At 75.0% G+C, this 115343-nt stretch carries 106 protein-coding genes and 1 riboswitch (2 of these 107 only partly in view); of the genes, 62 read left to right on the top strand and 44 right to left on the bottom strand.

Annotation, left to right across the window (positions count from 1 at the left end; all coding sequences use genetic code 11):
* Together QSK03_RS03285 and QSK03_RS03280 are read left to right on the top strand one after the other, a co-directional pair.
* Window positions 1–387, top strand: the 3' portion of a protein-coding gene (locus tag QSK03_RS03285) for a GNAT family N-acetyltransferase (RefSeq protein ID WP_285648518.1). 120 nt of this gene lie to the left of the window's left edge; 387 of the gene's 507 nt are visible here — the last part of the coding sequence; its start codon lies beyond the left edge, outside the window; its stop codon occupies window positions 385–387.
* Between the two features lie 24 nt (window positions 388–411).
* Window positions 412–1401, top strand: coding sequence for an endonuclease/exonuclease/phosphatase family protein (locus tag QSK03_RS03280; protein ID WP_285648517.1), 990 nt, complete (start codon window positions 412–414; stop codon window positions 1399–1401).
* On the opposite strand, the gene QSK03_RS03275 is transcribed toward QSK03_RS03280, so the two are convergent.
* Together QSK03_RS03275 and QSK03_RS03270 are read right to left on the bottom strand one after the other, a co-directional pair.
* Complete coding sequence (locus QSK03_RS03275) at window positions 1385–2500, bottom strand: DNA glycosylase AlkZ-like family protein (protein ID WP_285648516.1); 1116 nt, start codon at window positions 2498–2500, stop codon at window positions 1385–1387. The two genes, QSK03_RS03280 and QSK03_RS03275, sit on opposite strands and share 17 nt — an antisense overlap.
* A complete protein-coding gene (locus QSK03_RS03270) occupies window positions 2497–2763 on the bottom strand; it encodes an acylphosphatase (protein ID WP_285648515.1) in 267 nt (88 codons plus the stop codon). Before QSK03_RS03270 ends, QSK03_RS03275 begins: the two co-directional genes overlap by 4 nt.
* Window positions 2764–2801: 38 nt before the next feature.
* Here QSK03_RS03270 and QSK03_RS03265 point away from each other — a divergent pair, with 38 nt between their 5' ends.
* On the top strand, window positions 2802–3422 hold the full coding sequence (locus QSK03_RS03265; protein WP_285648514.1) for an alpha-ketoglutarate-dependent dioxygenase AlkB: 621 nt from the start codon (window positions 2802–2804) through the stop codon (window positions 3420–3422).
* 4 nt (window positions 3423–3426) lie between these two features.
* Here QSK03_RS03265 and QSK03_RS03260 read toward each other — a convergent pair whose 3' ends face one another.
* Window positions 3427–3897, bottom strand: a complete 471-nt coding sequence (locus QSK03_RS03260) for a nuclear transport factor 2 family protein (protein WP_285648513.1) — start codon at window positions 3895–3897, stop codon at window positions 3427–3429.
* Between the two features lie 338 nt (window positions 3898–4235).
* Here QSK03_RS03260 and QSK03_RS03255 point away from each other — a divergent pair, with 338 nt between their 5' ends.
* From QSK03_RS03255 to QSK03_RS03215, 9 genes are all read left to right on the top strand, one after another.
* Window positions 4236–4856, top strand: coding sequence for a crossover junction endodeoxyribonuclease RuvC (locus tag QSK03_RS03255; RefSeq protein WP_285648596.1), 621 nt, complete (start codon window positions 4236–4238; stop codon window positions 4854–4856).
* Between the two features lie 115 nt (window positions 4857–4971).
* Window positions 4972–5931: an alpha/beta fold hydrolase gene (locus QSK03_RS03250; protein WP_285648512.1), complete on the top strand. Its 960-nt coding sequence runs from the start codon at window positions 4972–4974 to the stop codon at window positions 5929–5931.
* Window positions 5932–5977: 46 nt separating this feature from the next.
* Window positions 5978–6586 (top strand): Holliday junction branch migration protein RuvA, encoded by a 609-nt coding sequence (ruvA, locus tag QSK03_RS03245; protein ID WP_285648511.1) that lies wholly within the window; start codon window positions 5978–5980, stop codon window positions 6584–6586.
* Between the two features lie 20 nt (window positions 6587–6606).
* Window positions 6607–7665, top strand: coding sequence for a Holliday junction branch migration DNA helicase RuvB (ruvB, locus tag QSK03_RS03240; RefSeq protein WP_285648595.1), 1059 nt, complete (start codon window positions 6607–6609; stop codon window positions 7663–7665).
* Between the two features lie 69 nt (window positions 7666–7734).
* The gene (gene yajC, locus QSK03_RS03235) at window positions 7735–8181 is read left to right on the top strand and encodes a preprotein translocase subunit YajC (protein ID WP_285648510.1); all 447 of its coding nucleotides are present in this window, start codon (window positions 7735–7737) and stop codon (window positions 8179–8181) included.
* A gap of 101 nt (window positions 8182–8282) precedes the next feature.
* Entirely contained in the window at window positions 8283–10145 is a 1863-nt protein-coding gene (secD, locus tag QSK03_RS03230; RefSeq protein WP_285648509.1) for a protein translocase subunit SecD, read from the top strand.
* 215 nt (window positions 10146–10360) lie between these two features.
* Window positions 10361–11557 (top strand): protein translocase subunit SecF, encoded by a 1197-nt coding sequence (secF, locus tag QSK03_RS03225; protein WP_285648594.1) that lies wholly within the window; start codon window positions 10361–10363, stop codon window positions 11555–11557.
* On the top strand, window positions 11554–12099 hold the full coding sequence (locus tag QSK03_RS03220; RefSeq protein WP_285648508.1) for an adenine phosphoribosyltransferase: 546 nt from the start codon (window positions 11554–11556) through the stop codon (window positions 12097–12099). Before secF ends, QSK03_RS03220 begins: the two co-directional genes overlap by 4 nt.
* Before the next feature lie 426 nt (window positions 12100–12525).
* Window positions 12526–14880: a RelA/SpoT family protein gene (locus tag QSK03_RS03215; RefSeq protein WP_285648593.1), complete on the top strand. Its 2355-nt coding sequence runs from the start codon at window positions 12526–12528 to the stop codon at window positions 14878–14880.
* Here the strand turns inward: QSK03_RS03215 and QSK03_RS03210 are convergent.
* The 4 genes from QSK03_RS03210 to QSK03_RS03195 all read right to left on the bottom strand — a co-directional run bounded on the left by QSK03_RS03210 (window position 14877) and on the right by QSK03_RS03195 (window position 18405).
* Window positions 14877–15653 (bottom strand): ABC transporter ATP-binding protein, encoded by a 777-nt coding sequence (locus QSK03_RS03210; protein ID WP_285648507.1) that lies wholly within the window; start codon window positions 15651–15653, stop codon window positions 14877–14879. The two genes, QSK03_RS03215 and QSK03_RS03210, sit on opposite strands and share 4 nt — an antisense overlap.
* 10 nt (window positions 15654–15663) lie before the next feature.
* Entirely contained in the window at window positions 15664–16515 is an 852-nt protein-coding gene (locus tag QSK03_RS03205) for a DUF4097 family beta strand repeat-containing protein (RefSeq protein WP_285648506.1), read from the bottom strand.
* A 66-nt stretch (window positions 16516–16581) separates the two neighbouring features.
* A complete protein-coding gene (locus tag QSK03_RS03200; protein WP_285648505.1) occupies window positions 16582–17082 on the bottom strand; it encodes a hypothetical protein in 501 nt (166 codons plus the stop codon).
* A gap of 39 nt (window positions 17083–17121) precedes the next feature.
* A complete protein-coding gene (locus QSK03_RS03195) occupies window positions 17122–18405 on the bottom strand; it encodes an AI-2E family transporter (RefSeq protein ID WP_285648504.1) in 1284 nt (427 codons plus the stop codon).
* An 87-nt stretch (window positions 18406–18492) separates the two neighbouring features.
* Here QSK03_RS03195 and pyk point away from each other — a divergent pair, with 87 nt between their 5' ends.
* Both pyk and QSK03_RS03185 read left to right on the top strand, forming a co-directional pair.
* Window positions 18493–19911, top strand: a complete 1419-nt coding sequence (pyk, locus tag QSK03_RS03190; protein ID WP_285648503.1) for a pyruvate kinase — start codon at window positions 18493–18495, stop codon at window positions 19909–19911.
* Between the two features lie 11 nt (window positions 19912–19922).
* A complete protein-coding gene (locus QSK03_RS03185) occupies window positions 19923–21098 on the top strand; it encodes a MalY/PatB family protein (RefSeq protein ID WP_285648502.1) in 1176 nt (391 codons plus the stop codon).
* Window positions 21099–21131: 33 nt separating this feature from the next.
* Here QSK03_RS03185 and QSK03_RS03180 read toward each other — a convergent pair whose 3' ends face one another.
* Complete coding sequence (locus tag QSK03_RS03180; protein WP_285648501.1) at window positions 21132–24086, bottom strand: FAD-binding and (Fe-S)-binding domain-containing protein; 2955 nt, start codon at window positions 24084–24086, stop codon at window positions 21132–21134.
* 110 nt (window positions 24087–24196) lie between these two features.
* On the opposite strand from QSK03_RS03180, the gene QSK03_RS03175 reads away from it, so the two are divergent.
* Genes QSK03_RS03175 through QSK03_RS03165 form a run of 3 tightly spaced genes read left to right on the top strand, consistent with a single transcriptional unit; the run spans window position 24197 to window position 25754 of the window.
* Window positions 24197–24619, top strand: a complete 423-nt coding sequence (locus tag QSK03_RS03175) for a CoA-binding protein (RefSeq protein ID WP_285648500.1) — start codon at window positions 24197–24199, stop codon at window positions 24617–24619.
* The gene (locus QSK03_RS03170) at window positions 24616–25134 is read left to right on the top strand and encodes an STM3941 family protein (RefSeq protein ID WP_285648499.1); all 519 of its coding nucleotides are present in this window, start codon (window positions 24616–24618) and stop codon (window positions 25132–25134) included. The genes QSK03_RS03175 and QSK03_RS03170 overlap by 4 nt, the downstream gene beginning before the upstream one ends.
* Window positions 25131–25754 carry a protein-L-isoaspartate(D-aspartate) O-methyltransferase gene (locus QSK03_RS03165; RefSeq protein WP_285648498.1) on the top strand — a complete coding sequence of 208 codons (624 nt, stop codon included), beginning with the start codon at window positions 25131–25133 and terminating at the stop codon, window positions 25752–25754. Before QSK03_RS03170 ends, QSK03_RS03165 begins: the two co-directional genes overlap by 4 nt.
* Before the next feature lie 45 nt (window positions 25755–25799).
* Here QSK03_RS03165 and treZ read toward each other — a convergent pair whose 3' ends face one another.
* Entirely contained in the window at window positions 25800–27521 is a 1722-nt protein-coding gene (gene treZ, locus QSK03_RS03160) for a malto-oligosyltrehalose trehalohydrolase (protein ID WP_285648497.1), read from the bottom strand.
* 87 nt (window positions 27522–27608) lie between these two features.
* On the opposite strand from treZ, the gene QSK03_RS03155 reads away from it, so the two are divergent.
* The gene (locus QSK03_RS03155) at window positions 27609–32723 is read left to right on the top strand and encodes a SpoIIE family protein phosphatase (RefSeq protein WP_285648496.1); all 5115 of its coding nucleotides are present in this window, start codon (window positions 27609–27611) and stop codon (window positions 32721–32723) included.
* Here QSK03_RS03155 and QSK03_RS03150 read toward each other — a convergent pair.
* Window positions 32720–33370: a response regulator transcription factor gene (locus QSK03_RS03150; RefSeq protein WP_285648495.1), complete on the bottom strand. Its 651-nt coding sequence runs from the start codon at window positions 33368–33370 to the stop codon at window positions 32720–32722. The genes QSK03_RS03155 and QSK03_RS03150 overlap by 4 nt on opposite strands.
* Window positions 33367–35508 carry a sensor histidine kinase gene (locus QSK03_RS03145; protein ID WP_285648494.1) on the bottom strand — a complete coding sequence of 714 codons (2142 nt, stop codon included), beginning with the start codon at window positions 35506–35508 and terminating at the stop codon, window positions 33367–33369. The genes QSK03_RS03150 and QSK03_RS03145 overlap by 4 nt, the downstream gene beginning before the upstream one ends.
* A 155-nt stretch (window positions 35509–35663) precedes the next feature.
* Between QSK03_RS03145 and QSK03_RS03140 the strand changes: the two genes are divergently transcribed.
* The 6 genes from QSK03_RS03140 to QSK03_RS03115 all read left to right on the top strand — a co-directional run bounded on the left by QSK03_RS03140 (window position 35664) and on the right by QSK03_RS03115 (window position 40082).
* Window positions 35664–36404 (top strand): hypothetical protein, encoded by a 741-nt coding sequence (locus QSK03_RS03140; RefSeq protein ID WP_285648493.1) that lies wholly within the window; start codon window positions 35664–35666, stop codon window positions 36402–36404.
* A 137-nt stretch (window positions 36405–36541) separates the two neighbouring features.
* Window positions 36542–37537, top strand: a complete 996-nt coding sequence (locus QSK03_RS03135; RefSeq protein WP_285648492.1) for an aldo/keto reductase — start codon at window positions 36542–36544, stop codon at window positions 37535–37537.
* Window positions 37538–37642: 105 nt separating this feature from the next.
* A complete protein-coding gene (locus QSK03_RS03130) occupies window positions 37643–38440 on the top strand; it encodes an alpha/beta fold hydrolase (RefSeq protein ID WP_285648491.1) in 798 nt (265 codons plus the stop codon).
* A 143-nt stretch (window positions 38441–38583) separates the two neighbouring features.
* Complete coding sequence (locus tag QSK03_RS03125; RefSeq protein ID WP_285648490.1) at window positions 38584–38763, top strand: hypothetical protein; 180 nt, start codon at window positions 38584–38586, stop codon at window positions 38761–38763.
* A gap of 13 nt (window positions 38764–38776) precedes the next feature.
* A complete protein-coding gene (locus QSK03_RS03120; RefSeq protein WP_285648489.1) occupies window positions 38777–39649 on the top strand; it encodes a ferric reductase-like transmembrane domain-containing protein in 873 nt (290 codons plus the stop codon).
* 43 nt (window positions 39650–39692) lie between these two features.
* Window positions 39693–40082, top strand: a complete 390-nt coding sequence (locus QSK03_RS03115; protein WP_285648488.1) for a VOC family protein — start codon at window positions 39693–39695, stop codon at window positions 40080–40082.
* On the opposite strand, the gene nhaA is transcribed toward QSK03_RS03115, so the two are convergent.
* Genes nhaA through glgX form a run of 3 tightly spaced genes read right to left on the bottom strand, consistent with a single transcriptional unit; the run spans window position 40066 to window position 46554 of the window.
* Window positions 40066–41931 carry a Na+/H+ antiporter NhaA gene (nhaA, locus tag QSK03_RS03110; protein ID WP_285648487.1) on the bottom strand — a complete coding sequence of 622 codons (1866 nt, stop codon included), beginning with the start codon at window positions 41929–41931 and terminating at the stop codon, window positions 40066–40068. The two genes, QSK03_RS03115 and nhaA, sit on opposite strands and share 17 nt — an antisense overlap.
* A 19-nt stretch (window positions 41932–41950) precedes the next feature.
* Entirely contained in the window at window positions 41951–44335 is a 2385-nt protein-coding gene (gene treY / locus QSK03_RS03105) for a malto-oligosyltrehalose synthase (protein WP_285648486.1), read from the bottom strand.
* Window positions 44332–46554, bottom strand: a complete 2223-nt coding sequence (gene glgX, locus QSK03_RS03100) for a glycogen debranching protein GlgX (RefSeq protein WP_285648485.1) — start codon at window positions 46552–46554, stop codon at window positions 44332–44334. The genes treY and glgX overlap by 4 nt, the downstream gene beginning before the upstream one ends.
* A 95-nt stretch (window positions 46555–46649) precedes the next feature.
* Between glgX and QSK03_RS03095 the strand changes: the two genes are divergently transcribed.
* The 6 genes from QSK03_RS03095 to QSK03_RS03070 all read left to right on the top strand — a co-directional run bounded on the left by QSK03_RS03095 (window position 46650) and on the right by QSK03_RS03070 (window position 52233).
* Window positions 46650–47078, top strand: a complete 429-nt coding sequence (locus tag QSK03_RS03095) for an HIT family protein (RefSeq protein ID WP_285648484.1) — start codon at window positions 46650–46652, stop codon at window positions 47076–47078.
* Entirely contained in the window at window positions 47075–47701 is a 627-nt protein-coding gene (locus QSK03_RS03090) for a histidine phosphatase family protein (protein ID WP_285648483.1), read from the top strand. Before QSK03_RS03095 ends, QSK03_RS03090 begins: the two co-directional genes overlap by 4 nt.
* Complete coding sequence (locus QSK03_RS03085) at window positions 47701–48369, top strand: TMEM175 family protein (protein WP_285648482.1); 669 nt, start codon at window positions 47701–47703, stop codon at window positions 48367–48369. The genes QSK03_RS03090 and QSK03_RS03085 overlap by 1 nt, the downstream gene beginning before the upstream one ends.
* Before the next feature lie 40 nt (window positions 48370–48409).
* The gene (locus tag QSK03_RS03080) at window positions 48410–50107 is read left to right on the top strand and encodes an MFS transporter (RefSeq protein WP_285648481.1); all 1698 of its coding nucleotides are present in this window, start codon (window positions 48410–48412) and stop codon (window positions 50105–50107) included.
* Between the two features lie 93 nt (window positions 50108–50200).
* The gene (locus QSK03_RS03075; protein WP_285648480.1) at window positions 50201–51754 is read left to right on the top strand and encodes an amidase; all 1554 of its coding nucleotides are present in this window, start codon (window positions 50201–50203) and stop codon (window positions 51752–51754) included.
* 95 nt (window positions 51755–51849) lie between these two features.
* Window positions 51850–52233 (top strand): nuclear transport factor 2 family protein, encoded by a 384-nt coding sequence (locus QSK03_RS03070; protein ID WP_285648479.1) that lies wholly within the window; start codon window positions 51850–51852, stop codon window positions 52231–52233.
* A 1-nt stretch (window position 52234) separates the two neighbouring features.
* Here the strand turns inward: QSK03_RS03070 and QSK03_RS03065 are convergent, their stop codons facing one another.
* A complete protein-coding gene (locus QSK03_RS03065) occupies window positions 52235–52462 on the bottom strand; it encodes a DUF2630 family protein (protein ID WP_285648478.1) in 228 nt (75 codons plus the stop codon).
* A gap of 10 nt (window positions 52463–52472) precedes the next feature.
* On the bottom strand, window positions 52473–54623 hold the full coding sequence (locus tag QSK03_RS03060; protein ID WP_285648477.1) for a bifunctional lysylphosphatidylglycerol flippase/synthetase MprF: 2151 nt from the start codon (window positions 54621–54623) through the stop codon (window positions 52473–52475).
* Window positions 54624–54784: 161 nt separating this feature from the next.
* On the opposite strand from QSK03_RS03060, the gene QSK03_RS03055 reads away from it, so the two are divergent.
* The 6 genes from QSK03_RS03055 (at window position 54785) to QSK03_RS03030 (ending at window position 60543) form a co-directional block, all read left to right on the top strand.
* Window positions 54785–55690: a cation diffusion facilitator family transporter gene (locus QSK03_RS03055; protein WP_285648476.1), complete on the top strand. Its 906-nt coding sequence runs from the start codon at window positions 54785–54787 to the stop codon at window positions 55688–55690.
* On the top strand, window positions 55687–56292 hold the full coding sequence (locus tag QSK03_RS03050) for a hypothetical protein (protein WP_285648475.1): 606 nt from the start codon (window positions 55687–55689) through the stop codon (window positions 56290–56292). Before QSK03_RS03055 ends, QSK03_RS03050 begins: the two co-directional genes overlap by 4 nt.
* A 93-nt stretch (window positions 56293–56385) precedes the next feature.
* Complete coding sequence (locus QSK03_RS03045; RefSeq protein WP_285648474.1) at window positions 56386–57195, top strand: helix-turn-helix transcriptional regulator; 810 nt, start codon at window positions 56386–56388, stop codon at window positions 57193–57195.
* Window positions 57196–57292: 97 nt separating this feature from the next.
* Window positions 57293–57598, top strand: a complete 306-nt coding sequence (locus tag QSK03_RS03040) for a hypothetical protein (protein ID WP_285648473.1) — start codon at window positions 57293–57295, stop codon at window positions 57596–57598.
* A gap of 146 nt (window positions 57599–57744) precedes the next feature.
* Window positions 57745–57849: riboswitch (guanidine-I (ykkC/yxkD leader) on the top strand.
* Window positions 57850–57901: 52 nt separating this feature from the next.
* A complete protein-coding gene (locus QSK03_RS03035; RefSeq protein WP_285648472.1) occupies window positions 57902–59062 on the top strand; it encodes an agmatinase family protein in 1161 nt (386 codons plus the stop codon).
* Window positions 59059–60543: a sodium:solute symporter family transporter gene (locus QSK03_RS03030; protein ID WP_285648471.1), complete on the top strand. Its 1485-nt coding sequence runs from the start codon at window positions 59059–59061 to the stop codon at window positions 60541–60543. Before QSK03_RS03035 ends, QSK03_RS03030 begins: the two co-directional genes overlap by 4 nt.
* Before the next feature lie 45 nt (window positions 60544–60588).
* Here the strand turns inward: QSK03_RS03030 and QSK03_RS03025 are convergent, their stop codons facing one another.
* Both QSK03_RS03025 and QSK03_RS03020 read right to left on the bottom strand, forming a co-directional pair.
* Window positions 60589–62178, bottom strand: a complete 1590-nt coding sequence (locus QSK03_RS03025; protein WP_285648470.1) for a Na+/H+ antiporter — start codon at window positions 62176–62178, stop codon at window positions 60589–60591.
* Entirely contained in the window at window positions 62175–62810 is a 636-nt protein-coding gene (locus QSK03_RS03020; protein ID WP_285648469.1) for a class I SAM-dependent methyltransferase, read from the bottom strand. Before QSK03_RS03020 ends, QSK03_RS03025 begins: the two co-directional genes overlap by 4 nt.
* 82 nt (window positions 62811–62892) lie before the next feature.
* Here QSK03_RS03020 and QSK03_RS03015 point away from each other — a divergent pair, with 82 nt between their 5' ends.
* Window positions 62893–63843, top strand: a complete 951-nt coding sequence (locus tag QSK03_RS03015) for a cation diffusion facilitator family transporter (RefSeq protein ID WP_285648468.1) — start codon at window positions 62893–62895, stop codon at window positions 63841–63843.
* Window positions 63844–63845: 2 nt separating this feature from the next.
* Here the strand turns inward: QSK03_RS03015 and QSK03_RS03010 are convergent, their stop codons facing one another.
* Window positions 63846–64808, bottom strand: a complete 963-nt coding sequence (locus tag QSK03_RS03010) for a GlxA family transcriptional regulator (protein ID WP_285648467.1) — start codon at window positions 64806–64808, stop codon at window positions 63846–63848.
* A 110-nt stretch (window positions 64809–64918) separates the two neighbouring features.
* Between QSK03_RS03010 and QSK03_RS03005 the strand changes: the two genes are divergently transcribed.
* The 7 genes from QSK03_RS03005 to QSK03_RS02975 all read left to right on the top strand — a co-directional run bounded on the left by QSK03_RS03005 (window position 64919) and on the right by QSK03_RS02975 (window position 70625).
* Window positions 64919–65500 carry a hypothetical protein gene (locus tag QSK03_RS03005; protein WP_285648466.1) on the top strand — a complete coding sequence of 194 codons (582 nt, stop codon included), beginning with the start codon at window positions 64919–64921 and terminating at the stop codon, window positions 65498–65500.
* Between the two features lie 85 nt (window positions 65501–65585).
* Window positions 65586–65888: an urease subunit gamma gene (locus QSK03_RS03000; protein WP_285648592.1), complete on the top strand. Its 303-nt coding sequence runs from the start codon at window positions 65586–65588 to the stop codon at window positions 65886–65888.
* 32 nt (window positions 65889–65920) lie between these two features.
* Window positions 65921–67969 carry an urease subunit alpha gene (locus QSK03_RS02995; protein WP_285648465.1) on the top strand — a complete coding sequence of 683 codons (2049 nt, stop codon included), beginning with the start codon at window positions 65921–65923 and terminating at the stop codon, window positions 67967–67969.
* Between the two features lie 26 nt (window positions 67970–67995).
* A complete protein-coding gene (locus QSK03_RS02990; RefSeq protein WP_502872115.1) occupies window positions 67996–68481 on the top strand; it encodes a methylated-DNA--[protein]-cysteine S-methyltransferase in 486 nt (161 codons plus the stop codon).
* Window positions 68478–69218: an urease accessory protein UreF gene (locus tag QSK03_RS02985; RefSeq protein ID WP_285648463.1), complete on the top strand. Its 741-nt coding sequence runs from the start codon at window positions 68478–68480 to the stop codon at window positions 69216–69218. Before QSK03_RS02990 ends, QSK03_RS02985 begins: the two co-directional genes overlap by 4 nt.
* A gap of 1 nt (window position 69219) precedes the next feature.
* A complete protein-coding gene (gene ureG / locus QSK03_RS02980) occupies window positions 69220–69882 on the top strand; it encodes an urease accessory protein UreG (protein ID WP_502872121.1) in 663 nt (220 codons plus the stop codon).
* Window positions 69879–70625, top strand: coding sequence for an urease accessory protein UreD (locus QSK03_RS02975; RefSeq protein ID WP_285648461.1), 747 nt, complete (start codon window positions 69879–69881; stop codon window positions 70623–70625). Before ureG ends, QSK03_RS02975 begins: the two co-directional genes overlap by 4 nt.
* Here QSK03_RS02975 and QSK03_RS02970 read toward each other — a convergent pair.
* Together QSK03_RS02970 and QSK03_RS02965 are read right to left on the bottom strand one after the other, a co-directional pair.
* Window positions 70586–72316, bottom strand: a complete 1731-nt coding sequence (locus tag QSK03_RS02970) for a hypothetical protein (protein WP_285648460.1) — start codon at window positions 72314–72316, stop codon at window positions 70586–70588. The genes QSK03_RS02975 and QSK03_RS02970 overlap by 40 nt on opposite strands.
* A 131-nt stretch (window positions 72317–72447) precedes the next feature.
* Window positions 72448–72780 (bottom strand): hypothetical protein, encoded by a 333-nt coding sequence (locus QSK03_RS02965; protein ID WP_285648459.1) that lies wholly within the window; start codon window positions 72778–72780, stop codon window positions 72448–72450.
* A gap of 20 nt (window positions 72781–72800) precedes the next feature.
* Between QSK03_RS02965 and QSK03_RS02960 the strand changes: the two genes are divergently transcribed.
* Entirely contained in the window at window positions 72801–73622 is an 822-nt protein-coding gene (locus tag QSK03_RS02960; RefSeq protein ID WP_285648458.1) for a (2Fe-2S)-binding protein, read from the top strand.
* Here QSK03_RS02960 and QSK03_RS02955 read toward each other — a convergent pair.
* The gene (locus QSK03_RS02955) at window positions 73619–74353 is read right to left on the bottom strand and encodes a M50 family metallopeptidase (protein ID WP_285648457.1); all 735 of its coding nucleotides are present in this window, start codon (window positions 74351–74353) and stop codon (window positions 73619–73621) included. The two genes, QSK03_RS02960 and QSK03_RS02955, sit on opposite strands and share 4 nt — an antisense overlap.
* A gap of 150 nt (window positions 74354–74503) precedes the next feature.
* On the opposite strand from QSK03_RS02955, the gene QSK03_RS02950 reads away from it, so the two are divergent.
* Window positions 74504–75982 (top strand): MFS transporter, encoded by a 1479-nt coding sequence (locus QSK03_RS02950; protein WP_502872120.1) that lies wholly within the window; start codon window positions 74504–74506, stop codon window positions 75980–75982.
* Here QSK03_RS02950 and QSK03_RS02945 read toward each other — a convergent pair.
* Genes QSK03_RS02945 through QSK03_RS02935 form a run of 3 tightly spaced genes read right to left on the bottom strand, consistent with a single transcriptional unit; the run spans window position 75979 to window position 79779 of the window.
* The gene (locus QSK03_RS02945) at window positions 75979–76989 is read right to left on the bottom strand and encodes an aminotransferase class V-fold PLP-dependent enzyme (protein ID WP_285648455.1); all 1011 of its coding nucleotides are present in this window, start codon (window positions 76987–76989) and stop codon (window positions 75979–75981) included. The genes QSK03_RS02950 and QSK03_RS02945 overlap by 4 nt on opposite strands.
* 10 nt (window positions 76990–76999) lie before the next feature.
* Complete coding sequence (locus QSK03_RS02940; protein WP_285648454.1) at window positions 77000–77458, bottom strand: DUF4396 domain-containing protein; 459 nt, start codon at window positions 77456–77458, stop codon at window positions 77000–77002.
* Window positions 77455–79779 (bottom strand): heavy metal translocating P-type ATPase, encoded by a 2325-nt coding sequence (locus tag QSK03_RS02935; RefSeq protein WP_285648453.1) that lies wholly within the window; start codon window positions 79777–79779, stop codon window positions 77455–77457. Before QSK03_RS02935 ends, QSK03_RS02940 begins: the two co-directional genes overlap by 4 nt.
* 662 nt (window positions 79780–80441) lie before the next feature.
* Here QSK03_RS02935 and QSK03_RS02930 point away from each other — a divergent pair.
* Both QSK03_RS02930 and QSK03_RS02925 read left to right on the top strand, forming a co-directional pair.
* A complete protein-coding gene (locus QSK03_RS02930) occupies window positions 80442–81755 on the top strand; it encodes a serine hydrolase (RefSeq protein WP_285648452.1) in 1314 nt (437 codons plus the stop codon).
* Between the two features lie 30 nt (window positions 81756–81785).
* A complete protein-coding gene (locus QSK03_RS02925) occupies window positions 81786–82094 on the top strand; it encodes a metal-sensitive transcriptional regulator (protein WP_285648451.1) in 309 nt (102 codons plus the stop codon).
* 4 nt (window positions 82095–82098) lie between these two features.
* Here the strand turns inward: QSK03_RS02925 and QSK03_RS02920 are convergent, their stop codons facing one another.
* From QSK03_RS02920 to QSK03_RS02910, 3 genes are all read right to left on the bottom strand, one after another.
* Window positions 82099–82488, bottom strand: a complete 390-nt coding sequence (locus QSK03_RS02920; protein ID WP_285648450.1) for a hypothetical protein — start codon at window positions 82486–82488, stop codon at window positions 82099–82101.
* A gap of 124 nt (window positions 82489–82612) precedes the next feature.
* Window positions 82613–83797, bottom strand: a complete 1185-nt coding sequence (locus QSK03_RS02915) for an acetyl-CoA hydrolase/transferase C-terminal domain-containing protein (protein WP_285648449.1) — start codon at window positions 83795–83797, stop codon at window positions 82613–82615.
* 13 nt (window positions 83798–83810) lie between these two features.
* Complete coding sequence (locus QSK03_RS02910; protein ID WP_285648448.1) at window positions 83811–84968, bottom strand: acyl-CoA dehydrogenase family protein; 1158 nt, start codon at window positions 84966–84968, stop codon at window positions 83811–83813.
* 71 nt (window positions 84969–85039) lie between these two features.
* Between QSK03_RS02910 and QSK03_RS02905 the strand changes: the two genes are divergently transcribed.
* The gene (locus QSK03_RS02905) at window positions 85040–85618 is read left to right on the top strand and encodes a carboxymuconolactone decarboxylase family protein (RefSeq protein ID WP_285648447.1); all 579 of its coding nucleotides are present in this window, start codon (window positions 85040–85042) and stop codon (window positions 85616–85618) included.
* Here QSK03_RS02905 and sigJ read toward each other — a convergent pair.
* On the bottom strand, window positions 85599–86474 hold the full coding sequence (gene sigJ, locus QSK03_RS02900; RefSeq protein ID WP_285648446.1) for an RNA polymerase sigma factor SigJ: 876 nt from the start codon (window positions 86472–86474) through the stop codon (window positions 85599–85601). The two genes, QSK03_RS02905 and sigJ, sit on opposite strands and share 20 nt — an antisense overlap.
* 22 nt (window positions 86475–86496) lie before the next feature.
* Window positions 86497–87963: a peptide MFS transporter gene (locus tag QSK03_RS02895; RefSeq protein WP_285648445.1), complete on the bottom strand. Its 1467-nt coding sequence runs from the start codon at window positions 87961–87963 to the stop codon at window positions 86497–86499.
* Window positions 87964–88128: 165 nt separating this feature from the next.
* Between QSK03_RS02895 and QSK03_RS02890 the strand changes: the two genes are divergently transcribed.
* The 3 genes from QSK03_RS02890 (at window position 88129) to QSK03_RS02880 (ending at window position 91565) form a co-directional block, all read left to right on the top strand.
* Window positions 88129–89847 (top strand): L-lactate permease, encoded by a 1719-nt coding sequence (locus QSK03_RS02890; RefSeq protein WP_285648444.1) that lies wholly within the window; start codon window positions 88129–88131, stop codon window positions 89845–89847.
* 117 nt (window positions 89848–89964) lie between these two features.
* Window positions 89965–90528, top strand: coding sequence for a hypothetical protein (locus QSK03_RS02885; protein WP_285648443.1), 564 nt, complete (start codon window positions 89965–89967; stop codon window positions 90526–90528).
* Window positions 90525–91565: a protein kinase domain-containing protein gene (locus QSK03_RS02880; protein WP_285648442.1), complete on the top strand. Its 1041-nt coding sequence runs from the start codon at window positions 90525–90527 to the stop codon at window positions 91563–91565. The genes QSK03_RS02885 and QSK03_RS02880 overlap by 4 nt, the downstream gene beginning before the upstream one ends.
* Before the next feature lie 78 nt (window positions 91566–91643).
* On the opposite strand, the gene QSK03_RS02875 is transcribed toward QSK03_RS02880, so the two are convergent.
* Window positions 91644–92450, bottom strand: a complete 807-nt coding sequence (locus tag QSK03_RS02875) for a hypothetical protein (RefSeq protein ID WP_285648441.1) — start codon at window positions 92448–92450, stop codon at window positions 91644–91646.
* Window positions 92451–92482: 32 nt separating this feature from the next.
* Window positions 92483–92950, bottom strand: a complete 468-nt coding sequence (locus tag QSK03_RS02870) for a MarR family transcriptional regulator (protein WP_285648440.1) — start codon at window positions 92948–92950, stop codon at window positions 92483–92485.
* Between the two features lie 66 nt (window positions 92951–93016).
* Here QSK03_RS02870 and QSK03_RS02865 point away from each other — a divergent pair, with 66 nt between their 5' ends.
* The 3 genes from QSK03_RS02865 (at window position 93017) to QSK03_RS02855 (ending at window position 96564) form a co-directional block, all read left to right on the top strand.
* Complete coding sequence (locus tag QSK03_RS02865; RefSeq protein WP_285648439.1) at window positions 93017–93796, top strand: TspO-related membrane protein; 780 nt, start codon at window positions 93017–93019, stop codon at window positions 93794–93796.
* Between the two features lie 333 nt (window positions 93797–94129).
* On the top strand, window positions 94130–95239 hold the full coding sequence (locus QSK03_RS02860) for an alpha/beta hydrolase (RefSeq protein WP_285648438.1): 1110 nt from the start codon (window positions 94130–94132) through the stop codon (window positions 95237–95239).
* 32 nt (window positions 95240–95271) lie between these two features.
* Window positions 95272–96564, top strand: coding sequence for an Nramp family divalent metal transporter (locus QSK03_RS02855; RefSeq protein ID WP_285648437.1), 1293 nt, complete (start codon window positions 95272–95274; stop codon window positions 96562–96564).
* A 55-nt stretch (window positions 96565–96619) separates the two neighbouring features.
* Here QSK03_RS02855 and QSK03_RS02850 read toward each other — a convergent pair whose 3' ends face one another.
* On the bottom strand, window positions 96620–97543 hold the full coding sequence (locus tag QSK03_RS02850) for an NADP-dependent oxidoreductase (RefSeq protein ID WP_285648436.1): 924 nt from the start codon (window positions 97541–97543) through the stop codon (window positions 96620–96622).
* A gap of 50 nt (window positions 97544–97593) precedes the next feature.
* Between QSK03_RS02850 and QSK03_RS02845 the strand changes: the two genes are divergently transcribed.
* Window positions 97594–98085 (top strand): methylated-DNA--[protein]-cysteine S-methyltransferase, encoded by a 492-nt coding sequence (locus tag QSK03_RS02845; RefSeq protein WP_285648435.1) that lies wholly within the window; start codon window positions 97594–97596, stop codon window positions 98083–98085.
* Between the two features lie 412 nt (window positions 98086–98497).
* Here the strand turns inward: QSK03_RS02845 and QSK03_RS02840 are convergent, their stop codons facing one another.
* The 3 genes from QSK03_RS02840 to QSK03_RS02830 are packed head-to-tail and all read right to left on the bottom strand — an operon-like array spanning window position 98498 to window position 101133.
* Complete coding sequence (locus tag QSK03_RS02840) at window positions 98498–99301, bottom strand: SDR family NAD(P)-dependent oxidoreductase (RefSeq protein ID WP_285648434.1); 804 nt, start codon at window positions 99299–99301, stop codon at window positions 98498–98500.
* A 3-nt stretch (window positions 99302–99304) separates the two neighbouring features.
* On the bottom strand, window positions 99305–100156 hold the full coding sequence (locus QSK03_RS02835) for a 3-hydroxyacyl-CoA dehydrogenase family protein (protein ID WP_285648433.1): 852 nt from the start codon (window positions 100154–100156) through the stop codon (window positions 99305–99307).
* A gap of 53 nt (window positions 100157–100209) precedes the next feature.
* The gene (locus QSK03_RS02830) at window positions 100210–101133 is read right to left on the bottom strand and encodes a LysR family transcriptional regulator (RefSeq protein ID WP_285648432.1); all 924 of its coding nucleotides are present in this window, start codon (window positions 101131–101133) and stop codon (window positions 100210–100212) included.
* Window positions 101134–101244: 111 nt separating this feature from the next.
* Here QSK03_RS02830 and QSK03_RS02825 point away from each other — a divergent pair, with 111 nt between their 5' ends.
* Window positions 101245–102453 carry an MFS transporter gene (locus QSK03_RS02825; protein WP_285648431.1) on the top strand — a complete coding sequence of 403 codons (1209 nt, stop codon included), beginning with the start codon at window positions 101245–101247 and terminating at the stop codon, window positions 102451–102453.
* 52 nt (window positions 102454–102505) lie between these two features.
* Here QSK03_RS02825 and QSK03_RS02820 read toward each other — a convergent pair whose 3' ends face one another.
* Complete coding sequence (locus QSK03_RS02820; RefSeq protein ID WP_285648430.1) at window positions 102506–103423, bottom strand: AEC family transporter; 918 nt, start codon at window positions 103421–103423, stop codon at window positions 102506–102508.
* Window positions 103424–103473: 50 nt separating this feature from the next.
* Here QSK03_RS02820 and QSK03_RS02815 point away from each other — a divergent pair, with 50 nt between their 5' ends.
* Window positions 103474–104235, top strand: a complete 762-nt coding sequence (locus QSK03_RS02815; protein ID WP_285648429.1) for an SDR family NAD(P)-dependent oxidoreductase — start codon at window positions 103474–103476, stop codon at window positions 104233–104235.
* 1 nt (window position 104236) lies between these two features.
* Here the strand turns inward: QSK03_RS02815 and QSK03_RS02810 are convergent, their stop codons facing one another.
* Window positions 104237–105022, bottom strand: coding sequence for a helical backbone metal receptor (locus QSK03_RS02810; RefSeq protein WP_285648428.1), 786 nt, complete (start codon window positions 105020–105022; stop codon window positions 104237–104239).
* Between the two features lie 74 nt (window positions 105023–105096).
* Here QSK03_RS02810 and QSK03_RS02805 point away from each other — a divergent pair, with 74 nt between their 5' ends.
* Window positions 105097–106455 carry a wax ester/triacylglycerol synthase family O-acyltransferase gene (locus tag QSK03_RS02805; protein ID WP_285648427.1) on the top strand — a complete coding sequence of 453 codons (1359 nt, stop codon included), beginning with the start codon at window positions 105097–105099 and terminating at the stop codon, window positions 106453–106455.
* Between the two features lie 39 nt (window positions 106456–106494).
* Here the strand turns inward: QSK03_RS02805 and icmF are convergent, their stop codons facing one another.
* Window positions 106495–109731: a fused isobutyryl-CoA mutase/GTPase IcmF gene (icmF, locus tag QSK03_RS02800; protein WP_285648426.1), complete on the bottom strand. Its 3237-nt coding sequence runs from the start codon at window positions 109729–109731 to the stop codon at window positions 106495–106497.
* 225 nt (window positions 109732–109956) lie between these two features.
* Between icmF and QSK03_RS02795 the strand changes: the two genes are divergently transcribed.
* A complete protein-coding gene (locus QSK03_RS02795) occupies window positions 109957–110940 on the top strand; it encodes a proprotein convertase P-domain-containing protein (protein ID WP_285648425.1) in 984 nt (327 codons plus the stop codon).
* 331 nt (window positions 110941–111271) lie between these two features.
* On the top strand, window positions 111272–111427 hold the full coding sequence (locus tag QSK03_RS02790) for a hypothetical protein (protein ID WP_274199477.1): 156 nt from the start codon (window positions 111272–111274) through the stop codon (window positions 111425–111427).
* Between the two features lie 120 nt (window positions 111428–111547).
* On the opposite strand, the gene QSK03_RS02785 is transcribed toward QSK03_RS02790, so the two are convergent.
* The 3 genes from QSK03_RS02785 to QSK03_RS02775 are packed head-to-tail and all read right to left on the bottom strand — an operon-like array spanning window position 111548 to window position 113506.
* Window positions 111548–112093, bottom strand: a complete 546-nt coding sequence (locus QSK03_RS02785; protein WP_285648424.1) for a nitronate monooxygenase — start codon at window positions 112091–112093, stop codon at window positions 111548–111550.
* 43 nt (window positions 112094–112136) lie between these two features.
* A complete protein-coding gene (locus QSK03_RS02780; RefSeq protein WP_285648423.1) occupies window positions 112137–112640 on the bottom strand; it encodes a 2'-5' RNA ligase family protein in 504 nt (167 codons plus the stop codon).
* Window positions 112637–113506 carry a pseudouridine synthase gene (locus tag QSK03_RS02775; protein ID WP_502872119.1) on the bottom strand — a complete coding sequence of 290 codons (870 nt, stop codon included), beginning with the start codon at window positions 113504–113506 and terminating at the stop codon, window positions 112637–112639. Before QSK03_RS02775 ends, QSK03_RS02780 begins: the two co-directional genes overlap by 4 nt.
* 182 nt (window positions 113507–113688) lie before the next feature.
* Between QSK03_RS02775 and QSK03_RS02770 the strand changes: the two genes are divergently transcribed.
* Window positions 113689–114723 (top strand): methyltransferase, encoded by a 1035-nt coding sequence (locus QSK03_RS02770; RefSeq protein ID WP_285648421.1) that lies wholly within the window; start codon window positions 113689–113691, stop codon window positions 114721–114723.
* On the opposite strand, the gene QSK03_RS02765 is transcribed toward QSK03_RS02770, so the two are convergent.
* Both QSK03_RS02765 and QSK03_RS02760 read right to left on the bottom strand, forming a co-directional pair.
* Entirely contained in the window at window positions 114720–114872 is a 153-nt protein-coding gene (locus QSK03_RS02765; protein ID WP_285648420.1) for a hypothetical protein, read from the bottom strand. The genes QSK03_RS02770 and QSK03_RS02765 overlap by 4 nt on opposite strands.
* Before the next feature lie 45 nt (window positions 114873–114917).
* On the bottom strand, window positions 114918–115343 hold the 3' portion of the coding sequence (locus QSK03_RS02760) for a DUF5995 family protein (RefSeq protein WP_285648419.1). 138 nt of this gene lie beyond the right edge of the window; only the last 426 of its 564 coding nucleotides appear in the window; the start codon falls outside the window, past its right edge; the stop codon is at window positions 114918–114920.

Below are 115343 nucleotides of genomic sequence, written 5' to 3'. Positions count from 1 at the left end.
CCGCTGCGCGAGACCGTCGCCGCGCTGGCGGCGGACCTGGGCCGCGACGAGGTCCGCGGCTTCGGCGCGTGGGCGGGGCGGCGTCTCGTGGGGTCGGTGCGCCTGCGGGACGACGGGGTCGGCGGCGGCATCGGCAGCGGTTCCGGGTGTGCGGAGCTCGCCCGCTTCTCGGTCGCGCCCGACGCGCAGGGCCACGGCATCGGCCGGGCGCTGCTCGAGCGCGCGCACGGCGAGCTGGCCCCCGGCGACGTGACCTGGCTCGTCACCGGCGCCCGCAGCGAGGAGAACCTGCGGCTCTACCGGCGCGCGGGCTACGAGGAGACCGGGCGGCGGGTCGACAGCGCGGGCGTCGAGCTGCTGCGGATGGAGCGGTCGGCGCCGCGGTGAGGGTGCGGTGAGGGTGCGGTGAGGGTGCGCTCGCGCGTCGTCGGGGTCCTGCTCGGGCTCGCCGCGGCCGTCGTCGCCCTCTGGATCCCGTTCTGGTGGTGGGCGCCCGCCGGGTCCCCGACGGCGTTCGCGCTGCTGCCGCTGACGCCGGCGGTGGCCGTCGTGGCCGCGGTCGTGGCCGTGCTGGCCCTGGTGCTGCGGCGCTGGGGCGCCGGCGTGGTCGCCGTGGTGGCCGCGCTCGCGCTCGCCGCGGTGGTCGTGCCCCGCGCCGTGCCCTACGGCGATCCGATGATCCGGCCCGGACCGACCAGCGCCGCGGAGGTCGTGGCGACCGTGAACCTGCAGTTCGGCCGGGCCGACCCGGCCGCCGTCGTGGCGATGGTGCGCGAGCGGCGGGTCGGGGTCCTGGGCCTGCAGGAGGTGACGCCGGCGGCGGAGCGGCGCCTCGACGAGGCCGGGCTCGGCGCCGAGCTGCCGTTCCGGGCGTCGATGGCGCGCGACGGCGCGGGCGGCACGACGCTGGTCGCGCGCCACCCGCTGGCGCCGTCGGGCCTCTCGCTGCGGCCCGGTGTGTTCTCGCAGGTGGCGGCCCGCGTGCTGACCCCGGCCGCGCCCGTCGACGTGGTCGTCGCGCACCCGGCGGCACCGGTCTTCCGCGACGACCCCGAGGGCTGGGCCCGCGAGATCACCGACCTGCCGGGCCCGTCCGGGCTCGACGGGCCGCCGCGGCTGATCGTCGGGGACCTCAACGCGACCCTCGACCACCGGCCGTTGCGGGAGCTCCTGGCCGGTCACTGGACGGACTCCGCGCGGGAGCTCGGCGACGCGCTGCGCGGGACGTGGCCCACCGACCGGGCCGTCCCGCCGTTCGCGGCGATCGACCACGTGCTCGTGTCCGGCCCGGTGACGCCGGTGGACCTCGCGACGTCGCACGTCCCCGCGACCGACCACGCGGCGCTCGTGGTGACGGTGCTCGTGTCGCGCTCGGATCGGGGCGTCACCCCGGGGGCGTGAGGGGGCGGGCGAGGACCCGCTCCCACGCGGCGCGCTCCTCCGCGAGCCCGGTGACCGGGCCGTCGAAGGGTGCGACGGCGCCGTCGTCGAGGCTCCACGTGCCGACCACGCGGCCGTCGTCAACGACCACGGGCGCGATCCAGCCGGCGGCACGGCTGACGTCCCTGCGGTGCTCCGGGGGCACGAGGTCGGGGTCGGCGGTGCCGGTGCCGAGCACGTAGGGGTCGAACGGGCCGAGCAAGCGGGGGCCGACGGGCTCGGCGTGGGCGAGGTCCGCGAGGTCGTCGAGGTCCGCGGTGTTCGCGTGGCGGGCCTCGCCGTCGACGTCGACCTCGGTGAGCGTCCCGTCGGCGACCAGGCCCGCGAACCAGCTCCGCAGCCGCGCCTTCTTCGTGGCCCCGCGCAGCAGCCAGGCGTCGAAGGCGTCCGGGGTCGCCGGACCGTGGGCGGCGAGGAAGGCCGGGACGATCGTGCGGGCGGCCTCGTCGGGGTCGGGGAGGCCGGGCCAGCCGGGGATCGCGCGGGCCGGGCTCGTGAACGTCACCCGCTGTCCGGCGGGCGGGCCGTGGCAGAGCAGCCCCTGCCACGCGAGGGGCTTGAGCACCGTGCCCCACCCCGAGCCGAGCGCCGCGGTGAGGTCGGTGTGCCCGCTGTGGGCGATGAGGGCCGCGGTGAGCTCCTCGCGGGTGAGCACGGCGTCGGCGAGCACCTCCGCGACGGCCGACTCGAGCGCGCTGACCTGCGCCGCGGTGGCGAACTCGCGCTGCCACGAGCCATTGTCCCAGGAGCGGGCACTCGCCAGGAGCGCGAGCAGCGCGGGCGCCTGGTCGGCGGCGAGCAGGTGCAGCGTGCCGCGGGCCGCCCACGTGCGCAGCAGCGTCCCGGCGGTCAGCGCGGCGTCGACGGTGCCGTCGTCCGCGGTGCCCGCGCCCGTGCGGACGGCCACCGCCTGCGCCGCGGCCGAGGGCACCTGCGCCTGGACCCCGACCAGCCGGCGGGCGATGCCGACGGGACCGTCCCCGTCGCGGCGGACCAGGAACTGGCGGTGCAGGCGGAAGCGGCGGACCTGTGCCGGGGCGATCTCCGGCGTGGCCGTCACGAGGTCTCGAAGGTGCGCAGGCCCTGCGGCTCGGCGTCGGTCACCTCGACGTCGGTGACCCGGGCGTGCGAGGACCCCTCCCGCGCCCAGGCGATCATCTTCTCGACGGCGTCGTCCTCGCCCTCGACGACCATCTCGACGGTGCCGTCGTCGCGGTTGCGCGCCCAGCCGGCGACGCCGAGGTCGCCGGCGGCGTCCTGGGCGCTCGCGCGGTAGAAGACGCCCTGGACGCGCCCGTGGACGACGATGTGCTTGCTCTGCACCTCTCGCACTCCGTTCGAACGTGTGTTCTACTCGTGGGGTGACCGCCGCGTGGACGCCCTCCCTGTTCGGGGGCGGCGAGGACGCGGGGAGCCCGGCGGTCGACCCGGGGGTCGTCCCGCGGCGCATCGTGCTCGACGATCGGTCGTGGGTCGACCTGGCCCCGGCCTGGATCACCGGCGCGGACGCGTGGTTCGACGCGATCGTGGCCGAGGCGCCGTGGGACCAGCGGCGCCGCCGGATGTACGACCAGGACGTCATGGAGCCGCGGCTGACGTGCGGGTGGCGCATCGACGAGGCCCCGGACCCGATGCCGGCCGTCGCGGACGTGCTCACCCGGCGCTACGGCGTGCGGTTCGACCGCGTGGGGTGCAACTACTACCGCGACGGCGCCGACTCCGTGGCCTGGCACGGCGACCGCGTGCGGTTCACCCACGAGGCGCCGATCGTCGCGATCGTGTCCCTGGGCGCGCCGCGGCGGTTCGGGCTGCGGCCGCTGGCGGGCGGGACCTCGACGCGGCTGACCGTCGCGGGCGGCGATCTCCTCGTCATGGGCGGGCGCTGCCAGCACGACTGGCAGCACACGGTGCCGAAGTGGCCCGGCGCCGGCCCGCGGGTCAGCGTCACGTTCCGGCACGACGACCCGGGGCCGCGGCCCTGATCTCCTAGATCGGGATCTCGCTCGTGTCCCCGTCCTCGCGAGGGCCGTGGAGGCGGCGGTCCTCCTCGGCGATCCGCAGGTCGTTGATGCTCGCCTCTCGCCGGCGCATGAGGCCGTTGTCGGCGAACTCCCAGTTCTCGTTGCCGTAGCTGCGCCACCACTGCCCGGCGGCGTCGCGGCACTCGTACTGGAAGCGCACGGCGATGCGGTGGCCGGCGTAGGTCCACAGCGACTTGCGGAGCACGTAGTCCCGCTCGCGCTCCCACTTGCGGGTCAGGAAGTCGACGACCTCCGCGCGCCCCGTGACCCACTCGCTGCGGTTCCGCCAGACCGTGTCCAGCGTGTAGGCCAGCGCGACCTTCTCCGGGTCGCGGGTGTTCCACGCGTTCTCGGCGGCGAGCACCTTCGCGCGCGCCGACTCCTCGTCGAACGGCGGGAACGGCGGACGGGGCTCCTCGGTCCGGCTCGTGGTCACGGGCTCGCTCCTCCTCGCGCGGGTCGCCTCCGGGTGGCCGGCGGGTCACCGGGTGTCGGCGGGCTCTCCATCTCGATCTCCCGAGAGTGTCACGAGTGTCGTCGCGTGACCGGTGGCGTGGCGACCGGCACGTTCCGCAGGTCCGGCGTCCTGTCGATCATGCGATAGGTGCGGCTCGCGGGGGCGTCGGCGCTGCCCGGGGAGATCAGGGGCGCGTGGTCCACCGCCGAGGTGCGAGGCGGGTGCACGAGGTGCTCGTGATCACCGGCAGCGCGGGACACGCCGCGCCAGGGGAGGAGGGCGGGCCGCCGACCCCGCGCCGCGTAGCGTCGCCGTCCATGCGGGTGCTGGGCGTCGACCCCGGGCTGACGCGCTGCGGCCTCGGCCTGGTCGAGGGCGGCGGCGGCCGGGCCGTGCGTGCCGTGGCGGTGGACGTGGTCCGCACCCCGCCCGACGCCGAGGTCGCCGAGCGCCTCGGCGCCGTGGCCGACGTCGTCGAGGCGTGGATCGCCGAGCACCGGCCGGACGTGGTGGCCGTCGAGCGCGTGTTCGCCCAGCACAACGTGCGCACGGTGATGGGCACCGCCCAGGTGGGCGGGGTGGTCGCGCTCGTCGCCGGGCGGGCCGGGCTGCCAGTCGCGTTCCACACGCCGAGCGAGGTCAAGGCCGCGGTCACCGGGTCGGGCCGGGCGGGCAAGGAGCAGGTGACGGCCATGGTCACCCGCGTGCTCGCGCTCGACACCGCCCCGCGCCCCGCCGACGCCGCCGACGCCCTCGCGCTCGCCGTCTGCCACTGCTGGCGCGCCCCGATGATCGCGCGCATGGCCGAGGCGGAGGCCCGCGCCGCCGAGGTCGCCAAGCGCCACCGCGCCCGCCTCGCCGCCGCGCGGAAGGCGAGTCGATCAGGTCCGCAGAGCACGCCCGGCGCGCCGACCCGGGCCGGCAAGGCCGCGCGCTGACCGGGGTGGGCGTGTTCGAGCGATGCGGCGTTCCTGGCGTCCCACGCCAGGATCGCCACATCCTCGCCGCGCGACACGCCGGGCCCCACGCCCGCCACGACGCCGAGCGACGACCGTGATCCCCGCACCGGAGTTCGTCGTCTCGGGCGACGGGACGCGGATCGCCGTCGAGGCGGTCGGGGCGGGGCCGCCTCTGGTGATCACGACCGGGGCGCTCCAGGGACGGGCCGGCGTGCGGCTGCTCGCGCAGGCGCTGGCCGACCGGTTCACGGTGCACGTCTGGGACCGCCGCGGTCGGGGCGACAGCGGCGGCGTGCCGGACCCCGCGCTCGACCCGCTCGGGCCGGACGGCGAGACGCTCGTGGCCGCCGAGGTCGCCGATCTCGCCGCCGTCGTCGAGCACGCCGGCGCAGGGCACGCCGGCGGAGAGCACGCCGGCGGAGGGCACGCCGGCGGAGGGCACGCCGGGGGAGGGCACGCCGGGAGTGGGCACGCCGGGGGAGGGCACGCCGCGCCCGCCCACTACGCGCACTCGGCCGGTGCCGTCCTCGCGCTCGAGGCGGTGATGCGCGGCGTGCCGGCGGGCCGGGTCGTCGCCCACGAGGCGCCGTGGCGGGTCGGCGGCGCGGACGCCGACGGGCGCCGCGATCTCGCCGTCGCCACCATGACCGCGCTGCGCGAGGGTCGCGACGACGACGCCGCGGCGGCGTTCCTCGGCGGGTTCCCGGCGGCCGCGCCGGCGCCGGTCGAGCGGCTGCGCACCACGCCGTTCTGGGCCGGCACGGTCGCGCTGGCCCCGTCGCTGCCGCACGACGTCGCCCTCGTGACGCGCGACGTGCTGCCGGCGGCGCGTCTCGCCGGCCTCTCCGTCCCCCTGCTGGCCCTCGACGGCGCGGCGAGCCCCGCATGGGTGCGCGACGCCATCGCCGCGCTCGCCGCGGCGGTCCCGGGCGCGGAGCACCGCACGATGCCGGGCCAGGAGCACTTCGTCGTCCCGGCGGTCCTCGCGCCGGTGGTGGCGGAGTACCTGGAGGGCGGCGCGGCGGTCCGCGGGAGCGTCGGGGGCGGCCGGTAACCTTCGAACGCGTGTTCGCCAGCCGCGACGTCGGGAGGGTCCAGCGGTGATCTCGTCGGTCCGCGGGGAGGTGCTCTCGGTCGGGCTCGACCACGCCGTGGTCGAGGTCGGCGGCGTGGGGCTGGCCGTGCAGGCCACGCCGGCCACGCTCGCCCGCCTGCGGCGCGGGCAGGCCGCCCGGCTCGACACCGCACTGGTGGTGCGGGAGGACTCGCTGACGCTCTTCGGCTTCGCCGACAGCGCCGAGCGCGAGATGTTCCTGCTGCTGCAGACCGTGTCCGGGGTGGGGCCGCGCGTCGCGCTGGCCACGCTCGCCGTCCTCGACCCGGCCGCGCTGAGCCACGCCCTCGCCGACGGCAACCTCACGACGCTGATGAGCGTGCCGGGCATCGGGCGCAAGGGCGCCGAGCGCCTCGTCGTCGAGCTCCGGGACAAGGTGGCCCCGCCGAGCGCGGCGGACGCGCAGGACGGCGAGGTGGCCGCGAGTCCGGTCGCCACCGGCAGCCTGCGCGACCAGGTGGTCGAGGCGCTCGTCGGGCTCGGGTTCGCGGCGAAGCCCGCCGAGAAGGCGGTCGACGAGGTGCTGGGCAACGGCGGACCGTCCGACTCCTCGGCCGTCCTGCGCGCGGCGCTCTCCCGCCTGGGCCCGCGATGAACGAGCCGCCCGCGGACGAGATGGAGGAGTCGCTCGAGCGAGCGCTCGCGAGCACGGCCGCCGACGGCGAGTCCGACCTCGAGAACCGCCTGCGGCCCGCGCGGCTGAGCGAGTTCATCGGCCAGCCCCGGGTCCGCGAGCAGCTCGACCTCGTGCTGCAGGGCGCCATGCGCCGCGGCCGCCCGCCGGACCACGTGCTGCTCTCCGGCCCGCCCGGTCTCGGCAAGACCAGCCTGGCGATGATCATCGGTCACGAGCTCGGCGCCGCCGTCCGCATCACCAGCGGGCCGGCCCTGGAGCGGGCGGGCGACCTCGCGGCGATGCTGTCGAACCTCGTCGAGGGCGACGTGCTGTTCATCGACGAGATCCACCGCATGGCCCGGCCCGCGGAGGAGATGCTCTACCTCGCGATGGAGGACTTCCGGGTCGACGTCGTGGTCGGCAAGGGCCCGGGCGCGACGTCGATCCCGCTGGACGTCGCGCCGTTCACGCTCGTCGGGGCCACGACGCGGGCCGGCTCGCTCACCGGCCCGTTGCGCGACCGCTTCGGGTTCACGGGGCACATGGAGTTCTACGAGCCCTCGGACCTCGAGCTGGTGCTGCGCCGCAGCGCGCAGATCCTCGAGGTCGACCTGCGCCCCGACGGCGGCACCGAGATCGCCGGGCGCTCCCGGGGCACGCCGCGCATCGCCAACCGGCTGCTGCGCCGCGTCCGCGACTACGCGGAGGTCCGCGCCGACGGCGCCGTGACGCGCGAGGTCGCCCGTGCCGCCCTGGCCGTCTACGACGTCGACGAGCTCGGGCTGGACCGCCTCGACCGGGCCGTGCTCGGCGCGCTCGTCCGGAGCTTCGGCGGCGGGCCGGTCGGGGTGTCGACGCTGGCCGTGGCGGTGGGGGAGGAGCCCGGCACGGTCGAGGAGGTCTGCGAGCCCTACCTCGTGCGGGCCGGGATGCTGGCCCGTACGCCACGCGGACGAGTCGCGACGGCTGCCGCGTGGCGCCATCTGGGCCAGGAGGCGCCTCCTACGGCGTTCGACGCGCCGGACGACGAGCGGGGCCAGGGCACGCTGTTCGGGTGAGCTGGCAGACTCGGAATCGGACACACGCCGGGCGCACCGCCGCCGCGCCCGCCCGCTGATCGGAGAACGATGGACCTGATCTTCCCCCTGCTCATCCTGTTCATGATCGGTCTGGTGTTCATGTCCAGCCGGCAGCGCAAGAAGCAGGAGAACAAGCAGAAGGACCTGCAGAACAGCATCAAGGTCGGCGACGTGGTCGTCATGACCTCGGGCATCAGCGGCACGGTGGTCGACGTCGACGACGAGCGCACCATCGACCTCGAGATCGCCCCGGACGTCGTCACCACCTGGCTGCGCGCCGCGGTCCGCGAGACCCTCGTCGGCGACGCGGCCGCCGAGCACACCGACGACGACACCGACCACGAGGCGCTGCCGGAGTCGTCGGTGCCGACCGAGTCCACCCCGGTCGTGGACGCGGCTACGAACGGCTCGCCGGCGAAGTCGGACATCGCGGCGGACAAGAAGGACGCCGCATCCGACGCGAGCGACAACGTCTCGTCGCCGCGCAGCTCCTGACGCCGTAGGAGGCGGGGCGGCGCCGGGAGCGTCGGGCCCGGCGCCTACCCTCGCGTCGAGCCCCCCGGCTCACCGACCCGATCTTCCTGGAGCAACGCAGCGTGGCCCCTCCGACCGTCCGATTCCGGCCCGGGCGTTACCTCGCCGCCTTCGTGGTGGTCGTCGCCGCGCTCTACGGACTGGTGTTCTTCACCGGGGACGGGTCCCCGACGCCGAAGCTCGGCATCGACCTCCAGGGCGGCACGCGGGTGACGCTGACGGCGCGCACCGAGACGGGGGCGCCGCCGACCAACGACCAGCTCAACCTGGCGCGTCAGATCATCGACCAGCGCGTCAACGGGCTCGGCGTCAGCGGCGCCGAGGTGGTGCAGGACGGCAACAACCTCGTCATCACCGTCCCCGGCCAGGAGGGCGACCAGGCGCGCTCGCTCGGCCAGACCGCGCGGCTGTACTTCCGGCCGGTGCTCGGCGGCCCGATCCCGGCCAACCAGCAGCCGGGTCAGCCGGGTCAGCCCGGCCAACAGGGACAGCCGGGTGACCAGGGCGCGGCCGGTCAGGCGCCGGGGCAGCCGGGACAGCAGGGCGGCGCGAGCGGTGCCGGCACGCCGGGGCAGACGCCGGGCGGTCAGAGCGCCCCGATCGGCCCGCCCGCCGATGCGGACCGGCCCGCCCAGCCCCCCGTGCCCACGCCGCCGCCGGGCGGCGGGGCCGACGCCGGCGGCGGCACCTCGCAGGACCCGCGTCTCGCCCAGGCGATCGCCGAGGCCAAGTCCACGCGCCAGAGCGAGGACCCCGCGGTGCAGGAGCAGGCGGCGCTGGCGCTGAACTGCGCGGTGGAGGACCCGCTGCGGGGCTACGACGACCCGGCCAAGCCGCTCGTCTCGTGCAACCGCGAGGGCACCGAGAAGTACCTGCTCGGCCCGGCGATCCTCTCGGGCACCGACGTCGCGAGCGCGACGCCCAACCCGAACCCCCAGGGCGTCGGCTGGATCATCAACCTCGCCTTCAAGGGCGGCCAGCCGGCGACGACGTGGGCCGACTACACCAGCGCGAACGTCAACAACTCGAACGCCGTCGTGCTCGACTCGCAGGTGGTCTCGGCGCTGCGGATCGTCCAGCCGCTGCTCGACGGCAACGCGCAGATCTCGGGCAACTTCAACCAGGGGTCGGCCACCGACTTCGCGAACGTCCTGCGCTACGGGTCGCTGCCGCTGTCGTTCGACACCTCCGAGGCGCAGACGGTGTCCGCGACGCTCGGCTACGCGTCCCTGCAGGCAGGCCTCATCGCGGGGCTGGTCGGGCTCGCGCTGGTGTTCATCTACTCGCTCTTCTACTACCGGGCGCTCGGCGTGCTGACGATCCTGTCGCTGATCCTGTCCGGCGCGGTGGTCTACGCGGTCCTCGTGCTGCTCGGGCGCACGATCGGCTTCACCCTCGACCTCGCGGGTGTCGCCGGCTTCATCGTGGCGATCGGCATCACCGCCGACTCGTTCGTGATCTTCTTCGAACGGATCAAGGACGAGGTCCGCGAGGGACGAAGTTTCCGCTCGGCGGTACCCCGCGGGTGGATACGGGCGAGGCGCACGATCCTCTCCGGCGACGCGGTGAGCTTCCTCGCCGCCGTGGTGCTCTACGTGCTCGCCGTCGGCCAGGTCAAGGGCTTCGCCTTCACCCTGGGCATGTCCACCGTCCTCGACCTCGTCGTGGTGTTCCTCGTGACGCACCCCCTGCTGGCCCTGGCGTCGAACTCGCGCCTGTTCTCCAGCCCCGCCTGGTCCGGTCTGGGCGAGGTGGTCCGCCACGTCCCCGGGCCGAAGAAGGGGTCGACGACGCCCCGGCCCGGGGCCCGCCGTGCCGGGGGGCGCCCCGGGACCGGGACCGGGACCGGCCCCGGGAACGGCTCTGCCGACGGCTCCCCGTCCGACCGCACGCGCAGCCGCGCGGGCCGGGGAGGTGCGCGATGACCCGCCCCACCGGACGCCGCCGCGCCGGGAGCCGGACCGAGGACACCGCCGTCGGCCCCCCGGTCGACGACGAGCGCCTCGACGCGCCCGCCGACGACCTCGAGGACGGCGCGGACCCCGAGGACCCCGAGCTCGACGAGGCCCTCGCCGACGCCGACGCCGAGGCTGACGAGCAGTCGACCCGGGACCGCCCGCGCCGGCGCAGCCGCCTCGACATGCTCTACCGCGGCAACGGCGGGCTCGACATCGTCGGGCGCTCGAAGACCTGGTACGCGATCTTCGGCGCGGCGCTCGTCGTCTGCATCCTGTCGATGGTCATCCGGGGCTTCAACTTCGGCATCGACTTCGAGGGCGGCACGAGCGTCCAGATGCCGGCCGTCGGCGCCACCGGCCCGATCACGAGCCAGCAGGTCGAGGGGACCTACGCCCAGGCGCTCGGCTTCCCGGCGACCTCGGTGCAGTCCGCGGGCCAGGGCGCCACCGCGACGATCATCATCCGGTCCGAGCGGCTCGACATCGGCCAGGTCGTCGCGCTGCGCCAGGCGCTGTTCACCCAGTTCCAGCCGCTCGGGACGTCCGGCGCGCCGGACCAGAACGCGATCTCCGACAGCGCCGTCAGCGCGAGCTGGGGCGGGGAGATCACCCGCCAGGCGCTCATCGCGCTCGCGGTGTTCCTGGTGCTGGTGACGGTGTACCTGTCGTTCTACTTCGAGCGGCGGATGGCGCTGGCCGCCCTGGTGGCGCTCGCCAACGACATCATCATCACGGCCGGCGTCTACTCGCTGGTGGGCTTCGAGGTCTCGCCGGCGACGGTGATCGGCCTGCTGACCATCCTCGGGTTCTCCCTCTACGACACGGTCGTCGTGTTCGACAAGGTGCGGGAGAACACCCGGGGCCTGCTCGGGCTCACGCGCCGCACGTACGCCGAGGCGGCCAACCTCGCGGTCAACCAGACGCTGATGCGGTCGCTGAACACCTCGCTGATCGCCGCGCTGCCGCTGATCGGGCTGTTCGTCGTCGGCGTCGTGCTGCTCGGGGTCGGCGTGCTCGGCGACCTCGCGCTCGTCCAGCTCGTGGGCACGATCATCGGCGCCGCGTCGTCGATCCTGCTGGCCACGCCGATCGTCTCCGACCTCGCGATGCGCGACAAGAAGTGGGCGGCGCAGGCGCAGAAGGTCGCGAACCGCCGGGCCAAGGTCGCGCGCCGCGCGGCCGGCGGTGACGGCGCCGACGCGGGGGAGCCGCGGCCCGACCGCTCCGGTCCCGCCACCGACGTGCTGGACACCCGCGAGGTCGCCGCCGCCGGCGCCGGGCGCGCCGCCGCCGGGTCGGGCGCCCGCTCGACCGGGCCGCGACCCGGTGCCCGCCCGGCGGGCAAGGCCGCGCGCCCCTCGGGCAAGCGCCGCAAGTGAGCGCGTCGACCACCGACCCGGCCGCGGACCTCGACCGGGTCGCGGGCCTGCTGCGCGACGTCCCCGACTTCCCGACGCCGGGCATCCTGTTCTGGGACCTCAGCGCCCTGCTCGCCGACGGCGCCGGGCTGGCCGCGACGACGCGGCTGCTCGCGGGGGGCGCCGAGCACGGTGCGGACGTCGTCGTCGGTATCGAGGCCCGCGGGTTCCTGCTCGGCGCCGCCGTGGCCCAGTCGCTCGGGGTCGGCGTCGTCGCCGTGCGCAAGCAGGGCAAGCTGCCCGTCGTCGCCGCGTCGCAGTCCTACGACCTCGAGTACGGCTCGGCGACCCTCGAGCTCCCCGCCGACGTGCTGCGGCCGGGGGCGCGGGCGCTGCTGGTCGACGACGTGCTCGCCACCGGGGGCACCGCGGCCGCCGCGTGCGCGCTGGTCGAGGGCGCGGGAGCGCGGGTGGCGGGCGTGTCCGTCGTGCTGGAGCTGCCGGCCCTGCGCGGCCGCGACCGGCTCGCGGGCCGCCCGGTGCACGCCCTGCTCGCGAAGTGACCCCGCCGCTGACCGCCCGCTGATCGCGACCGGGCGGGTCGCCCGGTCGCGCCGCTCGTCCGCTCCCCGCGCCGGGGGCCACGGCCGCCGGACCGCCCGTCGCGCCGACCGGACCGCCCCCGTCCGGGGTCGACGGCGTCACCCACGCGTACCGATCGCGGGCGACCGATCGCCCTTTCCGTACCCGACCGTCCGGACACGCCGTGCACGCGGGGATACGCTGGATGGATTCCGGACGCAGGGCGGGCGCGGGTCCGCCGTTCGTCCGGGAGGGAAGGACGACGCGTGAGCCAGGACGTCGACGCCGCGGGCACCCCCCGCGCCAGCGGTCCGGGCCCCGAGGCGGCCGCGGACGACGGCACGCCGACCCGGCACGCGCCCGATCCGAGCCCGAACGGGAACGGCCACGACGCCGGCGACGACGCGGTGCTCGACGCCGCCGGGCTCTCGCCGGCGCCGCCGGTCAACACCACGCGCCCCCCGTCGGCGACGCGCCGCGTCCGCGCGCGGATCGCCCGGCGCATCACCGCCCAGCGCTCCGGCGGCGTGAAGCCGGTGCTCGAGCCGCTGGCCGCGGTGCACCGCGAGCTGCACCCGTCGGCGGACATGGGCACGCTGCAGCGCGCCTACGACACGGCCGAGCGGTTCCACGACGGCCAGATGCGCAAGAGCGGCGACCCGTACATCACGCACCCGCTGGCCGTCGCGACGATCCTCGGCGAGCTCGGCATGGACACCACGACGCTCGTGGCGGCGCTGCTGCACGACACCGTCGAGGACACCGCGTACTCGCTGGACAAGCTCTCGGCCGACTTCGGCGCCGAGGTCGCCCACCTCGTCGACGGCGTCACCAAGCTCGACAAGGTCCAGCTGGGCGCGGCGGCCGAGGCCGAGACGATCCGCAAGATGGTCGTGGCGATGGCGCGCGACCCCCGGGTGCTCGTCATCAAGCTGGCCGACCGGCTGCACAACATGCGCACGATGCGCTTCCTCAAGCCGGAGAAGCAGGCGAAGAAGGCCCGCGAGACGCTCGAGGTGCTCGCTCCGCTGGCGCACCGGCTCGGGATGTCGACGGTCAAGTGGGAGCTCGAGGACCTCGCGTTCGCGATCCTGCACCCCAAGCGCTACGACGAGATCGTCCGTCTGGTCGCCGACCGCGCGCCGAGCCGCGACACCTACCTGCGCAAGGTGATCGACGAGGTCTCCGGCCAGCTCACCGAGGCGCGGGTCAAGGCCGAGGTGCTCGGCCGCCCGAAGCACTACTACTCGATCTACCAGAAGATGATCGTGAAGGGTAAGGACTTCGACGACATCCACGACCTGGTGGGCGTGCGCGTGCTGGTCGAGGACGTGCGCGACTGCTACGCCGCCATGGGCATGGTCCACGCGCTGTGGCAGCCGATGCCGGGGCGGTTCAAGGACTACATCGCCCAGCCCCGCTTCGGGGTGTACCAGTCGCTGCACACCACCGTGATCGGGCCGGACGGGCAGCCGCTCGAGGTGCAGATCCGCACCCACGAGATGCACCGCACCGCCGAGTACGGCATCGCCGCGCACTGGCGGTACAAGGAGTACAAAGGCGGCCCGAAGCACACCTCGAGCTCCGCGGCCGCCGGCGACGGCACCCTCGAGCTGGACGAGATGGCGTGGATGCGCCAGCTGCTCGACTGGCAGCGCGAGGCCGCGGACCCGGGCGAGTTCCTCGAGTCGCTGCGCTACGACCTCGCCACCCGCGAGATCTTCGTCTTCACGCCCAAGGGCGACGTCATCACGCTGCCCAGCGGGTCGACGCCGGTCGACTTCGCCTACGCGGTGCACACCGAGGTCGGCAACAAGTGCATCGGCAGCCGCGTCAACGGCCGGCTGGTCGCCCTCGAGCGCGCGCTCGAGAACGGCGAGGTCGTCGAGATCTTCACCTCGAAGGCCGAGGGCGCCGGCCCGTCGCGCGACTGGCTCTCGTTCGTCGCGTCCCCGCGGGCCAAGCAGAAGATCAAGCAGTGGTTTGCCAAGGAGCGCCGCGAGGAGGCGATCGAGGGCGGCAAGGAGGCCATCACCCGCGAGGCGCGCCGCACCGGCCTGCCGCTGCAGCGCCTCGTCTCGGCCGACTCGATGGCCGCCCTGGCCCACGAGCTGCGCTACGCCGACGTCTCGGCGCTCTACGCCGCGGTCGGCGAGCACCACGTCTCGGCCCGCCACGTCGTGCAGCGGCTCGTCGCGCTGCTCGGCGGCGTCGAGCAGACCGAGGAGGACCTCGCCGACCGCGCGACGCCCTCCACGGTCCAGCGCCGCCGCGGCACCGGCGACGTCGGCGTCGTCATCGACGACATGGAGGACAGCGGGGACTCCTCCGACTCCTCCGACGTCTGGATCAAGCTGGCGCGCTGCTGCACGCCGGTGCCCGGCGACGGGATCCTCGGCTTCGTCACGCGCGGCGGCGGCGTCAGCGTCCACCGCACCGACTGCACCAACGCCGACGAGCTGCGCAGCGAGCCCGAGCGGCTGGTCAACGTCCACTGGGCATCGTCGTCGAGCGCGCTGTTCCTCGTGGCGATCCAGGCCGAGGCCCTCGACCGGCACCGCCTGCTCTCCGACATCACCAAGGTGCTCGCCGACGAGAAGGTCAACATCCTGTCGGCGTCGGTCACCACCTCGCGCGACCGCGTGGCGGTGAGCCGCTTCTCCTTCGAGATGGGCGATCCGAAGCATCTGGGTCACGTCCTCAAGGCGGTGCGGAACGTCGAGGGCGTCTACGACGTGTACCGGGTGACCTCGGCGGGTTAGGAGCGGGACCGGGCGTAGAGACGCCGGGCGGGGAGCCATCCGCCGAGACCGATCGCGACGCACCAGGCGAGGGCGAGCGCGAGGGTCGACCCGGCGACGGGGGTGCCGTCGACGACCGACAGCCAGGCCAGGGCGACGCCGACCACGGCCAGCACCCCGAGCGCCGCGAGGAACCCGGGAGCCCGCCCTCGGGCCGGTAGCCGAGCAGCAGCGCGACGCCGAGCACGACGACCTGGGCGAGCACCGTCTGGACGACCGCCCCGGCCACGTGCCCGGTGAGCACGGAGCCGCGGGCGATCGACATGGTGGGGGTCGCCGAGCAGCGTCATGGCGAGGTCGAGCCGCCGGCGCATGCCGCCGGAGTAGGTCGCGGCCGGGCGGTCCGCGGCCGCGGCGAGGTCGAACCGCTCGATCAGCTCGGCGGTGCGCCGGCGGCCCTCGCGGCGCCCCAGATGGCGCAGGTCGGCCATGAGCCGGAGGTTCTCGGTGCCGGTGAGCAGGCCGTCGACCGCCGAGAACTGGCCGGTGACGCCGATCGCGGCGCGGACGCCCTGCGGGTCGGCGGCGAGGTCGTGGCCGGCGACGCGGACGTCGCCGGCGGTGGGGCTGACGAGGGTCGAGAGGATGCGTACGACGGTGGTCTTGCCGGCGCCGTTCGGTCCGAGCAGGGCGTGGATCGAGCCCTCCTCGACACGCAGGTCGATGCCGTCGAGCACGGTGTGGTCGCCGTAGGCGTGGCGCAGCCCCTGGGCGAGGATCGCGGGTCCGGGCACGGGAGTCTCCTCAGGACGTGGTGATCGATCGGCGGACGACGACGTCGCCGTCCTGCGAGCGGGCGGTGACGGTGACGCTCTCGGCGAAGCCCTCGGGGCCCGGCCGGGGCTCGAGCGCGTTGCGCACGCGTCCCCGGGTGTCGACGTCGAGCCACACGGCGCTCGCCGGGTCGACGCCCACCTCGAGGCGGCCGTGGGTGCTGGTGAGCGTGACCTCGCCGCGCACGACCCGGCCGAGACGGATGCGGCCGTAGGCGCTCCGCGCGACGACGTCGGCGGTGGCGGTCTCGAGCTCGAGGTCGTTGTGCACGCCGGTGAGACGGGCGGTGCCGCCGACCTCCTCGACGCGGACCGTGCCGTGCTTGGTGCGCAGGTCGGCGTCGCCGGTGATCCGTCCGAGCCGCACCTCGCCGTGGTCGGCGACCACGGTCGCGTCGCCGTCGACCGTGCCGGTGACGCGCACCGCGCCGTAGTTCGTGGTGAGGTCGACGGGGCCGGCGTCCTCGAGGCGGACGTCGCCGTAGCCGGTCTCCACCCGGCAGCCGGCGACGCGGCCCTCCACCTGCACGCCCCCGTAGCCCGAGCGTGCGGTGAGGGACGAACCGGTGGGCAGGGCGATCTCGACCTCGAGGGATCGCCCGGGGGTGGGGACGAGCAGGGTGCGCAGGCCGAGCCTGCGGCCCTGGACGCGGAGCTCGTCGCCGACGAGCTCGACGCGCACCGCCTCCGCCTCGGCGCGGTCCCCGGTCGAGGAGTGGACCTCGACGGTGGTGTCGGTGCGGTCGGTCGCCACGACGCGCAGCTCGCCGATCGGCAGGTCGACGCTGGCGGTGAGGGGTCCGGGGGTGTCGAACGTGGGCACGGGTCATCGCCTCCTCGGGATCGCTCGATCCCGTGAGTCCGGTGGTGCGGGTGGGTGGGGTGGGTGCTAGCCGAACCAGCCGCCGCGGGCGGAGCGGGCCGGCGCGGCGTCGGTGCGGGGCTCGAGCGCCGCGGCCGCGGCGCGGGTGAGCCAGGTGTTGACCGAGAGCCCCTCGCGCGCGGCGGCGGACTCGATGCGCGCCTTGAGGCTCTCGGGCGGGCGGAAGTTGACGCGCGCCGCCGGCCCGGTGTCCGGCACCGGGTTCTCGGCGGCCGCCGGCGGGGCCGAGACCGCGGCGGTGGCCGGCTCGGCGGGCGCGACCGGGCCGACCCCGTCGATGACGAAGTCGGGGTCCCGGCCGCGCAGGCGCAGGTGGACCGACCCGGGCGCGAGGTCGAGGGTGATCTCCTCGGCCGCCGCGGCCAGGGCCTCCAGCAGCACGAGCCGCACCGCCGCGTCGAGCGGCGACACGAGACGCTCGGCGGCCTCCCGGACCTCCGGGCCCGCCGCCTCGGCCGCGGCGGCGAACTCCTCGTGGAGCCGGTCGACGTACTCGCTCAGCTGCATGGCGCCACTGTGGCACCGTCTGGCGCCATGATGGTGTGCCTAGTCGTCCGCCATGCGCCGGTGGGACAGGGAGTCGACCGCGCGGGCGACGAAGCTCCGCGGCGGCTGGTCGACGTCGTGCCAGTCGGGGCGCGCCGAGCGGGGATCGAGCGCGTCGACGGTGTCCGGATCGAGGCCGGGGCCGTCGGAGGGCCGGGTGAGCGATCGCACGCCGGAGTCGATCACGGTGACGAGCGGGACCGCGAGCAGGGCCCCGGCGATGCCGGCGAGCACGAGTCCGCACGCGATGGGCAGCACCACGGCGAGCGGGTGGAGCTTGATCGACCGCCCGAGCAGCAGGGGCTGGAGGATGTAGCCCTCGAGGTTCTGCACCAGCACGAGCAGCAGGACGACGAGCAGCGCGTCGGTGATCCCGCCGCTGACCAGGGCGACCAGCACGGCCACGACGCCGGACACCACGGCCCCGAGGGTCGGGACGAAGGCGCCGAAGAAGATCAGGGCGGCGAGCGGCACCGGCAGGGGGATGCCGATCAGCCACAGGCCCACGCCCGCGGTGATGGCGTCGGCGGCGGCGACGAGGATCGTCGCGCGGGTGTAGCCGACGAGCGAGGCGAACGCCCGGCGCCCGGCGATGTCCGCGCGGTCGCGGGCCTGGCGGGGGAAGGCCTTCAGCACGAACCGCCACACCGTGCCTCCGTCGTAGACGAAGAAGATCAGCGTGAACAGCGCGAGCAGCAGCTCGGTGAGCACCTCGCCGAGGGTGCTCACCACCCCGACCGCGCTCTGGGCCAGCGACGCCTGGCTCGCCTGCAGGGCGGCGAGGACCTGGTTGCCGAGCGCGGTGAACTGCTCGTTGTTCAGGCCGAGCGGTCCGGTCCGCAGCCAGTCCTGGATGCCGACGACGCTCGCGACGAGCTGGGAGGAGAGCTCCGGCAGCCCGGAGACGAACGCCAGTCCGACGCCGTAGAACACGCCCCCGACCACGGCCACCCCGCCGACGATGACGATCGCCGTCGCCACGGCGTGGGGGAGCCAACGGACACGAGAGAGGGCGTGCGCCGACGGGGCGAGCAGCGACGCGGCGATCAGCGCGAGCACGACCGGCACGACGACGGCCCCGATCAGGCCCAGCACGTAGATGATCACGGCCAGTGCGATGGCGACGAGCAGGAGGCGCCACGCGAGGGAGGTGGCGATCTCCAGGCCGTGCGGGATCTCCCAGCGCTTCCGGCGACCGGGGAGCAGGACGCCGCCCGCGCCCTCCGCACCGTCCCCGCTCCGCGGCCCGTCGGCGGGCTCGTCGGGGACGGCGGACGGTGTCATCCCCGCACCGTAGTCCCGTGCGCCGGACGGGGGGCGGACGAGCGGGGACGGCTGCTGGATCGGTGCAGAGGCGTCTAGCATGGGGCCGTGAGCCGACGAGCCAAGATCGTGTGCACGCTGGGGCCTGCGACGTCTTCACCCGAGGCCATCCGTGACCTCGTCCGCGCCGGCATGGACGTCGCCCGGCTCAACTTCAGCCACGGCACCCACGCCGACCACGAACAGACCTACCTGCGGGTGCGCGAGGCGGCCGACGCCGAGGGCCGGGCGGTGGGCATCCTCGCCGACCTCCAGGGCCCGAAGATCCGTCTCGGGACGTTCGCCGACGGTCCGCAGATGTGGACGGCGGGCGAGACCGTGCGCATCACCACCGAGGACGTCGTGGGCACCCACGACCGCGTCTCCACCACGTACTCGGGCCTCGCCGACGACTGCCGGCCCGGCGAGTCGCTGCTGGTGGACGACGGCAACGTCGCCCTCGAGGTCACCGCCGTCGAGGGCCGCGACGTCGTCGCCCGCGTGATTGAGGGCGGTCGGGTGTCCGACCACAAGGGCATCTCGCTGCCCAACACCGCCGTCTCGGTGCCCGCGATGAGCGACAAGGACGAGGCCGACCTGCGCTTCGCGCTCGGCCTGCGCGTCGACATGATCGCGCTGTCGTTCGTGCGGTCGCCCGCCGACGCCGAGCTCGTCGGAAAGATCATGGACGAGTACGGCGCGCGCCTGCCGGTGATCGCGAAGCTCGAGAAGCCCGAGGCCGTCGACGCGCTCGAGGCGATCGTGCTCGCCTTCGACGCGATCATGGTCGCGCGCGGCGACCTGGGCGTGGAGCTGGCACTGGAGGACGTGCCGCTGGTGCAGAAGCGCGCGGTGCAGATCGCGCGCGAGAACGCCAAGCCGGTGGTCGTCGCCACGCAGATGCTCGAGTCGATGATCCACAGTTTCCGGCCGACCCGCGCCGAGGCCTCCGACGTCGCCAACGCCGTGCTCGACGGCGCCGACGCGGTGATGCTCTCCGGCGAGACCAGCGTCGGCGACTACCCGATCGAGACGGTGCAGACGATGGCGCGCATCGTCGCCGCCGTGGAGGTCGGGCCGGCGTCGGTGCCGCCGATCCAGCACGTGCCCCGCACCCAGCGCGGCGTCGTCACCACCGCCGCGCGTGACATCGGCGAGCGACTCAACGCCCGCGCGCTCGTCGCGTTCACCCGCACCGGCGACACCGTGCGGCGCCTGGCCCGCCTGCACACCCGGCTGCCGGTGCTCGCGTTCACCCCGGTGCCCGAGGTGCGCAGCCAGCTCGCGCTGAGCTGGGGCGTGGAGACCTTCCTCGTGCCCTGGGCCGACACCACCGACGCGATGATCCGCCAGGTGGACGCGTCGCTGCTCGAGATCGGCCGGTTCGGCGCCGGCGAGCTCGTCGTGATCGTCTCCGGGTCGCCGCCCGGCACCGTGGGCAAGACCAACCTGCTGCGCGTGCACAAGATCGGCGAGGACGCCCGATAGTTTCGCCGCCGATGACGACGACGGGACACCGCTTCGACGCCCTGACCGCCGAGTACATGCGGGCCGCCGGGAGCTGGAAGTGGTCGACGCCCGGGGAGTCCCACGGGCGGGGGCTGATCGGCGCGTTCGTCGCCGAGATGGACTACCCGGTGGCCGACGCCGTGGCCGGGGCGGTGCGGCGCTCGGCCGACGCGTCGCTGTTCGGCTACCTGCCCGACGCGTGGGTCGGCGACATGGCCGCGGCCTGCTCGTCGTTCTGGGGCGACCGGTTCTCCTGGGCGCCCGACCCGGCGTGGGTGCGGCCGGTGCCCGACGTGCTCACCGCGTTCACGGCGACGGTCCGGCACTTCACGCGCCCCGGCAGCCCGATCGTGCTGCCGACCCCGGCGTACATGCCGTTCCTGACCGTGCCGGCCATGGTCGACCGCGAGCTCGTGACGGTCCCGATGGCCCGCGACGGCGACCGCTTCGTCCTCGACCTCGAGGGCATCGACCGCGCCTTCGCGGCGGGTGCGGGGCTGCTCGTGCTGACCAACCCGCACAACCCCACCGGGCGGGTGCTCGACGACGCCGAGCTGGCGGCGGTCACCGAGGTCGTCGAGCGGCACGGGGTGCGGGTGTTCGCCGACGAGATCCACGCGCCGCTGACGTTCGACGGGCACCGGCACCGCCCGTACGCGGCGTCCTCGGAGGCGGCGGCCGCGCACACGGTGACCGCGACCTCGGCGTCCAAGGCCTGGAACACCCCGGGGCTGAAGTGCGGGCAGGTGGTGCTGTCGAACGCCGCCGACGCCGAGCACTGGACCGCGACCGGCTACCTCGCCGAGCACGGGACCGCCACGCCCGGGGTGCTCGCGACCACGGCGGCCTACCGGGACTCGCGCGACTGGCTCGACGAGGTGCTGGCCTACCTCGACGGCAACCGGGCGCTGCTGGCCGGCGCCGACCTGCCCGGCCTGCGCGTCACCGTGCCCGAGGGCACCTACCTCGCCTGGCTCGACGGCCGCGGGCTGGACCTCGACGAGCCGCCGTCGGCGTTCCTGGCGCGCGAGGCCGGCGTCGTCCTCACCGACGGCGCCGCGTGCGGCGACGCCGGCCGCGGCGGCATGCGCCTCAACCTCGCCATGTCCCGCCCTGTCCTCGCCGAGGCCCTCGACCGCCTCCGCACCGCCCTCTTCGATACGTGAGCAGTTGGCGCCCCCGGGAGGGGCGCCAACTGCTCACATGGGCCAGGGGAGGGGCTCGTCGGGGAGGCCGGAGGCGAGCAGGGAGGCGAGGTGGTCGCCGCGGCGCTCGCTGAGCTGGTCGATCTGGGTGCGGCAGGAGAAGCCGTCGGCGATCACCGCGGTGTCGGGGGACGCCGACCGCACGCGGGGCAGCAGCACGTGCTCGGCGCACGCGACCGAGACCTCGTAGTGCCCCTGCTCGAAGCCGAAGTTGCCCGCCAGCCCGCAGCACCCGGAGTCGAGCACCTCGACCTCGGCGCCCGCCCGCCGCAGCACCGCGGTCTCGGCGCCGTAGCCGCCGGTCGCGTGCTGGTGGCAGTGCTGCTGGACGATCACGTCGCGGCCGTGCAGACCCGGCGGCGCCCAGTCCGGCGCGCGTTCGGCGAGCAACCGTCCGAGCGTCGTCGTCGCCGCGGCGATGGCGTCGGCCCGCGGCCCGGGCAGCAGGTTCACCGCGTCGTCGGTGAGCACCGCGGTGCAGCTGGGCTCGAGCCCGACGATCGGCATGCCGGCGCGGACCGCCGGGGCGAGCGCGTCGAGCGTGCGCCCGAGCACCCGGGCGGCGACGTCGAGCTGGCCGGTCGTGACCCACGTCAGCCCGCAGCACAGCTCCCGCTCGGGCAGCCGCACGCGGAAGCCCGCCGCCTCGAGGACGCGCACCGCGTCGGCCCCCGCGCGGGGGTGGAGGAACTCGGTGAACGTGTCCGGCCACAGCAGCACCTCGCCGCGCGTCCCCGCGCCACGGGGGCCGCGGGCGCGGTACCAGTGCGAGAACCGCGGCGTGGCGAACGCCGGGATGCCGCGTCGCTCGTCGATGCCGCCGAGGCGCTTGAGCAGGGGCGCCGCCCGCGACGACGTCACCCGGTTCACCAGCCGCGCGAGCGGTGAAGCGACCCGGGCGAGCGCGGGCAGCCAGCCCATCGACAGGTGCGAGCGCGGGCGCGTCCACGGCCGCCCGGCGTGGTGGTGGTGCAGGAACTCGGCCTTGTAGGTCGCCATGTCGACGTTGACCGGGCAGTCGGACAGGCAGCCCTTGCACGCCAGGCAGAGATCCAGGGCGTCGCGGACCTCGGTCGAGCGCCAGCCGTCGCGGATCGGCGAGTCGGCGTGGCCGCGCAGCATCTCCCAGAGCAGGCGCGAGCGGCCCCGCGTCGAGTGGTGCTCCTCGCCGGTGGCCCGGTACGACGGGCACATGACGTCGCCGTCGGAGCGCCGGCACCGCCCGACACCGATGCAGCGCTCGACGGCGCGGGTGAAGCGGCCGTCGTCGGACGGATAGGAGAACGCCGAGGCCGGGTCGTCCGGGGCGTAGTCGGCGCCGACGTGCAGGTGCTCGTCGAGGCGGTACGGGTGCACGACCTTGCCGGGGTTCATCCGGTTCCGCGGGTCGAACAGGGCCTTCACCGACTCGAACGCGCGCACCAGCTCCGGGCCGTACATCTGCTCCAGCAGCTCGCCGCGCGACTGGCCGTCGCCGTGCTCGCCGGAGAGCGATCCGCCGTACTTCACGCACAGGTCCGCGGAGCGCTCCATGAAGGTGCGGTAGGCGGCGATGCCCGGAGTGGAGCCGAGGTCGAACGGGATGCGGGTGTGGATGCAGCCGTGCCCGAAGTGGCCGTAGATCGCGGTGCCCTCGGTGAACCCGTACTCGTCGAGCAGCGCGACCCACTCGGCCAGGTAGTCGGCGAGCCGGTCGGTGGGCAGCGCCGCGTCCTCCCAGCCCTCGTAGTTGTCGCGGCCGGTGAGCGGGTCACGCGCCGAGACCGGCAGCGCGGACTCCCGGATGGCGAAGAGCTCGGCCTGCTGGGCGGGGTCGGTGACGGTGAGGATCGACGGCCCGTGCGCCCGCAGCGCGTCGGTCAGGGCCTGCGTGCGCTCGGTGACCCGCGCGGGCTCCTCGTCGCGGATCTGCACCATCAGCCAGCTGTGGCCCGCGGGCATCGCCGCCATCGCGTCCTGGTGGAAGCCGCGGGCGCGCTCGAACTCGACGATGACGCGGTCGATGCACTCCAGGAAGTGCGGCGCGTGCGGCAGGATCGCCGGGACGCACCAGGCGGCCGCGACCACGTCGTCGAACCCGAGCACGACGAGCGCGGTGTGCCGGGCCTCGGTGACGAGGTCCAGCTCGGCGTGCAGCACCGTGACCAGCGTCGACTCGGTGCCGACCAGCGCCTTGGCGACGTCGAAGCCGTGGCCGTCGGCGTCCGGGCCGGGCAGCAGGTCGTCGAGGTTGTAGCCCGACACGCGTCGCGGGATGTCGGGGAAGCGGTCGGCGACCAGGGCGGCGTTGTCCTGCGCGATCGCCCGCAGGCCGCGGTAGATCTCGGCGCGCCGCCCGCCCGCGGCCTGGATCGCGTCGTACTCGGCGGCCGTCGTCGGGCCCACCCACATCCGCAGCCCGTCGTGGGTGAGGATCTCCAGGCGGCGGACGTTGTCGGCGACCTTGCCGAACACCTGCGCGGTCGACCCGCACGAGTTGTTGCCGATCATGCCACCGAGGGTGCAGCTGACGTGCGTCGCGGGCTTCGGTCCGTAGATCAGCCGGCCGGGCAGCGCCGCGTTGAGGTCGTCGAGCTTGATCCCGGGCTCGACGACGCAGGTGCGCTCCTGCTCGTCGACCGACACGAGGCGCGTGCAGTACTTCGACCAGTCGATCACCACCGCGGCGTTGCAGCACTGCCCGGCGAGGCTCGTGCCGCCGCCGCGGGACAGGACAGGGACGTCGTGCTCGCGGCAGACGGCCAGGGCCTCGACGCCGGCGTCGATCGAGCGGGGGACGACGACACCGATCGGGACCTGGCGGTAGTTCGAGGCGTCGACGGCGTACGTCGCGCGGGAGCCGGCGTCGAACCGGACCTCGCCGTCCACCCGGTCGGCCAACGCCCGCTCCAGGGCCTCCTCCGGGGCCGGCGCGCGGGTGCGGGGCGAGGGGAGGTCGACCGTGGCCACCGGACGACTCTGGGCGCCCCCGCGGGGTCGTGCAAGTTCTCGCCGATGTCAGCACTTTCCTGCGTCACGGGGTCGGGAACCGCTCACGTCAGGTGCGGGAGGATGGGGGAGTGACGGGGACCGACGACGCCGCGGTCGGCGCGCTGCTGGCGACGGTCAAGCGCGTCGCGGTGCTGGGGGTCTCCGACCGGTTCAACCGGCCCAGCTTCCGGCTCGCGGCCTACCTGCTCGACCGGACCGCGTGGACGGTCGACCTCGTCAACCCGCACGTCGTCGAGACGCTCGGGCGGCTGTGCGCGCCGACGCTCGCCGACGTCCCGCCGCCCGACCTCGTCGTGGTCTGCCGGGCGCCGGACGCGTGGGACGCGGTGGTCGCCGAGGTCGCCGGCGTCGGGGGCGGGGCCGTCTGGCTGCCGACGGGGGTGGCCGACGGGAACGTGACGGCCCGGACGATCGCCCGCGCGCACCGGGCGGGTATCGAGGCCGTCGCCGACCGGGATCTGCGGGCCGAGCACCGGAGGTGGTGTGCGTGAGCGCGGTCGTCCGCGAGCCGGGCCGGGTGGTGGTCCAGGCCCCGCGCGCCGTGCCGGTGATGACCCTGGTGACGGGCGTGATCGTCCTGGCCGCCGGGCTGTGGCTGCTGGCCACCGGCGCGAGCGGCGGCGTCGTCGTCATGGGGATCGTGCTGGCGTTCTTCGGCGCGGTGAGCGCGGGCACCGGGGCCCGGCGCCTGCTGCGGGGCAAGCCCCTGCTGGTGGTGACCGCCGAGGGCGTCGACGACGGCGGGTCGGTTGTCGCCGCCGGGTTCCTGCCCTGGTCGGAGGTCGGGTCGGTGGACGTGCTGCCGGCGCGGGGCGGGGCGATGCTCGTGATCGGCGTCCGCGACCCGGAGGCCGTCCTCGCCCGCACCACGCCCGCGCGCGCGAAGGTCGGCCGCGCGCAGGCCGGGCGGCTCGGCAGCCCCGTGGTCCTGCCGCCGACGGTCCTGCCGGTGCCGGCGCAGGAGCTCGCCGACGACCTCGAGCGTCTGCGGCCGGACGCCGTGTGACACCGACCGTGGGCCACGAGCGGCGCCGGGCCGCGATGATCGGCGAGCTGCGGCGGCGCGGCATCGACGACGAGCGGGTCCTCGCGGTGATGGCCGAGGTGCCGCGCCACCGGTTCGTCCCCGCGCACCGGGCCCGCGACGCCTACGGGGCGGGCCCGCTCCCGATCTCGTGCGGGCAGACGATCTCCGCGCCGGCGATGGTCGCCGCGATGGCGGCGGCGCTGGGGCTCACCGGCACCGAGCGCGTGCTCGAGGTCGGCGCGGGAAGCGGGTACGCCGCGGCGGTGCTGTCCCGGCTCGCCCGCGAGGTGGTGACGATCGAGTACCACCCGTCGCTCGCCGCCGGGGCGCGCGACGCCCTCGCCGCGGTGGGCTGCGCGAACGTCGAGGTCCGCCACGGCGACGGCCGCGAGGGCGCCCCCGACCGCGCACCCTTCGACGCCGTCTCCGTGGCCGCGATGGCCGAGGGCGAGGTGCCCGCCGCGCTGCTCGAGCAGCTGACCGACGACGGCGTCCTCGTGTGCCCGGTCGGTCACGGGCGCCGCGGCGACCTCGTCCGGGTGCGCCGCGACGGGCACGCCGAGCACCTCATGCCGGTGTCGTTCGTCCCTTTGCTCTGATCCCCGTACGTGAGCGAACTTGGGGGCTATCGGCCCAAAGTTCGCTCACATACGGACGAGGGCGAACGACTCCGCCGGGAGGGCGAGGCCGGAGGGGCCGGGGTCGGCGCCGGCGGGGGCGTAGAGCACCTCCGACGCCGTCACCGGCAGCGTCGCCGGCGCCCCGCCCAGGTTCACCGCCAGCCGCAGCGTGCCGCGGTGCACGACGAGGGTGCGGGCGTCGGTGTCGTGGTCGACCCGCACCGGGTCGAGGTGCGGGTCGGTCAGCTCGGGGTGGGCGCGGCGCAGGGCGATCAGCTGCCGGTACACGCCGAGCATCCAGGCGTGCGGCTCGCGGGAGGGCTCGGTCCAGTCCAGCCGCGAGGCCTCGAAGGTCGCCGGCGCCGTCGGGTCGGGCACGTCGGCGGCGCCCCAGCCGTGCTCGGCGAACTCCTTCGTGCGCCCCTCCCGCACCGCGGCCTGCAGTCCCGGATCGGAGAAGCCGACGAAGAACGCCCACGGCGTGCGGGCGCCCCACTCCTCGCCCATGAACACCATCGGCGTGTACGGCGAGCAGAACACCAGCGCCGCCCCGCACGCGAGCAGGCCCGGCGAGACCGTCGCGGACAGGCGGTCGCCCGCCGCGCGGTTGCCGACCTGGTCGTGGTCCTGGAGGTAGGCGAGGAACCGGTGCCCCGGGGTGCGCAGCAGGTCCACCGGCCGGCCGTGGGTCCGGCCCCGGAACGTCGACCAGGTGCCCGCGTGGTGGAAGGGGTCGTGGAGGACCTCGGCCAGCGCGCCCAGCGAGCCGAAGTCCACGTAGTAGCCCTGCGTCTCCCCGGTCAGCGTGGAGTGCAGGGCGTGGTGGATGTCGTCGCACCACTGCGCGTCGAGCCCGTAGCCGCCGGCCTCGCGCGAGGTGATCAGCCGTGGGTCGTTGAGGTCGGACTCGGCGATGAGCGTCAGCGGTCGGCGCAGGTGCGCGGACAATGACGCGACGTGGTCGGCCATCTCCTCGAGGACGTGGGTCGCCCGGGCGTCGCGCAGGGCGTGCACGGCGTCGAGGCGTAGGGCGTCGACGCCGTAGTCGCGCAGCCACATCGTGACGTTGTCCAGGATGTAGGCCCGCACGGTGTCCGAGCCGGGCCCGTCGAGGTTCAGCGACGGCCCCCAGACGTTCTCGCCGAGGAAGTAGGGCCCGAACCGGTCGAGGTAGGCGCCCGACGGGCCGAGGTGGTTGTAGACGACGTCGAGCACGACGCCGAGACCCCGGGCGTGGCAGCCGTCCACGAACCGGCGGAACGCCGCGGGGCCGCCGTAGTTCTCGGTCACCGCGTACCAGAGGACACCGTCGTAGCCCCAGCCTCGCGTCCCGTCGAACGCGTTGACCGGCAGGACCTCGACGAAGTCGACGCCGAGCTCGACGAGGTGGTCGAGCCGCTCCTCGGCGTCGGCGAACGTGCCGCCCGGGGTGAACGTGCCGACGTGCATCTCGTAGATCACCGAGCCCGGCAGGGACCTCCCGGTCCACGCGGCGTCGGCGGGGGACGGCTCGACGTCGACGAGACGCGACGCGGTGTGCACCCCGTGGGGCTGCCAGCGCGAGCGGGGGTCGGGCAGCGGGTCGCCGCCGTCCAGGGAGAACGCGTAGTCGGTGCCCGGGCCGGCGTCCGGGACCGTCACCCGCCACCAGCCGTCCGTCCCGCCCGCCATCTCCTCGGTCCGGTCGTCCAGGACCAGGCCGACCGACGTGCTGTCGGGGGCCCACACCGCGAACTCGTGCGTCACGGGTCCGATCGTTCCCGCCGGGCCGCCTGGGCATGCGCGCCGCCCGCCCGCGATGATGAGCCCGACACGTCGTACAGGGAGCGGCCTATGGGGACGGGACGCCCGCCCGACGCCCTGTTCGCGGGCGGCGGGCGCGTCGGCGCGGACATGGCGGCGGTCGACTGGGCCGCGACCCCGCTCGGCGAGCCCGAGCAGTGGCCCACGCCCCTGCGCACGGTCGTGCGGATGCTGCTGACCTCGCGGTTCTCCATGTGGATGGCCTGGGGTCCCGAGCTCACCGTCTTCTACAACGACGCCTACTGGCGCGACACGCTGCAGTCGAAGCACCCCTGGGCGCTGGGCCGCCCGGCGCACGAGGTGTGGAGCGAGGTCTGGGACGCGGCCGGGCCGCGGATCGCCTCGGTGCTCGACACCGGCACCGCGACCTGGGACGAGGACCTCCTGCTGTTCCTCGAGCGCAGCGGCTACCCGGAGGAGACGTACCACACGTTCTCCTACAGCCCGCTCGCCGACGTCGACGGCACCGTGCGCGGCATGCTCTGCGTGGTCACGGAGAACACCGACCGCGTCATCGGCGACCGGCGGATGGCCACCCTGCGGGACCTCGCGACGGCGACCGGCAGCGCCCGCTCGCAGTCCGACGTGCTCGCCGCGGTGGAGCACACGCTCGCCGACAACCCCCGCGACGTCCCGTTCGGGCTGGTCTACCTGGTCGACGAGGCCGGGGGGCCGGCCCGCCTCGCCGCGAGTGCCGGCGCCGTGCCCGGCAGCCCCGTCGCGCCCGAAGTGATCGAGCCCCACGCCGGTCCGTGGCCGCTCACCGGCCTCGTGGCCGGCACACCGACGATCGTGGGTGACCTGCAGGCGCGCTGCGGCGGGGAGGTGCCCCGCGGGGCCTGGGACCGGTCGCCCACCGAGGCGGTGCTCGTGCCGCTGTCGGCGATCCCGGGGGCGGGCGGGGCGGGCGGCGGGGCGGGCGGCGGGGACCACGGCCACGACGTCGCCGGCGCCCTCGTCGTCGGCGTCAACCCGCACCGGCGCCACGACGAGCGCACCGACAGCTTCCTGACGCTCCTCGGCGGCCAGATCACGGCGGGCCTGACGAACGCCGCGGGCTACGAGGCCGAGAGCCGCCGGGCGGAGGGCCTCGCGGAGCTCGACCGCGCGAAGACCGACTTCTTCTCCAACGTCAGCCACGAGTTCCGGACACCGCTCACCCTGATGATGGGCCCGGTCGAGGAGCTGCTGAGCGACGCCGACGTCGAGCCGGAACGCTGGCGCGCCGAGCTCGAGGTGGTCCACCGCAACGGCCGGCGCCTCGGCCGGCTCGTCACCAGCCTGCTCGACTTCTCCCGGCTCGAGGCGGGCCGCCGCGAGTCGCACCGGGTCCCGGTCGACCTCGGGCAGGCCACCGGCGAGCTGGCGGCGCTCTTCGAGTCCGCGATGGCGCGCGCCGGGCTGGACTACACCGTGGACACCCCGCTGCTGGGCCGCCCGGTGATGCTCGACCGTGACGCCTGGGAGAAGGTCGTCCTCAACCTGCTGTCGAACGCGCTGAAGTTCACGACGGCGGGCTGGGTCTCGGTGCGGGTGGAGGCCGGGCAGGACGCGGCGGGGGAGCCCGCGCCGGTGCTGCGGGTCGCCGACACCGGCGTCGGGGTGCCCGCCGACCAGGTGCCGCGCCTGTTCGAGCGCTTCCACCGGGTGCCGAGCACGGGGGCGCGCTCCGGCGAAGGGAGCGGCATCGGGCTGGCCCTCGTGCGCGAGCTCGTGGCCCTGCACGCGGGGGAGGTCGACGCGCAGAGCGCGCCCGGCGTCGGGACGACGATGACCGTGACCCTGCCCTTCGCGACGGCCGCGGAGGTTACGGCCCGGACCGACGGCGGGGGCGACGAGCCGCCCGGCGGCGCGTCGGCGGACGCCGAGTCCTTCGTGTCCGAGGCGCTGGGCTGGATGCCGGGTGACGCCCAGCCGGTCGTCGCGCAACCCGAGCAGGGCAACCAGCCAGACGAGACCGACGAGACCGAGCAGGCCGCGCCCGCCGCGGTCCGTGGCCGCGTGCTGGTGGCCGACGACAACGCCGACATGCGGTCCTACCTGCACCGCCTGCTCGTGCCGCGCCACGACGTGCGCCTGGTGGTCGACGGCGACGAGGCGCTGGACTCGGCGCTCGCCGACCCGCCCGACCTCGTCGTCTCCGACGTCATGATGCCGGGTCGCGACGGGCTCGCCCTGCTCGCCGCCCTGCGCGCCGACGAGCGCACCGCCCGGGTCCCGGTGCTGCTGCTCTCGGCGCGGGCGGGGGAGGACGCCGCGGTCGAGGGGCTCGCCGCCCAGGCCGACGACTACCTGGTCAAGCCGTTCGCGGCCCCCGAGCTGCTGGCCCGCGTCGATACCCACCTGCAGCTCGGCCGCGCCCGCCGGCGCGCGGAGGCCCGCTTCACCGCGATGGCCGACCTGGCGCCGGCGATGATCTGGGCGGCCGGTCCGGACGGGCGGCGGACCTTCCACAACGCGGGGTGGCGACGCTTCACCGGCCGCAGTGACGAGGCGGAGCGCGGTGACGGCTGGCGGGTCTCGCTGCACCCCGACGACCGTGACCACCACCGCGAGGTCACCGCGGCGGCGATGGCCGGGGGCCGCGGCTGGGAGGTCGAGTACCGGCTGCGGCGGGCCGACGGCGAGTACCACCGTGTGGTGGAGCAGGCCGTCCCCCTGATCGGCGGGCCCGGCGAGTTCGGCACGACCGGCTGGGTGGGCACCGGGATCGACGTCAACGCCCGTGCCCTCGACGCGGAACGCCAGCGGCTGCTCGCCCGGATCGGCGCGGAGCTCGACGGCGCGCCGGAGGTCGCCGCACGTCTCGGGCGTCTCGCCGCGCTGCTCGTCGAGGTCCGCGTCGCCGCGCGGGTCGTGGCCCGTCCCGTCGACGAGGAGGGCCGTCCGGGCGAGGGGCAGGTGGCGGACCGGACGGCGGGCGGTGCCGTCGTCCCCGTGCCCGCCGACAGCGTCGGCGCCCCCGAGCAGGAGGCGCTGCACCGGCGCCGCGCGGTGACCACGGGCGGCGTGCTCGCGCTGCCGCTGACGGTCCGCAACCGGCCCGTGGCCGTGCTCTCGCTCGAGCGGGGACCCGAGGGTCCGGGCTGGACCTCGGAGGACCGCGAGCTCGTCGCCGACATCGCGGCCCGCGCCGCCCTGGCGCTGGACAACGCCCTGCTGCTCGCCGAGGAGCGGGCGGTCGCCGAGCGGCTCTCGCTGCTGCAGCGGGCCACCGGCGAGCTCTCGGCGGCGGCGACCCCGAGCGAGGTGGCCGAGGTGACGGTCGAGCACCTCGGGGCGCTCCTCGGTGCCACCGCCCACGTCGCGGTGTTCGAGTACGACCGGAGGGCGGGCACGCTCACCCCGCTCGCGGCGCGCAACGTGGACCCCCCGGTGGTCGGCGAGCGGGAGCCGCTGACGATGGTCGGGACGGCGGTCCGCACCGGGGCGCCGCTCTGGCTGGTCGGCGGCGCCGGCGGGCCGGACGCCGGGACGCCGGAGCTGCAGGCGCTGATGCGCGAGCTCGGGGTGCTCGGGTCGATGGCGCTGCCGCTGGTGGCCGCGGGGACGACGGTGGGGGCGGTCGGGGTCGGGCTCACCGACCGCGGGCGCGTCTCGCGCACCGAGCGGATCACGCTGGAGGCCCTTGCCGAGCCGTGCGCGATCGCGCTCGACCGGGCGCGCCTCTTCCGCGGCGAGCACCAGATCGCCGACACCCTCCAGCGCAGCCTGCTGCCCCAGGCCCTGCCCTCGCTCGACCGACTCGCGCTCGCCGTGCGCTACCTGCCCGGCGCGGTCGGCACGCAGGCGGGCGGCGACTGGTACGACGTCGTCGAGCTCGACGAGCACCGTGTGGCCGTCGCCGTCGGGGACGTCGTCGGGCAGGGCACGGCCGCGGCGGCGGTCATGGGACAGCTCCGCACCGCGTTGTCGGGCTACCTGCTCGCCGGTCACGGCCCCGCGGAGGCCCTCGGCCTGCTCGACCGCCTGACCTCGCGGGTCCCGGGCTCGCGCGCCTCGACGGCGCTGTGCCTGACCCTCGACACGCACACCGGCGAGCTGCGCTGGGCCCGGGCGGGTCACCTGCCGGCGCTGCTCGTCGAGGCCGACGGCGGCCCGGTGCGCTACCTCGACGACCCCGACGGTCACGGGCCGCTGCTCGGCCTGCCGCCCGGGCACCGCGACCACGTCGAGGCCGTCACGACGCTCGGCGCGGGCGCGGTGCTGCTGCTCTACACCGACGGCCTGGTCGAGCGTCGGGGCGAGTCGCTCGACGAGGGGTACGCGCGCCTCGCCGAATCCGCCGCGCGGCACCGGGCGGATGCTCCCGAGCCCCTGGCCGGAGCGCTGCTGCGCGAGCTCCACACCCGCGACGACGACGTCGCCCTCGTCGTCGCCCGGCTCTCCCCGCCGCCGCTGGAGCTGGACCTGCCTGCACGGCCCGACTCGCTCGCCCTGCTGCGCCGGCGCGTCTCCCGGTGGGCGCGCGCCGCCGGCCTGCCGGAGATCGCCTACGAGGACCTGCAGCTCGCGCTCGGCGAGGCCGCCACCAACGCCGTCGAGCACGCCTACCGCGACACCGACGGGGCCGGCGAGGTCGAGGTGCGCGTCACCCGCGCGGCCGACGGGGCCGCCGAGGCGGTCGTGCGCGACCGCGGCACCTGGCGCCCCGTGCCGAGCGACCCGGGCTACCGCGGACGCGGCCTGACGATCGTCCGCAACCTCACCCGCGACGCGAGCGTGACACCCCGCCCCGAGGGCGGCACCGAGGTGCGGTTCCGCGTGGTGCCGGCCGAGGACGCGGAGCCCGCGACGGAGGGACCGGCCCCGGCGCCGGAGGCGGCCGCCCCGGGGACGCCGATGAGCGTGACCGTCGCCGACGACGGCGACCGGTGCCGGCTCGTGCTGCACGGGGACCTCGACCTCGCGGCGGTCGCCGCGCACCGGGACGAGGTGCTCGGCCCGCTCGGCGCCGCGGCGCGGCTCGAGATCGACCTGCGCGGCGTCGGCTACCTGGCGAGCGCCGGGGTCGGCCTGGTCCTGGAGGCGCTCCAGGCGGTGCGGGGCAGGGGCGGCTCCGCCGACGTGCGCACCACGCCCGGCAGCGCGCCGGCCCGGGTCCTCGAGCTCGCGCTGCCGACCGGCGGGCGGCTGATCCCCTAGTCGTGCCGGCCCATCCCGGCCTCGCGGGCGCGCACGATCGCCTCGGCGCGGTCGGCGACGTGGAGCTTGGTGAAGATCGCCGACACGACGTTGCGGACGGTCTTCGGTGACAGGAAGAGCGCGGCGGCGATCTGCGGGTTGGCCCGGCCCGCGGCGATGAGGTCGAGCACCTCGCGCTCGCGGGATGTCAGCTCGGGGAAGACGTCGACCCCTCCGCGGCGCGGGGCGAGGAACTCGGTGACCCGCCGGGCCAGCGCGGGCCCGAAGATCGCGTCGCCCTCGGCCACCGCGGTCACGGCGCGGACGATCTCGTCCTTCGTGGCGCCCTTGAGCAGGTAGCCACGGGCGCCGGCGCGCAGGGCGGCGAAGACGGTCTCGTCCTCCTCGCTCATGGTCAGCACGACCACGCCGATCCCGGGGTCCGCGTCGACGACGCGCCGGGTCGCGGCGATCCCGTCGAGCACCGGCATCCGCACGTCCATGACGACGACGTCGGGCCGCAGGGAGCCCACGGTCTCCACCGCCGCGGCGCCGTCGGTGGCCGTGCCGACCACCTCGAGTCCGTCGACCGTCGCCAGCAGCCCGGCCAGCCCGTCGAGGTAGACCGGGTGGTCGTCGGCCAGCACGACCCTGATCGGGGTGGTCACGGGCGCTCCAGGGGGAGGTCGGCGGTGACGACGGTGCCGCCGGCGGGCGGGCACGCGACGGCGGTGCGCCCGCCCAGCTCGGCGGCGCGCTCGCGCAGCGACAGGGTGCCCACCCCGGCGACGACGTCGGCGGGGATCCCGCGCCCGTCGTCGGTCACGGTGACGACGAGGCGGGCCGGGTCGCGCCCGAGGGTGACCGACGCCCGGGTCGCCCCGGCGTGGCGGACGACGTTGGTCACGGCCTCGGAGGCGATCCGGAACGCGGCGACCTCGACGGCCGCGGGCAGCTCGCCGGGCTCGCCGTCGACGGTGATCTCCAGCCCGTCGCCGGACAGGCGTCGGGCCTGGGCCCGCAGCGCGCCGGCGAGGCCGAGCTCGTCGAGGGCGGGCGGGCGCAGGTCGTGCACGAGGCGGCGCACGTCGGCGAGCAGCGTGGTCACGTCGGTGACCGCCTGCGCGAGTGCGGCGTCGGCCTTCTCCGGGTCGCGGGCGGCGAGCCCGCGGGCGGTCTCGATCCGCAGCGTCACCGCGCCGAGGCCGGGTCCGAGGCTGTCGTGCAGGTCGCGGCGCAGGCGTCGCCGCTCCTCCTCCCGGGCGGTGACGAGGTCGGCGCGGGCCTGCTGCAGCGACCCCGAGAGCGCGCCGGCGCGGGCGGCCCCGGCCGCCTGCCGCAGGAGGTCGCCGAGCAGCCGCTGCTCGGACTCGGAGAGCCGGCGCCCCTCGGCCACGGCGACCCGCCCGATCGTCTCGTCGCGGTAGCGGATCGGGAGGTCGACGGTGGGCCGGTCGGTGTGCCCGTGCTCGACGACCGCCCGCGCCCCGTCGGCACGGTCGATCTCGACGCGGACGTAGGGCAGACGGAACGCCTCGGCCACCGAGCGCGCCAGCGCGGCGAGCTGGTCGCCCGGCGCCGCCGCGCTCTCCAGGGCGTCGGCGAGCGTCGCGACCGCGGCGTACGGGTCGTCGCGGGACCCGCGGGTCAGACGGCGCGCCGCGCGCCAGAGCCGCCCGCGCAGCGGGGTGTAGAGCACGGCGACGACGGCCACGGCCACGAGCGCCGAGTCGCGCCCGCCGAACGCGGCGCCGGCGACGAGCAGCACGAGGCCGTCGACGAGGAGCACGAGCAGGCCGAGCGCGACGGCGACGATCGTGGTCGGCAGCAGCCGGTCGACGTCCCAGAGGCGCTCGCGGACGACGGCGACCACGATCGCGGCGCACGTCACCGCGATCGCGACGAGCAGCGCCACCGACGGCCACGGCTCGGGGAACAGGAGCGCGAACCCGATGACCAGGACGTCGACGAGGCCCGCCCAGACCAGCCACCGCAGCTGCAACCGGGCCCGGCCGCTCGCCCGGCGGTAGCGCACGGCGACCACCACGAACGGCACCACCATGCCGAGGGGGAGCAGGGCGAACGCGAGGTCCAGCACCGCCGGCCAGATCGGCAGCGGGATCGAGTGGGGGTCGAGGTCCAGAGCCGCGACCCGCGGGGTGAACGGCATCCCGCTGCGCGCCTCGACCGCCGCCGAGGGCACGACGAGCAGGGTCACCGGCAGCAGCGCCGTGCCGGCGAGGCTCGCCAGCGCGACCGGGCGCCCGAGGCGGCCCCGGGGCAGGTGGCCGTCGGGGAAGAGCATCAGCACCAGGGGCAGCGCGAGCAGGAGGAACGCCCCGTACCGCGCGCTGACCGCGTAGGCGAGCGAGGTGCCGGGCGCGCCCGGAGTGACGTACAGGCCCTCGACGATCCACTGCGCCGCCAGCCCCGAGACCAGCCAGCCCAGGCCCGCCACGGTGAGGACGACGCCGACGCAACGCCCGCGCCGGTCCGCCCCGCGCAGCACCAGCAGGCCCGCGGCGAGCAGGACGGGGCCGGCGAGGACCTCGACGATCCCGCCGCCCTCGTCCGGGCCGACGACCACGTCGCGGTGGCGCACCGCCAGCGCGACGACCGCCGCCGCCACGGCCAGCCCGAGGAGCGCGATCAGGACGAGGACGGCGTCGCGGCGCCGGCCGGGGGAGTGGCGCGTGCCGGGCGTCCGCGCGTCGGGCGTGGGGGCGTCGGGGGTGGGGGTGTCGGGCACGGGGTTCTCGGTCGGGGACGCGGCGGGTCGCGCGCTGTCCTCCGCCGTGGGTCGCACACGGTGATCGTCCCAGGTCGGGGCCCGTGGTGTCCCGCCTCCGCGGTCCCGTGCTGGTCCCGTCCCGTGTCCCGGATCCCCGGGACATCGCCGGGACGCGGAACGGGGCGCGCGGCCCTGCCGGCCCGGGACGGCGGCGCCGCAGAGTCCTCGCCATGACGCCGACCGACCACCCCGCACGCCACCACGGCACGCGCCGCCCGATCGGCACCCGCCCCATCGACCGCTTCACCCGGGAGCCCGCCATGACGACCGTCCGCACCACCCCCGCCCGCGTCCGCACCGAAGCCGCTCCTCCCACCACCCCGGTGCCCGCCGCGGCGCCGGTGTCGCCGGGCACCGGCCGACTCCGTCTCCTGGGTGCCGGCCTGGCCGCCGGCGCCGCGGTCTACGGGATCACCTTCATGCTCTTCGGCACCGCGGAGAGCGGGACCGGCGCCTTCCTCATCGACGCCACCGGCATCGCGTTCCAGCTCGGGGTGTTCTGCCTGCTTGCCGCGATGTGGCGCACGGACGCCGCCGGCACCACCCGCCTCGCCCGCGCCATGATCGTCGTGGAGTCGGTGGTCCTGGGGATCGCGACGGTCCAGTCGGTCACCACCTTGCCGGCGCTGGGCGGCGAGTGGAGCACCGTCGCCACGGTGCTCGACCCCTTCTGGCCGCTGTCGATGCTCGGCATGGCGGTCCTCGGCATCAAGGTGGCCGTCGCCGGCCGCTGGCGGGGCGCGCTGCGGGCGTGGCCCGTGGTCGCCGAGACCTGGGTGCTCGTCGCGGTGCCGTCCATGATGATCTTCGGTCAGGCCGTGGGCTCGGTCGTCGCCGGAGTGCACTTCCTCGTCGGCTACACCGTCCTCGGCCTCCTGCTGGCCGTGCGTCCGGACCTCACGCGCCGCTGACGCCGCCGATCCGGGCGGAGGGTCCCCTCGAGCGAGGGGGCCCTCCGCTCACGTCACGTTCCGGCTCGTGTCGACGCGGGCACTCGACGGACATGGAGTGCCGCACACTCGGACGGTCGGGCCTGAAGGTCTCGACGATGACGATGGGCACGATGACCTTCGGCGGCAAGGGCGGGTTCGCCTCCCTCGGCGACACCGACGTCGAGGGTGCCACCCGCCAGATCGACCTCTGCGTCGACCACGGCGTGAACCTCGTCGACACCGCGGACATGTACTCCGCCGGGGCGTCGGAGGAGATCGTCGGCCAGGCGACGAAGAACCACCGCGACGACCTGCTGCTCGCCACCAAGTGCCGCTTCCCGATGAGCGACGACCCCAACGACGCCGGCGCCTCGCGCCAGCACATCGTGCGCAGCGTCGAGGGCAGCCTGCGCCGGCTGGACGCCCAGCACATCGACCTCTACCAGCTCCACGGGTGGGACGGCGTCACGCCGCTCGAGGAGACGCTCGAGGCCCTGGACACCCTCGTGAGCAAGGGCAAGATCCGCTACATCGGCTGCTCGAACTACTCGGCCTGGCACATCATGAAGGCGCTCGGGGTCGCCGAGCGCGAGTCCTACCAGCCCTTCGTCTCCCAGCAGATCCACTACACGCTGCAGGCGCGCGAGGCGGAGAACGAGCTGGTGCCGGTCTCGATCGACCAGGGCCTCGGCATCCTCGTCTGGAGCCCGATCGCGGGCGGCCTGCTCTCGGGCAAGTTCCGGCGCGGCCAGGACGACCCGGAGACCTCGCGCCACCTCGGTGAGTGGTCCGAGCCGCCGGTGCACGACCGGGAGCGTCTCTACGACATCATCGAGGTCGCCGCGGAGATCGGCGACGCCCACGGCGTCTCGGTCGCGCAGGTCGCGAACGCGTGGCTGCTGCGCAAGCCGGGGGTCACCTCGCTGGTGATCGGCGCCCGGACCGAGGAGCAGCTGACCGACAACCTCGCCGCGGCCGAGCTCGCGCTCACCGACGACGAGGTCCGCCGCCTCGACGAGGTCAGCGCGACGCCGCTGCTCTACCCGTACTGGCACCAGCAGAACACGATCACCGACCGGCTCTCACCGGCCGACGCCACGCTGCTGGCCTGAGCGTCCGGGGTGGTGCTCCCGGTCGACCCGGGAGCACCGACCCTGGTCCCTCCGCGGCCCGGGGCCGCACACTGCGGCGCACCAGTCACCACCCGGGGGGTCCTCATGTCCGCGCCACCGCCGCACCACGTCACGTCACCCGACGGCACGCCCATCGCGCTCGAGCAGGTCACCGAGGGGCCGCGCCCGATGGTCACCGTGCCGGGCGGCACGAACGGGCGCCGGATCTGGGCCGAGGCCGCCGCCGCACTGGACGGCCGGTACGCCGTGTGGCTCGCCGACCGGCGCGGCAAGGGCGACTCCGGGGACACGGCGCCGTACTCCTTCGAACGGGAGTACGAGGACCTCCACGCCCTCGCCCGGTGGTTCGACGGCGAGGCCGTGTTCGCCGCGCACTCGTCCGGCGCGCTGTGCCTCCTCGGTGCGGCCACGCTCGACCTCCCGGCGGCGTCGCTCGTCGTCTACGAGCCGCCGTGGCCGCTGCCGGGGCGCCCGGACGACACCCCGATCCTCGACGCGATGGACGCCCGGCTGGCCGCCGGCGACGCCGAGGGCGCCGTCGAGATCGGGCTGACGCAGCTGGTGGGGATGCCGGCCGAGGCCGTGGCGGGCATGAAGCGGGCGCCGTCCTGGGCCGAGCGACTGGTCAACGTCCGGGCGTGGCCACGCGAAGGGCGCGAGCTGCTGCGCCTGCCGCTCGGGACGGACGGGCTGCGCGACGTGCGCCTGCGCACCCTCATGCTGCTCGGCGAGCAGAGCCCCGGACACCTGCGGGCCTCGACCGGGGCGGTCGCTGCGACCCTGCCCGACGCCGAGGTCGTTGAGCTGCCCGGCCAGGGCCACGCCGCGCTCCAGACCGCGCCGGCGATGGTCGGCGAGGTGCTCGCCCGCCACCTCCCGTGAGGGTTACTGGCTGGTATCCCTCGCCTGGCGAGGGATACCAGCCAGTAACCGCTCGAGGCGGCCGGGGCGGCGTGTCACGTCGACCCCTGACCCGGGTCACACTCCGCGATCGTCCATCCTGGAGCGGACGGAGGGAGACGCCGGTGCCCAGCCGCCGCAGCGCGAAGGCCGCCCAGCACGAGCAGAACAAGCGCACGATCGTCGAGCTGACCGCGTGGATCACCGTCGGCGCCGCGGTGCTGGTGGTGGCGCTGCACGCGGGGATCTCCGAGACGTCGACCGCCGCCGACGTCCCGCGGGTCACCACGGCCGAGTACCGCTGAGCGCCGGCCGTCGATGATCGAGCTCTGGAACGTCTCGCGGGCGCTCGGCCTCGTCGCCCTCCTGCTCATGGGCGTCGTCCTCGCCCTCGGCGCGCTGCACAACACCTCGCTGAGCCGCCTCGCCGGGCAGGCCCTGCCGCGCTTCGTGCTCGTGGCCCTGCACCGGAACCTCTCGCTGATCACCGTGGTGTTCGTCGTGCTGCACGTCGTCACCGTGCTGATCTCGCCCTACCTGCCGCTGCGGTGGTTCGACGTCCTCGTACCCGGCACCGCCCTCTACAACCCGGTGCCCGCCGCGCTCGGCGCCGTCGCGCTCGACCTGCTGCTCGCGGTGGTGATCTCCTCGAGCCTCCGGCGCTACCTGACCAAGCGCGCGTGGCTGGTCGTGCACTGGACGTCGTACGTGTGCTTCCCGGTGGCGATCGCCCACGCCGTCGCCAACGCCTCGTTCCGCGGCGGCACGTGGTGGACGCTGCTGGTCCCGCTGCTCGCGCTCGGTCTGGTGGTGTGGGCGCTGCTCTACCGGCGCACCGCCCGCCGCCGCGCCGCGCTCCCGCTCGCCGAGCGCGGCCGCACGGACCCCGCCGAGGCGCAGCGCGCCGCGGACCACGCCACGGGCTCGCAGCCGATCGTCCGGGTGGAGGAGCCCGCCCCGGGAGCCGTCCCGCATCCCGCCCCCGACCCGCCGGCGCCCCGGCCCGCGGTCCAGGAGATGCGTGTCGTCCCGCGCCCGGCGCCCCCCGGACGCCACGCGGTCCGGAAGCATGAACAGGACCGCGGACCGGACGCCGCACCGGACGCACCGGACCCCGACGCCCGCACCGAGACCCTCGGCGGCCCCGAGGCGCCGACCGTCGCCCTCCCGCCGCGGCCCCGCCGCCGCTGACCCCCGACACCGGACGCCGGCCCCCGCCGGGAAGGACACCTGAGTGAGAATCCGCCTGACCAGCCTGTTCGTCGACGACCAGCGGGCCGCGCTGGCCTTCTACACCGACGTCCTGGGGTTCACGAAGCGCCACGACATCCCCCTCGGCGACGACTCCTGGCTGACCGTCGCCTCGCCCGAGGACCCCGACGGCCCCGAGCTGCTGCTCGAGCCCGCCGGCCACCCGGCGGTGAAGCCCTTCCGGGACGCGCTGGCGGCCGACGGCATCCCGCAGGCCCAGTTCGCCGTCGACGACGTCGCCGCCGAGTACGAGCGCCTGACGGAGCTGGGCGTCACGTTCACCCAGCCGCCGACCGACATCGGCCCGGCGATCGTCGCCGTCCTCGACGACACCCAGGGCAACCTCGTCCAGCTGCTCAGCGCGAAGAGCTGACCCGCATCCGCTCGAGCGCGGCGATGAGGGTGGCGGCGTCGTACGGCCCGATGTGGCGCTGCGGCACCTCGTCGCCGACGCCGAGGTAGAACGTCGGCGTCCCGGGCAGATCGCTGCTGCGGGCGTCGATCTCGTCGTCGGTGACGCGGTTCGCGGCGTCGCCGTCGCGCAGGTCGTCCTCGATGCGGTCGAGGTCCAGGCCGAGGTCGGCGCAGTAGCCCAGGAGGTCGTCGCGCTCGAGGGCGTCGGCGTGCGCGAAGAACGTGTCGTGGACCTCCCAGAACCGGCCCTGCTGTGCGGCCGCCTCGGCGACCTCGGCGGCCAGCCGGGCGTGCGGATGGGTGTCGGAGAGCGGGAAGTGGCGGAAGACGTAGCGCATCCCGTCGCCGAAGTGCTCGCGGACCTGGCGGATGTTGCCGGTGGCCTTGCCGCAGAACGGGCACTCGAAGTCGCCGTACTCGACGATCGTCAGCGGCGCGTCGACCGGTCCGCGGACGTGGTCGCGGCGCGGGTCCACGGCGCGGAGCAGGTCGTGCGACGGCTCCTCGGGCAGCGAGGACCGGCCGGCCCGGAACACCACGGCGCCGAGCGCCAGCGCGACCACGGAGGCGAGCAGGACCCCGACGCGGGCCTCGTCGGCGAGCAGCGGGTCGGGCAGCGCCAGGTCGACGATGAACAGCGAGATCGTGAAGCCGATGCCGGAGAGCGCCGCGCCGCCCGCGACCTGCGGCATCGTCAGCCCGGGCGCGAGGCTGCCGGGCCGCAGCCGCGCGAGCACCGCCGTCGCGCCGGTGATCCCCACGAACTTGCCGAGGACGAGGCCGAGCACGATGCCCCAGGTCAGCGGCGAGGTCGCGGCCGCGCGCAGGACCTCGCCGGTCAGGGGGACGCCCGCGTTGGCCAGGGCGAACACCGGCACGATGATGAACGCCGTGTACGGCTGCCAGAGCCGCATGAGGCGCTCGTTGACCGACACCGCCCGCTCGAGCCCCAGCCGGGCGCTGCGGGCGTACTCCGGGTTGGGCGACTGGCGGAACGCGCGGGCCAGCGCCGCCGCCCGTTCCACCTCGTGACGCTTGGGCGGGTAGACGGGCAGCAACAGGGCGATCAGCACCCCGGTCAGCGTCGCGTGCACCCCGGACTCGTAGAACGCCACCCAGGTGACCAGCGAGACGACGAGGTACCCGCCGCCGCGCCACACGCGCAGCCGGCGCAGCTGCCAGATGAGCAGGAGCCCGCCGACCGCGACGATCAGCGGGACGACGTGCACCTCGTCGGTGTAGACGAGCGCGATGATCGCCAGCGCGCCGACGTCGTCGGCGACGGCGAGCGTCAGCAGGAAGATCCGCAGGCGCTCGGCGCGACCCGGCCCGATGACCGCCAGCGCCCCGAGCAGGAATGCTGTGTCGGTCGAGATCACCACCCCCCACGCCGACGCCGCCTCGCCCGACGGGTTGAGCAGCAGGAACAGCACCGCGGGCAGGGCGAGCCCGGCCAGCGCGGCCGCGAGCGGGACCGCGGCCTTCGAGCGGTCCCGCAGCTCGCCCAGCGCGAACTCGCGCTTGACCTCCAGCCCGATGACGAAGAAGAACAGCGCCATGAGCCCGTCGTTGACCCAGTGCTGGAGGTCGAGGTCGATCGACGCCCCGCCGACCGAGATCCCGACCGGGGTGTGCCAGAACGCGTCGTAGGTCCACGCCCACGGCGAGTTCGCCCAGAGCAGCGCGAGGACCGTCGCGCCGAGCACGAACACCGCGGCGAGCGACTCGCTCGCGTCACCCTTCCGGGCCGCCGCGATCCGCTCGAGGACGCCGTGCCAGCGGGGACGGCTGTCCGTGACGTCGGCCATGCCCCGATCCAAGCAGGATTCAAGCAGGACGGACGAGCAGTGCCACCGGGTAGCGATCGAGCACACGCGACAGGGCGGGCGCGGACCCCTCGACGGGCCGGCCGGTGATCACGTCGGTCCAGTCGGACGTGCCCCCGGGCAGCGGCAGGACGGTGTCACGCCAGCCGCCCGCGGCCGCCAGCCCGACCGGCAGCCGGGTGGCGACGGCGACGAGCCGCTCGCGGCCGGCCGGCCCGCCCCGGGCGAAGGCCACCGCGTGGTCGGCGGCGACCCCGGCGGCCGGCAGGGGCGCGTAGCCGCTGAAGAGCTCGGGCCGGAAGCGGCGCAGGCGCAGGGCCCCGGAGACGACGGCGAGCTTGGTGGCGGCCACCTCGTCGGGGTCGCCGGCGTCGATCGAGGGGACCCAGCCGCCGTCGAGGCGCTCGAGCAGCCGGCGGCGCGCGTCGAAGTCGACGGGACGTCGGTTGTCCGGGTCGACGAGCGAGTACTCGAAGCACTCGGTGCCCTGGTAGACGTCGGGGACACCGGGGCCGGCGAGTTGGAGCAGCTTCTGGCCCAGCGCGTTGGCGCGGCCGGGGGCGTCGAGCCGGGCGACGAAGGCCTCGATCTCCGCCACGGCCGCGTCGTCGCCCAGCACCCGGTCCGGCCAGGCCGCGACGGCCTCGTCGACCTCGGGCACCGCGTCCACGTGGGCGGTGACGAGCTTCGCCTCCTTGGCCGCCTTGAGCAGGTAGCCCGACAGGCGCTCGGCGGAGATCGGCCACGCCCCGAGCACCGACTGCCAGGCGAGCAGCTCCAGCGACGGCGACGGCAGTGGGTGCCGCGCCGCGGCCGAGCGCAGGAACGCGCCCCAGTCGGCGGTGAGCTCGGAGAGCACGGCGAGCCGTGCGCGGACGTCCTCGGAGCGCTTGGTGTCGTGCGTCGACAGCGTGGTCATCGTGGCGGGCGTCGCCGCCTCGCGCGCCGCCGCCCGGGCGTGGAACTCGGCGGGGGAGACCCCGAAGCGGTCGGGGGCCCCGCCGACCTCGTTGAGCGCGACGAAGCGGTTCCACCGGTAGAACGTGGTGTCCTCGACGCCCTTCGCGGTGACCATCCCGCTGGTCTGCTCGACCCGCTGGGCGAGCAGCCCGCCGGGGTCGGCGAGCATCGCGGCGTGGATCGCGCGGACCGTGTCCGCGAGCTCCGGGCGCGCGGCCGCCGCGGTGTCGACCGCCCGGTCGAGGTCGGCGCGCCCCTCGGGCAGGTAGGAGCGGTAGACGGGGAACGAGCACAGCAGCTCGGCGACCGCGTCGCGGACCTTCTGCTCGTCGGGATGCGAGTCGCCCCCGCCCGGCACCAGCGCGGCGATCCGGCGGACCTCGGCGACCAGGATCTCGTCGGTGACGAGACGGCGGGCCGCGTGCTCGGTGGGGGCGAGGCCCTCCCGGACGCCGGTGTGCTCGGCGGCCACGGCGTCGACCAGCGCCTCGCCGCGGGGGTCGACGAACAGGCCCTGGACCTCGCGCAGCGCCTCGTAGCCGGTGGTGCCGTCGACGGGCCACGACAGCGGCAGCACCTCGCCGGGGCCGAGGATCTTCTCGACCAGCAGCCACGCCTCGTCGCCGAGGGCGGCGCGCAGCCGGCGCAGGTACGCGCCCGGTGCCGAGAGGCCGTCCGGGTGGTCGATGCGCAGGCCGTCGATCTCGCCCGCGGCCCGCCAGCGCAGCACCTCGGCGTGGGTGGCGTCGAAGACGGCCGGGTCGTCGACCCGCACGGCGGCGAGGTCGGAGACGTCGAAGAAGCGCCGGTAGGTCAGCTCGGCGTTGCCGCGACGCCAGTGCACGAGCCGGTAGTGCTGGCGCTCGTGGACCTCCTGCGGCGTACCGCCCTCGGTGCCCGGCGCGATCGGGTAGCGGTGCTCGTAGTAGCGGAGCTCGCCGTCGACGATCTCCAGCGCCGCGGTGTCCTCGGGCGACCCGAGCACCGGGATCAGCAGCGGCCTGGCGGTGAGATCCATCAGGTCGGCGTCGTACCAGGACGCGTACTCCGAGTCCGGTCCGTCCCGCAGCAGCGACCACCACGACGGGTTCGCCGCGGGCGCCGCGACGCCCATGTGGTTGGGCACGAGGTCGACGAGCACGCCGAGCCCGGCCGCCCGCAGCGCGGCGACGAGCTCGCGCCGCCCCTCCTCGCCGCCGAGCTCGTCGTTCGCGTGCGTCGGGTCGACGACGTCGTAGCCGTGGGTCGACCCGGGCGCGGCCTGCAGGATCGGCGAGCAGTACAGGGCCCCGACGCCGAGCGCGTCGAGGTAGCCGACGAGCCCGCGGGCCGCCGCGAAGGGCTGGGCGGGGGAGAGCTGGAGCCGGTAGGTCGACGGAGGGACTCCGGTCGATGCGCCGGCTCCGCTGCGCTCCGCGGCTGTCATGCGGAGTGCTCCGCGAGGTCGGTGCGCTGCAGCAGCATCATCGAGCGGGACGCGACCTGCAGGACGTCGCCGCCGACGTGGTCGGCCACGTCGTCGGGCAGGGACGGCGTGTTCCAGGTCTGCGTGGTCCGCGCGGTGCCCACGACCACCTCGCCGGTGGTGGTGTCGAGGACCGTCGCCCAGCGGTGGGGGAAGCCCTCGCCGGGCACGGTGACGTCGACGTCCTCGTGGTGCGCGTTGAAGATCATCATGAAGCTGTCGTCGACCACCCGCTGGCCGCGGGCGTCGCTCTCGAGGATGCCGTCGCCGTTGAGGAACACGGTCAGCACGGCCGCCTCGCCGGACTCCCAGTCGGCGTCGCCCATCTCCTCGCCCGAGGAGGTGAACCAGGCGATGTCGCGCTGGACCTCGTCGGTGGGGGCCCCCGCGGCCGGCCGGATCGGGCGGCCGTTGAAGAACCGCCGCCGCCGGAACACGGGGTGCGAGGCGCGCAGCTCGGCGACCTTCCCCGTGTAGTCCATGAGCTCGGAGTCGGCCTTCTCCGGCGACCACTCCATCCACGAGATCGTGGAGTCCTGGCAGTAGCCGTTGTTGTTGCCGTACTGCGTGCGGCCGATCTCGTCCCCGTGCAGCAGCATCGGCACGCCCTGGGACAGGAACAGCGTCGCGAGGAAGTTGCGCCGCTGCCGGTGCCGCAGCTCGTTGACCGCCGCGTCGTCGGTGGGCCCCTCGACCCCGTGGTTCCAGGAGCGGTTGTCGTCGGCGCCGTCCTGGCCGCCCTCGCCGTTGGCCTCGTTGTGCTTGTCGTTGTAGGAGACGAGGTCGGTGAGGGTGAACCCGTCGTGCGCGGTGACGAAGTTGACCGACGCGTAGGGGCGGCGCCCGTCGTCCTGGTACAGATCCGACGAACCCGTGAGCCGCGACCCGAACTCCCCGAGCGTGCCCGGGGTGCCGCGCCAGAAGTCGCGGACGGTGTCGCGGTACTTGCCGTTCCACTCGGTCCAGCCGGGCGGGAAGTTGCCCACCTGGTAGCCGCCGGGGCCGACGTCCCACGGCTCGGCGATCAGCTTGACCTGCGAGATCACCGGGTCTTGCTGGACGAGGTCGAAGAAGGTCGAGAGCCGGTCGACGTCGTAGAACTCGCGGGCCAGGGTCGCGGCCAGGTCGAACCGGAAGCCGTCCACGTGCATCTCGGTGACCCAGTACCGCAGCGAGTCCATGATCAGCTGCAGCGTGTGCGGGTGCCGGACGTTGAGCGAGTTGCCGGTGCCCGTGTAGTCCATGTAGTACTGCGGGTCGTCGTCGACGAGGCGGTAGTAGGCCTGGTTGTCCGCGCCGCGCATCGACAGCGTCGGGCCCTGGTGGTTGCCCTCGGCGGTGTGGTTGTAGACGACGTCGAGGATCACCTCGATGCCGGCCGCGTGCAGGTCGCGCACCATCGCCTTGAACTCCTGCACGTGCGCCCCGGGCGCCGGCGCGCCCGTGATCGACGGCGTCGCGTAGCCGTAGTGCGGGGCGAAGAAGGCGATCGTGTTGTAGCCCCAGTAGTTGCGCAGCTCGCGCTGGACCAGGGCGTCGTCGTGCACGAACTGGTGCACCGGCATGAGCTCGATCGCCGTGATGCCCAGGCGCTGCAGGTGGGCGATGACGGCCGGGTGGGCGACCCCGGAGTAGGTCCCGCGCATCTCCTCGGGCACCTCGGGGTGCAGCTGCGTGAGCCCCTTGACGTGCGCCTCGTAGATCACGGTGTCGTGGTACGGCGTGCGCGGCGGGCGGTCGTCATGCCAGTCGAAGAACGGGTTGATCACCACGGACTTCGGCACGTGCTGGGCCGAGTCGTCGTGGTTGACCTCGTCGGGGTCGTCGAAGTGGTAGCCGAACAGCGCCTCGTCCCACGCGTAGGTGGTGCCGAGCGTGCCGTCGACCGCCTTCGCGTATGGGTCGATGAGCAACTTGTGGCTGTTGCACCGCAAGCCCTGGTCGGGCTCGTACGGTCCGCGGACCCGGTAGCCGTAGCGCTGGCCGGGCACGACGCCGGGCAGGTACCCGTGCCAGACGAAGCCGTCGCGCTCGGGCAGCGGGACGACCGTCTCGCGCCCGGCGTCGTCGAACAGGCACAGGTCGACGCCCTCGGCGACCTCGCTGAACAGCGAGAAGTTGGTCCCCGCCCCGTCGTAGGTCGCGCCCAGGGGGTAGGACGTGCCGGGCCAGGGCTGCATCGAGCTTCCTCCGGGGAGTGGGAGACCGTCGGTGGACACGGGCGGGGGTGCCCGACCGGCACGGCGAGGATACGGGCGCCGTTACGATCGCCGCCGTGGCCACGGTCTTCACCAAGATCATCAACGGCGAGCTGCCGGGGCGCTTCGTCTGGTCGGACGACCAGGTGGTGGCGTTCCTGTCGATCAACCCCTTGGGGCCCGGCCACGTGCTGGTCGTCCCCCGGGAGGAGGTCGACCAGTGGCTCGACGCCCCGGACGGTCTCTTCGACCACGTCCTCACGGTCGCGAAGGCGATCGGGTCGGTGATCCGGGACACCTTCTCCCCGCCGCGCGTGGCGCTGATGATCGCCGGGTTCGAGGTCCCGCACCTCCACGTTCACGTCCACCCGGCGTGGGGCCTCGAGGCGTTCGACTTCTCGCAGGCCGACAGCGACCCGGACGCGGGGGAGATGGACCGGCACGCGGAGTCGATCCGCGCCGGGCTGCGCGCCGCGGGCCACGGGTCCGCGGTCCCGGACGCGTGACGCAGCTGCTGCTGGTCCGCCACGGCGAGCCCCTCGCGGCCACCGTGGAGCCCGGCGCCCCCGATGAGGGTGTCGGCGCCGACCCGGGGCTCTCGGACCGCGGACACGAGCAGGCCGACCGGTTCGCCACCTGGCTCGCGGCCGCGCCCGAGCGGGCGGACGTCACCGAGGTCGTCACCTCGACCATGCGACGGGCGAAGGAGACGGCGGCCCCGGCGGTGCGCCTGCTCGGCGTGGCCGAGCCGGCCGCGGTCGAGGACCTCTGCGAGTTCGACCGCGGCCGGGCGAGCTACCGCCCGGTGCACCTGCGTGACGAGGCCGACGAGGACTGGCGCAGCATCCGCGCCGGGGTCTACCCCTCCTACGTCGACGGGGCCGCCTTCGCGGCGCGGGTCGCCGCCGCCCTCGACGCGGTGGCGGCCCGCCAGGACCCGCGGGCGACCGCCGTCGTCGTGTGCCACGCCGGGGTGATCAACACCTACGTCACGGGGATCCTCGGGATCGACCGCCCGCTGGTGTTCCCCCTGCACCACACCTCGGTGACGCGAGTGCTGGTCTCGCGGTCGGGGACCCGCCGGGTCAGCGCGGTCAACGAGACCCAGCACGTCGCGGAGATCCTCTGATGAGCGACCCCGCGACCGGCCCCACGACCGGCCCGGACCGTCCCGACGACGTCGGCTGGCTCGGCCCCGAACGGCTGCTGGCCTTCAGCGACGGCGTCGTCGCGATCGCCCTGACGCTGCTGATCCTCCCGCTGGCCGAGCTCGTCCCCGAGGCGGGCGAGGCGGGGCGGTCGGGCCTGAGCGTGATCACCGAGAACCTCGCGCCGATCGGCAGCTTCGTCCTGAGCTTCGTCGTCATCGGGCGGTTCTGGGCCGCGCACCACCGGGTGTTCAACGCCGCCGAGCGGGTCAGCTCGCGCCTCGTGTGGGTCAACACGGCCTGGCTGTTCACGATCGTGGTGCTGCCGTTCCCCACCGAGATGGTCGGGGCGTTCGAGGACGACCCGTTCACGCTGCGGTTCTACGTGCTGACGCTGTTCGTCAGCAGCGCGCTGCTCTCGGTCATGACCGTGATGGTCCGGCGGTCGCGCACCGACGCGGATCCCGCCGCGCCGCGCCACATCGCCACCGGCAGCACGGCCTCGCTGTTCCTCGTGGTCTTCCTCGTGACGCTGGTGGCGCCCCAGTGGGGCTACTGGCCGCTGCTGCTGCTCCTCGCGACGAACCCCCTCGAGCGGCTCCTCGGCCCCGTGGTCGACCGCCGGCTGAACCGCACGACGGGGCGATGACGGTCTTGTCCGCCCCGCGGCGGTGGACGACGCTCGCCCCATGACCACGTCGACGACGGGTCGTGCGGCGCAGCGCACGGTCCTCGCCGCGATGACCCTCGCCAACGCGATGATCCTCGTGGACCAGACGGCGGTGCCCCTGGCACTGCCCGACATCGCCCAGGACTTCCGCGTGAGCTCGCTGCTCGTGCAGTGGGTGCTCACCGCCAGCCTGCTGCCCCTGGCGGGCCTGCTGGTGCTCGGCGGACGTCTCGGCGACCTCCTCGGGCGCCGCCGCGTGTTCCTCCTCGGCTCCGTCGTCTTCGCCGGGGCCTCGGCGGTCGGCGGCGCGGCCCCGGACTTCCCGGTCCTGCTCGCGGCACGGGTCTGCCAGGGCGCGGGCGGCGCGCTGATGCTGCCGGCGACCGTCGCGATCCTGTCGAGCACGTTCGACGCCCGGGAGCGCGGCCGGGCCCTCGGGCTCATGGGCGGGATCGCGGCGACCGCGGGCGCGCTCGGCCCGACCATCGGCGGCGTGCTGACCTCGGCGATCAGCTGGCGCGCGGTCCTGCTGATCAACCTGCCGCTGCTCGTCGTGACGTTGTGGGCGACCCTGCGGTCCGTCCCGGCGGACGGGCCGCGCCAGAAGGGCCAGCACGTCGACCTGCCCGGCGCCGCGCTCCTCGGACTGGTGCTCGTCGGGCTCGTGTTCGGCCTCGCCCAGACGACGACCGACGGCTGGACCGCCCCGGACGTGGTCGTCTCCCTGGTCGTCGCCGTCGTCGCGGCCGTGCTCTTCGTCCGGCGGGAGCGGCGCATCGCCGACCCGCTGCTCGACCTGCGCCTGCTGTCCACGAGCGCCGACTACCGCGGGGCGACGATCTCCCAGGGGCTGGCCGGGATGGCCGAGATGGGTCTCGGGCTGATCCTGCCGCTCGTGCTCGTGCTCAACCTCGAGATGGATCCCGCGCTGGCCGGGCTCGCCCTGCTGTCGACCACCGTGCCCATGGTCGTGATCGCCCCGCTGGTGGGCGGCTGGTACGACAAGGCCGGCGGCCGCCCGCCCCTGGTCGTGGGCTTCGTGCTGCTGGCCGTCTCCGGGGTGCTGCTCGCGCTCGGCATCTCGACCAACGACTTCTGGTGGTTGTTGCCGGGTCTCGTGGTCTACGGCGTCGGGCTCGCTGTCGTGCTCACCGTCAACGACCCGGTCAGCCTCGACACGGTGCCCGAGCGCGACCACGGGCAGGCCTCCGGGGTGTCCGCCACGGCGGAGCAGGGCGGCGGCGCGGTCGGGATCGCCCTCCTCTACGCCGTGTTCCACCTGACCTATCTCTCGTCGCTCACCGACGGGGTCGCGGCCCGAGGGCTCCCGCCCCTGACGGCCGAGACCGGGAGCGAGCTCCGTGACGCGCTGGCCGACGCGCAGCAGACGGGACTGGTGCCCCGCACCTTCGATCCGCGGGTCGCCGAGTACCTCGACGCCGCCCGCCACGCCTCGGACCAGGGCTACGCCGTGGCCTTCCTGGCGGTGACCGTCCTGTCGGTCGTCGGGGCGGTGACGTCCGCCTGGCTCGTGCGGCGCCCGCCGCCACCGGACACGGACGTCGCCGCGGCCGAGGTCCCCGAGTCGGCGTGGGGCACCGAGCCCGACCAGCCGGGTCTGGACCTCCTGGACGAGCCCGCGGCGCCCGCACGTCACCCGGTGCGACCTGCGCGGCTGGCGTCGTCGACCGAACGGGCCCGACGGGCGTCCGGCTGACCGCCACCGTCACCCGCTCGTGACCCACGGGGCCGCCGTGCTCCCTACCGTGAGGCGTCCCGCCCGCGGTCCGCGAGACACCGAGGAGACGCCGTGCCCGTCACGCCACCCACGCCCGCAGAGCTCGCCGCCCTCGCCGAGCGCGACCGCCTCGGCCTCGACGCCGCCGCGCTCGCGGCCTACGGCCCGCTGGTCGCGGGGTCGCTCGGGGCCTACGACCGGGTCGAGCAGCTCTGGGCCGAGCACGCACCCGCCGCCCCGGACCGCCCGTGGTCGTGGCCCGCCGAGGGCGAGAACCGGTGGGGCGCCTGGTACGTCCGCTGCCGTGTCGAGGGCGCGGCCGAGGGCCCGCTCGCCGGGCGCACGATGGCGGTGAAGGACAACACCGCCGTCGCCGGCGTGCCGATGGCCAACGGCTCCCACCTGGTCGACGGCTTCGTCCCCGCCCGCGACGCGACCGTGGTGACGCGCCTGCTCGACGCGGGCGCGACGGTCACCGGCAAGTCCGTGTGCGAGGACCTGTGCTTCTCGGGCTCGAGCCACACCTCGGTGTCCGGACCGGTGCGCAACCCCTGGGACCCGACCCGCATCACCGGCGGCTCGTCCAGCGGGAGCGCCGCGCTGCTCGCCGCGGGCGAGGTCGACGTCGCCACCGGCGGCGACCAGGGCGGCTCGGTGCGCATGCCCGCCGCGATGAGCGGGATCGTCGGCCACAAGCCCACCTACGGGCTCGTGCCCTACACCGGCGCCTTCCCCATCGAGGCGACGATCGACCACCTCGGCCCGATGACCCGCACGGTCTCCGACGCGGCGCTCTGCCTGGGGATCATGGCCGGCCCCGACGGCCACGACCCGCGCCAGCCCGACGTGATCGAGCCGGTCGACTACCTCGCCGGGATCGGGCGCGGCGCCGAGGGCCTGCGGGTCGGCGTCGTCACCGAGGGCTTCGGGCACGCCGGGCTCTCGCAGCCCGGCGTCGACGCGAGCGTGCGCGCAGCGGTCGACGTGCTCGCGGGCGCCGGCCTCGCCGTCGAGGAGGTCTCGGTGCCCTGGCACCGGGACGCGCTCGCGGTGTGGAGCGTCGTCGCGACCGACGGCGTCGTCGCCCAGATGATCGAGGGCAACGGCTACGGGCTGAACTGGGACGGGCTCTACGACCCGGAGCTGATCGCGCACTACGGCCGCCTGCGCGCCGAGCGCGGCCACCTGTTCTCCGACACCGTGAAGATGATCGCGATGGCGGGGCGCCACACGCTCGCGCGCGAGCACGGCCGGCACTACGCGATGGCCCGCAACCTCGTCCCGGCCGCCCGCGCGGGGTACGACGCGGCGCTCGCGCAGTACGACGTGCTGGTCATGCCGACGGTGCCGATCGTCCCCTCGGCGATCATCGCGGACGACGCGCCGGTGGAGGAGAGCGTGGCCCGGGCGCTCGAGATGATCGTGAACACCGCGCCCACCGACGTCACCGGCCACCCCGCGACCTCGGTCCCGGCGTCCCCGGTCGACGGGCTCCCGGTCGGGATGATGATCGTCGGCCGGCACTTCGACGACCTCACCTGCCTGCGCGTCGCCCACCACTTCGAGCAGGCGGTCGGTGGCTTCCCGTCGCCGCCGGTCGCGGCGGGCGCGGTGGCCGCCGGCTGAGGCTCTCCACGACGATCTCCCGGAGTGTCAGCAGCGCTCTGCCCTGCGCGAACACCGGCGCGGGCCGCGGCGGAGCGCCCCTAGCGTCCCGGGGTATGACGACGGCGGGCGAGGACGACGTGGCGCTGGTGCTGGGGGCCTACGCGGCCTGGGAACGGGGCGACATCGACGCCGCGGTGGCCCACATGCACCCCGAGATCGTGTGGATCGAGCCCGACGAGTTCCCGATGGGCGGGGAGCGGCGCGGGCCGGCGGCGGTGGCGGAGTACCTGCGCGCCTCCCGGGAGAGCTGGCGGGAGATGCGTTCGCAGCGCCGGGCGAGCGTCGCCGGCGGCGACGTCGTGGTGATCCACCACGTCGAGGGCACGCTGCTCGACGGCACGGCGAACGCCGTCGACGTCGCCGACGTGTTCACCGTCCGGGACGGGGTGGTGGTGCGGATGGCGGCGACCCTGGACCTCGAGGCGCCCTTCCGCTGACCTACTGCAGGTAGTCGTGCACCTGCTTCTCGGTCGCCTCACCCGGGTCGCCGCCGAAGTCGCGGCCGGCGCGGTGGCGCCGCAGCACGTCCCAGCACTGGTCGAGCTGGCGCTGGATCTGCTCCAGGCGCGCGCGGTCGTCGTCGTCGATCGCCTCGCCGTGCGCCCGCAGCTGGTGCTCCTCGTCCACGAGGGAGTGGATCCTCGACAGGGTCTCGTCGTCGGCCATGCGCACGAGCCTAGCTCCGCACCAGCGCCACGAGATCGCGCACACGGGCGTCGGGCAGGTAGGCGCGCCCGATCCCGACGCCGACGCGGGGCAGGTCGGCCTCGTCGCGGTAGACCAGGAACATCGGCGCGTAGCGCGGCTGGAACTTGGCCTTGAACGTGTGCAGCGACCGGAAGCCGTAGTAGGGCTCGAGCAGCTCGCCCATGCGGTCCAGGACGCGGTCCAGGACGTGCTCGCCCTCGACTCCGTCGTCCGAGTCCCCGGTGCGGGCCAGCGGGGCGCCGGAGAGCGAGAGGTACGAGGCGCCCTCGGCCTGGAAGGTCAGGCACGCCGAGGCGATGAGGTACTCGACGACGGCGCGGAAGCCGTCCTGGCGCCGTCGCATGACGTCCAGGGTCCAGCCGACGACGACGTCATCTGCCCCGTACACCGGCAGCCATGAGGTGACGCCGTGCACGGTGCCCTCCGCGTCGACGGCGAGGCCGGTGCGCACCTCCGGGTCGAGCGCCTCCTCGACGCCGCCGAGCGTGAAGCCCATCTCCGGCAGGCCCTTGTCGCCCACCCACTCCTCGGAGATCGCGCGGACCTGGGCGACGACGGAGCGGGGCTCCTCGGCGAGGTGCACCATCCGGTGCTCGATCCCCGCCTTGCCCGCCCGGTTGAACGCGCTGCGCACGTTCTGCCAGGGCTTGCCCTTGAACTCGAGACCCTCGAGGTCGATGAGGGTGTCCTCGGCGACCTGCAGCGCGCGCCAGCCCGCGGCGCGGGAGTCGTCGGCGAGCGCCTCGGTGGTGGAGAAGAGGCACGGCACCCACCCGGAGCGCTCGGCCAGCGCGCGGAAGTCCCCGAGCGCGGCGGTGCGCTCCGCCGGCGCCACGATCGGGTCGCCCAGGGCCACCGCCACGCCCGCGTGCACCCGGTAGGCGGTCACGCCGTCGGCGTGCTCGAGGTACCGGTTCTCCGGCCACGTCGCCATCCACGAGATGGTCGAGCCGCCGTACCGGTGCAGCGCCGCCCGGGCGACCTCGGGTCCGGTCGCGGCGGAACCCCGCGCCCGGCGCCGCAGCCGCCGGCGGGACGGGACGGCGAACGCGTGCCGGCCGACCACGAGCCACACGAGCAGCGCCGACCACAGCACGGCGTTCGGCACGAAGACCGCGAGGCCGACGAGCTCGATCTGGTCGGACTGGCCCGTGGCCTGCGCGTACGCCACCGCGACGATCACCAGCAGGCCGAGCAGCAGGTAGAACACGCCGAGGACGAGACCGACGACCCACGCCGGCCGGCGCCCGCGGCGCAGGCCCTCGGCGAGCAGCAGCGAGATCACGACGGACACGAGGGTCTCGACGACCGTCGAGTCGGACGCCGTGTCGCCCAGCGGCCCGACGACCGGCACCAGGAGCGTCAGCACCCGGATGACGGCGATGACGACGAGGCCGGCCGCGGCGACCAGGCGGAATTCGCGGCGGCCCGGGCGGCCCGTGGGGGCAGGGCCGGCGCCCGCGACGCGCCGGCCGAGCGGGAGCGCCACGACGAGCACGAGCGCATGGGCGGTGTCGGCGAGGCTGCCGAGGAAGAGCAGCCCGACGGCCACGACGCCGACGAGCACGAGGCGCAGCCGCAGCCGCCACGGCGCGGCGAGCGTGGCCGACGCGACGGCCAGGACGGCGAGCATGCCGGTGGTGATCCCGCCGGTCAGGGCGCCGGCCAGCGCGACGGCCCAGGCCCAGCCGGTGGCGGCGAGGGCGGCGACGAGGCCGACCGCGACGAGGAGGCCGGCGAGCTGGGCGATCACGAGCACGGCCAGCGTCCGCCGGGACCCGATCCGCCCCTCGGCCCAGCCGAGCCCGACCGCGGCGAGGACGAGCCCGACCAGCGCACCCGCCGGGTGCGCGCCGACGAGGCCCGCCGACAGCGGCGTCCACCAGTGCCCCGCGGCGAGCGCCGGGACCCCGGTCGCGAGCCCGGAGGCCCAGGGGCGGTCGGCGAGCGGGCTCCAGAAGCCGCCGGTCACGCACCCCGCGACGAGGAGCAGCAGCACCGTCACCGCGGTGACGGGCCGGCGCCGCGCCGTCGCCAGCGCGCGCGTGACCGTCACCGCCGCGCGCCCGCGGGGGTCGTCCCCGGCCTCGGTCGGTTCCGGACGGGCGGTCACCGTCATGGACGATCTCCTCGGACGTCACGGATCGCGACCGGATGGTCGCAGGATGCGGCTGAAAGGGTGAGTGACGAGGAAAGTGTCCGATGTCGGACGCCCCGAGACAATCCTCCGGGTGATCGATCGTCTCGACGTGGCCGCCCGCGTCGACCACGATCATCTGCGTGGTGGACACCGTCGACCGGGACCGGCGACTGCTCCTGCTCTCGGTGTGGGCGTCGGGTGCCTTCGCCGTGCTCTCGTCGGTGTGGGGCGTGCTGAGCGGCTCGTCGATGATCGTCTTCGACGGCCTCTACTCGTTCGCGAGCATCGGGCTCTCGATGCTGGCCGTGCTCGCCCTGCGCACCTCGCAGCGCGGCGCCGACGACCGCTACCCGTGGGGCCGGGAGATCTGGGAGCCCGTCGTCGTGGTGGTCAAGGCCGTCGCGCTCGGGGCGCTCTGCGTCTACGCGGTCGTCGGTGCGGTGGCCGACCTGCTCGCCGGCGGCCGCGAGGTCTCCACCGGCTGGGCCCTGGCCTACGCCGTCGTCGCGACGGCCGCCGGGATCGTCGTCACGGTCCTCATGCGCCGCGGCGGTCGCTCCGACCTCGTCCGGGCCGAGGCGGCCGAGTGGCTCGGCGACACCCTGCTCTCGGTCGGCGTGCTGGTCGGGTTCGTGATCGCGGCGGTGCTCGTCGCCTCCGGTCGCCCCGACCTCGCCGCGTACGTCGACCCGGCGATGGTGGTCATCGTGTCGCTGGCGTTCCTGCGGGTGCCCGCCCGATTGGTCGGCGGCGGGATGCGGGAGATCCTCGAGATGTCCCCGCCCGCCGAGACCCAGGCGGCGCTGACCGCGGCCGTCGAGGAGGTGCGCGAGCAGTTCGGGCTCGCGGAGTCGTTCCTGCGGGCCTCGAAGGTCGGGGGTCGGGTCGACGTGGAGGTGGACTACGTGGTGGGGGAGGGATCGACGGTGCGGACGGTGGCCGACGGGGACGTGGTCCGGCAGGCCCTGCACGACCGGCTCGCGGCGCTCGGGTTCGAGCGCTCGGTGGTCGTCGCGTTCACGACCGAGCGGCGGTGGGCGCTGTGAGCCCCGAGGTGGGGACCACGGCCGACAGGACGGTGCGCCGCGACCTGGTCGTGCACCTGCGCCGGCCCGAGGACCTGCTGACGGTCGACCCGGCCGCGCTGCTCGAGCCCGACGGCGACGACGCGCGGATCGTCCCGGGGGCCCAGGAGCTGCTCGACGAGGTCCTGGCGCGCCGGCGCCAGTCGCGGCGCGGCGACCGCGTGGTGCTCACGCTGCCCGCGGGCACGGCGGAGGACCTCGAGGCCGTCACGGCGCGGCTCACCACGGCCCTGCGCCGCTGGTGCCGCCGCGGCATCGAGGGCGACGAGCGGGAACAGGACGTCATGCGGCGCCTCGGCGTCGCGTCACTGCGCCCGGGCATCCCGCTGTTCCTCGTGGGCCTGCTCTTCTCCACCGACTTCCTGGCGCCGGACGTCCCGGAGTTCTTCCAGGAGCTCCTGGGCAACGGCGTCTTCCTCGTCATCGCCTGGGTCGGGCTCTGGTACCCGCTGGACTCGCTGTTCTTCGCCCGGCTGCCGGTCAAGCGGCGCAGCAAGGCGCTCGACGCGCTCCTCGCGATGCCGGTGGAGGTGCGCCTGCGGGAGGCTGCGCCGACCGAGTGACAGCTCACCGCCGGACAGGTGAGCTTTCGTGCGCTTCGCGTCGCTGTGGGTGGATCCTCCCGCGCAAGGGGATGTCGGCGACGGAGTCGAGCGATGGGGTCAGGGCTCGAGCACGCGCACGAGGAGTGGCTGGAACTCGTCGCCGACCTGGTCGGACGTCCACTGATCGGCTGGCCGGCACCCGAGATCCTCTCGCTGCTCGCCGCGAGCTTCGAGGCCCCGGCCGCCGTGTTCTACACGCAGGAGGGTGCCGAACCGATCGAGCAGGTGTCGGCGCCGGCGGATCTCTACGGCGGGTACCGCGCGGAGGTCGAGCGATGGAGCGCCGAGAACGCCTTCCGTGAGCACCCGCTCCTGCGCTTCTACCTCGCGACCGGCCGGTGCGAGGTGATGCAGGTGGCCGACGTGCCCGAGCGCTTCGCCGGCCGCCGCGTGCAGGAACGCTGGCGTGTGGTCTGCGACGACCTGCTCGGTGCCGACGTGGTCTCCCAGGTCTCGATGCCCGTGCGGCTCGGACCGCGGACGAACCGGTCGTTCCTCGTCGGGCGGTGCGACGCCTATTCCGGCGAGGAGATGGCGCTGCTGGGCACGGTGCAGCGGGTCCTCATCGGTCTCGACCGCCAGATCGCGGCGCACGCCCGCTGGTCCGCGCGCACCGGCGCCCACGCGGCCCCGACTGCCTCCGAGGTGGGTCTGACCCCGCGCGAGAGCGCCGTGCTGGATCTGCTCGCCTCCGGCGGCACCGCCCGGGCCATCGCACGACGGCTCGGCGTGGGGGAGCGGACGGTGCAGAAGCACCTGCAGCGCATCTACACGAAGCTCGGTGTCGCCGATCGGCTGGCGGCGGTGCAGCGCGCCCAGCTCATCGGCCTGCTCCCGCCGCCCGGGCTGGTGCGTACGTAGTTCCCGCCCTGTCGCCCTCGTCACGATCCTCCGCCAATGGGTCGAGCGCGATGCGGTCGTCCGCTTCGCGTCGTCACCACCACCCAGGGGAGGACCCATGCTCGCCACCACCGACATCCACAGCCGCCTCGACGAGGTCCGCGCCAAGATCGCCGAGGCGCTGCGCGCCGTGGAGAGCGACAGCGGGGCGTCGGTCGTCACCGCCGCGGTGGTCGGGGAGTTCGACAGCAAGGGCGCGAAGGCCGAGGGCGCGGAGAACGCGCGCGACGCCGTGATCGAGCTGGAACAGGCTGCGGACAGCGCGCGCGTGGCGGCCGCGGCGGACCCGGGCCTCGGAGGGGCGGCCCGGGAGTCCGTCGAGGCCGCCCACCTCGCGATCTGCATCCTCAAGACCGAGGTCTGAGGCCGGTGCGCCTCCGGCGCCCGTGATCACTTCGGAGTGCCCGAGCACTCCGACGTGCTCACGGGCCCGAAGGGCACAGGATCGCAACCCCGCCGACCCGGCGCGGCAACACCCACGCCCTTCACTCGTCGGCGACCCACCACGAGGTGGGGCGCGTCTAGGGTTCCGCCGGCTCCGGTCGGGGCTGGTCCGAGAGACGCAGGCACCGGGTGCGCCCCGGTGCTCCACGGCGGGGGAAAAGCCCGGGAGATGACCGACGTCCGGTCGTCTCGGTGAGGCGGCCGGCGACCCCGGGAGTCGCCCGTGCAGATCCCCCCGTCCCTCCCCGCCCCCCACGGCGGCCCGCCCCGCCAGGCCCCGCGCCACGGCCCCGAGGCCGCCCGCGCCGTCGAGGTCGAGGCCACGTTGGGCCACGCCGGCCGCGACGCCGAGATCGCCCGCGGCCTGCAGATGGGCCTCGAGGCCGCCGACTCGGTCGTCGACCGCACGATCCCGCTGTTCTCCCGCGGCGAGCTGCCCCACTTCGCCGGCATCCCGACGTTCATGAAGGCGCCGTTCGTCGAGGACGTGCGCCGGTGCGGCGAGTACGACGTCGCGATCATGGGCGCCCCGTTCGACGGCGGCACGACCTACCGGCCCGGCACGCGGTTCGGGCCGAAGGGCATCCGCGACATCTCGCTGCTCTACGGCACCTACTCGTTCGAGCTGGGCGTCGACCTGCGCGAGTCGATCACGATGTGCGACGTCGGGGACATCTTCACGATCCCGGCGAACATCGAGAAGACGTTCGACCAGATCACCAAGGCCGTCAGCCACGTGTACGCGTCCGGGGCGTTCCCCGTGGTGCTCGGCGGGGACCACTCCATCGGCTACCCGACCAGCCGCGGCGTCGCGGAGAACCTGGGCGACGGCAAGCTCGGGATCATCCACTTCGACCGCCACGTCGACACCCAGGAGACCGACCTCGACGAGCGGATGCACACCACCCCGTGGTTCCACGCCACGGACCTGCCGAACGTGCCGCCGGAGAACCTCGTCCAGATCGGCATCGGCGGCTGGCAGGCGCCGCGGCCGGGCGTCGAGGTCGGCCGCGACCGCGGGACGACGATCATGACGGTCACCGACTGCGTCGAGATGGGCATCGAGGCCGCCGCCGAGCGGGCCCTCGAGGTCGCGTGGGACGGCGCCGACGCCGTGTGGCTCTCCTTCGACGTCGACTGCCTCGACGCCGCGTTCGTGCCCGGCACCGGCTGGCCCGAACCCGGGGGCTTCCTGCCCCGCGAGGTCCTCACGTTCATCCAGCTCATCGCCGACGCCCGGCCGCTCGCGGGCATCGAGATCGTCGAGTGCTCCCCGCCCTACGACAACGCCGAGATCACCGCGCTGATCGCCTGCCGCGTCATCTGCGACACGCTCGGGTGCCTCGTGCGCTCCGGGCACCTGCCGAACAGGAGCCGGTCATGATCATTGCCGGGGTGGCGATCGGCGTCGTCATCGTCGTCGCCGTGGGGCTCGTCGTGGCCCGGCGCGTGGACGGCGACTCGACCAACTTCCTCGTCGCCGGCCGCTCGCTGCTCCTGCCGCTGTCCGCGGCCGGGCTGATGGGCCAGGCCGTCGACTCGAACGCGACGCTGGGCAACATGGACCTGAGCTTCTCGCTCGGGTTCTGGGCGGGCGCCTCGCTCCCGCTCGGGCTCTCGCTGTGCCTGCTGATCACGGGGCTGTTCTTCGCGGCGCGCATGAACGCGATGGGCCTGTTCACGCTGCCCGACTTCTACCGCCAGATCTACGGCCGCGGCGTCGAGGTCACGGCCTCGGTGCTGATGATCGCGAGCTTCTGCATCCTGCTCGCGGGCAACCTCGTGGCGGGCGGCTACCTCTTCGAGCGGTTCCTGGGCACGTCCTACACCGGGGGCGTGCTGATCATCGTCGCCGTCGTCCTGGCCTACACGATCACGGGCGGGATGTTCTCCGACGCCTGGACCGCGCTGATCCAGATGGTGATCACCGTGGTCGGGTCGGTGTCGCTGCTGGTGTGGACCACGGTGCACTTCGGGCTCTCCGCCGCGCCGGGGACGGGGCCGTTCGACCTCGAGCAGCTGACGACGGCCGCCGGCGGTGCGCCGATCAACTGGGCGACGCTGATCTCGCTGGGCATCGGTGACATCGTCGCCATCGACTTCATGCAGCGAATCTTCTCGGCGCGCTCGCCGCGGACGGCCCGCAACGCGTGCTTCACCGGCGCGGTCCTCACCGCCGCCGTCGGGGTCTGCTACGCCCTCGTCGCGCTGGCGGTCGGCAGCGTGCTCGGGCCGGAGGCCGAGACGCCGATCCTGTTCACGCTGCTCGGGCAGTTCGCGCCGGCGTGGCTCGCGATCCTCGTGCTCTCGGCGATCGTGGCGGCGTCGTGCTCGACGGCCAACGGGGTCATCCTCGGCACCGCCTCGGTGGCGGTGCGCAACATCCGCGGGCTGCGTGACCCGTCGATCGGTACCGGCCCGTCCCGCACGGACCCGCTGCTGCGCGCGGTGCGCGCGACCATGCTCCCGGTGGTCGCGGTCTCCATCCTGTTCGCGCTGCAGGTCCCGCAGACCGGCATCCTGCTCACGCTCGCGTTCGACCTGCTGCTCGCGTGCCTGCTCGTGCCCTTCGTCGCCGGGCACTGGTGGCCGCGGCGGGCGACGCGGGCGGCGGCGGTCGCGGCGATCGTCGTGGGCCTCGTCGTGCGCCTGACGCTCTTCGCGCTCACCCCGACGATCTTCGGCGCGGACAACACGCTGCTCTACGTGCCGAACGACCTCGTCGGCCCCGGCTTCGACGGCTACCCGACCTTCCTCGGCTTCGCGGCGTCGCTGCTGGCCTTCGTCGTCGTCGCCCTCGCGCGCCCGGCCCGCGAACCCGCGGTCCTGAGCCGCCGGGAGGACCTGGTGCCGGCCGCCACGTGAGTGGTTGGCGCCCCTATGGGGGCGCCAACCACTCACATGGTCAGGTCAGCCCCGGTCGAGCATGGCCTCCTCGTAGTCCAGCTCGCGGAGCATGTCGCGCAGGATGCCCTCGTCGATCCGCCCCATGTCGCGGAAGCGCACGAACGTCGCGCGCTCGGCGGTGAGCATCTCGCGGCGCAGGCGGGTGAACGCCACCGACGGGGCCTCGCCGATCTCGTCGTCGGAGCGCCCGAGGCGTTCCCACGCGCCGTTCGACCGGTGCTGCGCCCACGTGCGCAGCTGCTCGGTGACGTGGGCCGGGGTGCCGTCGTCGGCGAGGTCGTCGAGCCGCGCGATGGCGGCCTCGGCGGCCGCCTGCTTCACCGCGGCCTCGTCGAGGACGTCGCGCTGGCCGCCCTGGTCGCGGACGCGCAGGCGGCGGATCAGCGCGGGCAGGGTGAGGCCCTGGACCAGCAGCGTCCCGACGGTGATGACGAAGGCCGCGAACACGACGACGTCGCGCCCGGGCATGCCGTCGACGCCCGCCGGGATCGCGAAGGCGGCCGCCAGCGTGACCACCCCGCGCATCCCGGCCCACGAGATGACGAACGGGCCCCGCCAGGACAGCGCGGGGCCGCGCCGCCGGACCTGCGGGATCAGCCGGGACAGGTAGATCGTGGGGAACACGAAGACGAACCGGGCCAGGATCGTCACGACGAGCAGGGCGAGCGAGACCAGCAGGATCCGGCCGGCGTCGGTGCCGAGGCCGTCGACGACGATCCGCAGCTGGAGCCCGATGAGGCCGAACACCAGCGCCTCGAGCAGCGTGTCGAGCGCCTTCCACACCGCCTGGTCCTGCAGCCGCGTGGCGTAGCCGGCCTCGGTGGCCTTGTGCCCGAGGTAGAGCCCGGCGACGACGACGGCGAGCACCCCGGAGGTGTGCAGCTCCTCGGCGAGCAGGTAGATCACGAACGGGACGAGCAGGCCGACCGAGCTCTCCAGCACGCCGTCGTGCAGCCGCAGGCGCACCTGGTGGAGCAGCCAGCCCGCGGCCGCGCCGATGAGGACCCCGCCCACGGCCGCGAGCGCGAACTCCCCGAGCCCCTCGAGGACCGTCGCCCCGGTGCTGACCGTGGTCGTCGACATCGCGGCGGCGAGCAGCACCCGGAACAGGGTCAGGGCGGTCGCGTCGTTGAGCAGGCTCTCGCCCTCGAGGATCGCCATGATCCGCCGGGGGAGCCCGAGCCTGCGGCCGATGGATGCGGCCGCCACCGCGTCCGGCGGCGCGACGACGGCCCCGAGCACGAGGGCGCTCGCCAGCGGCAGCTCGGGCACGAGGAACCACGCCGCCACCCCGACCACCGCGGTGGAGAACACGACCAGCCCGACCGCCAGCTGGCTGATCCGCTTGATGTTCTCCCGCAGCCGCAGCGTCGAGCTCTCGAGCGAGGCCGAGTAGAGCAGCGGCGGCAGGACGAGGAACAGCACGAGGTCGGGGTCGAGGGGCACCGCGGGCATGCCGGGCACGAAGGAGACCGCGAGCCCGACGACGACGAGCAGCAGCGGCGCCGAGAGCGAGAACCGGCGCGCGACGGCGGTGACGGCGAGGGCGAGGACGAAGACCAGCAGGAGGGCGCGCGGGTCGGTCTCGGTCACGGCGCGGTCCCTCCGGTCCGGGCGTGCACGCTGACCGCGTAGCCCCCGCCGGCGTAGGGCTCGGCGCCGTCCCAGTCGGCGGTGCGGTGGGTGCGGACGAGGCCGGCGCCGCGGCAGGCGCCGTCGTAGTCGTCGAGCGTCGGGAAGGCGACGCCGTCGGGCAGGGTGAACGGCACGTGCGCGGCGTCGAGCCCGAACCCGGCGACGAGGAGCCCGCCGGGACGCAGGTGCCGGGCGAGGACGGCGATCACGCGCGCGTGGGTGCCCGGGGTCAGCAGCGGCCACAGGTTGCCCGCGGCGACGACGGCGTCGACCGGGTGCCCGAGGTGCAGGTCGACCAGATCCACGAGGTGCCACTCGATCCCGGGGGCCGCCGCACGTGCCTCGGCGAGCATCGAGGGGTCGAGGTCGGCGCCCACGACCCGGTGCCCGAGACGGGCGAGGTGGATGGCGACGCGCCCGGTGCCGCACCCGGCGTCGAGGACGTCGGAGGGCCGCTCACCGAGCAGGGCCTGGACGCGCCGGGCCTCCCCGTGCAGGTCCTCGCCCTGCGCCTCGAGCGCGGCGAACCGCTGGGCGTACCCCGGTCCGGCGGTCCCGCCGGTGACGGCGAGCCAGGGGTTCTCGGTCACCGGCACACTCTAGGACCGGCGGAACCGAGGCACGCCGCACACCGGCCGCCGTATGCGAATGTCTGCATGTATTGTCCGGGACGTGGGACACGGGCACGGACACGGCGGGCACGGCGGCGACGACCGCCGCCGGCTCGGGCTCGCCCTGGGCATCACCGCCCTGGTCCTCGTGGTCGGCGCCGTCGGGGCGGTCGTCACCGGCTCCCTGGCCCTGCTCGCCGACCTCGGGCACGTCGGCACCGACGTCGTCGCCCTCGCCACCGCGCTCGCCGCCTCGGCGCTCGCGGCCCGCCCCCCGAGCCGGCGCCGCACCTTCGGGCTCGGGCGCGCCGAGGTGCTCGGCGCCGCGCTGAACGCGGTGCTGCTGCTCGGCGTCACCGTGTGGGTCGCGATCGAGGCGGTCGAGCGCCTCGTCACGCCCACCGAGGTGCCCGGCGGTGGCCTGCTGCTCTACGGTCTCGTCGGCCTGGTCGGCAACCTCGTCGCGCTCGTCGTGCTGCAGCGCGGCAGCGGCGGGATGAACGTGCGCGGCGCGGCCCTGCACGTGCTGGGCGACGCGCTCGGCTCGGTGGCGGTGCTCGCCGCGGCCGCCGTGACGCTCACGACGGGCTGGGCCTACGCCGACACGATCGCCTCGCTCGTGATCGTCGCGATCCTGCTGCCCCGCACTGTGGCCCTGCTGCGCGAGACCGGCCACGTCCTGCTCGAGGGCACGCCGGCCGGCATCGACGTCGACGAGGTGCACGCCGTGCTGCTCGAGGTCGAGGGCGTCGCCGAGGTCCACGACCTGCACGTCTGGTCCATCAACGACCGCAGCCCCGCCGTCTCGGCGCACCTCGTCATCTCCGACGAGGGCTGCACCACCGCCGACTGCGGCGAGCACGGGGTGCTCGACCGCGCGACGACCCTGCTCCGTGACCGCTTCGGCCTGCACCACAGCACGCTGCAGGTCGAGGCGCCCGAGCACGCCGACCACGAGCAGGCCTGCGAGCCGCCGCGGCCGTTGCGCGCCGGCGGGTCCGCGCTCGGCTGAGATCAGGACGCGACCGCGAAGGCGCGCCGGTGCTCGGAGGGCGTGCGGCCGAAGGCATCGAGGAACGCGGTGCGCATCGTCTCGGTCGACCGGAAGCCGCAGCGCGCCGCGACCCGGGCCAGCGGCACCTCGGTGGTGGCCAGCAGGTGGGCCGCGGCCTCGGTGCGCGTGCGGCGCACGTGCTCGGCCGGGGTGCGGTCCAGGTGGGCCCGGAACAGCCGCGTGAGGTGACGCTCGCTGACGCCCGCGAGCGCGGCCAGGGCCGGTGCGCCGAGGTCGCCGTCGAGGTGCTCCGCGACGTGCTCGACGACGCCGCGCACCACGTCGTCGGCGGGGGCCGGCGCCGCGACGTGGAGGCTCATCTGCGCCTGGGTGCCCGGACGCTGCAGGTAGGTGACGAGCGCCTGCGCCGCCCGCCGCGCGAGCGCGGGGCCGTGGTCCTCGGCGACGAACGAGAGCGTGAGGTCCAGCGCGCTGGTGACGCCGGCCGAGGTGGCGATGCGGCCGTCGCGCACGAAGATCGGTCCCGGGTCGACGGCGACCGCGGGGTGCTCGCGCGCGAGGCGGGCGGCGAACCCCCAGTGGGTCGTGGCGCGGCGCCCGTCGAGGAGGCCCGCGGCGGCGAGGACGCTGGCGCCGGTGCACACCGACGCCACCCGGCGCGCATCACGGGCGAGACGCCGGACGTGGGCCACGAGGGTCTCGTCGCCCGCCGCGGCGTCGCTGCCCATCCCGCCGACCACGACGAGCGTGTCGACCGGCGCGGTGTGCCGCTCGAGCGCGCCGTGCGCCTCGAGGCGCAGCCCGGGCCGGCAGGTGACCGTGCGCCCGCCCGGCGTGAGCAGGCGCACCGCGTAGCGCGGGGTGGCACCGAGGTCGCCGGCCACCGAGAACGTCGTCGTCACGCAGGAGACGTCGAGCAGTTCCGCGTCCTCGTAGGCGATGACCGCCACGCTCGGGTCCACGGCCCGCAGCCTAGCGCCGGGCCGGTCCGTCCGGACGGGGTGCGCAGGAATCCGGACCAGCCTGTCGGATACGCCCCGGGGGTATTCGTCGCGGGTCCATCGTCGCGGCCGTGAGCACCCACAGCACCACCGCCCGCCCCACCCGCCTCCACCGCGTGCCGGCCGTCCTCCGGCGCCGCTGGCCGATCGCGGTCGGGCTCCTCGCCGCCGCCGCGATCGTGCTGACCGGCCCGCTCGGGCCCGACGACGTCGCGGTCGGGGTCGCGATCGCCGTGTCCTGCTACCTCGCCGCCGTCGCCTTCTCCCGGCCCTGGATGGCCTGGGCGTGGTGCCTGGTCGGGACCGGGCTGGTCGTGGCGTCGCGGCTGCTCGACGTCCCGCCGCTGCTGACCAACGGGGTGGCCGCCGTGGTGCTGGTGGGCGTCGGGATCGTGCGCGGTGCCGCACGCCCGGCACTGGCCCGCCAGACGGCGGGCCTGGTGCTCTACGGAGCTCTCGTCCTGGTGGCCCTCAGCGTCCCGCCCGGGCCCGGACTCGCCGTCGCGGCGCTCGCCCTCCTCGGGCACGGGGCGTGGGATCTCTGGCACCTGCGCAGCCACCGTGGCGACGTCTCGCCGTCGCTGGCCGAGGCCTGCGTGGCGCTCGACGTGCCCGCCGGCGTGGCCGTGCTGCTCCTCGCGTTCGTCGTGTGATTCAACATCCCGGTAACACGGGGCGCCTAGCGTGCGGTGACCCGCCGCTGACCCTGCTGCTCTCCCCGCCGTGCCGGAGGTCCCCGTGCTGCTGTCCCCCCACGAGCAGGAGAAGCTCCTGGTGCACGTCGCCGCGGGCCTCGCCCGCGACCGCCGCGCCCGGGGACTGCGGCTCAACCACCCCGAGACGGTGGCGCTGCTGACCTCCTGGATCCTCGAAGGGGCCCGCGACGGTCGCAGCGTCGCCGACCTCATGAGCGACGGGCAGAAGGTCCTCACCCGCGAGGACGTCATGGACGGCGTGCCCGAGATGCTGCCGACGGTCGCGGTCGAGGCGACGTTCCCGGACGGCACCAAGCTCGTCACCGTGCACGACCCGATCGCATGAGCCCGGGAGACGGAGCGCAGCGGAGCTCGACCATGAAACCCGGTGAACTGACGCCGGCCGACGGCGACGTCACCTGGGGCGAGGGCCACGAGACGCTCGACCTCGTCGTCGCCAACACCGGCGACCGGCCGATCCAGGTCGGCTCCCACGTCCACTTCGCCGCGGCGAACCCGGCGCTGGCGTTCGACCGTGAGGCCGCCGCCGGCATGCGCCTGGCGATCCCCGCGGGTACGTCGGTGCGCTTCGAGCCGGGGGTGGAGAAGCAGGTCGCGCTCGTCGCCCTCGGCGGGACGGGCACGGTGCCGGGCATCCGGCTCGACGTCGACGACCCCGCCGGCCGGCGCAGCGGCTCGGCGGGCCCCGGCTGGAGCGTCACCCGCGAGACCTACGCCGACCTCTTCGGGCCGACGACCGGCGACCGCGTGCGGCTCGCCGACACGGACCTCACCCTCCGGGTCGAGGAGGACCGCAGCCGCGGCCCGCGCGGCGGCGACGAGGCCGTCTTCGGCGGCGGCAAGGTCATCCGCGAGTCGATGGGCCAGTCCCGGGCCCCGCGCGCCGACGGCGCGCCGGACCTCGTCATCACCGGCGCGCTGGTGCTCGACCACTGGGGTGTCGTCAAGGCCGACATCGGCGTGCGGGACGGGCGCATCGTCGGGCTCGGCAAGGCCGGCAACCCCGACACCATGCACGGTGTCGACCCGGAACTGGTGATCGGCCCGTCGACGGAGATCCTCGCCGGCAACGGGCTGGTCCTCACCGCCGGCGGCGTCGACTGCCACGTCCACCTCATCAGCCCCCAGCAGCTGCCCGAGGCGCTCGGGTCGGGGGTCACGACGATGATCGGCGGCGGCACCGGGCCGGCCGAGGGCACCAAGGCCACGACCGTGACGCCCGGCGCCTGGTGGTTGGCGCGGATGTTCGAGGCGCTCGACACCGTGCCGCTGAACTTCGCGCTGCTGGGCAAGGGCAACACCGTCGGCGTCGACGCGCTCCACGAGCAGGTCGTCGCCGGCGCCTCGGGGTTCAAGGTGCACGAGGACTGGGGCGCGACGCCCGCGGCGATCGACGCGGCGCTGCGGGTGGCCGACCAGACCGGGGTGCAGGTCGCCCTGCACACCGACACGCTCAACGAGGCGGGCTACGTCGCCGACACCCTCGCCGCGATCGCGGGCCGGGGCATCCACGCGTACCACACGGAGGGCGCCGGGGGCGGGCACGCGCCGGACATCATCACCGTCGCCGGGCAGCCGCACGTGCTGCCCAGCTCCACCAACCCGACCCGCCCGCACACCGTGAACACCGTCGACGAGCACCTCGACATGCTCATGGTCTGCCACCACCTCAACCCCTCGGTGCCCGAGGACCTCGCGTTCGCCGAGTCCCGCATCCGGGCGTCCACGATCGCCGCCGAGGACCTCCTGCACGACCTCGGCGCGATCTCGATGATCGGGTCGGACTCGCAGGCGATGGGCCGTGTCGGCGAGGTCGTGATGCGCACCTGGCAGACCGCGCACGCCGCCAAGAAGCGCTGGGGGCTGCTCGCCGGGGACGCCGAGGACGACAACCAGCGGGCCCGCCGCTACGTCGCGAAGTACACGATCTGCCCGGCGGTCGCACACGGTCTCGACCGCGAGGTCGGGTCGGTCGAGGTGGGCAAGCTCGCCGACCTCGTGCTCTGGGACCCGGCGTTCTTCGGTGTCCGCCCGCAGGTCGTGGTCAAGGGCGGCATGATCGCCTGGGGCCGGATGGGCGACGCGAACGCGTCGATCCCGACCCCGCAGCCCGAGCTCTCGCGGCCGATGTTCGGAGCCGCCGCGCCGGCCGCGGCGGCGACGTCGCTGCACTTCGTCACCGAGGCGGCCCTGACCGCCGGGCTGCCCGAGCGCGTCGACGTGCGCCGTCGGTTCGCGCCGATCACCGACACCCGGGCGGTGGCCAAGGCCGACCTGCCCCGCAACGACGCGACCCCGGACATCACCGTCGACCCGGACACCTTCACCGTCCGCGTCGACGGCGAGGTCGTCGACGCCGCCCCCGCCCGCGAGCTGCCGATGGCGCAGCGGTACTTCCTGTTCTGACGGGGGGTGCTGCTTCCATGGAGCGCGTGACGACCTCCCACACGGTGACCGCGAGCCCGCTCGGTCCCCTGACGTTGCGCGCCGACGACGGCGTGCTCTCCGGGCTCTACATGACCGACCACCGCCACGGCCCCGCGGCCGAGACGCTGGGCCCGCGCGACGACGACGGCCTGCCCGCGGTGCGCGAGCAGCTCGCGGCGTACTTCGCGGGCGACCTGAAGGACTTCGACCTGCCGCTGGCCCTGCGGGGGACGGCGTTCCAGGAGCGGGTGTGGGCGGCGCTGCGGGAGATCCCGTACGGCGCCACCTCGACCTACGGCGAGCTCGCGGCGTCGATCGGGGCGCCGTCGGCCTCCCGCGCGGTCGGGCTCGCCAACGGCCGCAACCCGATCAGCATCGTCGTGCCCTGCCACCGGGTGGTCGGGTCCACGGGCGCGCTCACGGGCTACGGCGGCGGCACGGAGCGCAAGCGCGCGCTGCTCGACCTCGAGACGGGGGTGCTCACCCTGTGACCCTCGCGCCCGGCCTGCTGCTGCTCGCCGACTCCCGCCTGCCCACCGGCGGGCACGCCCACTCCGGTGGCGTCGAGGAGGCCGTGCGGCACGGTGACGTGACCGGCCCGCCGGACCTTGCGGCCTTCCTCGCGGCCCGCGTGCCCACCACGGGTCTCGTCGCCGCGGCGTGCGCGGCGGCGGCGTGCGCGCTGGCGGGGGAGGAGCGAGGGTCACCCTCGCCGCGTGGGGCGCAGCCAGGGCGTCCCTCGCTCCCGGCGGGCGCGCCGGGGTGGGCGCGCTGGGAGGACGCGCTCGACGCGCGGACCCCGGTCGCCGCGCTGCGCGAGGTGTCGCGGGCGCAGGGGCGGGCGCTCGTGCGCACCGTGCGCCGGGTCTGGCCCGAGGCCAGCCTCGACGGTCTGGGTGCGCGCCCGCACCAGGCGCTGGTCCTCGGCGTCGCGACGGCCGCCGCCGGCGCGGGCCCCGACGACGCCGCCGCGCTCGCCGTGCACCACCTCGTCGGCCAGGCCACCACCGCCGCGGTGCGCCTGCTCGGTCTCGACCCGCTCGCCCTGGCCGGCGTCCACGCCCGCGCGCTCGAGGCCGCCGTGCCGACGGTCGCGCGGGCCGCCGCGGCCGGTGCCGCCGCGGCGAGCGCCGACGACCCCGACCTCCTGCCCGCCGCGACCACCCCGCGTCCCGAGGTGCTCGCCGTCCTCCACGCCCGAGCCGAGGGAGCCCTCTTTGCGTCATGAGCTGCACGAGACGGACCTCTCCGGGGGAGCGGTCGACGTGCCCCACCGCCACGACCACGCCGTGCGGATCGGCATCGGCGGGCCGGTCGGCTGCGGGAAGACGGCGCTGACCGCCGCCCTGTGTCGGGCGCTGCGCGACGAGCTCTCGGTCGCCGTCGTCACCAACGACATCTACACCACCGAGGACGCCGACTTCCTGCGCCGCGAGGCCGTCCTCGACCCCGACCGGATCGTCGCCGTGCGCACCGGCTGCTGCCCGCACACCGCGATCCGCGACGACATCACCGCCAACCTCGACGCCGTCGAGGACCTCACCGCCCGCTTCGACCCCGACCTCGTGCTCGTCGAGTCCGGCGGCGACAACCTCACCGCGACGTTCAGCTACGGCCTCGTCGACCGCCAGATCTTCGTGGTCGACACCGCCGGCGGGGACGACGTGCCGCGCAAGGGCGGGCCGGGCGTCGCCGGCGCCGATCTGCTGGTCGTCAACAAGATCGACCTCGCCCCGCTCGTCGGCGCCGACGTCGACCGGATGGCCGCCGACGCCGCCCGCGTGCGCGAGGGCCGCCCGACCGTGCTGACCTCGGTGCGCACCCGACCCGAGGTCACCGAGATCGCCGACTGGGTGCGCGCCCGCGTCGCCGCGCGGGCCCCCGCGGCGTGATCCCGGCCCACCTGGCCGTCGACGCCGGGCGCGTCACGTGGACCTCCCGCCCGCCGGTCGTCCTCCGGCGCACCGGGACGGCACGGGTGCACCTCGTCCAGGTCGGCGGGGGCCCGCTCGGCGGCGACGAGCTGGGCCTCGAGGTCGTCGTCGGGCCCGGCCAGCACCTGGAGCTCCGCAGCGCCGCCGCCACGGTCGTGCAGCCCGGCCGCGAGCCCGGCGCCGCGGCGACGTTCGTCGTGACCGCGAGCGTGGCGGACGGCGGGAGCCTCGTCTGGCGCCCGGAGCCCACCGTCGTCATCGACGGCGCGGCGTGGGACGTCCGCCTGCGCCTCGACCTCGCCGCGGACGCCGCGGCGACCGTCGTCGAGCAGGTCGTGCTCGGCCGCGCCGGGCAGGACGGCGGGCGCGTCGCCAGCACCCTCGACGTGCGGGTCGGCGGCCGCCCGTTGCTCGTCACCACCACGCACCTCGACGGCGCCGACCCCGCCCTGACCGGACCGGGCGGCACCGCCGGCGCCCGGTCGGTGGGGACGGTCCTGCGCGCCGGCCCGGACGTCGCGGGCGACGACGCGACCGGTGGCGGCTCGGACGTCCTCTGGGCGCGCAGCCCGCTCGCCGGGCCGGGCTCCCTGCTGACGGCGCTCGGCACGCCCCGGGCGGTGTCCGGGGTGCTGGACGGGGCTCTGGGGGCTCTGTCGGCTCAGCGGTGCTCGGGCGACCGGGGGACCCGGGCGTCCTGAGCCGCGACGCCGTCCGGGTCGAACCACGGGTGGCCGCCCCGCGACGTCGGCGGGGTGGGCGAGGTGCCCGGCCGGCTCGGCGCTCCGCCGCCCGCGTCGGCCCCGTCGTCGTCCGGGCCCGCGGCGTCGGCGTCGTCGGCGCCGTCCTGGGCTTCAGACGTGTCGGTGTCGTGGTCCTCGGGGTCGCCGGTGACGTCCGCGCCGTCGCCGGTCTCGTCGGCGTCGGCGTCGGCGTCGTCGGCGTCCTCGCGAGCGTGGGCCTCGTCCGCGCCGTCCGTCCCGTGGGCGGGGGCCGCACCGGCGTCCTGACCGCCGGTCCCGGTGCTGGCGGACGTGGAGTTACCGGGTGCGGCGTTGCCGGGCGTGGAGCTGCCGGGCGTGGAGCTGCCCGGCGTGGAGCTGGCGGGCGTGGCGTCGGCGGCGGAGCGCCCCGGCACGAAGGTCGCGGCCGCCGTCACGGGCCGCGTGCCGGCGGCGGACCCGGTGGCGGAGCCGGCGGCACCGGCGGGGCCGCCGGGCCTCGCGGCAGGAGCCGACGCAGATGCTTCGGTTCCCGAAGCCTTGCCCGGGACCTCGGCGTTCCTCCCGGCCGCGGCCCGCGCGTCCGGAGCCGACGGCGATGCTCCGGGTCCCGAAGCATCTCCGGCATCTTCGCCGTCCTCCCCGGCCGCGGCGCGCGCGCCCGGAGCCGATGGAGATGCTTCGGTTTCCGCAGCGTCTCCAGGACCCTCGGCGCCCTCCTCGGCTGCGGCGTCCTCGGCCGACTCACCGTCCCTGGACGCCGCGTCGCCCTGGAGGTATCCCGGGTACTCGGTGGTCTCGTCCTCCTCGGGCGCGGCCGGGGGCGGCGGGACGACGCCGCCGCGTCCCGAGCCCTGCAGGTAGCCGGGGTAGCGGTCGGCGTCGGGGTCGTGGAGCCGCCCGTCGGCCTCCTCGGTCGACTCCTCCGCCGACACCTCGGGCGACTCGACGTCCGGCTCGGAGGCTGGCTCGGAGGCCGGCTCGGCGACCTCCTCGTCAGGAGCGGCCCCGGCCTCGGTCACCGCGGCGAAGGTCTCGGTGTCCGCGTGGTCGTCGTGCTCCTCGTCACCGGCCTGAGGGATCGGGAACGACGGGACGGGGCGCGAGGGCGTCCCGGCCGGCGGGGAGGCCGCGGGCCCCGTGCCCCAGGGCGGGGTGCCGTGCGGGGCCACGGGCATGCCCGGCGAGGGCGGGCCGGCGGGCCGGGTCGCGGCCGCGCCGAGGCCGATCCCGGCGCCTGCGCCGGCGGCGGCCGCGCCGACCGGGAGCAGCGTGGTGCCGGCCTCGGCGACCACCTGGTCGCCGCGGTCGTCGACGAGGGCGTGCCGGCCGGTCGGCGTGCGGTCCTCGGGCTTCTTCGGCAGGCGTCGGAACAGGGCGATGAGGATCAGCGTCCAGGACACCACCTGCAGCACGATCGCGAGGAGGCCGAGCGCGCTCGCGACGGACGCCAGCGACTCCGGCGCCAGGCCGAACAGGTGCAGCGTCGCCTCGGCGATGAGGTACGCCGGGATCAGCAGGGCGACCAGCTGCACCGCCAGGCCGGCGATGGCCGGGCCCGAGACGGCGGGCAGCTCGCGGCGGCGCAGCACGGCCACCACGAGACCGACGATGATCGGCACGCCCGCGGGGAGGAAGGCGGCGGCGAGTCGGGCGCCGGAGTCGAGCATGGCGACGAACCTAACGGAACGGGACCGAACGGCGGAGCATTGACCTCCGCAGCACGGATCGTGGATGCCCCGGCGTGATGACGGGGTGATGACGGGGTGATGACGGGGTGATGACGGCGTGACCGCCGGCGTCACGGCAGGACGTGGGGGTCGCGGAGGTCGGCGTCACCGAGGCCCAGATCACGGGCGATGCGCCGGGCCTCGTCGAGGCCGATCTCCTCGGCCGTGCCCCGACCGGTCCACCAGAGCTCCTCGGGCTGGGTGCTGGCGTGCCACCGACCGTCGACCCCCAGCCGGGCGCCCCGGTGGACGCCGGAACCCCGGGGGTCGTAGCGGAGCAGGGTCGGGCCGAGGGTGCCGCCGCGATCGACCCAGAACGTGAGGCGGGGAGGCCGGGCGGGACGGCGGGGGCGGGCGGGCCGAACGGGTCTGCGGGGTCGGCCGCCCGTGCTCGCGGCGGTCACGTCCGCCAGCATGGTTCACCGTGAGCAGCGGGACGACCGGCCGACGGAGGAACATCCCCGGGGCGGGTGCTGCCCCGAACGCCGGGCCCGACCGTGTCCGGACGGTCCTCGCGGCCTGCGACGCGGTCGACGGGTTCTTCGCGATCTCGACCCGCGACGTCGAGGCGGCCGACCCCTCGTGGCGACCGCTCGCGCGCTTTCTCGCCGTCCCCGAGCAGGGCGCCGACCCGCTCGCCGACCGGCTCGAGCAGGTGGCCGCGGGCCTCGGCGCGCCCCGTCGCGTGGCGGCGTCGCTGCTGGGGCAGTCGCTGGCGTCGCGGTCGCTCTCGGTCCTGCTCGCCGCGGCGGCCCAGGGCGTCCTGCCCGCCCTCTCCCCGACGTCCGTCCTGCACGCGCGGGCCTGGCCGGGCGGGCCGATGCCGCTGTGGGCGGACCCGGAGCGGCTCGACGGCGTCCTGCTCGGGGCGCCGGACGAGCCGGAGACGGCCGCCGCCCTCGCCCGGGCGCTGGCCGAGGACCACGTCGCGCCGGTCGTGGCGGCCATGCGGGCGCGGGCGTCGGTCTCCGAGCGCGTGCTGTGGGGCAACGCCGCGGGGGCCCTCGGCGGGGCCGTGCGGGTGCTGGGCTCCGCGCGCCCGGACCTCCACGACGCCGCCCTCGCCCTTGCCCGCGGCGTGCTCGCCCAGCCGCCCTTCGCCGGGCTCGGGAGCTTCGTCGCCGATCCCGACCACCCCAGCGGCCTCGGGTTCGCGCGCACCACGTGCTGCCTCTACTACCAGGTGCCCGGTGGCGGGAAGTGCGGCGACTGCGTGCTGCAGCCGGGTCGTCGGGCGGCCCGTTAGACCGGCGGCCAGACCACGAGCAGGCGCCCCGCGCCGATCAGCGCGAACACCCCGACCAGCGCGAACATCGCCACCCAGATCCCGCCCGGGACCCCGGTGAGGCGTTCGAGCTGGTCGGCGTCGGAGTCCGGCGCGCGGCGGCGGGACCGCTTGCGCTGCACCTCCATCACGGTGCGCAGACCACCGATGATGAGGAACCAGGTCACGAAGCAGGCGAAGCCGTACTGGACGTTCGCCGACCCGTACGCGGCGACGACGACGAACACCGCGCCGGTGAGCACCACCGAGAGCACGCCGTAGGCGTTGCGGATGAGGATCAGCGTCGCGAGCAGCAGGACCACGGCGACGACCAGCATCGCCGAGATCGCGTCGGCGGCCACCAGCACCGACGCGCCGATCCCGAGCAGCGGCGGCGTCGCGTAGCCGGCGGCGGCGGTGGCGACCATGCCCGGCCCGTCACGGCGTCCCTTCGAGACGGTGACGCCGGAGGTGTCGGAGTGCAGGAGGATCCGGGTCAGCGTGCGCCCGGAGAGGATCGCGACCAGGGCGTGCCCGCCCTCGTGCGCGATCGTGACGACGTTGCGGGCGAGCCGCCAGCTGCCGTGAACGGCGACGACGAGCAGGGCCACGAGACCACCGAGGATGACGAGCGTGGCCTGCGTCTGGCCGGTGCTGAGCTGGTCGAGGCCGTCGAAGGGCGACGGCAGCGAGGTCGGGAGGCCGGTCGTCACGATGGGGGCACGGTAGTAGGGCCGCCGTCCGTTCCCCGTCCGCGCCCCGTCCACGCCCCGTCGCGCCCCGGTGTCGCGCTCGCCGAGCGTCGCGACGGCGGCCATGCTGATCGCGTGACCGACACCGCGGGGGCCGCCGAGACCATCCGGATGGGGACGGCCCGGGGCCGCTGGATCCTGCTGACCACCGTGCTCGGGTCGGGCCTCGCGATGCTCGACTCGACAGTGGTCAACATCGCCCTCGAGCGGATCGGCGCGGAGTTCGACGCGAGCTTCGCCGCACTGCAGTGGACGATCAACGGCTACACGCTCACGCTCGCCGGGCTCATCCTGCTCGGCGGGTCGCTGGGCGACCGGTTCGGGCGCCGGAAGATCTTCCTGGTCGGCGTGGTCTGGTTCGCGGTCGCCTCGGCGCTGTGCGGGCTCGCGCCCTCGGTGGAGCTGCTCATCGCCGGGCGCGCTCTGCAGGGCGTCGGCGGCGCGCTGCTGACGCCGGGCAGCCTCGCGCTGATCTCGGCGTCGTTCCACGGCGAGGACCGGGCCGCGGCCATCGGGGCGTGGTCCGGTCTGGGCGGCGTGGCCGGGGCGGTCGGGCCGTTCCTCGGCGGGTTCCTGGTCGAGTGGACCTGGCGTGCGGTCTTCCTCATCAACCTGCCGCTGGCCGCCGTCGTGGTGGTCGTCGCGCTGCGCCACGTCCCCGAGTCCCGCGACCCGCAGGCCGCGACGCACCTCGACGTCCCGGGCACGGTGCTCGCCGTCGCCGGGCTCGCCGCGCTGACGTGGGCGCTCACCGCGGCCGGGGAGGAGGGCTCGACGGCCTCGGCCGTCGTCGCGGGCGCGATCGGGGTGCTGGCGCTGATCGCCTTCGTGCTCGTCGAGCGCCGTGCGCGGGCCCCGCTGGTGCCCGGCGAGCTCTTCGCCAACCCGCGCTTCACGGGCACGAACATCATCACGCTGCTCGTGTACGGGGCGCTCGGCGTGAACTTCCTGCTCGTCGTGCTCCAGCTGCAGGTCGTGGCGGGCTTCAGCCCGCTGGCGGCCGGCATGGCGACGCTGCCGATCACGCTCATCATGCTCGTGCTCTCGGCGCGCTCGGGGCGCCTCGCGCAGCGGATCGGCCCGCGGTGGCCGATGACGATCGGGCTGCTGCTCGCGGCGACGGCGATGCTCCTGCTGCGGCGGATCGGGCCGGACGCGTCCTACTTCGTGGACGTCCTCCCGCCGGTGGCGCTGTTCGGGCTCGGCCTCGCGGGCACCGTCGCACCGCTGACCGCGACCGTCCTCGACGCCGCCGACGACCGCCACGTCGGCATCGCCTCCGGGGTCAACAACGCGATCGCCCGCGCCGCCGGGCTGCTCGCGGTCGCGCTGATCCCCGCCGTCGCCGGTATCTCGGGGCAGGACTACACCGACCCGCCGTCGTTCGCGGCGGGCTACCGGATCGCGATGGCGATCGCCGCCGGCCTGCTCGCGGTCGGCGCGGTCCTCTCGGCGGTGCTGCTGCGGCCCCGGAGGACGCCGGCGACGACCGCGCCGGAGGACCCGGACGATCATGCCCCGGAGCGCTTCCCCACCGAGGTCTGCACCCACTGCGGCGTCACCGCCCCGCAGCAGTACCCGCGGTCCTAGGCGAGCGCCTCGAGCACCGCGTCGGCGTCGGCGTCGGCGTTGTGCAGGTGGAAGCCCAGGCGCGCGGCGCCGTCGCGGACCGCCGCGCGCACGCCGGCGGCGGCGAGGCGGTTGACCGCGCCGTCGTGGCGCACCGAGACGATCGCGGACTCGCCCGGTGGCAGCCCGAGCCCCGTGCGCACGCGGTTCGCGAGCCCGACGGCGTGATCGTGCACCGCGGCGGCGTCGAGCGACGCGAGCCAGGGCAGGGCGACCGCGGCGCCGACGTGCGCGAGCCAGACGGGGGAGAGGTCGAAGCGCCGCGCGTCGTCGTGGAGGCGCAGGGGCAGGCCGTAGATCGCGTCCCAGCCCCCGGCGTACCAGCCGGCGAGGGCGGGGGTGAGGCGCTCGGCGAGCCGGTCCGAGAGCGCCATCCACGCCGCGCCGCGCGGGGCGAGCAGCCACTTGTAGCCGCCGGCCACCACGGCGTCGGCCCACGCGAGGTCGGCGGGGAGCCAGCCCAGCGACTGGGTCGCGTCGAGGACGACGAGCGTGTCCGGACCGACCTCGGCCCGCAGGGCCGCGAGATCGAGCAGCGCCCCGTCCGCGGAGGCCACCACGCTGACGGCGACGACGTCGGCGGCGCGGGCGCGCTCGGGCAGCTCCTCGAGGGGCACCTCGACGACATCGTGCCCGGCGGCGGCGAACGGGAAGCTCACCGAGGTGAACTCGCGGTCGGCGGTGAGCACGCGCGACCCGGCGGGCAGCGAGGTCGCGATCAGCCCGACCATGCCCGACACCACGGTGCCCAGCGCCACCGAGGACACGGGCACGCCGACGAGCCGCGCGAACGCCTCCCGTCCCGTGGCGACGACGCCGTCGAACCCCGGCGCCGAGGTCTCCGCCCGGCCCCACGCGGTGACCGCGGCGGACACCGCGTCCACCACCGGCCCGGGCGGGACCCCGATCGAGGGGGTGTTGAGGTAGATGTCCTCGACGTCGAACGTCGTGCCGAAGGCGTGGCGCACGCCCGCGAGGCTAGTGATCCGCGTGGTGGTACGCGTGCGCGACGGCGTGGCCCCGTCCGCGGCTGATCATGAAGCGGTTGACCGGCGTCGTGACGACGAACGCGATCGCGAGCGAGACGGCCAGCGACGCCCAGAACAGCACCGAGCCGAGGCCGGCGTCCATCGCGCCGGGCACGGCGAGGACGACGCCGTTGTCGACGACCTCCATCACGGCGATCGAGACCGTGTCCGCGGCGAGGGCGACGCGCAGCGCCGTGCGCAGGTCCGCGCCGGCACGCAGGACGCCGCGCATGGTGAGCGCGTAGCCGAAGACGAACGCCAGCACGATCGACAGCACGACCGTGACGGCGGTGGAGAGCGAAGCGGCCGTCCCGATGACCATGCCGAGGACCTCGCCGATCGCGCAGCCGGTGAGGCAGTGGGCGGTGGCCTGGGCGGCGGCCGACCAGGGGACGTCGCGCCAGCTCATCGGCTCTCCCCGGCGGGGGTGAAGCGGCGCAGGCGCAGGCTGTTGGCCACGACGAACACGCTGGAGAACGCCATCGCGGCGCCGGCGAGCACGGGGTTGAGCAGGCCGAGGGCCGCCAGCGGCAGGGCGGCGACGTTGTAGGCGAACGCCCAGAACAGGTTGCCCTCGATGGTGCGCAGGGTGCGCCGGGCGAGGCGCAGGGCATCGGGGACGACGCGCAGGTCGCCGCGCACGAGCGTGAGGTCGCCGGCCTCGATGGCGGCGTCCGAGCCGGTGCCCATCGCCAGGCCCAGGTCGGCGCGGGCGAGCGCGGCGGCGTCGTTGACCCCGTCGCCGACCATGGCGACCACCGCGCCGGCGTCCTGCAGACGGGCGACCTCGTCGGCCTTCTGCTCGGGCAGCACCCCGGCGATCACGGTCGGGATGCCGACCTCGTCGGCGACGGCGCGCGCGACGGTCTCGTGGTCGCCGGTGAGCAGGACGGTGCGCAGCCCCATCCCGTGCAGCGCCACGATCGCGCCGGCGGAGCTGTCGCGCACGGTGTCGGCGACGGCCAGGACACCCCGCACCTCCGGGGCATCCCCGGGGTCGGCCCAGGCCACGACGACCGGGGTCGACCCGCCGGCCTCGACCTCGGCGACGGCCTCGCGCAGCGCGTCGGTCGGGACGCCGAGCTCGTCGAGCAGCCGGAGCCGCCCCACGACGACCGCGCGCCCCTCGACGGTGCCGGTGACGCCGAGCCCGTCGCGGGCGGCGACGTCGACGGCCGCGGGGAGGTCCCCCCGGAGCTCGGGGAGCCGCTCGCGGGCGGCGTCGGCGACGGCGCGGGCGACCGGGTGGGTCAGCGCGTCCTCGAGGGCGCCCGCGCGGCGCAGCAGGTCGCTCCCGTCGAAACCGGCGAGCGGGGTGACGCCGGTGAGGCGCATCTCGCCGGTGGTGACGGTGCCGGTCTTGTCGAGGACGACGGTGTCGACGCGGCGCGTGGACTCGAGCACCTCGGGCCCGCGCAGCAGGATGCCGAGCTGGGCGCCGCGCCCGGTGCCGACCATCAGCGCGGTCGGCGTCGCGAGCCCGAGCGCGCACGGGCAGGCGATGATGAGGACCGCGACCGCGGCGGTGAACGCGGCCGAGGCGCCCGCGCCGACGAGCAGCCAGACCGCGAGCGTGCCGAGCGCGAGCACGATGACGATCGGCACGAACACCGCGGACACGCGGTCGGCCAGCGCCTGGACGGCGGCCTTGCCGTTCTGCGCCTCCGCCACGCGGCGCGCGATGCGGGCGAGGCGCGTGTCGGCGCCGACCGCGGTCGCGCGCACCACGAGGCGCCCGCCGACCGCGACCGTCGCCCCGCTGACCTCGTCGCCGGGCTCGACGTCCACCGGCACCGACTCGCCGGTCATCGCGCTCGCGTCGATCGCGGAGCGCCCCTCGACGACGACACCGTCGGTCGCCACCGTCTCGCCGGGCCGCACGACGAACTCGTCGCCGAGCGCCAGCCGCTCGACCGGGATGCGTTCCTCGCGCCCGTCGCGGCGGACGGCGACGTCCTTCGCGCCGAGGTCGAGCAGGGCCCGCAGGGCGTCGCCGGCGCGGCGCCGCGCGCGGGCCTCGAAGTACCGGCCGGCCAGCACGAAGGTCGTGACGCCGGCGGCGGCCTCGAGGTAGATGGCGTCGGGGCCGCCGGCGGCGGTCAGCGAGAGCTCGTGGGTCATGCCCGGCATGCCCGCGCCGCCGAGGAAGAGGGCGTAGAACGACCAGCCGAGCGCGGCCAGCGTGCCCACCGAGACCAGGGTGTCCATGGTCGCGGCGCCGTGGCGCAGGTTGGTCCAGGTCGCCCGGTGGATGTCCTGCCCGCCCCACACCACCACGGGGGCGGCGAGGATCGCCGAGAGCCACTGCCAGTTCGTGAACTGCCAGGGCGGCACCATGGCCAGCACGATCACGGGCAGCGTCAGGGCCACGCTCACGAGCAGGCGCCGCCGCAGGACGTCGGCGGGGCCGTCCGCCGGGTGCTCCTCGCTGCCGCCCGGGACGGCGGGCCCCGGGACCGACGCGCCGTAACCGAGCTTCTCGACCGCCGCGACGAGCTCCGCGGGATCGACGGGCCCGGTGCGGTCGACCCAGGCCGTGCCGGTCGCGAAGTTGACCCCCGCCGCGACGCCGTCGACCTTGTTGAGGCGCTTCTCGATGCGGGCGGCGCAGGAGGCGCAGGTCATCCCGGTGATCGCCAGCTCGACGCGGCCGGTGTCCGCCGTCGCGCCTGCGGTCCCGGCGCGCTCGGTGTCGGACGCCGGCGTGGGCGACGCGGGCGGTGCGGTCATGCGGCCTCCCTCTCTCCTCCCCGTTAGTACCCCTAGGGGGTATGGCTGTCAAACCGCCACGGCGTGGCGGACGGGTGGGTCGTCGGTCACGCGGAGCGAAGTGGTGTGATTGTTTCGTGACCTCGCACCGGCCGCCGCCGCGGTCGGGGCCGGACGGACCATCGGGACATCCCCGCCCGCCCGGCTCCGCCGGGCCCGTCGCCGCACCGGCACGCCACCGCGCGCCGGTCGGAGAGGTCGACGCGCCCGCTGCCGGCGGCGGCGTGGGCCTGCTCAGCGCCCCGCCCCGGACCGGAGCACACACGGGAGCGCACACCGGGGGCTACCCGGGAACGCGCACGGGCGCCCACCCGGGGCCGCCGACCGGGGCGTACCCGAGCCCGCAGACCGGCGCCCACCGGGGGACGCACACCGGGGTCTACCCGGGGCCGCCGACCGGGGCGTACCCCGGACCTCCCGGCCCGCGCACCGGCGCCCACACCGGGTCCCACCCCGGAGCCCCTCGCCGGGACGCCCCGCCGGGACGCCCGCCCGGCCCCGGGCACCCCGAGCGCGTCCCGCCACCTCCTCCGGGCCTCGCGCCCGCCGGCGCCGCGCCTCCGGCGCCTCCGGCACCCCCGCCGCCCGGTCGCCCCGCCGGTGGTGTGCCGCCCCGCGGCCCGGTGCCACCGCCCGCGAGCCCTCCCCGGGGGACCGGCGTCGTCGCGCGTCCCGCGACCCGTCCCGGCCCGGCCGGCGGGGACGAGCCGTCGGCGGCGCGTTGCTCCACGCCGCCGTCCGCCGACCGAACCGACCGTGCCGACCGCGCCGAGGGCGGCACGAGCGACCGCGCCGCCGCCCGTCGCGCCTCACGGGCCGGCGCCGAGCGCCCGGGGGCGACCACGGGCACGCGGCGCGCCCCGGGCGAGCGGGGGACGACGTCCCGGCCGGCCCCGGCGAGTCGCGTCACCGCTCCGGAGCGCTCGTCGCACCGCGCGGGCGGCCGGGCCGCGAGCCGGTCGCAGGCCCCGCCGCCGAACCGCGCCGCCCGCCGCCAGGCCCCGGCCGACAGCGAGCCGCGTCGCAACCGGGGGCTTCCGCTGGGCGTGGGCGCGGCGGTCGTCGGCGCGCTCATGGCCGGCACGCTGATCACGATCGAGACGCTCAACGGGGCACCCGCCAACCCGCTGGCCGCGTCGGCCCGCGCGCTGAACCTGCCGACGAGCGGGACCGAGCACCTGGCCCCGCCCGCCCAGCCGAGCGCCCCGGAGGTCGACCTCGCGGGCGCCGTCTCGCAGGCGGAGCAGGCGGGGGCGCGCGACGGCTTCAACCTCAGCGTCGCCGTCGGGGACGCCGCGACCGGTGACGTCGCCCCGGGGTCGAACCCGGACGAGACCTTCTACACAGCGTCGCTGGCGAAGCTCTTCGTGGCCGTCGACATGCTGCAGCGCCAGCGCGACGGCGAGCTGACCCTCGGCGACCGCGACCTGCGCCTGCTCCACGCCGCGCTCACCGTCAGCAGCGATCCGGCCATGAACGCGCTCTGGACCCAGTACGACGGGCCGAGCGCGATCACCCGCGTCTCCCGCTCGGTCGGCCTGGAGGACACGACCGCGCCGGACGACACGTCCCAGTGGGGCGAGGTGCAGACCTCGGCGCGCGACATGGTGAAGCTGCTGCGCCACATCCAGGTCGACTTGCCCGCCCCCGACCGCGACCTGCTGCTGGGCACCATGTCCCAGGCGCAGCGCATCGCCGGCGACGGGTTCGATCAGGGCTTCGGCTTCCTCGACGGCACCCACGTGCCGGTCAAGCAGGGCTGGCTGTGCTGCCTGGGCTCGCGGGCCAACCTGCACTCGGTCGCCGTCCTCGACGGGCGCTTCCTCGTCGCGGTGCTGACCGACGAGCCGCCCGGGTACGACGCGGCCCGCCAGGTGGTCGACGCCGCCGCCTCCTCCGTCCGTCGGGACCTCGGGGACGCCGCCCGCGCCGGGTAACGTGACCGGGGAGGCGGCTTCGGGAGGGTCATGGAGACGGAGCAGGCACCCGAGCACGGCTACGGCTACGCCGGGAACAAGGACGACCACCTGCGGCGACTGCGCCGCATCGAGGGCCAGGTCCGCGGCATCGCCCGGATGATCGAGGACGACAAGTACTGCATCGACGTGCTCACGCAGGTCTCCGCGGCGACGCGGGCGCTGCAGAACGTGGCGCTCGGCCTGCTCGAGGAGCACATGGGCGGCTGCGTGGTCGACGCGGCGAAGGCGGGCGACGCGGAGGCCGCCGAGAAGGTCCAGGAGGCCTCGGCGGCCATCGCCCGCCTCGTCCGGTCGTGAGCTCCTACGCCCGCGCGGCCACGGCGCTGTCGACGCGGCGGCGCAGTTCCGCGGCGAGGGCCTCGACACCGCCGAAGCGGCGGTCGACCACCAGCTGGCCGAGCACCGCGAGCAGGACCGACGGCCACTCGACGAGACCGAGGATCCCGGCTCCGGCGTACAGCGCGTAGAGCACGAGGCTCCCGGCCTCGGGAGTGTGCGCGCGCACCCAGAGCTTCACCGCCTCCTCGTCGCCGCGGTCGAGCGCCGCGAGCAGGTCGGGCGCCTGCTCCGGCTCCGGCGCGGTCTCCGAGGGCAGGGGCGGGGTCTGCGTCACCGTCGCCGCCGTGCCGTCGGGCACGGCCGCGAGGTGCGCGCGGGAGGCGGTCGGGGATCCGGCGGTGCCGTCGGCCATGGGATGTCCTCGCGGGGTCGGCGGGATGAACGGGTGCTGTCGTGCGGGCGTACCCACCCTAGGCGGCTCAGGTTGCCGGACCGTGATGGATCGTCCAGGGAAGCTCCTCGGACGCCGGGCGCGCTCAGCCCGGGAACAGCCCGTCGAGCGCGCGACGGCGCTCGTCGCGGTCGAGCCCGCGCAGGTCGGCGTGCCCGTGCTCGGTGACGACGACGTCGACATCGTGGGCGGCCGTCGTCACCGGACGGGAGAGCCGGTCGACGCGGGTCGAGCGTCCCCGGTGCTGCGAGGCCAGGGCGACGACCGAGAGACCGCGCGCCGATCTGGCGGCGGCCGCGGCGTAGTCCGGGTGCCCACCGATGCCGCCGACCAGCGCGGTCGCGGTGCCCTCGACGTTCACCTGGCCGTCGAGGTCGATCTCCACGGCCGTGTTCACCGACACCAGGGGCGGGTCCGCGGCGAGGCGCGCGGGCTCGTGGGTGTGCTCGATGCGGTGGACGACGGGGTGCCCGGCGCGGCCCCGGGCGTCGGCCCAGGCGTAGAGCGCCGGGCTGCCGACGAGGTAGGTCGCGACGGGGTCGGAGAGCAGGAGCCCGGCCTCGTCGAGGGCGACGACCCCGTCACCGAGCAGGCCGGAGTCCGCGTGCACCCGGATCCCGGCGGCCCGCACCGCGCCCACGACGGCCTCGCCGAGCTGACCGGGCGCCCACTGCAGGCGGACCCCGTCGGCGAGCAGGCCCGCGACGTGGCGCCCGATCGCCTCGTGCTCCGGGCTGGGCGCGGGCGGCGGCGTCGGGGCGTGCGGTCCGGTCGCCTCCTCGCCGAGGACGAAGACCTGCTCGTCGGGCAGCGGCGGGCCGGCCGCCGCGCGGGGCAGGGCGGGATCGAGGACGACGGCCAGCGGGACCCCGAGGTCGACCACCGCGCGGATCCACGACACCTCGGCGCCGAGCACCGGACCGACCGGGCCCGGCGCGGCGGCGACCACGAGCACGTCGGGGCGCAGCGGCCCGGCGACCAGCGCCGGCACCGCGGACAGGCGCGCCGGCACGGCGTGCACGTGCCCGGCCTCCGCGGCCGCGCGCAGGCCCCAGCCGGGCATCACGGTGCGGGCGTCGGCGAAGGCGGCGAGGTCGAGGCCGTTGGCGGGCCCGGGCAGCCAGCCGGTGACCAGGCGCAGGTCGCCCCGCTCCCGGGCGAGCGCGGAGAGCAGCGGGTAGGCCGCACGCGGGCTGCCGCAGCCGTCGGCGAGCGCGATGCGCGCCCCGGGGCGCACGAGACCGGCGAGGATGCCGCCGTCCAGGGCCATGATCGGCAGTCTGTCAGCCCCGCGCGGCGCTCCCGAGCAGGCCCCGGGCGATGATCACCTGCTGGATCTGGCTCGTGCCCTCGTAGATCCGGAACAGGCGCGCGTCGCGGTAGAGGCGCTCGACCGGCACGCCGCGCATGTAGCCCGAGCCGCCGTGCACCTGCACGGCGCGGTCGGCGATGCGCCCGACGGCCTCGGAGCAGAAGTACTTCGCCGTCGACGGGCCGAGCGTGGTGTCCGAGCCGTCGTCGTAGGCCCGCGCGGCCTCGCGGACCAGGGCGCGCCCGGCGTGCCAGTCGGTCACCGAGTCGGCCACGAGGCCCTGCACGAGCTGGTAGGCGGCGATCTTGTGCCCACCCTGCTCGCGCTCGGTGGCGAACAGGCGCATCTCCTCGACCAGCCGCGCCGCCATGCCCATGCACAGCGCCGCGATGTGCAGCCGGCCGTGCGCGAGGCAGCGCATCGCGGTGACGAACCCGCGGTGCAGGCCCTCCTCGCCGCCGACGAGGTGGGCGGCCGGGACGCGGACCTCGTCGAGGTAGACCTCGCAGGTCCACGAGCCGCGCTGGCCCATCTTCGCGTCGTGCTCGGTGAACGAGACCCCGGGTGCCGACGTCGGGACGAGGAACGTCGAGATGCCCTTGGCCGGCGGGGCGTCCGGATCGGTGCGCGCGAAGACCATGAGCACGTCGGCCAGCGGCGCGTTGGTGATCCAGCGCTTCTGCCCGGTGATCACGAACTCCTCGCCGTCCCGCACGGCCTTCGTGGTCAGCGACGACGGGTCGGAGCCGGCGTCGGGCTCGGTGAGCGCGAAGGAGGCGACGACCTCGCCGCTCGCCAGCCGCGGCAGCCACTCGTTCTGCTGCTCCGGGGTGCCGCCGGTGAGCAGGACCTGCCCGGCGATGCCGTTGTTGGTGCCGAACAGCGAGCGCAGCGACGGCGTGGTCCAGCCGAGCTCCATGGCCAGCTCCACCTCCTCGGCCATCGACAGCCCGATGCCGCCGAACTCCTCGGGGATCGCGAAGCCGTAGAGGCCCATCGCCTTGCACGCCTCGCGCAGCTTCTCCGGGACCTCGTCGGTCGCCTCGATCTCGTCCTCGCGCGGCACCACCTCCTCGCGGACGAACGCGCGGACCGAGGACAGGACGTCGGCGAAGTCGGAGGCCTCCATGACCTCACCGTGTCACGTTCGGCGGGGCCCCGCCGTCCACCGGTCACCACCCGCGTCCAGGAGGAGAAACCATGGCCCGCATCCCCGTCGTCGACGACCGCGACGCCGGCGTCCTCGGCCGCCTCGCCTACCGGTTCGCGCGCCGGCGCTTCGGCGACGTGCCCGAGCCGTTCACGGTGCTGCGCCACCACCCCGGCCTGTTCTGGACCGCGGCGGTGTCCGAGTCGCTCACCGAGAAGGTCGCGACGGTCCTGCCGGCCCGGCTGCGCGACCTCGCCGTCTACCGCACCGCGACCCGGGTGGGGTGCTCCTGGTGCGTCGACTTCGGCGAGATGCTCTGGGTCCGCGAGGGCCTCGACGCCGACCACCTGCGCCGCGCCGCCGCCGACGACGCCCCGCACGACGAGCGCTTCGACGCCGACGAGCGCGCGGTCCTCGCCTACGCCGACGCCGTGAGCGCCCAGCCGATCGCGGTCACCGACGCCCAGGTCGCCGACCTCGACGCGCGCCTCGGGCACGCCGGCCTCGTCGAGCTGACCCACCTGATCGCCGTGGAGAACCAGCGGGCGCGGTCGAACGCCGCGCTCGGGGTGCGCGCGCAGGGCTTCGCCGCGTCGTGCGAGGTCCCGGTCAGACCTTCTCCGGGTTGAGCACCGCGTGCACCGCCCGGGCGCGCCCGTCCGCGACGGTGAGGACCAGCACGGCCGACGTCGGCCCCAACGACACGAGCAGGCCGGCCTCGCCGTTGACCATGACCGGACGCGCCGCGGACAGGATCTCCGGGTCGCCCTCCTCGAGCAGCGCGACGAGCAGCCGCGCGATCTTCTCCGCGCCCACGACGGTCCGGCGCGCGGCCTTGACGATGCCGCCGCCGTCGGTGCGCAGGGCGGCGTCGGGGTGCAGGAGCGTCACCAGCGTTGCGACGTCGCCCGCGGCGAGGGCGGCGACGAACGCGTCGAGCACCCGGCGCTGGTCGGGCTCCGGCACCGGGTCGGGCAGCTCGCCGTCCGCCGCGGCGGCGCCGACCGTGCGCCGGGCACGGGAGGCGTGCTGGCGCGCGGTCGTCGTGGTGCAGCCCAGGACGTCGGCGATGTCGTCGAACGGGAGCCCCGCGGAGTCGTGCAGGACGAGCGCCACCCGCTGGTCGGGGGAGAGGCGCTCGAGCACGAGCAGAGCGGCGATCCGCACGTCCTCGCGGGCGACGACGGCGTCGAGCACGTCGTCGGCGCCTGTCGTGACCAGCGGCTCGGGCAGCCACGGCCCGACGTACTGCTCGCGCCGGGCCGGTGCGGAGCGGACCCGGTCGAGGCAGAGCCGCCCCACCGCGGTCGCCAGCCACGCGCGGACGTCCCGCACCTGCGCGCGGCCGACGTCCCCGAGCCGGTCCCAGCGCAGCCACGCCTCCTGCAGGGCGTCCTCGGCGTCGGCGCGCGACCCGGTGAGGCGGTAGCCGACGGCGAGCAGGTGGGCGCGGTGCTCCTCGGTGGGCGGCGCCTCGGCGGTCACCCCGCCATCATGCCCGCGCGGCTCACCGCACGCCCCGCATCGCGCGCCGGATCCACGGGGTGAGGGCGAACAGCACGAGCCCGAGCACGATCGCGGCGGCGCCGGTGATCCCGAAGTAGGCGCCCTCGTGCTCGGGGGCGTAGAAGCCCGCGAGGGTTCCCGAGAGCGCCGAGCCCAGCGAGACCGTGAGGTAGAACAGCGCGACGGTGAGATTCCGGAACGCCGCGGGCCCGATCCGGGTCGACACCGAGAGCCCGACCGGCGAGAGGTTCATCTCGGCCAGGGCGAACACCAGCAGGATCAGCACCAGTGCGAGCACCGGCGTGGAGTTGCCGACGCCGCCCGCCCAGGGCAGGAAGAGCAGGAACGCGATGCCCATGCCGGTGGCGCCGATCGCGAACTTCGCGGGCGTCGACGGCGCGCGGGTGCCGAGCTTCGTCCAGAGCACCGCGAACAGCGGCGCCAGGACGATCACCCAGAACGGCTCGATCGAGTTGGGCCAGCTGACCGGCATCTCCCAGCCGAACAGGTTCCGGTCGAGCCGCTCGTCGGAGTAGAGCTCGACGACGGTGAACTGCTGCTGGAACAGCGACCAGAACACGACGCTGCCCAGCCACATCGGGATGAAGGCGCGCACGCGGCTGCGCTCGTCGTCGTCGACCTTCGGGCTGGTCAGCATGATCGTGAAGATCACGATGGAGATCACGGCGACGACGATCGCGACCGCGGTCGAGAGCGTGCCCGGCTCGAGCACGCCGGTGGCGAAGCCGATCAGCACGACGACGACGACGCCGACCGCGACGAGCGCCGGGCGGACCCACGCGCCCGGGGGCAGCGGGTCGGGCACGACGGCCGCGGTGTCCGGGAGGCCCCGGCGGCCGACCGCGTAGATGCCCAGCCCGATCGCCATCCCGATCGCGGCGAGGCCGAACGCCCAGTGGAACCCGATCTGCTGCTGGGTCAGGCCCGTGAGCAGGGGCCCGACGAGCGCACCGATGTTGACGCCCATGTAGAAGATCGAGAAGCCGGCGTCGGCGCGCGGGTCGTCGCGGGCGTAGAGCGAGCCGACGACGCTCGTCGCCGAGGTCTTCACCCCGCCGCTGCCCAGGGCGACCAGGACGAGGCCGACGGCGACGCCGGTGAGGCCCGGGATCACGGCGAGGGCGATGTGGCCCGCCATCACCGTGATCGCGGAGAAGAACAGCGTCCGCTCGGCGCCGAGGACCCGGTCGGCGACCCACGCCCCGACCACGGCGGCCAGGTACACCAGGCCGCCGTAGGCGCCGATGATGCTGGTGGCGGACGCCTTCTCCAGGCCCAGCCCGCCCTCGGTCACGGCGTAGTACAGGTAGTACGCCATGACGGTCTGCATCCCGTAGAACGAGAAGCGTTCCCACAGCTCGACCGAGAACAGGCTGCCGAGGACGAGGGGGTGCCCGAAGAACCGACGGTCGGTCGAGGGCACGTGCTCGGTGGTCGGGGTCGTCACGGGGTGCAGCGTGCTCCTCGCGGAGTGCGACCGCCAGAGTGGACACGCGGCGCGGACCCGTCCGGATGGCGAAAGAGGGTCACCGTTTCGTGTCGACACCGGGCGACGGAACGGGCACGCTGCGCCACCACACGGGCGGCGCCGCCCGTTCCCGGAGGTGGCCCCGTGTACGTCCAGAACGACACCCCGCTCGGCTCGCTGGCGCTGAGCTCGCTGGTCGCCGTGCTCCCGCTGCTGGTCCTGTTCGTCCTGCTGGGCGGTCTGCGGGTCCGGGCGTGGCTCGCGTCGCTGATCGGGCTGGCGGTCGCGCTGCTCGTGGCGATCCTCGTGTACGGCATGCCGGTGGGGCAGGCCGTCCTCGCGGGGATCGAGGGCGCGGCGTTCGGCTTCTTCCCGATCCTCTGGATCGTGATCAACGCCTTGTGGATCTACCAGATGACCGTGACGTCGGGGCATTTCGACGTGCTCCGCCGGTCGTTCGGGTCGGTGTCCGACGACCCGCGGGTGCAGGCGGTCATCATCGCGTTCGCCTTCGGCGCGCTGCTCGAGGCGCTGGCCGGGTTCGGCACCCCGGTGGCGATCTGCACGATCATGCTCATCGCGCTGCGCTTCCACCCGCTCAAGGCCGCGGTGGTCGCCCTGGTCGCCAACACCGCCCCGGTGGCCTTCGGGGCCATCGCCGTGCCGATCACCACGCTCGCGCAGGTCACCGGCCTGCCGGAGGACGCCCTCGGCGCGATGGTCGGGCGCCAGACGCCGATCCTGGCGCTGTTCGTGCCGTTCGTCCTCGTCGGGCTGGTCGACGGCTGGAAGGGGCTGCGGGAGACCTGGCCGGTCGCGCTGGTCGCCGGCCTCGTGTTCGGTCTCGCGCAGTTCGCGACGTCGAACTACCTGTCGCTCCCGCTGACCGACATCGTCGCCGCCCTGCTCTCCGCCGGCGCCGTGGTGCTGCTGGTGCGGGCCCGTCCGCCGCGCCGGGCCGCGGTCGCGACGGACGCGACGGCCGAGGAGACCGCCGCCACCCGGACGCCGGTGGGCGTCGGTGGTGGCGACGGGACGGGTGGCGACGGGACGGGTGGCGACGCGACCGGTGGCGTGCCCGCCGAGGGGGCCGACGCCGACGACCACCGTCAGGACAGCCGCCGGGACACGGTCCTCGCGTACACGCCATACGTGATCATCATCGTGCTGTTCGGCATCCAGCAGATCCCGCCGGTGAGCAAGGCGCTCAAGGCGGTGACGGTGAAGTTCAACTGGCCGGGCCTCGACGTGCGCACTGCGGCCGGCAAGCCCGTCTCCACCGTCGCCTTCAACCTCAACTGGCTCGAGGCCGCCGGCACGATCCTGCTCATCGCCGGCGTCATCACCGCGCTCGTGCTGCGGTTGCGGCCAGGGTCCGCCGTCGCGGCCTACGGGCGGACGCTCGTGCAGCTGCGCACCGCGATCCCGACGGTCATGGCCGTGCTCGCGCTGGCCTACGTCATGAACGACTCGGGGCAGACGCTCACCCTCGGCGCCCTGCTGGCCGGGACCGGCGGGTTCTTCGCGGTGCTCTCCCCGGTGCTCGGGTGGCTGGGGACGGCGGTCACCGGCTCGGACACGTCGTCCAACTCGCTGTTCGGCGCGCTCCAGGTCACGGCGGCCAAGGGCGCCGGGCTCGACCCGATCCTGCTGGCGGCGGCGAACAGCTCCGGCGGCGTGCTCGGCAAGATGATCTCGCCGCAGAACCTCGCCATCGCCGCGTCCGCGGTCGGCATGGCCGGGCGCGAGGGGGAGATCCTGCGCCGCGTGCTGCTCTGGAGCCTCGTGTTCCTCGCGGGCATGTGTGTCCTCGTGCTCCTGCAGTCGACACCGGTGCTGGGCTGGATGGTGGTCGCGGGATAGGCACCGGTGTGATCGGGTAGGCCCGTTCGACGGCACTTGCCGTGCACCCGCTCGTCGCCGGCGGCGTTCCGGGTACCGGAGTGGTGTGATCGTCGGTAATCGATCACGGAGGGGTGCATGGATCCGGTCCTCATCGTCGTCGTGGTCGCTGCCGTCGTCCTCGTCCTGGGCGTCGTGCTCGTCCTGGTCGCCCGCAAGCGCTCGCAGTCGCGGCGCGCCGCGCTGCGCAGCCAGTTCGGCGACGAGTACGACCGCGTGGTCTCCGAGTACGGGCGGCGCGACGGGGAGCGCGAGCTGCGGGCACGCCTGTCCCGGCGCCGGGAGCTGGAGGTGCGCGAGCTCGACGGCGGGGAGCGCGACCGCTTCGGCCAGGCGTGGGAGTCGGCGCAGTCGTCGTTCGTCGAGAACCCGTCGACCGGCCTGCGCGACGCGGATCTGCTCGTGCAGCAGGTGATGCGCGAGCGCGGCTACCCGACCGAGAGGTTCGAGGAGCGCGCCAAGATGATCTCGGTCGACCACCCGGACCTCGTCGAGCGCTACCGCGCCGCCCACCGCACCTCCACCGAGGTCGAGGAGGGCACCGCCGACACCGAGGACATGCGCCAGGCCATGGTCGACCAGCGCTACCTGTTCGACGCCCTGCTCGGCGGTGGCGACGCGGCCAGGACGCGGCGGATGTGAGCGAGACCCGCGTCCTCGCCGACCGCTACGAGCTGCGCGGGCTCATCGGGCGCGGTGGCATGGCCGAGGTGCACCGCGCGCTCGACCGCGACCTCGGGCGCACCGTCGCGGTGAAGCTCCTGCCCGCCGAGCACCGCGGCGACGCGGAGTACGGCGGGCGCCTGCGCGACGAGGCCCGCGCGGCCGCGGTGATCGACCACCCGCACGTCGTCGCCGTGCACGACGTCGGGTTCGCCGACGGTGGCGAGGTGTTCGTCGTCATGGAGTGCGTCGACGGACGCACCCTGCGCGAGGAGCTCCGCGACCGCGGCCGCCTGCGGCCCGCGGAGGCCGCGGCGCTGCTCGTGCCCGTCTGCGAGGCCCTCGCCGCCGCGCACGAGCGCGGGATCGTGCACCGCGACGTGAACCCCGGCAACGTCATGCGCTGCCATGACGGCACCGTCAAGCTGATGGACTTCGGCATCGCCCGCGTCGCCGACGTCGAGGGCTTCACCCACACCGGGGTCGTCGTGGGCACCGCGGCCTACCTCTCGCCCGAGCAGGTCCGCTGCGACCCGCTGGACGGCCGGTCGGACCTCTACGCCGTCGGGTGCACGCTCTACGAGCTGCTCACCGGGCAGGTCCCGTTCCGCGGCCCCAGCTCGGTCGAGGTCGCCTCGCAGCGGCTGCGGGAGTCGCCGGTGCCGCCGCGGGAGATCGCTCGCGACGTGCCCGCCGACCTCGACGCCCTCGTGCTGCGGGCGATGGCCCTCGACCCCGCGGGCCGCCACCGCGACGCCCGCGAGCTCGCCGACGACCTGCGCCGCTGCGGCGCACTCGACCCGGCACAGCGCACCGAGGTGATCACCTCGCGCAACGGCGGCGCCGTGCCGGCCACCCGGCCCGACCCGGCGCCTGCGTACCGGACCGACCCCGTGACGGGTCCCGAACCCGGCGAGCGCGAGCCCTGGTCGGCGGTGCGGCGCCTCGGGATCGCGCTGGTCGTGCTCGCCGTGCTCGTGCTCGCCGGTGCCGGCGTGGTGCTCGCGCTGCGGTGAGTGTCAGCGAAGCGCCCCTATCGGCGTGCTCGATGGGATACGGACGCTGAGCGTCCGTATCGGGACGTCGATCACCGGTCAGACCTGGCCGAGCCGGCGCAGCGCGAGCCGGCCGTCGGCGGGGCCGGTCTGCGTCCAGGTCCCCGACGCGACCGTCCAGGTGCGCCCGTCGTAGGTGACGCTCTCGAGCGAGAGCCGCTCGCCGTGCGCCACGAGCCAGGTCGCGAGCGCCCAGCCGGCCTGCTCGGTCTGCTCGCCCGAGAGCCGCCGCGTCCCGATCTCCTGGGCGGCCAGCTCGGCGATCGGCGCGGTCGAGGGGTCGGCGGGCGGGGTCGAGGGCAGGTCGGTGCAGGTCCACGAGGCCGGCGCCTGCCCCAGCAGGGCGACCGCCATGAGGCGCGCCTCGGGCTCGTGGTCGGCGTAGGCCTCCGGGTAGCCGCTGCGCTGCACGCGCTGCGCCGCGGCCGTGACGTCCATGCTCGCCCAGCCGGGCACCTGCAGGAGCGCGGTGTAGAACGCCGTCGTGGCGTAGACGGGGTCGAGGATCTCGTCCCGTGAGCCCCAGCCCTGGCTCGGGCGCTGCTGGAACAGCCCGACCGAGTCGCGGTCGCCGCCGCGCAGGTTGGCCAGGCCGGACTCCTGCACCGCGGTCGCGAGCGCGATGGTGACGGCACGGTCGGGGACGCCGAGCCGGCGGCCGACGCCGACGATCGTCGCGGCGCTGTCGGCCTGGCCCGGCGAGAGCGTCCAGGTCGCGGGCAGGCCGGGGGAGTCGGGCGGCGCGGTGATCGTGCAGCGCGGGGTGGCCAACGGGGAGCTCCGGGACAGGACGACGATCAGCGTGATCACCAGCGCGAGCACGGCGAGGACGGCGACGACGGCCACGCCCAACCGGGCGCGGGCGGCGAACGGGGTGCTCAGGATGCGTCCTCTCCGGACATCTGCGCGCGGTGCTCGGCGACCGACGCGACGACCTCGGTGAGGAAACGATCGATGACGGCCAGTTCGTCCGGTGTGTAGTCGGCGAGCACCGCGTCGAGCCGGGCGGCCAGCGGGCCGAACCAGGCGCGGCCGACGTCGGCACCCGCGGCGTCGTGGTGCAGGGTCACGCGCCGGCGGTCGACGTCGTCGCGCACCCGGTGGAGGTGCCCGAGCCGCTCGAGCCGGTCGACCGCGGCCGTGGTGGCCCCCGAGGACAGGCCGACCTCGGCGCCGAGGCGGCCGGGGGTGAGCGCGTCGCCGTCCCGCTCGGCCCGCAGCACCGCGAGCAGCGCCTGGGCGTCCGTGCGGTGCAGCCCGTGCTCGGCGGCGAAGGCCTGACCGAGCCGCCCGGACTCGTCGGCGTAGGCCTGGAGGAGCTCCACGAGGTGTGCGCGGTCCGCCACGCCTGCATGCTAGCGACACACCGAGTAATCTCGACCGTCGAGACATTCGATCGTGGAGGAGAAACCGTGACGACTCCGGCTGACCGCGTCCGCGCCGGCGCCCTGCTCGCCGGGACCCTGCTGCAGCTCGTGGTCGGCGGGCTGGGCGGCTCCGGGGCTTTCGGCCTGTCGGTCGGCGTGGTGGCGAGGGAGAACACCACCGTCGTCATGCCCGTGCCGGCGGCGTTCTCGATCTGGGGCGTGATCTACGCGGCGCTGCTGCTCCTCGCCGTGCGGCAGGCCCTGCCCGGTCAGCCCGCGCGCGCCGTGCACCGGGCCACGGGCTGGTGGCTCGTCGCGTCGACGCTGCTCAACGCGGGCTGGATCCTCGCGTTCTCCGCGCAGCTGGTGGTGATCGCCCAGGTGATCATCGTCGGGCTGCTCGTGGTGCTCGCCGTGGCGCTGGCGCAGCTGTCGGCGTACCGGGCGGAGGGCCCGGCCGACCGCCTGCTGCTGCACGGCCCCGTCGCCCTCTACGCGGGGTGGGTGAGCGTCGCGACCGTGGTCGGCGCGGCCACCACCGGCACGTTCCTCGGCGCACCGGGGGCCGGCGGCGTGGCGACCGTCCTCGGCACCCTGGTCCTGCTGGTCACCGGCGCGATCGCCGGCGTCGTCGTCGGCCGCTGCGGCGGGGCGCTCCCGTTCGCGGCGTCCGTGGTGTGGGCGCTGGGCGCGATCGTCGCCATGGTCCCGCCCCTGCCCGTCACCCTGGCGGCGCTCGCGGCCCTCGTCGCCGTCCTCGCCGTCCTGGCCCGCCGCGTCCTCGTCGCCCCACCCGCCACCCGCCTCCCCGCCGCCTTCGGCTGAGGGGTGCGCGCGGGCCGGGGGGGAGGCGAGGTCCGGGGTGGTGTCTGCCTGGCGTCCGCGCCGGCGTTCACCGTCAGGTAACCCACCACGATCACCGGCGGTCCCGGGCGCACACGGGGTGTGCGAGCAATGCGGCTTTCCTGGCGTGTGACGCCAGGATCGCCACACGCTCGGTGCGGCGACACGCCGGGAACGTGGCCGGGTGCCGGCGAGCCGACGCGCGAAGGGCACGCTCCGCAGGTCCCGCACCCCGTTGATCATGTCCACCGTGCCCCTCGGCACTCCGGCCCGCCGCACCCGGCGCCGCACCCGCCCGCGTGGTGAGGTGATCACGTGCTGGTGTGGCTCGTGCGCGCAGGGGCGGTGGTCTGGCTCCTCGCGGTGCTGGTCGTCGCCGTCGGCACGTACGCGCCGCGGCTGCCGGTGATCGGGTTCCTCGGGTCGTTCGTCACCGGGCAGTACCCGCTGCACGCCGCGCTGGCGGGCGTCGTCGGCGTCGGGCTCGCCGGTCTCGCGTGGAACCTCGGCGCCCGCCGCGACGGGCCGCCGATGCTGGTGATCGCCCTGCTCGCGACGGTCGCCCTCGTCGGCGTCGTGATCTCCCAGGCGCGCGCCGCCGACACGACGATCGACTGGTGGGCGGCGCTGACCGTCACCGGGCAGCCCGACGGGCACCCCGATCGCACCGACCAGTACGGCGTCGACGCCGACGGGCGACCCCTGCACCTCGACCTCTACCGGCCCACCGGCCCCGGACCGCACCCCGTCGTCGTCTGGGTGCACGGCGGCAGCTGGGTGCGGGGCGAGCGCACGGACCGCACCGCGCTGTGCCGCTGGCTCGCCGACCGGGGCCACGCCGTCGTCGCCGTCGAGTACCGCCTGCCGCCGCCCGCGCCGGTGGGGGAGGGGCAGCGCCGCGACGTGGCCGCCGCCGCGTCGTGGGCCGTCGAGCACGCCGCGGAGGAGCACCTCGACCCGGACCGGGTCGTCCTCGCCGGCCAGTCCGCCGGGGCGACGCTCGCGCTGAGCACGACCGCCGGGATCCTCGCCGGCGAGCTCACCGGCCCGCGACCCCGCGCCGTCGTCGCCCACTACCCGGTGACGGACCTGCGCGCGATCGCCCCGCAGCTCCAGGACGCGGTGCTGGGCGGGCCCGCCGCGCAGCACCCGGCACGGACCCGCGACGGATCCCCCGCCGACCTCGTGCGCCCCGACCTCCCGCCGACCCTGCTCGTGCTCGGCGCCGCCGACCACTTCGTCTTCCCCGACCGCGTCCGCGCCTACGACCGCGCCCTGCGCGCCGCCGGCGTCCCCGGCCGGCTGGTCGAGGTGCCCCACGCCGACCACGTCTTCGACTTCCCCTTCGGCAGCCCCGGCGCGCAGATGACGCGCCCGCAGGTCGCCGCGTTCCTCGCCGAGCACGTCGGCACGCGCACACCGTGACCGGATGAGCACTCCGTGGTGAACTGCCCCGTATGACCGATCGTGAGGTCGACGCCGCGGACACCACCGAGACGCCGCGACGGCGCTGGAGCATCGTCGGGCCGGGGATCGTCGTCGCGGCGACAGGTGTCGGCGCGGGCGATCTCGTCGCGACGCTCGTCGCCGGCTCGGAGTACGGCTACACGCTGCTGTGGGCCGTGGTCGTCGGTGTGATCGTCAAGATCGCGCTGGCCGAGGCCACGGGACGCTGGCACCTCGCGACCGGCTCGACGATCTTCGCGGGCTGGCGCTCGCTCGGCCCGTGGACGACGGTGTACTTCGTCGTCTACGTGGCCATCTGGGGCTTCGTCTACGGCGCGACGGCGATGACGTCCTCGGCGCTGCCGCTCGCGGCGATGTTCGGCGGCTCGATCCCGGCGTGGGGCATCCCGTGCGGGCTGGTGGGGCTCGTGCTCGTGTGGTTCGGCTCGTACCCGCTGTTCGAGAAGATCATGACGGTCCTGGTGGGCGTCATGTTCGTCGTCGTGGTGGGCCTCGCGATCCTCGTGCTGCCCGACGTGCCCGCCATGCTCGCCGGCCTGGTCCCGAAGCTGCCGGCGGGTTCGGGGATCTACACGCTCGGGCTGGTCGGCGGCGTCGGCGGCACGGTGACGATGGCCGCGTACGGCTACTGGGTCAACGCCAAGGGCTGGCGGGACAGCTCGTGGATGAAGGTCATGCGCCTGGACAACCGCGTCGCCTACATCACCACGGGGATCTTCGTGGCCGCGATGCTGGTCGTCGGCGCCGAGCTGCTCTACACGGCCAACATCGCGCTCGTCGAGAGCGACCGCGGCCTGCTCGACCTCGACGCGATCCTCTCCCAGCGCTTCGGCCCGGTGATCGCGACGCTGTTCCTCGTCGGGTTCTTCGCGACGTCGTTCTCGTCGCTGCTCGGGGTCTGGCAGGGCGTGAGCCTCATGGTCACCGACTTCGTGCGGACCCGGCGCGAGGCCGTCGCGAGGACCCCCGACGAGCTGGCCGCCGCGGGCCAGCTCCACGAGGACGCCGAGCGCAGCCTCCCGTTCCGCGCCTACCTGCTGTGGCTGACGTTCCCGCCGATGCTGCTGCTGTTCCTCGGCCGGCCGTTCGCGCTGGTCGTCGCCTACGGCGCGCTCGGGGCGTTCTTCATGCCGTTCCTGGCGATCACGCTGCTGTGGCTGCTCGGCAGCAGCCGCGCCCCACGGGAGTGGCGCAACGGGTGGCTCTCGACGACGTTGCTCGTCGGCGCCGCGGTCCTGTTCCTCGTGCTCTGCGTGACCGAGCTGATGGACACCTTCGGCTAGGGCCCATGTGAGCAGTTGCGGGCCCCGTAGGGCACGCAACTGCTCACGAGGGACCTCAGAACGTCAGGACGAGCCGGCCGCGGACGCCGCCGGCCTCGAGGCGGCGGTGGGCCTCGGCCGCCTTCTCGGCGGGGATCGTGTCCGCGACGCGCAGGGTCAGCGCGCCCTCGTCGCACTGGCGCCGCAGCCGGTCGAGTGCGGCGTGGTCGGTGGCGACGTCGCGCACGAGCACCGGGTGCCACGTGATGCCCCGCTCGTCGGCGCCCCGGTGGCCGCGGACCGTGGCGATCCCGCCCCCGTCCCGGAGGGCGTCGAGCAGGGCGTCGCCCTGCAGCGATCCGTCGACCAGCGCGTCCACGCCGCCGGGCTGGCTCTCGCGGATGCGGGCGGCCACGTCGTCGCCGCGGCGCACGACGACGTCGGCGCCGAGCCCGCGCACCAGCGACTCGTCGGCCTCCGACGCGTCCGCGACGACGGTGAGCCGGTCGGCCTTCGCGAGCTGCACCACGTAGCCACCGAGCGCCCCCGCCGCCCCCGTCACCGCGACCGTGGCGCCCGGCTGCAGCGCCAGGGTGTCGAGGGCCAGGCGCGCGGTCAGCGCATTCATCGGCAGCGTCGCCGCCTCCGCCGCCGACGCACCGGCCGGCGCCCGCACCACTGACCCGGCCGGCACCACGACCTGCTCGGCGTACGCGCCGTGGCTGCCGTCGGGGACGACGATCGCCATCGCGGCGTCGCCGACGTGCAGCTCGGTGTCGGTGCCCTCGCCGATCTCGTCGACCTCGCCGGCCGCGTCCATGCCCGGCACGTAGGGCGGCGGGTCCTTGCGCTGGCGTTCGGCCCGCGACCCGTCCCGAGCGAGCGTGTCGGTCGGGTTGACCGCGGCCGCACGCACCCGCAGCCGCACCTCGCCGGGCCCGGCGTGGGGCTCGGGCAGCTCGACGACCTCGAGGGCGTCGGGCCCTCCGTATGAGTTCACTCCGATGGCTCGCACGTGTCGTGCCTACCCGGTGGGGTAGACCGGGACGCGTGCGCTGCTTCCGCGTCGTCGACAGCCCGATCGGCCCGCTCACCCTCACCTGGGACGCCGCCGCGAGCGCCGTGCGCGGGCTGCACGTCCACGACCAGCGTGACCGCGACCCGGACCCGTCCTTCGGCGCGCCCGACGACGGTCGCTGCGGCGCCCTCGACGACCTCGCGGGCGAGCTCGACGAGTACTTCGCGGGGGAGCGGCGCCGGTTCACGCTGCCCGTCGAGCCGCCGGGCACCCCTTTCGCGCGATCGGTGTGGGCCGCGCTGCGCGACGTCCCGTACGGCGCGACGACCACCTACGGGACGCTCGCGGCGGCGATCGGGAGCCCGCGCGCGGCGCAAGCCGTCGGGACGGCGAATGCTCGTAATCCGATCAGCCTTCTCGTTCCCTGTCACCGCGTCCTGTCCGCGGCGGGGCGTCCCTCGGGTGGGGGACCGGGGATACGACGCAAGCGTTTGCTGTTGTCGCTGGAGCGCCGCGACCCTTGACCGGCCCGGTCACGGGAGTATGTTCGGTCGTGTCGTTGTGGTGACGATCACACGAGCTGAGGGCTGATCCGCCGCAGTCACGACCGATGGTCTCCGACCGGATCGAGGTGATGGATTGGACGCAGGGAACACCCCGCACCGCATCACGAGGACCCGGTCGACCCGGCGCCGCACCGCGCACGGGAGCTGATCGACAGCAGACTCCACGCCGCTGAGCGCATGCAGGCGGTCGGTGGGACGACCGGGACCGTGCGGGTCCCGAGCTGACACTTCCTCCCAGATCACGAACCGGCGTCCCGATCACGGGGCGCCGGTTCGTGCATGTGGGGGTTCGGTCGATCGCAGTGATCAACGGGGACTTCCGACGCCTAGAAGCAGTGACATACCCGTTCGCTGCAACAGACCCCGGACCTCAGTAGTGCACGACGCCCCGCTCGCCGCCGCCGGCCGCGACGGTGTCGCCGGTGACCGCGACGGCGCGGGGCGAGGCGAGGAACACGACGACGTCGGCGACCTCGTCCGCGGTGATGATCCGCCGCAGGCTGGTGCCCGCCGCGAGCTCCGCCCGGACCTCGTCCTCGGACCGCCCCGTCGACTCCATGCGGGACGCGACCATCCCCGGCGTCCGTTCGGTCTCGGTGTAGCCCGGGTGCACGACGACGACGCCGACACCGTGCGGGCCGAGGTCGTCGGCGAGGTTGGCGGTCAGCGCCGCGACGCCGACGTTGCGGATCGTCCCGGCGATGGAGCCGGTGCGCCGCGCGTTGAGCCCCGAGATGTTGACGATGCGGCCCCAGCCCTGCGCGGTCATGTGCGGGGCGACCGCGCGGGCGGTGCGCAGGTAGCCGAGCACCTTGGTGTCGACCTCGGAGAGCACCGCGTCGTCGGTCAGCTCGGTCAGCGGCGGGATCGGCGAGCCGCCCGCCGGGCGCGCGGCGGCATTGACCAGCACGTCCACGCCGCCGAGCTCGTCGACCACCCGGGCGACCATCGCCCGCACCGACGCGTCGTCGGTGGTGTCGGCGACGATCGTCAGCACCCGCGACGCCGGGCCGGCCGCGCGCACGCGCCCGGCCGCGGCCTCCAGCGCCTCGGCGTCGCGGGCCACGAGCACGACGTGCGCGCCCTCGGTGGCCAGCACCCGCGCGCACGACAGCCCGATGCCGCGCGACGCGCCGGTGACGACGGCGACGCGCCCGCCCAGTCCCAGGTCCACGGCTCAGCTCCAGTCGTAGAAACCGCGCCCGGACTTCTGCCCGAGCTCGCCGCGCTCCACCTTGTCCCGCAGCAGCTGCGGGGGTGTGAACCGCGGGCCGAGCTCCGTCGTGAGGTGCTCGGCGATCGCGAGCCGCACGTCGAGCCCGACCACGTCGGTCAGCCGCAGCGGGCCCATCGGCCAGCGGTAGCCGAGCTGCATCCCGGTGTCGATGTCCTCCGGGCTCGCGACCCCCTCCTCGACCATCCGGATGGCCTCGAGGCCGACGGTCAGCCCGAGGCGCGAGGTGGCGAAGCCGGGGGCGTCGTTGACGACGATCGCGGTCTTGCCCAGCGCGTCCACCCACTCGCGGGTGGCGCTCGTCGTCTCCTCCGACGTCCCCGGGTGCACCACCAGCTCGACGAGCTTCTGCGCGGGCACCGGGTTGAAGAAGTGCATGCCGATGACGCGGTCGCCGGGCAGGTCGGCCGCGATCGCCGCGATCGAGAGCGACGACGTGTTGGACGCGAGGACCGCGCCGGGGCAGGCGCGGGCGGCGCCGCCGAGCACGGTCTGCTTGAGGTCGACCCGCTCGGGGACGGCCTCGATGACGATCGCCGCGTCGTCCGTCAGCTCGGCGACGTCGGTGGCGAGGGTCAGGCGGGCGAGCAGGTCGTCGCGCGTCGTGCCCTCGGGCAGCTTCCCGCGCGACGCCGCGCCGTCGACGCTCGTCTCCACCGCCTGCCGCGACGCGTCGACGCGGGAGGCGTCGGCCTCCACCAGGGCCACCGGCGATCCGGCGGCGAGCAGGACGTGGGCGATCCCGGCGCCCATCGTCCCGCCGCCGATGACCGCGGCCGTCGGGCGTGCATCCACGAGTTCTCGAACCTCCAGGGTCGTGTGTGTGGCCGCCGGTATCTCAGCACGACTCACGACTGCGCGAGCGCCAACGAGACGTGATCGGGCATGAGCACCGCCGCCCGCGACACGAGCGCGAGGAAACGATTGGTCAGCGCGTCGGGCTCGGCGCCGGTGTAGGCGACGAGCTCGCGCTCGACGCGGGGGACCGGCCGGGCGATCGCGCCGATGAACTGCGGCGGGACGATCGCCGCGGGCACCAGCGACGGCCCGATCCCGGCCGCGGTGAGCAGCGGTGCGACCGCGGTCTGCTCGGTCCGGACGGCCACCTGGGGCCGATAGCCCACCTCCCGGCACGCGTCGAGCAGGACGTCCGACAGCGCGTGGTCCGGGGCGTACTGCACCCACGGGACGTGCTCGAGCCGGCTCAGGGCGATCTCGCCGGCGGCGGGGCGCATGAGGTCGTCGGCCCCCAGGTTGGGCGGCAGGAGCACGACCATCTCCTCGGTGCCGAGGCTGCGCTGTCGTCCACGCCACTGCGGCGGTACCGGCCCGACGCCGACGTCGGCCTGGCCCTCGGCGATCGCGGTGGCGAGCGCGTCGCCGTGCCGGTGCTCGTAGAGCCGCACGGTCACGTCCGGGTTCTCGGTGCGCCACCGCCGCAGCACGCCGGGGAGGAGCCCCAGGCTGACGGAGTACACGGTGGCCAGGCGCAGCTCGCCGCCCTCGGAGCCGGTGGCCGCCCGGGCGGCCGCGTCGCCGCGCTCGGCGGCCGTCACCGCGGTCCGGGCGTGGGGGAGCAGCGCCCGCCCGGTCGGGGTGAGAGCCACCGCACGGGGCAGGCGGCTGAAGAGTGATCCACCCAGCTCCTTCTCGAGCGTCGCGATCTGCTGCGAGAGGCCGGGCTGGGTGACGAACAGCCGGTCGGCGGCCCGCGTGAAGGAACCCTCGTCCACGACCGCGAGGAAGTACTCGAGCTGGCGGAGCGTCGGCATCAGCTCAGCTTATGACTTCTGACGAGAAGCTACTTCGACTTATGGCTCCTGGGCTCGCACGGTGGATGGCGACCGGATGAAGACCAGTCGTCCACCCCCGAGGAGCTCCCCGTGCCTCTGGCTCTGCTCGCCCTCGCCCTGGGCACCTTCGGCATCGGCACCACCGAGTTCGTGATCATGGGCTTGCTGCCCGAGGTCGCGGGCGATCTCGGTGTGCCGCTCAGCGAGGCCGGCCACCTCGTGTCCGCCTACGCCGCCGGCGTCGTCGTCGGCGCACCCCTGCTCGCCGGCGCGACCGTCAAGCTGCCCCGCCGCCCCGTCCTCATGGCCCTCATGGGCGTGTTCGCCGTCGGCAACCTCGCCTCGGCGATCGCGCCCGGGATCGGGTCGCTCATGGTCGTCCGCTTCCTCACCGGCCTGCCGCACGGCGCCTTCTTCGGCCTCGCGTCGGTGACCGCCGCGGCCATGGTCGGCCGCGACCGCCGCGCCACCGCCGTCTCGCGGGTCTTCCTCGGCCTGACCGTCGCCAACGTCGTCGGCGTGCCGCTCGCGACGCTGCTCGGCCAGGCCGCCGGCTGGCGCGCCACCTTCGCCGTCGTCGGCGTGATCGGGCTCGTCGCCCTCGGCGCCGTCGCCGCGTTCGTCCCCGCCGCCGCGCCCGCCGCGACCGGCAAGGGCGCCCTGCGCGGCGAGGTCGCGGCCCTGCGCCAGCCGCAGGTCGTGCTCTCCCTGGCGGCCGTGGTGTTCGGCTTCGGTGCGATGTTCGCCTGCTACAGCTACGTGACGCCGATGCTCACCGAGGTCGGCGGGTTCTCCACCGCCACGGTGACGCTGCTGCTCGCCGTCGTCGGCCTCGGCATGACCGCCGGCTCGGTGCTCGGCGGCCGCGCCGCCGACCGCGCCCCGCTCGGCACGCTCTACGTCTGCCTGCTCGCGCTGGCCGGTGTGCTCGTGAGCTTCGTCGTCACCGTGCACCACCCGGTGCTCGCGGTGCTCTCGCTGTTCGGCGCCGGCATGTTCTCGCTGGCCCTCGGCCCGGCGATCCAGACCCGCATCCTCGACCTCGTCGGCGAGGCGCCCACCGTGGCGTCGGCGGCCATCCAGTCGGCGTCGAACATCGCCAACTCGCTGGGCGCGTGGCTGGGCGGCATGGTCATCGCGGCCGGCCTCGGCTACCTCGCCCCCACGATCGTCGGCGCCGCCCTCGCCGTCGTCGGCCTCGCCGTCCTGGCGCTGTCCGGCGGCCTCGAGGTCCGCGGCCGCCGCCGGTCGGCGGCCGCCGAGGCGCCCGATGAGACCCGCGAGCTGGTGCCCGCCTGACTTCGTATGTGAGCGAACTTTGGTGCTATAGCACCAAAGTTCGCTCACATACCTACAGCGCCACCACCAGCAGCACCGGGACGCTGAGCAGGGTCGTGAGCAGGGCGGCGTCGCGGGCCAGGGCGACGCCGGTGTCGAAGCGCACCGCGTACCCGAAGACGTTCTGGGCCGTGGGCAGGGCGGCGCTGACCACGACGGTCAGCAACGCCGGGCCCGCGAGGCCGAACGCCAGGCCCAGTCCCCAGGCGATGACGGGATGCGCGAGGTTCTTCAGCACGATCACCGCGCCCAGGCACACGGGGTCGTCGTCGCGGCCCGGCCGCTGGGCGTGGGCCAGCGAGAGCCCGAAGGCCAGCAGCATCGCCGGCACCGCCAGGTCGGCCAGCAGCTCGACGGGTTCGAGCAGGCTCCCGGGCACCCGGACCCCGGCCACGTTCAGCGCGAGGCCCGCCACCGTCGCGATCAGCAACGGGTTGCGCAGCGGCGCCAGCAGCGCCCCGCCGAGACCCGCGGACTCCCCGCGGCGACGGGCGGCGACGGCGTCCAGCAGCGTCGTGTAGGCCGGCGTGAGCACCGCCAGCTGGAAGATCAGGGCCGGCGCGATCTCGGCGGCGCTGCCGAGCGCGTAGGTGGCGATCGGCAGGCCGAGGTTGCCGGCGTTGAGGTAGCCGCTCGCCATCGATCCGACGACCGTCTCGCCGCGCGGCCGGCGCCGCAGCATCCCGATCGGCACGTAGAGCAGGCACACCGCCACCGCCGCGAGGGCGGTGACGACGAGCCCCGTCGACAGGACCCGCGCCACGTCCGCCCGCAGCAGCGTGACGAAGAGCAGCGCGGGGCTCGCCACGAAGAACGCCGTCCGGGACAGGACCTCCGTGGCCCCGTCGGGGAGCACCCCGAGGCGCCCCACGAGGATCCCCACGGCGACGACGACGCCGATGACGACGAAGCCCTCGACCACACCGCTCACGTGCCGACCACCCGACGAGCCTAGGCACGGACCGCTACGGTCCCTCGGCCATGGGCATCCTCGATCGCTTCCGCCTCGACGACCGCGTCGCCGTGATCACCGGCGCCAGTTCCGGGCTCGGTGCCGTGTTCGCCACCGCGCTGGCCGAGGCCGGCGCCGACGTCGTGCTGGGCGCGCGGCGCACCGAGAAGCTGGAGGACACGCGCAAGGCCGTCGAGGAGCGCGGGCGCCGAGCGGTCACCGTGCGCACCGACGTCGCCTCGCCCGAGGACTGCCGCGCGCTCGCCGACGCCGCGGTGAACGAGCTCGGACGCCTCGACATCCTGGTCAACAACGCCGGGATCGGCACCGCCTACCCCGCGACGAAGGAGACGCCGGAGCAGTTCCGCGAGGTGATCGACATCAACCTCAACGGCTGCTATTGGATGGCGCAGGCCGTCGCGCACCACATGGCGCCCGGCAGCGCGATCGTCAACGTCTCGAGCATCCTGGGCCTGACCACGGCGGCCCTGCCGCAGGCCGCGTACTCGGCGTCGAAGGCGGGCCTGCTCGGCCTGACCCGCGACCTCGCCCAGCAGTGGACCGGCCGCAAGGGCATCCGCGTCAACGCCCTCGCGCCCGGTTTCTTCACCTCGGAGATGACCGACAGCTACCACGAGGGCTACCTCGAGACGATGATGCCGCGGGTCCTCGCCAACCGGATCGGCGATCCGGAGGAGCTCGCGGCGGCCCTGGTGTTCCTCGTGTCCGACGCCGGGTCCTACGTCACGGGCACCACGCTGACCGTCGACGGCGGCGTCACGACGACCTGAGCTATGGCCTGAGCGATGTCACCCCGAGCTGCTCGGGCAGGACCCGGGCGGCCTCGAGCAGGCTGGGCCCGTACCAGGTGAGCAGGCGCCCGCTGACCAGCGCCGACGGCGCCGCGAAGCTCTCCGGCCCGTCCTCGGCGGTGAACGTGTACGGCTCGTCGGGCAGCACGACGAGGTCGTGCGCGGGCAGGTCGGCGGGGTCGAAGCGCGGGTAGCGCTCGGGGCTGTCGCCGAGCACGTTCTCCACGCCCAGGCGGTCGAGGACCGCGCCCGTGAACGTGTCCGAGCCGACCGCCATCCACGGCTTGCGCCAGATCGGCACGACGGCGCGTCGCGGCGTCTCGGGCAGCGGGAGGGTGTCCCAGGCGGCGCGCGCCCCGTCGATCCAGGCCGGGCGCTCGAGCCCGCACGCGGCGAGCATCCGCTCCAGCGAGCGCAACGCCCCGTCCACGGTCCGGATGTCGGTGACGTAGACGGCGAGGCCGGCCGCGCGCAGCTTCTCCAGCTCGCCGGGCTTGTTCTCCTCGGCGTTGGCGAGCACGAGGTCGGGGCGCAGGCCGACGATCGTGTCGATGTCGGGGTTCTTCGTCCCCCGCACGCGCGTGACGTCGTGGTCGTCGAGGTCGGGCGGGTGCGTGCACCAGTCGGTCGCCCCGACGAGCAGGCCGGGCGCGGTGACGCCCACGGCCTCGGTGAGCGAGGGGACGAGGCTGACCACGCGCCGGACGGTCTCGGGGAGCGGGACGCGGCGGTCCTCGTCGTCCCGCACGTACATGCCGGCGTTCATGCCCCCAGCGTGCCACCGCGAGACATCCGATACCGTCGGTACCGGCATTCTCGTGTGATCGGAGGACCACCCCCGTGGACCGATGGGCGTCGGGCATCGACACCGCGTGGCTGCAGCTCGAGCAGCCCACCAACCGGATGGTGGTGCACGGGATCCTCTTCTGCGAGGGGCCGGTGGACCTGGACGCGCTGCGCGAGCGCGTCCAGGACCGCTGGGTCGCCGCCTATCCCGGGCTGCGGCAGCGGCCGACGTGGACGGTCGGGCAGCTCGGCCCGGCTCGGTGGGTCGACGCCGCGCCGGACCTGGACGAGCACGTCCGGACCGTCGCACTCCCCGCGCCGGGTGACGACGCCGCCCTCGCCCGTCATGTCGGTGCCGCCATGTCCGAGCCGCTGCCCGCGGACCGGCCGTGGTGGTCGCTGCACCTCGTGACGGGCTACCGGGGTGACGGGTCGGCGCTGCTCGTCAACATCCACCACGGCCTCGCCGACGGTGTCGCGCTGAACCATCTGTTCCACGTGCTCGCCGACGAGCCGGCCGCCGAGGGGACACCGACCGCCTACGCCGAGGCCCCCCGCCGCCCGCGCCGTGCCCACGACTGGCGCCTGCTGCACCGGGAGGCGCGCCAGCGGGTCGCCGACCTGCGCGGGAAGGTCCGGGCGGCCGGGACGTCGGAGGGGGCCGCCGAGCTGCGTGCCACCGGCCGGGCGGTGCGGACCTCGACGGCGATGCTCACCCGCCCGCCGCAGGACCCGCCCTCGGCGCTGCAGGGCCGACCGGGCCCGGCGAAGTCGGCGCGGTGGACGTCGATGGTGCCGCTGGAGACGGTGAAGGCCGCCGGCAAGCCCGCCGGCGGCAGCGTCAACGACGTCCTCTGCGCCGCCATCGCCGGGGCGCTGCGGGAGTTCCTCGGCGAGAACACCCCGCGCCTGCGCGCCGTGATGCCGATCAACATGCGCCCGCTGGACCGCCCGATCTCCGACGAGCTCGGCAACGAGGTGGGGCTCGTGCTCCCGCCCCTGCCCACCGACGAGCCCGACCCGGGGCGGCGCGTGGAGCGGGTGCACGCCGCGATGGCGACGATCAAGCGCACCGACCAGGCCCTGGCCACCTTCGCGGGGATCGCCGGGTCGGGGCACGGACGGCCGGAGTGGACCCGGGCGCTCGTGGCCCGCTACGCGACGACCTCGTCGGTGATCATCTCGAACGTGCCGGGCCCGGTCGCGCCGCTGACGATCGCCGGCACGCGCGTCCGCGACGCCCTGTTCTGGGTGCCCTGCTCCGGGGACCTCGCCCTCGGCGTCTCGATCCTGAGCTACGCCGGGCGCGTGCGCCTCGGGGTCCGGGCCGACACGGCGATCCTCGGCGGCGAAGCCGGCGTCGACCGCTTCGTCGCCGCCCTCGACGCCCAGCTCGCCTCGTTATGTGAGTAGTTGGGGCCCCTATCGGGGCGCCAACTACTCACATACGGGCTACATCGAGCGGCGGTACTGCCCGCCGACCTCGAAGAAGGCGTCGGTGAGCTGGCCCAGGGTGCAGACGCGGGCCGCGGACATCAGCGCGGCGAAGACGTTCTCGCCCGAGGTCGCCGCGTCCTGCAGGCGCCGCAGGGCCTCGGGAGCCGAGTCGGCGTGGCGGGCCTGGAAGTCCGCGACGCGCTCGAGCTGGCCCTTCTTCTCCTCCTCGGTGCCCCGCGAAAGCTCCAGCTCCGGGGCCTCCTGCTCCGCGTCCTGCGGGGGCAGGAAGGTGTTGACGCCGACGATCGGCAGCGAGCCGTCGTGCTTGCGCGACTCGTAGAGCATCGACTCGTCCTGGATCTTGCCGCGCTGGTACCCGGTCTCCATCGCGCCGAGGACACCGCCGCGCTCGGCGATCGAGTCGAACTCCTTGAGCACGGCCTCTTCCACGAGGTCGGTCAGCTCGTCGACGACGAAGGAACCCTGCAGCGGGTTCTCGTTCATCGACAGGCCCCACTCGCGGTTGATGATCAGCTGGATGGCCAGCGCGCGGCGCACCGACTCCTGCGACGGGGTGGTCACCGCCTCGTCGTAGGCGTTGGTGTGCAGGGAGTTCGCGTTGTCGTAGAGCGCGCAGAGCGCCTGCAGCGTCGTGCGGATGTCGTTGAAGTTCATCTCCTGCGCGTGCAGCGACCGCCCCGAGGTCTGCACGTGGTACTTCAGCTTCTGACTGCGCTCGTTGGCGCCGTAGCGCTCGCGCATGGCGACCGCCCAGATGCGGCGCGCCACCCGCCCGATGACGGAGTACTCGGCGTCCATGCCGTTGGAGAAGAAGAACGACAGGTTCGGCGCGAAGTCGTCGATGTCCATGCCCCGCGCGAGGTAGGACTCGACGTAGGTGAAGCCGTTCGCCAGCGTGAACGCGAGCTGCGAGATGGGGTTCGCCCCGGCCTCCGCGATGTGGTAGCCGGAGATCGACACCGAGTAGAAGTTCCGCACCTTGTGCGCGATGAACCACTCCTGGATGTCGGCCATCATCCGCAGCGAGAACTCGGTGGAGAAGATGCAGGTGTTCTGGCCCTGGTCCTCCTTGAGGATGTCGGCCTGCACCGTGCCGCGGACGTTCTCGTAGGCGTGCGCCGCCAGCTCGGCCCGCTCGTCCTCGCCCGGCTCCCGTCCGTGCTCGGTGGTGAACGCGTCCACCTGCTGGTCGACCGCGGTGTTGAGGAAGTAGGCGAGGATCGCCGGCGCCGGACCGTTGATCGTCATCGACACCGACGTGCTCGGCGAGGTCAGGTCGAAGCCCGAGTACAGCACCTTCATGTCGTCGAGCGAGGCGATCGAGACGCCCGAGGTGCCGACCTTGCCGTAGACGTCGGGCGGGGTCGCCGGGTCGTGCCCGTAGAGCGTCACCGAGTCGAACGCGGTCGACAGGCGCTTGGCCGGCGAGTCCTCCGAGAGGTAGTGGAAGCGCCGGTTGGTGCGGAACGCGTCGCCCTCGCCGGCGAACATGCGGGCCGGGTCCTCGCCCTCGCGCTTGAACGCGAACACCCCGGCGGTGAACGGGAAGTGCCCCGGCAGGTTCTCGCGGCGCAGGAAGCGCAGGACCTCCTCGTCGGCCGTGAACGGGGGCAGCGCGACCCGGTGGACCTTGGTGCCCGAGAGCGTCTCGCGGGTGAGCTGCGTGCGCAGCTCCTTGTCGCGGACGTGCACCACCATCTCGTCGCCCGCGTAGTCGTCGACGGTCTGCGGCCAGCCCTCGAGCAGCGCCGCGGCCTCGCCGGGCAGGTCGCGCTCGGCCTCGGCCAGCACGGCCGGCAGCTCGCCCGCGTCCCGGTCGCCGAGGGCCTCGGCGGCGGTGCGCAGCGCCGCGCGGCGGCGGGCCGCGGTGACCATCATGTCCGTGTCCTGGTGGTACGACCGCACCGTCCCGGCGACGTCGGCGAGGTACCGGGCGCGCTCGGGCGGGATCGAGGCCGCGAAGTCGGTGGAGACCTTCGAGTCCGGGATCGTCAGCCGGCCGTCGCCGACGGTGAGGCCGTGCCCGCCGAGCATCCCGCGCAGGTGGCCGTAGAGGGCGGTGACGCCGTCGTCGTGGAACGTGGCGGCGCTGGTGCCGAAGACGGGCATGTCCTCCCACGAGGCCCCGAACGCGTCGCGGTTGCGCACCAGCTGGCGCGCGACGTCGCGGCGGGCGTCGTCGGCACCGCGGCGCTCGAACTTGTTGATCGCGACGGCGTCGGCGAAGTCCAGCATGTCGATCTTCTCGAGCTGGGACGCGGCGCCGAACTCCGGCGTCATGACGTACAGCGAGGAGTCGACGAAGTCGACGATCCCGGCGTCGCCCTGGCCGATGCCGGGGGTCTCGACGATGACGAGGTCGGCACCCGAGGCGCGCAGCAGCAGGATCGCGTCGGACAGGTTCTCCGGCAGCGTGCCCCCGCCTCCGCGGGAGGCCATCGAGCGGAAGTAGACCTGCGCCCCGCCGAGCGAGTTCATGCGGATGCGGTCGCCGAGCAGCGCGCCGCCGCCCTTGCGCCGCGTCGGGTCGACGGCGAGGACCGCGATGCGGAGCTTGTCCTCCTGGTCGAGGCGGAAGCGGCGCACCAGCTCGTCGGTCAGCGACGACTTGCCCGACCCGCCCGTGCCGGTGATCCCGAGGACCGGGACGGCCTTCCCCTCGACGGCCGAGCGTGCCCGGTCCCGGACCTCGCCGGGCAGGGCGCCGGCCTCGGCGACCGAGAGCGCACGAGCCAGGGTCGCCGGCTCGCCGGTGAACACGCCGTCCCAGCTCGTCGGGGGCTGCGCGCCGAGGTCGGCGTCGCACGCCCGGATCATCGTGTTGATCATCCCCGGCAGGCCCATGCGCTGGCCGTCGGTCGGGGAGAAGATGTGGGCGACGCCGTGGGCGTGCAGCCGGTCGATCTCGTCCTGGACGATGACGCCGCCACCGCCGCCGTAGACCTTGACGTGTCCGGCGCCGCGCTCGCGCAGCAGGTCGACGAGGTACGAGAAGTACTCGACGTGGCCGCCCTGGTAGGAGCTGATCGCGACGCCGTGGGCGTCCTCCTGGATCGCGGCGGAGACCACCTCGTCGACCGAGCGGTTGTGCCCGAGGTGCACGACCTCGGCGCCCTGGCGCTGCAGGATCCGCCGCATGATGTTGATCGCCGCGTCGTGCCCGTCGAACAGGCTCGCCGCGGTGACGAAGCGGATGGGGTTCTCCGGGACGTACAGCTCGTCGTCCGTCATCGGTCCTCGCAGTCCGGGTCGGTGCCTCGGCCCCGAATAGTAGGACGTCAAAGCGTTTTGCGTGGGGCGACACACGTCACTCACTCAACGACGTCGTGGACTAGGCTTTCCGGGTGAACACGGGCGACGAGCGGCGAGTTTCAGTTACTCTCCGTCTCATCAGCCACGGAGGGTGAGGAACCCGACGGGTTGTCCCCCGCACCCTGCGCGCCCCGGGAGCCCTCCATGAGCACCACCACCCCGCCCGGTTCGTTCCCCGTTGCCGAGGGCGACCCGTCCGCCCGGCCGACCGCCGTCGTCGGTCAGGCGGCCCAGCCCACCGCGGTGGTCGGCCCCGGGCCGGGCACGGACGCGCCGGCGGTGTCCCCACCGGGCGCCACCTCCGGCACCGATCCGTCCGGACAGCACGGCCAGCCGACCCTCGTGCCCGGCCAGCAGCCCGGCTACGACCAGCCTCTGTACGGCCAGCCCCAGCAGCAGCCCGGCTACGGCCCGCCCGTGTACGGCCAGCCCTTCCAGCAGCAGCCGGGCTACGGCCAGCCCGGCTACGGCCAGCCCGGCTACGGCCAGCCCGGCTACGGCCAGCCGGGCTACGGCCAGCCGGGCTACGGCCAGCCGGGTTACGGCCAGCCGGGTTACGGCCAGGCCGGCTATCCCCAGCCCGGCTACGGCGCCCCCGGCCAGCCCCCGACCGGCGGGATGCCGGGCTACGGGGGGCAGCCTCCGGCGCCACGCAAGCGCGGCTGGATCGGGTGGGTGATCGGCGGCGTCGCGCTGCTCCTCGTGATCGGCATCGTGGGCGCCGTCCTGCTGCTCTCGGGCGGCAGCACCTACATCGGCGTCTCCGGTGAGCGCGTGGCGATCCCGGACGCCAACCCCGCCGGCATCACCGACGCGATCGTCGTCGACGGGTCCGGCCAGGTGCAGAGCGTGCACGTCGAGGTGACGATCTCGCATCCCTACACCTGCGACCTCACCGTCTCGCTGATCTCGCCGCAGGGCACCGAGATCCCGCTGGCCGACCCGCCGACCTGCGACCGCGCCAACCCGAACCTGGGCGTGAACCTCGACAGCACCGCGCCGGGCAGCCCGCTCGCCCCGCTCGTGGGCCAGGAGGCCGGCGGCGAGTGGCGTCTGCACGTCGTCGACGCGGTCGGCATCGACCAGGGCGCGATCACCGGGTGGGGCCTCACGGTCCAGACCGGCTGAGCTGTCCGGCCCAGCGTCTCGGGGAATGAACGGAGCTCTCGCTGCTTCGGATGCAGCGAGAGCTCCGTTCGTTCGTCCCTGTGGTCCGTCATCCAGGCCTCGCCCGCCCGCGCAACGGGGGTCGCGGGAATTAATGGTCGATCACGTCCGAGATGAGCGCGCGGTAGCCCGGTAGCGTCGCGAACTTCGACACGACGTGTCCGTTCGTCGTCCAGCATGTGGCGTGAACGGAGGATGTAGGAATGGTCCGGTTGCCGAGTGTTCTTCACCAGGTGCTCGGGTATCTGGCAGCCCACCGGCCCCAACGGGCAATGTTGACCAAGGAGTAGCAGTGATCATTCTCGGAGTCATCCTGATCATCATCGGGGCCATCACCGGCATCTCGATCCTGTACACGATCGGCGCGATCCTCGCGGTCGTCGGTCTCGTGCTCACGATCCTGGGTGCCGTCGGCCGCGGTGTGGGTGGCCGCAAGACCTACTTCTGAGCGATCGGTCCAGCCCGACGGCCCGTCACCCGCGTGGTGGCGGGCCGTCGGTGTGTCCGGGTCAGGACGCGCGGCGCTCCCGATCGAGGCGAGCGACGATCTCGCCGGCCGGTTCCCCGGTCACCGCCTGCCACCCGGTGGCCGCTCGCGACGCTGCTGCCCGCCGTCCGCGCCGCGACCGATGGCCCGCGCCTCGGCCTCCGAGGTCACCGTGGCCACGAGCGCGGCGCCCGTCGCGCGCAGCGCCCCGAGCCGGTCCGCGGACGGCAGCGCGAACGTCACCGACACCACCGCGGGACGGTGCCGCGCGAGCACCGCGATCTTGTCGTCGACCGCGTCGTCGTCGGCGCGGGGCTCGCCGAGCGCCACGCCCTGGCGCGCGGCCTCGCCCTGCAGGCTCGCGGCGTAGGTCGCGATCGCCGCGGCGCGGGCCGCCGGGTCCGGATCGGGGCCGGCCGGCAGGAAGAGGTTCACGCCGAAGGGCCGGTCGCTGCGGTCCGCGAGATCGGTCAGCTGCCCGTCGAGGGCCTCCGCCGTGAGGTAGCCGCCCGCGAGGAACCCCATCCCGCCCGCGGCGGCGACGGCGGCCACCAGCGCGGGCGTCGACGGGCCGCCCGCCATCGGGGCGGCCACCACGGGCACGTCGAGCGGGGGGAGCTCCGGCACGGTCGACCAGCCTGCCCGAGCGGGCCGGCCGCCGCCGCACGGGTCAGCCGCCGAACGGGAACTCGCCCGCGCCCTCCCACGGCCCGCCGCGGTAGTGCCACAGCCCGAGCCCGGTGATCGTCGCCGTCCACGGCACGTGCTCGGCGGTGAGCTCGGCGAGGGTCGTGCGGGCGGTCGCCGCGTCGACCTTGTTCTGCACGGTGACGTGCGGACGCAGCCGCTGGCGATCCTGGCGGGTGAGGTCGCCGGTGAACCGGTCGGCGACGCGCTCGTGCACCGCGGCCAGCCCGGGGGCGTCGACGGGGTGCGCCACGCCCCGCCCCAGCGACACGGGCGCGCCGATCACCGCCGGGATCGGCGCCCGGTCGGTGACCGCGGCGAGCACGTCGGCCACCGCGTCGAAGCGGGCGCCGGGCAGGGCGTGGAAGAGCGTGAGGTGCGCGCCCACGACGCGTCGACCGGCCGGGAACCAGCGCCGCCTGCGATCGTCGAGCTCGTCCTGGGAGGCGGTGTCGAGGAGCGCGGTGACGATCAGCGGATCGGTCACGGTCCGGCCGCCCAGCCGTCCGGGTCGTCCCACGCCTGCAACGTGCGACGGCTGACGAACCGCCGCCCGACGCCGCCGCGGGGGTCGGGGAAGGCGAGCTCGCGGGCCAGCAGCTGCAGCGGCGCCCGGAAGTCGTCGAGCGGGACGTCGCGCACCGCGGGGTAGAAGGGGTCGCCGAGCAGTGGCAGCCCGAGCGAGGCCATGTGCACCCGCAGCTGGTGGGTGCGCCCGGTGTGCGGGGTGAGCCGGTAGCGGGCCCGGCCCGCGCGGACGTCGATCAGCTCGACGAGCGTCTCGGCGTTCGGCTCGCCGGGTGTCTCGTACGCGGTGACGACGCCGCGCTCCTTGACGATCCGGCTCCGCACCACCCGCGGCAGGTCGACCGACGGGTCGTACGGGGCGACCGCCTCGTAGACCTTGGCGACGCGCCGGTCGCGGAAGAGGTTCTGGTAGGTCCCGCGCCGGTCGCGGTCGGCGACGAACAGCACGAGACCCGCCGTGACGCGGTCGAGCCGGTGGGCCGGGCTCAGGTCGGGCAGCCCGAGCTCGTGGCGCAGCCGCACCAGGGCGGTCTCGCGGACGTGGCGCCCCCGCGGGATCGTCGCGAGGAAGTGCGGCTTGTCGACCACGACGATCTCGTCGTCGCGGTGCACGACCTCGACCGCGAACGGCACCGGCGCCTCGTCGGGCAGGTCGCGGTGGAACCACACCACCGCCCGCGGGACGAACGGGGCGTCCGGACCCAGCGGGCCGTCGTCGCCGACGATCCGGCCCTCGGCGAGCATCGCGTCGACCCGCGCCGAGGGCACCGGCAGCCGGTCCACGAGGTGGTCGCGCAGCGTCGACCAGGGCCCGTCGTCGGGCATCCGCACCCGCGCCGGGTCGAGCCCGTCCCGCGGCGGCAGCGGCGGGGGACGACGACGGGACACCTCCGCGAGCCTACGGGCGGGCCGAGCGGGGGAACGGCGCGCTCCGAGCGGACCAATTCGGGGCGCGCCCGGCGCCGCGTCCGCCACAGTCGGTCTCCACTGGGGGAGGGGGGACCACGATGACCAGCACCGACACGACCGCCGTCGCCGACCCGGCCGAACGGGACCGGCTCCTGGAGCTGCTGACCGCGTACTGGCGCACCCAGATCGTCGGCCTCACCGCCGAGCTGGGTCTGGCCGACGAGCTCGCGGACGGCCCGCGCGACGTCGCCGAGCTGGCCGCGCGCACCGGCACCGACGCCGGGCAGCTCGCGCGTCTCCTGCGGGCCCTCGACGGGTTCGGCCTCGTGGCGGGCCTCGACGACGGCCGCTACGCGACGACCCCCGCGGGCCGCTGGCTCGAGCGGGACCGGCCCGGCGGCATCCACGCCCGCGCGCTGCTCGTGCGCCGGCTCTGGTACCCGTCGTGGGACGGCCTGCTCGCGTCGCTGCGCGACGGGCGCAGCGGGTTCGAGCACCGCTTCGGCGCCCCGCTGTTCGAGCACCTCGCCGCGCACCCCGACACGAACGCGCTCTTCGACGCCACGATGTCGGGATCGACGGGCGTCGCCGCGGACGAGGTCGCGGCGGTCTACGACACCACGTGGGCCCGCACGCTGGTGGACCTCGGCGGCGGTACCGGCGCGCTGCTCGGCGGCCTGCTCCGGCGCAACCCGGACGCCCGGGGCGTGCTGGTCGAGACCGGTCCGGTCGCCGAGCGGGCCCGGGCGACGCTGGCGGCCGGCGGCCTCGACGGGCGCTGCGAGGTGCGGGTCGGCGACTTCTTCGCCGACGTGCTGGGGGGCGCGGACCTCTACCTGCTGTCGTGGATCGTCCACGACTCTGACGACGAGCCGGCCGGGCGACTGCTCGCGCGCTGCCGGCGGGCGATGGGACCGCGGGCGCGGCTGCTCGTGCTCGAGATCGTGCTGCCCGAACGCCCGGAACCCATGACGGCCGGGCTCTCCGACCTGCACATGATGGCCGTCGTCGGCGGGCGCGAGCGCACCGAGGCCGAGTACGACCGGCTGTTCGCCGCGGCCGGCATGGAGCGGGTCGCGACGATCCCGACGACCGGGCTGCGCGCCGTCCTCGAGGTCCGGGTGGCCGGCTAGATCAGTGCTCTCGCGAAGCCGGTCGCGACGCGGTCCAGCGTCCGCGTGGGGACGTCGCGGTAGCCGGGCGTCGTGTGGTGGCGCCACATGCGCTCGGCGAACGTCCAGGCGAGGTCGCGGGTGCCGACGACGAGCAGGTCGCCGAGCACGTTGCCCGCCCTGTCGAAGAGCGACCCGTCGCCGCCGACGTCGGATCACGGGGCGTCGAACTTCCCGCACAGCGAGTCCATGTTCCGCTCGAAGATCGTGTTGATCGCGCGGTAGTCGTCGTACTGCTCGTCGGTGGTGCCCAGCGGGTCGTCGGGGTGCCGCTCCCAGACGTCGAGCAGGGCGAAGGCGAGGTCGAAGTTGACGTGGGCGTTCACGCCGGTCGCGGCGAAGCGCCACGGCTCGACGCCATCATCCTGGCGCCGGTCGAACAGCAACTGCCAGCACCCCGGCACCGACGCCCCCGGGGTCCCGTGGGCGAGCATGGCGTCCAGGTAGCGCTGGGCGAAGGCGATGTCGAGCTCGATGATGAAGTCGCCGCACCGGAACAGCGACCCGTTCTCGTAGGACGCGAGGACGTCCTCGGTGATCTGCTGGTACAGGCGCGAGAAGCAGGCGACCCCGTCGTCCTC

The organism is Actinomycetospora sp. NBRC 106375 (assembly GCF_030269665.1).
Lineage (GTDB): Bacteria > Actinomycetota > Actinomycetes > Mycobacteriales > Pseudonocardiaceae > Actinomycetospora.
The sequence above is the reverse complement of the archived record's forward strand: the minus strand, read 5'-3'. Positions and strand labels throughout refer to the sequence as shown.

Bases quoted from the DNA above. Each gene is read 5' to 3' on its own strand.
- QSK03_RS03255 (WP_285648596.1), top strand. From the start codon at position 4,236: ATGCGGGTGCTGGGCGTCGACCCCGGGCTGACGCGCTGCGGCCTCGGC.
- ruvB (WP_285648595.1), top strand. From the start codon at position 6,607: ATGGAGGAGTCGCTCGAGCGAGCGCTCGCGAGCACGGCCGCCGACGGC.
- yajC (WP_285648510.1), top strand. From the start codon at position 7,735: ATGGACCTGATCTTCCCCCTGCTCATCCTGTTCATGATCGGTCTGGTG.
- secF (WP_285648594.1), top strand. From the start codon at position 10,361: ATGCTCTACCGCGGCAACGGCGGGCTCGACATCGTCGGGCGCTCGAAG.
- QSK03_RS03200 (WP_285648505.1), bottom strand. From the start codon at position 17,082: ATGCAGCTGAGCGAGTACGTCGACCGGCTCCACGAGGAGTTCGCCGCC.
- QSK03_RS03195 (WP_285648504.1), bottom strand. From the start codon at position 18,405: ATGACACCGTCCGCCGTCCCCGACGAGCCCGCCGACGGGCCGCGGAGC.
- QSK03_RS03185 (WP_285648502.1), top strand. From the start codon at position 19,923: ATGACGACGACGGGACACCGCTTCGACGCCCTGACCGCCGAGTACATG.
- QSK03_RS03155 (WP_285648496.1), top strand. From the start codon at position 27,609: ATGGGGACGGGACGCCCGCCCGACGCCCTGTTCGCGGGCGGCGGGCGC.
- QSK03_RS03140 (WP_285648493.1), top strand. From the start codon at position 35,664: ATGACGCCGACCGACCACCCCGCACGCCACCACGGCACGCGCCGCCCG.
- QSK03_RS03135 (WP_285648492.1), top strand. From the start codon at position 36,542: ATGACGATGGGCACGATGACCTTCGGCGGCAAGGGCGGGTTCGCCTCC.
- QSK03_RS03130 (WP_285648491.1), top strand. From the start codon at position 37,643: ATGTCCGCGCCACCGCCGCACCACGTCACGTCACCCGACGGCACGCCC.
- QSK03_RS03120 (WP_285648489.1), top strand. From the start codon at position 38,777: ATGATCGAGCTCTGGAACGTCTCGCGGGCGCTCGGCCTCGTCGCCCTC.
- nhaA (WP_285648487.1), bottom strand. From the start codon at position 41,931: ATGGCCGACGTCACGGACAGCCGTCCCCGCTGGCACGGCGTCCTCGAG.
- treY (WP_285648486.1), bottom strand. From the start codon at position 44,335: ATGACAGCCGCGGAGCGCAGCGGAGCCGGCGCATCGACCGGAGTCCCT.
- glgX (WP_285648485.1), bottom strand. From the start codon at position 46,554: ATGCAGCCCTGGCCCGGCACGTCCTACCCCCTGGGCGCGACCTACGAC.
- QSK03_RS03085 (WP_285648482.1), top strand. From the start codon at position 47,701: ATGAGCGACCCCGCGACCGGCCCCACGACCGGCCCGGACCGTCCCGAC.
- QSK03_RS03080 (WP_285648481.1), top strand. From the start codon at position 48,410: ATGACCACGTCGACGACGGGTCGTGCGGCGCAGCGCACGGTCCTCGCC.
- QSK03_RS03070 (WP_285648479.1), top strand. From the start codon at position 51,850: ATGACGACGGCGGGCGAGGACGACGTGGCGCTGGTGCTGGGGGCCTAC.
- QSK03_RS03065 (WP_285648478.1), bottom strand. From the start codon at position 52,462: ATGGCCGACGACGAGACCCTGTCGAGGATCCACTCCCTCGTGGACGAG.
- QSK03_RS03060 (WP_285648477.1), bottom strand. From the start codon at position 54,623: ATGACGGTGACCGCCCGTCCGGAACCGACCGAGGCCGGGGACGACCCC.
- QSK03_RS03045 (WP_285648474.1), top strand. From the start codon at position 56,386: ATGGGGTCAGGGCTCGAGCACGCGCACGAGGAGTGGCTGGAACTCGTC.
- QSK03_RS03040 (WP_285648473.1), top strand. From the start codon at position 57,293: ATGCTCGCCACCACCGACATCCACAGCCGCCTCGACGAGGTCCGCGCC.
- QSK03_RS03030 (WP_285648471.1), top strand. From the start codon at position 59,059: ATGATCATTGCCGGGGTGGCGATCGGCGTCGTCATCGTCGTCGCCGTG.
- QSK03_RS02995 (WP_285648465.1), top strand. From the start codon at position 65,921: ATGAAACCCGGTGAACTGACGCCGGCCGACGGCGACGTCACCTGGGGC.
- QSK03_RS02970 (WP_285648460.1), bottom strand. From the start codon at position 72,316: ATGCTCGACTCCGGCGCCCGACTCGCCGCCGCCTTCCTCCCCGCGGGC.
- QSK03_RS02950 (WP_502872120.1), top strand. From the start codon at position 74,504: ATGGGGACGGCCCGGGGCCGCTGGATCCTGCTGACCACCGTGCTCGGG.
- QSK03_RS02940 (WP_285648454.1), bottom strand. From the start codon at position 77,458: ATGAGCTGGCGCGACGTCCCCTGGTCGGCCGCCGCCCAGGCCACCGCC.
- QSK03_RS02935 (WP_285648453.1), bottom strand. From the start codon at position 79,779: ATGACCGCACCGCCCGCGTCGCCCACGCCGGCGTCCGACACCGAGCGC.
- QSK03_RS02925 (WP_285648451.1), top strand. From the start codon at position 81,786: ATGGAGACGGAGCAGGCACCCGAGCACGGCTACGGCTACGCCGGGAAC.
- QSK03_RS02920 (WP_285648450.1), bottom strand. From the start codon at position 82,488: ATGGCCGACGGCACCGCCGGATCCCCGACCGCCTCCCGCGCGCACCTC.
- QSK03_RS02915 (WP_285648449.1), bottom strand. From the start codon at position 83,797: ATGGCCCTGGACGGCGGCATCCTCGCCGGTCTCGTGCGCCCCGGGGCG.
- QSK03_RS02910 (WP_285648448.1), bottom strand. From the start codon at position 84,968: ATGGAGGCCTCCGACTTCGCCGACGTCCTGTCCTCGGTCCGCGCGTTC.
- QSK03_RS02905 (WP_285648447.1), top strand. From the start codon at position 85,040: ATGGCCCGCATCCCCGTCGTCGACGACCGCGACGCCGGCGTCCTCGGC.
- QSK03_RS02885 (WP_285648443.1), top strand. From the start codon at position 89,965: ATGGATCCGGTCCTCATCGTCGTCGTGGTCGCTGCCGTCGTCCTCGTC.
- QSK03_RS02855 (WP_285648437.1), top strand. From the start codon at position 95,272: ATGACCGATCGTGAGGTCGACGCCGCGGACACCACCGAGACGCCGCGA.
- QSK03_RS02830 (WP_285648432.1), bottom strand. From the start codon at position 101,133: ATGCCGACGCTCCGCCAGCTCGAGTACTTCCTCGCGGTCGTGGACGAG.
- QSK03_RS02815 (WP_285648429.1), top strand. From the start codon at position 103,474: ATGGGCATCCTCGATCGCTTCCGCCTCGACGACCGCGTCGCCGTGATC.
- QSK03_RS02810 (WP_285648428.1), bottom strand. From the start codon at position 105,022: ATGAACGCCGGCATGTACGTGCGGGACGACGAGGACCGCCGCGTCCCG.
- icmF (WP_285648426.1), bottom strand. From the start codon at position 109,731: ATGACGGACGACGAGCTGTACGTCCCGGAGAACCCCATCCGCTTCGTC.
- QSK03_RS02795 (WP_285648425.1), top strand. From the start codon at position 109,957: ATGAGCACCACCACCCCGCCCGGTTCGTTCCCCGTTGCCGAGGGCGAC.
- QSK03_RS02775 (WP_502872119.1), bottom strand. From the start codon at position 113,506: ATGCCCGACGACGGGCCCTGGTCGACGCTGCGCGACCACCTCGTGGAC.
- QSK03_RS02770 (WP_285648421.1), top strand. From the start codon at position 113,689: ATGACCAGCACCGACACGACCGCCGTCGCCGACCCGGCCGAACGGGAC.